Origin of the sequence: Paracoccus benzoatiresistens (assembly GCF_026913015.1) — a bacterium.
GTDB lineage: Bacteria > Pseudomonadota > Alphaproteobacteria > Rhodobacterales > Rhodobacteraceae > Paracoccus > Paracoccus benzoatiresistens.
In genome coordinates, this window is record NZ_JAPTYD010000007.1 from 54,469 (window position 1) to 148,530 (window position 94,062).

Sequence of the window (94,062 nt, forward strand, 5' to 3'; positions counted from 1 at the left end):
GAGCGCGTTCAATCCGCTGGATGGCCGCATTGGTGGGATCTCCCATCCCATTAATGATATGGCAACAATTACGCGTCACTACTAGATTGTACGTTGACGGTTCCGAACGCAATTTGTCTAAAAAGTCATGTCATCACGCGCAGATATCAATGCAGGCTTGCGGAAGCTGGGGAAACTTGCCCCGGCCGGCTATTTTGTCGGGCTGCACATCCGCTTCGCCGCCCCCCTGATGCAGTTCCAGACCTATGCCGAGGAATGGTCCGATTTCTATTCCCAGAACGGCTATGCGCTGCGTGACCCGACGATTGCATGGGGCTTTTCCACGACGGGCGCCTGCCGCTGGTCCAGCCTGCCGATTCCGGATCCGTTCAACATTCTCAAGGATGCAGCGAACCACGGCCTGACCTTCGGGCTGACGGTATCCTGCGGTCCGATCAATTCCCGCACCATCGCCAGCTTCGCGCGCGATGACCGCGAGTTCACGGATGACGAGATCGCCGAGATCTCGACCACGGTACGTCGGCTTCACGATTCAACGGAGCCGCCGGCGAGCCTGACAAAGGCTCAGAAAGAAGCCCTTCGTTGCGTTGCGGAGGGCGATCGTCATGCAGCAGCGGCAGCCAAACTTGGCATCACCGAAAGCGCGTTCAAAGCCAGGCTGATCTCGGTCCGCGAAAGACTGAAGGCACGCACGACGGCCGAGGCGCTGCAAAGGGCCAAGGAATACCGTCTGCTCTAGGCCATCGCCCAGGGGAACCGTGATGTGGGGAAGGGTCACCCTCGCACCCCAGGAGTACGACCATGCAGACGACCACGCTTTCTTTTTCGAACCTCCACAACCATGGCGAGTTGTTCGCCAACCTGTTTCGCGCGCGGAAGCAAAGCTTCATCATCCAGAAGAACTGGGACCTGCCCGAAGCCGACGACATGGAGTTCGACCAGTACGACACGCCCCAGAGCCGCTGGATCGCCGTTCACGACAAAGGCGAGGTGCTGGCAGGCTTCCGCCTGACCCCCACGACCGCCCGCTGCGGCATCTACAGCTACATGATCCGCGATGCGCAGAAGGGCATCCTGGGCGGGTCGATCCCGCAGGACCTTCTGGATGGCGAGGCTCCGGTGGACGATCTGGTGTGGGAATGTTCGCGCGTGTTCGTCAGCCATGACATCCCGCAGAGCTATCGCCGCAAGGTCCATTTCAAGATGGTCGAGGCGATGACGGGCTCGGCCCGCGAGCTGGGCGCCACCAAGCTGATCGCGCTGACCGGGGCCAGCTGGCCGCGCTGGTATGGCCGCTGCGGTCTGGAGGCCGAGGCCATTGGCCGGGTCATGTGGATCGACGATGCCAACTTCCAGTGCGTCGCGATCAATCTGGCACCAAAGATGCACTGAGGCCAGCACATCTTGTGCGGCGAGGCCCAGCGGGCGTAATATGGTGTATCATGCCCGACCTGTTCGACGCCAGCACCTCGTCCGAGCCACCGCCCACCCCGGCGGTACGACCCTTGGCCGATCGTATTCGCCCGGTGCGCATGGGCGATGTGATCGGCCAGGACAAGGTCCTTGGCCCGGACGGACCGCTGGGGTCGATGCTGGCGTCGGGCAGCCTGTCGTCGCTGATCCTCTGGGGGCCGCCGGGCGTCGGCAAGACGACCATCGCGCGGCTTCTGGCGGATGAGACCCGCCTGACCTTCGTTCAGATCAGCGCGATCTTTTCGGGCGTACCGGAACTGCGCAAGGTCTTTGAGTCCGCGAAACTGCGGCGCCAGCAGGGCCGCGGCACGCTGCTGTTCGTGGACGAGATCCACCGCTTCAACAAGGCGCAGCAGGACAGCTTCCTGCCCCACATGGAGGATGGCACGATCCTTCTGGTCGGGGCGACGACCGAGAATCCCTCCTTCGAACTGAACGCCGCGCTGATGTCGCGGGCGCAGGTGATCGTGCTGGAGCGCCTGTCGCTGCGTGATCTGGAACTGCTGGCGCAGCGCGCGGAACGCGAACTGGGCCGCAAGCTGCCCCTGACCGGCGAGGCGCGCGACGCGCTGCTGGAGATGGCCGACGGCGACGGCCGCGCCGCCTTGAACCTGATCGAGCAGGTGGCCGCCTGGAGGACCGACAAGCCGGTCGATGCGTCCGCCATGGCGCAACGGCTGATGCGACGGGCCGCGAAATACGACAAGTCGGGGGACGAGCATTACAACCTGATCTCGGCCCTGCACAAATCGGTGCGCGGCAGCGATCCCGACGCGGCGCTGTACTGGCTGGCCCGAATGCTGGAAGGGGGCGAGGATCCCCGTTACCTTGCCCGCCGCATCACCCGCATGGCGGTCGAGGATATCGGCCTGGCCGATCCGGCCGCGCAGCGCCATTGCCTGGATGCCTGGGCGCTTTATGAACGGCTTGGCAGCCCGGAAGGCGAACTGGCCCTGGCGCAGGCCGTGATCTACCTGGCGCTGGCCCCGAAATCCAACGCGGGCTATGTGGCCTACAAGGCCGCCCGCGCCGAGGCGCGGCGCACGGGCAGCCTGATGCCCCCCGCCCATATCCTGAACGCGCCGACCCAGATGATGAAGGACCAGGGCTATGGCGCGGGCTATGCCTATGACCACGATGCCGAGGACGGCTTCAGCGGCCAGAACTATTTCCCCGAGGGCATGAAGCGGCCCGTGCTTTATACCCCGGTCGAGCGCGGCTTCGAGCGCGAACTGAAGAAGCGGCTCGACTGGTTCGTGTCGCAGCGGTTGAAGCGCGGCGGTTGACTTTGCGCCCAAGGGGCCACAGTTACGCGCCATGATGAACCCATATCTTCAGGTCGCCATCGGCGGCGCCATCGGATCGGTGGCGCGCCTCGGCATGTATCGTGCGATGCCCCCCGGCGGCCTGCCGCTGGCGACATTCGCCGTCAATGTCGCAGGCAGCCTTGTCATGGGCCTGCTGGCGGCACTGCTGGCCGTGCGGGGCGGGGCCTGGGCGCCCTTGCTGCTGACCGGCGTCCTGGGCGGGTTCACCACCTTTTCGGCCTTCTCGCTGGACGCCGTGACACTCTGGGAACGGGGGCAGGGGGGCCTGGCGGTTCTTTATGTCGCAGGCTCGGTGATCCTGTCGCTGGCCGCAGTCTTGATCGGCCTGACCATCGGACGAGGAATCTTCGCATGAGCGGCGTCCAGACCATCCGCGTCGGCGGTGACGAGGGCGAACAGCGCCTCGACCGCTGGCTGAAGAAACGCTTTCCGCAGCTGACGCAGGGCGCCGTCGAGAAGATGTGCCGCACCGGGCAGTTGCGCGTCGATGGCGGCAGGGTCAAGGCGGCCACCCGCCTTGAGGCGGGGCAGGAGGTTCGCGTGCCGCCGCTGCCCGAGGCGACGGCGGAGCGTCCCAAGCCTGAGGGTCCGCGCATCCCGCAGTCGGACCAGCAGATGATCCAGGCGGCGGTGCTGTGGAAGGACGAACATATCATCGCGCTGAACAAGCCTCCGGGGCTGCCCAGCCAGGGCGGCAGCGGGCAGGGCGACCGGCATGTGGACGGGCTGACGGCGGCGCTGATGTTCGGCTTCAAGGATCGCCCCAAGCTGGTGCACCGGCTGGACAAGGACACCTCGGGCGTCCTGCTGCTGGCGCGGACCGATCGCGTCGCGCGCGCGCTGTCCGAGGCGTTCCGGTCCCGCACCACGCGCAAGATCTATTGGGCGGCCGTCGCGGGCGTGCCGAACCCGCGCATGGGCACGGTCCGATTTGGTCTGGTCAAGGCGCCGGGCCATGGCCGGGGCGGCGAGGGCGAGAAGATGATCGCCGTCCATCCCCGCGACATCGACAAGACCGAGGGGGCGAAGCGCGCGACCACCGATTATGCCGTGCTGGACGCGCTTGGCACGCGCGTCAGCTGGTGTGCCTTGGTTCCGATCACCGGGCGGACGCATCAGTTGCGCGCGCATATGGCGGAACTGGGCCATCCGATCGTGGGCGACGGCAAATACGGCGGCTCGGGGCAGGAGAACCTGGGCGATGGCTGGGGCGCTCAGCTAGGGGGCGAGATCAGCCGCAAGCTGCACCTGCACGCCCGCAGCATCAGCTTCGACCACCCGATCACGAAGAAGCGCATCACCCTGACGGCGCCCCTGCCGGAGCACATGGCGCGGACCTGGCGGACACTGGGCTGGCACGAGAACGACGTGCCGGACGATCCCTTCGCGGATATCGAATGAAGCTGGTCGTCTTTGACGTCGACGGCACGCTGGTTGACAGCCAGCACCATATCCACGGCGCCATGACGGCCGCCTTCGAGGGCGCGGGGCTGGATCCCCTGCCAAGGGAAGCCGTGCTGCAGATCGTCGGCCTGTCGCTGCCGGTCGCGGTGGCGCACCTGGCGCGGGGGCATGACGCGGCTACGCAGGCGCGGATCGTGGAAGGTTATCGCACGGCCTTCATGCAGGCGCGGCTGATTGAGCAGGCGCCGCTTTATCCCGGCGCGCGGGACTGTCTGGACCGGCTGGCCGGGCGGGACGACACCCTGCTGGCCGTGGCCACGGGCAAGTCGCGGCGCGGCCTTGCGGCGATGATCCAGGCGCATGGGCTGGAGGGCCGCTTTGTCAGCCTCCAGACGGCGGACGACCACCCGTCGAAACCCCACCCGGCGATGCTGCTGGCCGCCCTTGCCGAGACGGGCGTTCCCGTCACGGATGCGGTGATGATCGGCGATACCAGCTTTGACATGGACATGGCACGGGCGGCGGGAATGACCGGCTTTGGCGTCGGCTGGGGCTATCACGCGCCGGACCTGCTGACAGGTTCCGGGGCCGCGCTTGTCGCGGCGGATTTTGCGGATTTGGGCCAGGCAGTGGCAAGGTGGGCAGCATGAGCGAATGGAAAGCGCGGCGGTTCTGGAAGGCATCCTCGGTCAGGCCCGCCGATGACGGGTTCGAGGTGGCGCTGGACGACCGCCCCCTGAGAACCCCCGGCAAGCTGCCGCTGATCCTGCCCACATCCGGACTGGCGGCGGCGGTCGCGGCGGAGTGGGACGCGCAGGCCGATGTGATCGACCCCTACACCATGCCGCTGACCCGCGCGGCCAATTCGGCGGTGGAAAAGGTCGCTCCTCAGTTTGCCGGTGTGGCAGGCATGCTTGCCGAATACGGGGGCACCGACCTGCTGTCCTATCGCGCCGACCAGCCTGCGGAACTGGCCCGGCGCCAGGCCGAGGCCTGGGACCCCCTGATCGACTGGGCCGCGACCGAGTTGCGCGCGCCCCTGCGCATCACCTATGGCGTCATCCCGGTCCGGCAGGACGAGCAGTCCCTGGCGCGGCTGCATCAGCATCTTGCTGAGCTGGACGTCTTCGGCCTGACCGCGCTGCATGATCTTGTGACGCTGCCCGGATCGCTGATCCTGGGCCTAGCCGTCATCCGCGGCCGGATCGACGCGGAAACGGCGTTCCGCATCTGCCGCATTGACGAGGATTTCCAGGCCGAACGCTGGGGCCAGGACGACGAGGCGGCCGATGCCGCCGAAAGCCGCAGGGTTGCGATGCTGGTTGCAGAGCGGCTGTGGCACCTGTCCCGCCGCGGTTGAAACTGCCCGGCCCTTGGGCGTCGCGCTTGACGCATCGGGAAGGATCAGCACTATGTTGCCTATGGGATGTCCTTCGGGGCTTCCAAATGACAAGTCCGGGCGCCAAGGTCCGGGCGTCGCCGACGGGGAAACCCTGCAACGGCGGCAGCCAACAAAGGGGTAGAAATGAAGACTTCGGTTTTTCTGGGGACAGTTGCCGCTGCCACGCTGATGGCAGGCGCGGGAATGGCCGATACGTTGGCCGACGTGAAGGCGCGCGGTGAACTGAACTGCGGCGTGAACACCGGCCTTGTCGGCTTTGCCGCGCCCGATGCGAATGGCAACTGGACGGGGTTCGACGTCGATATCTGCAAGGCCGTGGCCGCTGCGGTGCTGGGCGATCCGGCCAAGGTGAAATACGTGCCCACGACCGGCCAGACCCGCTTCACCGCCCTGTCCTCGGGCGAGGTGGATCTGCTGGCGCGGAACTCGACCTGGACCTTCTCGCGCGATACCGACCTCAAGCTGGATTTCATCGGCGTCAACTACTACGACGGCCAGGGCTTCATGGTCCGCAAGGACCTGGGCGTGACCTCGGCCAAGGAACTGGACGGCGCGACCGTCTGCATCCAGACCGGCACCACCACGGAACTGAACCTGGCCGATTACTTCAAGGCCAACAACATGACCTACCAGCCGGTCAACATCGACAGCAACGCCGAGGGCGAGCAGCAGTACATGGCCGGCGCCTGCGACGCCTACACGACCGACGCTTCGGGCCTTGCCGCCACCCGCGCGGCCTTCGCGGACCCGGAAAACCACATCATCCTGCCCGAGATCATCTCGAAGGAACCGCTTGGACCGGCCGTGCGCCACGGTGACAACAACTGGGGCGACATCGTCCGCTGGACGCTCTACGCGCTGGTCGCGGCCGAGGAATACGGCATCACCTCGAAGAACATCGAGGAACTGGCCAAGTCCTCGCAGAACCCCGAGGTCCAGCGCCTTCTGGGCGTGACCGACGACCTGGGCGCGATGATCGGGCTGGACAAGGACTGGGCCAAGCGCGCCATCCTGGCCAGCGGCAACTATGGCGAGATCTTCGCGGCCAATATCGGGGAACAGACCCCGATCGGTCTGGCACGCGGGCTGAACGCCCAGTGGACGCAGGGCGGGCTGATGTATGCGATGCCCTTCAGGTAAGGCATAGCCACGACCAAGGGGGCGCATCCGCGCCCCCTTTCGCATGACAAGACCGGTTGCAACAAAAGCTGCCACAACAAGGCAAGACCGGCTGCAGGGGTAGAAGAATGACGGACCTTTCAGTGCCGGCGACCACGCCGTTCCGGCCAAGCATGCTGATCTATGATCGGCGCTATCGGTCGATGACCTTTCAGGTGATCGTGTTCATCCTGGTGATGGCGCTGGCCTGGTGGCTGGTCAACAACACGATCCGCAACCTGGCGGCCTTGGGCAAGGATTTCAACTTCGGCTTCCTGTGGCAGCGCGCGGGCTATGACATCCCGCAGACGCCGATCCCCTATACCTCGAACGACACGCATCTGCGGGCGGCGGCCGTCGGGCTGCTGAACACGCTGATCGTGTCGATCCTCGGCTGCATCGCGGCCACCGTGGTGGGCATCATCGCGGGCGTGGCGCGGCTATCCAAGAACTGGCTGATCGCCCGGCTGATGACCGTCTATGTCGAGGCCTTCCGCAACGTGCCGCTGCTGTTGTGGATCCTGATCGTCTTCGCGATCTTCACCGAGGTCATGCCCCCGCCCAATGCCTTCCGGGGGGAAAATCCCACGGCAAGCATGATCCTGTTCGACAATGTGGCGCTGACGAACCGCTATACCGCGATCCCGACGCTGGGCATGACAAACGACCCGGGCAGCCTGGATCTGGGCGCGCGTATCACGATCAGCTGGGCCACGCTGGCCTTTGCCGTGGTGCTGGTCGCGGGCTGGATCGCCAGGCGGATGATCGGGGCCTGGGCGCAGCAGATCCAGGACCGAACCGGCAGCCGGCCCACCACTTGGTGGATGAGCTTGGGCGTCATGACGGTGCCTTCGCTGCTGCTGATCTGGTATTTCGGCCTGCACCTGATCCCGCCGACCTTGAAGGGCTTCAACTTCACCGGCGGGCTGAACGTGCAGAACGGCCTTGTCGCGCTGTGGCTGGCCCTGACGCTCTATACCGGGGCCTTCATCGCGGAAATCGTGCGGGCCGGGATCCTGGCCGTCAGCCGCGGGCAGTCCGAGGCGGCCTTTGCCCTGGGCCTGCGGCCGGGCCGCACAATGAACCTGGTGATCCTGCCGCAGGCGCTGCGGGTGATCATCCCGCCGCTGATTTCCCAGTACCTGAACCTGACCAAGAACAGCTCTCTGGCGATCGCCGTGGGCTACATGGACATCAAGGGCACGCTGGGCGGCACCACGCTGAACCAGACGGGGCGGGAACTGGAAGCCATTGTGCTGATGATGGGGGTCTATCTGGTGCTCAGCCTGAGCATCTCGGCCGGGATGAACCTGTTCAACGCCCGCGTGAAGCTGAAGGAGCGGTGAGATGAGCGAGACCCACGCCCAGACCGTTCCCTTCGTGCGCGACACCATGCTGCCGCCAGCCGATCCCCCGGTGCGAGAGGCGGGGGCCGTCCGCTGGCTGCGGGAAAACCTGTTTTCCGGGCCGCTGAACACGATCCTGACCCTGCTGGGGGGCCTGATCGTCTGGTTCCTGGTCAGCCATTTCTGGGACTGGTTCGCCCATTCAGTCTGGAACGCGAACAGTCTGGCGGAATGCCGCCAGATCATCGCCGAAACCTGGGGCGAGGGGGCGCGCGGCGCCTGCTGGGCCGTGATCCGCGAACGCTGGAACCAGTATGTCTATGGTTTCTACCCGGTCGAACTTTACTGGCGCCCGACCATGACCTTCGGCCTGCTGTTCGTGGCGCTGGCACCGGTGCTGTTTTCGGAATCGGTCTGGATCCGGCGCGTGGTGCTGGTCATCACGACCGTGCTGACGCTGTGGCTGATGGTCGCCTTGGGCGCGCCCGCCGCCTGGCTGGTCTTTGCCGCCGTCGTGCTGGTCGGCGCGATCCTGATCTCGGAACGTCATCCGGCCTGGCTGCTGGTCTTCTCGATCCTTTATCCGCTGCTGGGGGTGTGGCTCCTGTGGGGCGGGTCGGCCTGGGGGCCGATCATGGTGCTGGTCGGGCCGGTGCTGGGCTGGATCGCCTGGCGGCTGCTTGGCCGCGTTTCCAGCCTGATCGCGACGATTGTGGCGCTGATCGTGCCGCTGGTCTGGTGGATCGTCTTTGCGGGCGATGCCGCGCGCGACGCGGAAAGCCTGGTGTCTCTGGCGATCCCCGCCGTCGACTCGGACCGCTTCGGGGGCTTCCTGCTGTCGATCACCATCGGCGTGGCGGGCATCGCCATGTCGCTGCCTCTGGGCATCGTGCTGGCCCTGGCGCGGCGGTCCGACATGTTCCTGGTCAAGACGCTGGCGGTGATCTTCATCGAGTTCATCCGCGGCGTGCCGCTGATCGCGCTGCTGTTCGTGGCATCCCTGCTGCTGAACTACTTCCTGCCGCCGGGAACGACCTTCGACATCATCCTGCGCGTCATCATCATGGTCACGCTGTTTTCCGCCGCCTACATGGCCGAGGTGATCCGGGGCGGCCTGGCCGCCCTGCCACGGGGCCAGTACGAGGCGGCGGATGCCCTGGGCCTGGACTACTGGAAGGCGCAGCGGCTGATCGTCCTGCCGCAGGCGCTGAAGATCTCGATCCCCGGCATCGTGTCCACCTTCATCGGCATGTTCAAGGACACCACGTTGGTGACCTTCGTGGGCCTCTATGATCCGCTGAAATCCATGTCCGACGCGGTGCGCGCCAGCACAAGCTGGAAGGGCATCTACTGGGAGCCTTACATCTTCGTCGGCTTCATCTTCTTTCTGATCTGCTTCTGCATGTCGCGATATTCGATGTATCTCGAACGCCGGCTGCATCGCGACCACAGGTAAGGACCACCGCTCATGAGCGAAGACATCACCCGCAAGATCGACCGCAGCCACATGCAGGTCAGCGACGAGGTTGCGATCGACATCCGCAACATGAACAAGTGGTACGGCAATTTCCACGTGCTGCGCGACATCGACCTGACCGTTCACCGGGGCGAGCGGATCGTGATCGCCGGCCCCTCGGGGTCGGGCAAGTCCACCCTGATCCGCTGCATCAACCGGCTGGAGGAACACCAGTCCGGCCATATCGTCGTGGACGGGATCGAACTGACCAATGACATCAAGAACATCGACAAGGTGCGGTCGGAAGTCGGCATGGTCTTCCAGCACTTCAACCTGTTCCCGCACCTGACCGTGCTGGAGAACTGCACGCTGGCGCCCATCTGGGTGCGCAAGGTGCCCAGGAAACAGGCCGAGGCGACGGCCATGAAGTTCCTGGAAAAGGTCAAGATCCCCGAACAGGCCGGGAAATATCCGGGACAGTTGTCGGGCGGCCAGCAGCAGCGCGTGGCCATCGCCCGCTCGCTCTGCATGCAGCCCAAGATCATGCTGTTCGACGAACCGACATCGGCGCTTGACCCCGAGATGATCAAGGAGGTTCTAGACACGATGATCGAATTGGCCGAGGAGGGAATGACGATGCTGTGCGTGACGCACGAGATGGGCTTTGCCCAGGCCGTGGCCAACCGCGTGATCTTCATGGACCAGGGCCAGATCGTCGAGCAGAACGAACCGCGCGAGTTCTTCAACAATCCCAAGTCGGAACGCACCAAGCTGTTCCTGAGCCAGATCCTGGGGCACTAGGGGGCGAGGCCGGAGGTTTCACACCCCCCCAAGCCTGCCGCATGTCGGCAGGCGTTCGCCGCTGGAAAAGGTCCACTGGACCTTTTTCCGGGCGCGTCTCACGCTCCGTGGGATATTTCCGCCAGAATGAAGGATCAGCGCCGCCCGTCGAGGCGGACGAAATCCATCACGCTGCCCTGGCCGGGTTCGATCTGCGACCAGTTGTCCACCTGGAAATCGACGACCAGCGTGGCAGCGGTCGGAAAGCGGCGGAAGTCGGGATCCATCGGCAGGCGCGCGGGCAGAAGCGCCGCGAATTCGGAGATGCCCGGATTGTGGCCCAGCATCATCACCGTCGGATATGTGGCGGTTTTCAGGATCGTCAGCATCTTTTCGGGGGTTGCGTGATACAGCCCCGGCTCGATCCTGAGGACGGGGCGCACCTCCAGCGGCGCGCTTGCGATCACGGCCCAGGTTTCCTGCGTGCGGGCAGCCGAGGAACACAGGACTTCTTCGGGCTCGTAGCCGCGCGAGGCCATCCAGTCGCCAAGCGCGCGGGCCGAACGGCGGCCGCGATCGTTCAGCGGGCGGTCGTGATCGGCCAGTGCCGGGTCATCCCAGGCCGACTTGGCATGGCGCGTCAGGATCAGCCGTCGATGTCCAAGCGGTGTCATAAGTTAGCAGGTCCCCGTTTCAAGCCGATGTGGACGCAGCCTGCCATTCCGCCGCGTCTTCGGCAAGGCGATGCGTGGCCTAAAGCGACGCCTCGCCCTGGCGCAGACCGCGCGGCCGGGTGCTGGCCGGGGTGGACCGGATCAGGCTGCCCGCGCCATGTTCGGTGAACAGTTCCAGCAGGGTGGCGTTGGGCACGCGGCCGTCCAGGATCACCACGGCCCGCACCCCGTCCTGCAGGGCCTTCAGCGCGGTTTCGGTCTTGGGGATCATGCCGCCCGCGATGGTGCCGTCGGCGATCATGTCGCGGACCTGGTCGGGATGGAGCTGGGTCAGGACCTCGCCGTTCTTGTCCTTGACGCCGGAAACATCGGTCAGCAGCAAAAGCCGGTCGGCGCGCAGGGCGCCCGCGATGGCGCCCGCGGCCGTGTCGCCATTGACGTTGAAGGTCTCGTTGTCGGCCATGCCGGTGGCGACGGGAGCAATGACCGGGATCATGCCCGCCTTGTAGAGGTCGCGGATGATCTGGACGTTCATCTCGACGGGGCGGCCGACGAAGCCCAGCTCGGGGTCGTCCGCCTCGCAGACCATCAGGTCGTCGTCCTTGCCGCTGATGCCGACGGCGCGGCCACCGGCGTCGTTGATGGCCTGGACGATGCGCTTGTTGACCAGGCCGGACAGCACCATCTCGACGACCTCCACCGTTTCCTTGGTGGTCACGCGCTTGCCGCGCACGAAGGTGCTTTGGATGCCAAGCTTGCCCAGCAATTCGTTGATCATCGGGCCGCCGCCATGGCAGACGACCGGGTTCATGCCGACCTGCTTCATCAGCACGATGTCGCGGGCGAATTCGGCCATCGCCTCGTCATCGCCCATGGCATTGCCGCCGAACTTCACGACAACAACCGCGCCGGAATAGCGTTGCAGATAGGGCAGGGCCTCGGAAAGGGTGCGAGCGGTGGCGGTCCAGTCCCGGTTCATGTTCTGCGTTCTCATCCTTGGCCCCTTGTCGACGGGCGGACCCTAGGGCGCATCGGCGGATCAGTCCAGACGCGTTTAGTCGAGGCTGGCGATGATCGCGCGCAGGGTCGTGATGCCTTGGCCCTTCTCGGACGAGGTCACGACGATCTGCGGGAAGGCCGCCGGATGCTTCTGCAATTCGGTCTCGACCTGTTCCAGGACTGGCTTGATGGCGTTGGGGCCCAGTTTGTCGGCCTTGGTCAGCACGACCTGAAAGGGCACGGCGGACTTGTCCAGCAAGGTCATGATCTCGTGATCGACGGGTTTTACGCCGTGTCGCGAATCGATCAGGCAGAAGGCGCGGCGCAGCGTCGGGCGCCCGGCGAGATAGCTCTTCAGCAGCGCCTGCCACTTGGCGACAACGGCGACCGGTGCCTTGGCAAAGCCATAGCCCGGAAGGTCCACCAGATAGCTGTGCTCGCCCAGGGTGAAGTAGTTTATCTCTTGCGTGCGCCCAGGCGTGTTCGAGGCACGGGCCAAGCCCTTGCGACCCGTCAGCGCGTTGATCAGGCTGGACTTGCCTGCGTTGCTGCGGCCCGCGAAGCAGACCTCGGGGCGGTCGGCGGGGGGCAGGCCGTCCATGGCGACCACGCCCTTGAGGAAATCGACGGGGCCCGCGAACAGCAGGCGCGCGGCTTCTGCGGCGTCCTCATCGGGCTCGAGGGCGACGGGAAAGGCGACCTTCATGCCGTGACCTCGTCACCCAGGGCGATTTCGCCACCCGTGACGACCTCGGCGAAGATGCCGAAATCGGTATGGCCATAAAGGCTTTCCAGCGTGGTAAGCATGTCGATGTCGGAGTCCCCGATTTCGGTATTGGCGCTGGTCGCATCGCAGCGGCCGATCTGGTCGGTCACGCGCAGTTCGACACTGCCGATGCGGATGATCTGGCCGATCAGTTCGCGTTCCGCCCAAGGCTGCCAGCCATCCACCCACAGGTTGCCGCGCCAGCGGTGGATGCCAAGCGGCTGGCCCGTGCGGGCTTCCAGCTCGGCAAGGCTCGCCAGCGACAGGACCGAGATCCAGGGCCATTTCTGGTCCGTCCAGATCGCCGCGCCGCGCACAAGGCGCGTGGGGGCGGGTGCACCGGTCGGCCACAAGGGCCGCAGCCATTCGACCAGCCGGTCGCTGTCGGTCTCGGGGTCGATCACCAGATCGGCCTGCATCGGCTGGCGCAAGGTCAGCAGGCCATCCGTCCAGCCGCCGCTGATCGCCTGCACCTGCGGCGACTGCACGCCGCGGACGAAGCAGGACTTCGGCAGCCAGCGGTCAGGCTCGCCCCCCGTCTGACTGGCCTGGGCGTTGCGCTCGCCAGCTTCCGTCAGCACGGCCCATTCCCGGTCGCCCGGCAGGCGGCGGGCGGCCGCCAGGGTCACGCGGTCCAGCCCCTCTCCGCCGATCGACTTGATCGGGTGGCGGCGGATATGGGCCAGACGTGCCGTCACTTGCTGTCCTTCTTCGGTCGCGCGGGGATCGAGGACTTGATGTTGCCGAACAGGTCCGGCCGGTGGCCGTGCATCGACATGATCGTGTACTGCTGCGCGATCGTGATCAGGTTGTTGGTGATCCAGTAGAGCACCAGGCCCGAGGCGAAGCCGCCCAGCATGAACATGAAGATCCAGGGCATCCAGGCGAAGATCATCTTCTGCGCCGGGTCGGCCGGGGTCGGGTTCAGGCGCTGTTGCAGCCACATGCTGATGCCCAGCACGATCGCAAGCGCGGGAAGCGACAGCGAATGCAGCAGCGTGCCTTGGGCCGGGGGCGCGAAGGGCAGCAGGCCGAACAGGTTCAACAGCGAGGAGGGATCGGGCGCGGCAAGGTCGTGGATCCAGCCGATCCAGGGCGCGTGGCGCAGTTCGATGGTGACAAAGATCACCTTGTAGAGCGCGAAGAAGATCGGGACCTGCAGCAGCACGGGCAGGCAGCCCGCGGCGGGGTTCACCTTCTCGCGCTTGTAAAGCTCCATCATCTCCTTCTGGAACTTCATGCGGTCGTCGCCGGTCCGTTCCTTCAGCGCCTCCAGCTGCGGCTGCAGTTCCTTCATCTTCGCCATCGAGATGTAGGACTTGCGCGCCAGCGGGAAGACCAGGGTCTTGAGGATAAAGGTCAGCGCGATGATCGACCAGCCCATGTTGCCGATCATGCCATGCAGCCAGTGCAGCAGGCGGAAGATCGGCTTGGTCAGGAAGTAGAACCAGCCCCAGTCGATCGAATCGACGAAACGCTGGATGCCGGGGGTTTCCTGATAACCGTTGATCACCTCCCAGACCTTGGCGCCCGCGAACAGGTAGCTGTCGGAATTGACCTGGGTGCCGGGCTGGACGGTCTGCATCGGATAGCGGGCTTCGGTCTGGAAGATGTCCGCGCCTTCGGCATATTTCACGACCGAGGTGAAGGCTTGTCCCGGCGCCGGGGCCAGCGTCGTCATCCAGTACTTGTCGGTGAAGCCGACCCAGCCGTTGCTGGTGACTTCGTTCACCGCGGCCCGGCCCTCGCGGTCCATGGGGTCCAGTTCGGCGATCTTGTCGTATTTCAGTTCCAGCAACTCGCCGTCGTTCATGCCGACGGCGCCTTCGTGCAGAACGAAGAAGTTCTGCGTGTCGGGGCGGCTGTGGCGGGCGATGATGCCATAGGGCGCGGCCGTGAAGGCCGCGTCGCCGTTGTTCTGCAGGCTGTGGCTGACGGTGAACAGATAGTTGTCATCGACCTGGAAGGTGCGCCGGAAGATTTGGCCCGCGCCGTTGTCCCAGGCCAGCGTGACGGGCTGGCCGGGGGCAAGGGTGTCGCCCGATTCCACGGTCCAGACGGTCGAGGGGCCGGGAACCAGCGCCGGATCGACGCCGGGTCCGGGGGTCCAGCCATAGACGGCGTAATAGGGCTTGGCCTCGCCCGTCTGGATGTCCGCCGTGGCGGTGGCAGACGAGGGCGACAGCAGCCGGACGTTGGGCGAATTGTCGTCCAGCGTCTCGCGGTACCTGGTCAGCAGCAGGTCGTCGATGCGGCCACCGGCCAGCGAGATCGAGCCCGAGAGCGCGGGCGTCTGGATCCGCACCCGGCCCGCCTGCGGGGCGGCGCCGGCGGGCACCGCGCCCAGGTCGGCGGGCAGCGTGCTGCTTTCCGGGTTGGCCAGCGGCACATCCTGGGTGCGGGTTTCGACCGCGACCGGCTGTTCGGCCGTGGGGGCCGGGGGCTCGGGCGCGAAGACCGTGTACCAGACCAAGATCACCAGAAACGACAGCACCGTCGCCAGGATCAGATTGCGGTTGTTGTCTTCCATTCCGTCACCAAGCCTTTGCGCGTCAGTCGCGCCGCTTCAACAGAAGGGGCGCCTAAAGGTCAAGCGGATTTGCCCCGGAAGGCCAGCATCCGCACGGGATTGCGATGCGTCACAGGTCCCGCAACTGCGGGATATCGTCGGGCGCCGCCGATCCCGCGCCGGGGAACAGCGATGCGAAGTCGAACAGCTTCGGGTCCAGAAGGTGCGAGGGGCGCACGTTCATCAGCGCGCGGAACATGACCTGCCGGCGGCCGGGGGTCCGCGACTCCCATTCGTCCAGCAGGCGCTTCACCTGGACGCGCTGCAAGCCTTCCTGGCTGCCGCACAGGTCGCAGGGAATGATGGGATAGTTCATCGCCCGCGAAAACCGCTCGCAATCGGCCTCGGCCACATAGGCGAGGGGGCGCAGCACGGTCAGGTCGCCGTCCTCGTTCAGCAGCTTCGGCGGCATGGTCGCCAGCCTGCCGCCGTGGAACAGGTTCATGAAGAAGGTTTCCAGGATGTCGTCGCGGTGATGGCCCAGGACCACGGCGGAACAGCCTTCCTCGCGCGCAATGCGATACAGGTTGCCCCGGCGCAGGCGCGAGCACAGTGAACACATGGTCCCGCCGGGTGCGATCTTGTCCGTGACGATGGAATAGGTGTCCTGGTATTCGATCCGGTGGGTCACGTCGCGTTCAGTCAGGAACCGCGGCAGCACGGTCGCCGGAAAGTTCGGCTGGCCCTGGTCCAGGTTGCAGGCCAGCAGATCGACCGGCAGCAGCCCGCGCCATTTCAGTTCATGCAGGACGGCCAGCAGGGTATAGCTGTCCTTGCCGCCCGAGAGACACACCAGCCAGCGGTCGCCGGGCCGGATCATGCCGTAGTCCTCGATCGCGGCGCGGGTTTCGCGCACCAGCCGCTTGCGCAGCTTGCGGAACTCGGTCGAGGAAGGGGCGCCCGCGAACAGCGGGTGGATCTCGGTCGACTCGTCAGTGTCGTCCAGCATGGGAATGCCTTTCGTGGTCGGGGTCGGAGCCCGGCACCGGATCATAGCCCGCGCCGCCCCAGGGATGACAGCGCCCGATGCGGCGGGCCGCCAGCCAGGTGCCGCGAAGGGCGCCGTGGCGCGACAGCGCATCTAGGGCATAGGCGGAACAGGTCGGCTGGAAGCGGCAGCCATGCCCGACCCAGGGAGAGGCCACCAGCCGATAGGCCCGGACCGGCATTGCCAGCAGATGGGCCAGCGGGCTCATGGATGAATCTTCCGCAGCGCGTTCGTCAGGTCGCGGCAGAGGTCGGCGAAATCGCGGCTGACCGTCGCCTCGGGCCGGCCGACAAGGACATAGTCCCAGCCTTGCCGCGCGCCCTGGGGCAGATGCAGGCGCGCGATCTCTCGCAGGCGCCGCTTGGCCCGGTTGCGCATCACCGCATTGCCGATCTTCTTGGAGCAGGTGAAGCCCACGCGGAAGGGTGCGCCGTCGCCGCGGTCGCGCGCCTGCAGCAGAAAGCCGGGCGTGCCCTGCCGCACGGCCCGCGAGGCCGCCAGGAAATCGGCGCGCTTGGCGATGACCTGTGGCATCGACATGCGAAATGCCGCCGTGCCGTCATCCTCGGGTCGCGCAGGGGCAACGGGATGGGGCAGGGGCGGCATATCGAAAGCCCTTGGATCGGCGGGATTGGCCCGCCGCAAAAGGATCAGGCCGACAGGCGCTTGCGGCCCTTGGCGCGGCGGCGGTTCAGCACCAGACGGCCGCCTTTGGTCGCCATGCGGGCGCGAAAGCCGTGACGGTGCGCACGAACGAGGTTCGAGGGTTGAAAGGTGCGCTTCATGGTCAATCTCCGGGGTCGTATCTGCGGGTGGCGGGCGGCAGTGGCGGAATTGCAAAATCCCACCCTGCACGCGAACGCGCCGGTTGTTTGAAGTCCGCTGGATAGATCACCCGGCCCGTCCCGTCAACCGCCATGGCGGGGCCATTTGCAGAATGTCCTTTTCCACCCGGGCAGGAACCTGCTTATGATCACATTCGTTTGATGTGCAAACGGGGGCCACCGGGCCGAAACACGCGTGTTCGACGCGATGACAATCAAGAATACATGCGACTGAATACGATCACTGGCCGATTCGCCGCGCTGACGATCATCTTCGTGATGTTGGCGGAACTGTTCATCCTGCTTCCTGCCCTGGCCAGCTTTCGGCTCGATTATCTCGAATCGCGCTTGGAGCGGGCGCAGATCGCCAGCCTTGCCTTGCTGGCGACCGACGAATCGCTGGCCAGCGACCTGGAATCGGAACTGCTGCAGAATGCCGGGGTCTTCAACGTGGTCCTGCGCCGGAACGACATCCGCCAGCTTGTCCTGTCCTCGCCCATCCCGGGACCTGTCGCCCAGACCTATGACCTGCGCGAGGACGGCGTGCCGCAGACCATCGGCGATGCCCTTGGCACCCTGCTGAACCGCCGGAACGAGGTGATCCGCGTCATCGGCTCGCCCGTCAACCAAGCGGGCCAGCTGATCGAGATCACCATGGAAACCGCGCCGCTGCGGACCGCGATGATCGACTATGGCATCCGCCTGCTGCTGCTTTCGGCGGCTTTCTCGATCCTGACGGCGGTCTTGCTGAACCTGGCCGTGCAGCGGATGGTGCTGGTGCCGATCCGGCGCGTGATCAGCCACATGGTCTCCTATGCCCAGGCACCCGAGGACCCGCGCCATATCATCACCCCCGATGCCCGGCTGGTGGAGCTGCGCGATGCCGAAACCGCGATGGAATCGATGCAGAAGACGGTCACGTCCTCGCTGAAGCAACGCGAAAGGATGGCGCAGCTGGGGGAGGCGGTGGCCAAGATCAGCCACGACCTGCGCAACATCCTGACCACCGCGCAGATCTTCGCGGACCGGCTGGAAGACAGCGGCGATCCCAAGGTCAGGCGCGCGGCGCCCAAGCTCGTCAACTCGATCAGTCGCGCCGTGAACCTGTGCGAAACCACGCTGGCCTTCGGCAAGGCCGAGGAGCCTGCCCCCACGCTGTCGCGCTTTCCGCTGGCGCAACTGGCGGCCGAGGTGATCGAGGCCGAGTCGCTGGCCAGCGATGCGGCGGCGAAGGTCGAATTCCTGACCGACATCCCGCCCACCCTGACCATCCGCGCCGACCGCGACCAGTTGTATCGCGTGCTGGCGAACCTGACGCGGAACGCGCGCCAGGCCATCGAGGGCACCGGCCAGCCCGGCACGGTCGAGATCGGCGCGGGCGAGACGGACAACGACTGGTGGATCCGCGTGGGCGACACCGGCCCCGGCCTGCCCGAAAAGGCCCGGGAATACCTGTTCAAGCCCTTTTCGGGCAGTGTGCGCAAGGGTGGCACGGGCTTGGGGCTGACGATCGCGGCCGATCTGGTCCGGGGCCATGGCGGGCGACTGGATCTGGTCCGCAGCGATGCCGAGGGAAGCCAGTTCATGATCCATATCCCGCGCGACATCGCGATCCTGCCAGCGCAGCAGGCGGTGGCATCGCGATAAAAACGGAAGCGGCGATGTTTTTTCGCGAAACCCCCCTTGCATCCCCCGGAACAGGCGGATAGATCACCGCCCTACGACGGACCCGTAGCTCAGCTGGATAGAGCACCAGACTACGAATCTGGGGGTCGGGCGTTCGAATCGCTCCGGGTCCGCCACCTTTCCTTCTGCATCACATGCTAGACAGACTGCCCTGCGGGGCGGCCCTGCCATGCGGTCAGAAGATGCCGGTCAGATACAGAACAATGATCACGATGACCGGCACGCCCAGCCACCAGGCGACAAGACCCTTCATGGAAACCTCCTGATATTCCGTGCTTCTGAAGCCAACGTCAGGTATTCGCCTGGGTTCCGCCGCGCCGGGCGGCCTTCATGCGGCGGCCTGCCTGGGCTATAGCGCTTGCCATGATCTATCGCGCCACCGCCGCCATTCTGGAACAGGGACTGCGCCTGCGCGCCATCGGGGGCGGAGAGGCGCTGCGGGACAGGCTTGCGCTGGACGGGATCGCACCGGCCGACATCTGGTTTCACGGCGCCTCGGTTGGAGAGCTGACCTCGGCCCGGCCGATCATCGAGGCGCTGGCGCAGACGCACCGGGTGCTGGTGACGGCCAACAGCCTGACCGGGCGGGACATGGCGGCGGGGTGGGGAACGACGGCGCGGCTGGCGCCTCTGGACCTGCCGGGCGCCCTGGCGCGCTTCCTGGACCAAGTTCGACCGCGCTTGCAGGTCACGGTCGAGGGAGAGTTCTGGCCGCTGCGGTCGCGGATGCTGGCCGGTCGCGGCATCCCGCAGGCGGTGATCGGGGCGCGCATGTCGGCGCGATCCGCGTCGCGCTGGCGGCGGCTGCCCCGCCTGATCGGGCCGGTCCTGCGGCGGCTGACGGTCCTCTCGGCGCAGGATGGCGGCAGCGAGGCGCGGTTGCGCGCGCTGGGCCTGCCCGACAGCGCCGTCCTTCCCGGGCTGGATCTGAAGCTGCTGACGCCCGCCGGGATCCGGCCGCCCCCGCCTTCGACATCCCGGGACCGGACGCTGCTGGCCGCCTCGACCCATGAGGGCGAGGAGGAGGCGGTGCTGGACGCCTGGCTGCGGGCGCGCCGTCAATACCCGGACCTGCGGCTGATCCTGGCGATCCGCCATCCGCGCCGGGGGGAGGAGGTCGCCAACCTGCTGGCCGCCCGCGGGATCGCCTTCGGGCGACGCTCTGCCGGGGGTGACGGGGGCGAGGTGCTGCTTGCCGATACGCTGGGGGAAATGGATCTCTGGTATGCGGCGGCGGGGCTTTGCTTTGTGGGCGGTTCCCTGACCGACCGGGGCGGCCATACGCCCTGGGAGCCTGCCGCCCATGCAAGCGCTATCCTGCACGGCCCCGATATCGGCAACTTCACCGACGCTTATGCAGCCCTTGGCGCGGCGGGTGCGGCGCTGCGGGTGGATGCCGGGACGCTGGGGGACCACCTGACGCGCCTTGCGAGCGATCCAGCGGAGGCCCGGCGGATGGGGCAAGCGGCGCGGCGGGTGCTGGACGACCGGGCGGGGGATCCCGCCGCGCTGGTCGGGCGCCTGCGGGAGCTTGCAGGGACGCGGGCCTGACCCGATATAAGGCAGGAAGGGAAAAGGGTTCGTATCGATGATCCGCTATGCTTTGCGCTGCGACCAGGGCCATGATTTCGACGGCTGGTTCCGTTCGTCCGAGGCATTCGAGACGATGCGGACGGCCGGTCATGTCGCCTGCACGCAATGCGGGTCCGTGACGGTGGAAAAGTCGCTGATGGCCCCGGCGGTCGCGGCGGCCCGGCAGGCCGAACCGGCCGTGAATCCAGTCGAGGCTGCCCTTCAGACCCTGCGCCAGCAGGTCGAGGCGAACAGCGACTATGTCGGCCTGAAATTCGCGGACGAGGCGCGGGCCATGCACGAGGGCCGCGCCCCCACCCGCGCCATCCACGGCGAGGCGAAGATCGAGGAAGCCCGCAAGCTGATCGAGGACGGGGTGCCCGTGGCGCCCTTGCCCTTCGTTCCGCGCCAGAAGGCGAACTGACCCGTCACAACAAACGCCTCCATCCCCTTTCCGCCCTTGCGGTTTCGACACCCCGCCCATAAAAGCCGCGCCGACAGAAACCCTTGGCTGGAGGCCCGCGATGCCGCTTCTGGTGATGAAATTCGGCGGCACGTCGGTTGCGGATCTTGACCGCATCAGGAATGCCGCCCTGAAGGTGCAGCGCGAGGTCGAGCGCGGCTATGACGTGATCGTCATCGTCAGCGCCATGTCCGGCAAGACCAATGAGCTGGTCGGCTGGGTCGAGAAGACCTCGCCCTTGTTCGATGCGCGGGAATACGATGCCGTGGTCAGTTCGGGCGAGAACGTGACGGCCGGCCTGATGGCGCTGACGCTGCAGGAAATGGGCGTGCCCGCGCGCAGCTGGCAGGGCTGGCAGGTGCCGATCAACACGACCGCCGCCCATTCTGCCGCGCGCTTCGTGGACATTCCGCGGGCCAATATCGACCAGAAGTTCGCCGAAGGCTTCAAGGTCGCCGTTGTGGCGGGCTTCCAGGGGCTTGGCCCCGACGGACGGATCACGACATTGGGCCGGGGCGGGTCGGACACGACCGCCGTGGCCTTCGCGGCCGCCTTCAATGCGGAACGCTGCGACATCTATACCGACGTGGACGGCGTCTATACGACCGACCCGCGCATCACCAGCAAGGCGCGCAAGCTGGAAAAGATCGCCTTCGAGGAGATGCTGGAATTGGCATCCCTGGGCGCGAAGGTCCTGCAAACCCGGTCGGTGGAACTTGCCATGCGCTACAAGGTGCGGTTGCGCGTGCTATCCTCGTTCGAGGATACGGACGAGAATTCCGGCACCCTGATCTGCGATGAGGAAGAAATCATGGAATCGAAAGTCGTCAACGGCGTCGCCTCCTCGCGGGAGGAGGCCAAGATCACCCTGGTCACGGTCGAGGACAGGCCCGGCATCTCGGCCTCCATCTTCGCGCCCCTGGCCGATGCCGGCGTCAACGTGGACATGATCGTCCAGAACATTTCCGAAAAGGACTACGAGGATCATCCCGGTTCGGTGACCGACATGACCTTCTCGGTTCCGATCAACCAGGTCGAGCGTGCCAAGCGCGCGATGGAGGAGGCCAAGGCCGCCGGCACCATCGCCTATGACGAGCTGGTCGTCGATACCGAAGTCGCCAAGGTGTCGGTCGTGGGCATCGGCATGCGCAGCCATACGGGCGTCGCCGCCAGGATGTTCAAGGCGCTTGCCGATGAAAACGTCAACATCAAGGTCATCTCAACCAGCGAGATCAAGATTTCGGTGCTGATCGACCGCAAATATATGGAACTGGCCGTGCAGGCGCTGCATGATGCCTTTGGCCTGGAAGCGGCCTGACACGACCCGGCAGCTTGTCCCAAGGGCAACTGCGGGCTTTCGAAGCAAGGCGGGCCGGCGATGCAAGACCGCAAGGACAGCGACTCTCGCAAGTTGCTGCAACGGTTGAAGGGAATTCTGGCTGCCCCCGGCGGCGGCCAGGACCGACTTGACGAGATCACCCATCATATCGCCGATTCGATGGGCACGGATGTCTGCTCGATCTATCTGTTCCGCGACGCCAACACGCTGGAGTTGTGCGCGACCGAGGGCCTGCGCCCCGAATCCGTCCATCGCACGCGGCTGCGCCTGGGCGAGGGGCTGGTTGGCCGCGTGGCCCGCACCGGGCGGCATGTGAACACCGCCGATGCCCCTTCCGAACCCGGCTTCCGCTTCATGCCCGAAACCGGCGAGGAGGTGTTCCCCTCGTTTTTGGGCGTGCCGATCCAGCGGGTCGGCGAACGGCTGGGCGTGCTGGTTGTCCAGTGCCGCGAGGCGCGGCTGTTTTCCGAAGACGAGATCTATGGCCTCGAGGTCGTGGCCATGGTGCTGGCCGAGATGACCGAGCTTGGCGCCTTCCAGGGCAGCCAGGCCGACGGCCTGCCGCCTGCGCACCGCTTTCCGCTGATGATCCGCGGCGGCACCGCCCAGGAGGGCGCGGCCGAGGGGCGGGTCTGGCTGCACGAGGCCCGCGTCGTCGTCACGAACCCGGTGGGCGACGATCCCGACCGTGAACTCGCCCGCCTGCACGAGGGTGTCGAGATGCTGCGCAGCACCGTCGATACGATGGTAGCCGCCGCCGACATGGGAGGCGACGGCGAACATGCCGCGGTTCTGGAAACCTATCGCATGTTCGCCCATTCCCGCAGCTGGCTGAAGCGGATGGAGGAAGACATCCGCCTGGGCCTCTCGGCGGAGGCTGCGGTGGAAAAGGAACAGTCCGCCGCCCGCGCGCGCCTGGAAATGGCCTCCGATCCATACCTGCGCGACCGGCTGCATGACCTGGACGATCTATCGAACCGGCTTTTGCGGATCCTGACGGGGCAGGGGGCCGATACCGGGGCCGAGATGCCCGACAACCCCATCCTTGTGGCGCGCAACATCGGGCCCGCCGAATTGCTGGAATACGGCCGCCGCCTGAAGGGCGTGGTGCTGGAGGAAGGCAGCGTCGGCAGCCATGCCGCCATCGTCGCCCGGGCCTTGGCCATCCCGCTGGTGATCCATGCCGCGCGCATCACGTCCGAGGCGCTGAATGGCGACACGATCCTGATCGATGGCGACCAGGGCATTGTCCACCTGCGTCCCGAGGAAAGCGTCTACAAGGCCTTCCTGGACAAGATCGCCATGCAGGCCGAGGCGCAGAACCGTTATGCCAGCCTGCGCAGCCTGCCCGCGACCGGCACCTGCGGCACGACGGTCCAGCTTTACATGAATGCGGGCCTGATGGCCGACCTGCCGTCGCTGGCCGGATCCGGGGCTGAGGGCGTTGGCCTGTTCCGCACCGAATTGCAGTTCCTGATCCGCACCCATGTCCCGCGCCGCGCAGAGCTGGCCGAGCTGTACCGCCGCGTGATGGACAACGCGCAGGGCAAGCCGGTGATGTTCCGCACGCTGGACATCGGGTCCGACAAGGTCCTGCCCTACATGAAGCCGCAGGACGAACCCAACCCTGCTATGGGCTGGCGCGCGATCCGCGTGGGCCTGGACAAGCGCGGCATCCTGCGGATGCAGTTGCAGGCGCTGATCCGCGCGTCGGTCGGGCGGCCGCTGCATGTGATGTTCCCCTTCATCTCGGACATCAGCGAATACGAGGCCGCCTATCGCATCCTGATGCAGGAACTGTCGCGCGAACAGCGCGCGGGGCATCCGATGCCCTCGGACATCCGGGTGGGCGCCATGCTGGAAACTCCGTCCCTGGCCTTCGCGCCCAAGAAGTTCTTCGAGATGTGCGATTTCATCTCGATCGGCGGCAACGACCTCAAGCAGTTCTTCTTCGCCGCCGACCGGGAAAACGAACGCGTGCGCCGCCGCTACGACACGCTGAATTCGTCCTTCCTGCTGCTGCTGCGCCAGATCGTCGCGCGCTGCGAGGAGGCTCGCGTTCCCTTGTCCTTCTGCGGCGAGGATGCCGGCCGCCCGGTCGAGGCGCTGACCTTCGCTGCCCTGGGGATCCAGCGGCTGTCGATGCGCCCGGCCTCCATCGGGCCGGTCAAGCACCTGATCCGGCGCGTCTCGATCACGGGCCTGCGCCAGGTCATCGACGAGGGCCTGGATTCAGGCCTGCCGAACCTGCGCCAACCGGTGACGGAATGGCTGGCAAGCCAATAGGCGGAAAGCCGCGAAAACGGGCAGCAGGCCGTCACGGAGCCCGCCGATCGGCCTCTTTCCGGGGAAATAGGGCTTTCGGCTTGCGCCTTGCTGCGGCACAGGACCACCCTTATAGTGTAACGGTTTTTGGCAACCATCACCTGATATGAAGCGCCGTCAATTTCTCAACGCAGCCACCGCCCTGGCCGCCGGAGGCTCGTTTGCCGCCGTGCCTGCGCAGGCGCAGACCGCACCGGCCGAAACCGCACCCGGCGATGGCGGGGGCAACAATCCCCCGGCGCCCGCCCCCACCGTCTTCGGCTTCGAGGAGGTTGCCTCGCTGGCCGCCGAACGCGCGACGCGCGTCTACGAGCAGCCGGTGGCCGATCTGGTCGGCAGCTTTGCCAACCTGTCCTACGACCAGTATCGCGCGATCCGCTTTCGCCGCGACCGCGACCCCTTTGCGGGCAATCCCCGCTTCGGCATGGATCTGCTGTCGCCGGGCTCGATCTTCTACGAGCCGGTCAACATCAGTGTGGTCCGCGACGGCGTGCCGCACCGGCTGGAATTCGATCCGTCGATGCTGGAATTCGACCCCTCGCAGTTCCCCAACGGCGCGGATCTGCAGAACAAGGGAGAGATGGGCTGGTCGGGCTTCCGCCTGCGGACGGTCCTGAACCGGCCCGGCGTTCTTGACGAATTCCTGGTCTTCCAGGGCGCGACCTATTTCCGCGCCGTTGCGCGCGGCACGATCTATGGCCTGTCGGCGCGCGGCCTTGCCATCAAGACCGGCAGCCCGGATGGCGAGGAATTCCCGCTGTTCACCGATTTCTGGATTCAGGACCCTTCGGACGGGTCGGACTGGGTCCGCATCTATGCGCTTCTGGACAGCAAGTCGGTCGCGGGCGCCTATCAGTTCGACGTCAATCCCGGCGCGGTGTCGATGATCCGCGTGCGCGTCGCGCTGTTCCCGCGCATCGATCTGCAGAACACCGGGCTTGCGCCCCTGACCTCGATGTTCTGGTTCAGCCCCGCCAGCCGGCGCGAGGTGGACGATTACCGCCCGGCCGTCCATGACAGCGACGGCTTGCAGATGCACACCGGCGCGGGGCAGGCGCTGTGGCGGACGCTCGGCGCGCACAAGACGCTGCAGATCTCGTCCTTCGTGGACAACAATCCGCGCGGCTTCGGCCTGATCCAGCGCAAGCGCGACTTTGCCGATTACGAGGACCCCGAGGCCCTGTATCACCTGCGCCCCTCGGCCTGGATCCAGCCCGAGGAAAACTGGGGCGAGGGCGAGGTGCGCCTGGTCGAGATCCCGGTCGAGAACGAGTTCAACGACAACATCGTCACCTGCTGGGTCCCCAAGGAACCGCTGGCCCGCGACAAGCGCCACGAATTCCGCTATCGGCTGGCCTTTTCGCCGCTGCCCGCCAACGACCTGCCATTGGCCAAGGTCGTGCAGGCCCGGTCAGGGCGGTCGGTCAATTCAAAGACGACCCGCAGCGTCATCGTCGATTTCGACCTGTCCCTGTTTGCCGAAGCGCTGCCCGAATCCAGGGTCACGACCTCGGGCGGCACCATCGCCCATGCCTATCTGAAGCCGCTGCCCGCGCAGGGCGTGCTGCGCCTGGCCTTCGAATTCGATCCGGGCGACGCCACTTTGGCGGAACTGCAGGCCGTGCTGATCAGTCCCGAAGGCGTTGCGCAAAGCGAAACCTGGCTGGCCCGCTGGACCGCATGACGCTCATGGACCAGCCCTCCGCCCCCGCGGCGACACTGCCCGCCACCCCGCCCGAGGCGCCCCTGGCCATGCCGGTCCAGGACTTCCATGCGCCGCCGAAGCAGGCCTTTCCGCGCCTGCGCAACGACTGGCGGGTCTGGATGGCGCGACTGGTGGCCTTTGGCGGAACGGCGGCAATCGCGGTCATCGGCTTTCTGCAGATGCTGCAGTCCTTTGGCGTTGACCCGACGCCGATGCAGTGGGCGCTGCTGGCCCTGTTCGTGCCGACATTCGCCTGGGTCGGGTTTTCCTTCTGCAACGTTCTTGCCGGACTGTTCGCATCAGACCTGACGACGCCGGACGGCCCAAACAACGCGCGTGTCGCCGTGGTCATGCCCATCTATCACGAGGATGCGGCCAAGAGCATCGGCCTGCTGACCGCCCTGGCGCGCGATCTTGAACGCGAGGGGATGGCCCACCGGGCCGAGATCTTCGTGCTGTCCGACAGCCGCGACCCGGTGATCGCGGTGAGCGAGACGCTGGTGATCGACGCGGCGCGCAAGCTGTCGCCCCTGCCGATCTGGTATCGCCGCCGCATCACCAACGAGGACCGCAAGACCGGCAACATCAGTGACTTCATCCGCCGCTGGGGCGGGCGCTATGACCAGATGGTTGTGCTGGATGCCGACAGTATCATGTCGGGCGGCACCATTCGCGAGCTTTCGGCGCGGATGAACGCCGATCCGCGGCTGGCGCTGATCCAGACCATGCCCATCCTGGTCGGGGGCGAGACGATCTTTGCCCGGCTGACGCAATTCGCGGGCCGCGTTTATGGCCCGATGATCGCGCGCGGCGTTTCGGCCTGGTCGGGGGATACCGGCAATTTCTGGGGCCACAACGCCATCATCCGCCTGACAGCCTTCGCGTCGGCCTGCGGCCTGCCGCGCCTGCCGGGCAAGCCTCCCTTCGGCGGCACCATCCTGTCCCACGATTTCGTCGAGGCCGCGGCGCTCTGCCGGGCGGGCTGGAAGGTCCGGCTGGACCACGACCTGCGCGGCAGCTACGAGGGCTGCCCGCCGACACTGCTGGACATGGCCATTCGCGAACGCCGCTGGGCGCAGGGCAACCTCCAGCATTCGCGCCTGTTCGGGATCCGCGGGGCGCGCGCCATCTCGCTTGCGCATTTCACCATCGGTATCCTGGGCTTCCTGATGAGCCCGTTGTGGCTGGCCCTGATCCTGGTGGGCCTGGTCCTGTCGGCCACCGTGCTGCTGTCCACGCCCGAGTATTTCCCGACCGCCTATCAGCTGTTCCCCGACTGGCCGGTCTTTGACGCCCGGCGGATGCTGTGGCTGTTCATCGCCGCGATGGGCCTGCTGCTGCTGCCCAAGCTGATCGCGACCTTTCGCGCCTGGTCGCGGCCCCTGGCCCGCAATTCGGGTGGCCCGGTCCGCATCTTCGCCAGCTCGCTGTTCGAGATCCTGCTCTCGGCCCTGATCGCCCCGGTGCAGATGCTGATCCAGACGCGGCAGATCTATGAAATCCTGCGGGGTCAGGACAGCGGCTGGAACGCGCAGGTCCGCGCCGGGTCGATGCCCGACTGGAACGTCGTGCTCGCGCGGCACTGGGTGCATGTGCTGCTAGGCGTGGGCACGCTGATCGTTCTGGCGCAGTTTTCGCCCGCGCAGCTGATCTGGCTGTCGCCGATCCTGGCCGGGCTGATCCTGTCGCCCGTCACCTCGCGCTATTCGGCAAGCCCGATCTTTGGCCGCTGGGCGCGGATGCGCGGCCTGCTGGTCACCCCCGAGGAACGCGACACCCCGGCGATCCTGTCGGATGCGACAGCCGTCGTCCGGTCTCTGCCTCGGCCCCTGAAGGGCGCAAGCGGCCTGCTGCGGCTTGGCGGCGATGCCGACCTGATCAGCCGCCACGTGGCGCTGCTGCCCGACAATCCAGTTCTGCCCCGGGACAAGCGTCTGCACCGTATCACCGCCGGCGCCAAGATCGCCCATGCCGGCACCCGGAGCGAGGCGCTGGACTATCTGTCCCGCGATGAAACCGACGCGCTGGTCTCGGACCCCGCGCTGCTGCGGCAATGGAGCGTTCTGCCCTCATGAGGCGGCTCATCGCTCTGGATATGCTGCGCGGCTACGCGCTGGTCTGCATCATGCTGGACCACATGCCGGTTTCGGAACTGCGCTGGTTCACGCTGGCCAATTTCGCGATCTTCGATGCGGCGGAACTGTTCGTCCTGTTGTCCGGCTTCCTGGTCGGCATGGTCTGGCTGTCGGTCGAGCGCAAGGAGGGCCGCCGCGCTGCCCAGTGGCGCTTTGCCCGCCGCGCCTTCGAGGTCTGGCGCGCCCTGGTCTTTGGCGGGCTGGTCATGGCGCTGGTCTCGGCCGGGCTTCTGGCGCTGGACATGGATCACACGGCCATCTGGCACCAGTATGCCGTCTGGGTCCTGGAAAACCCCCTGGGCTTCTTCGGCGTCTTGGCCAGCATGTGGCTGCAGCCGAACCTGCTGGATGTGCTGGCGGTCTATGTGATCCTGCTGGCCTCGGTCCCGTTCCTGGTGCCGATGCTGCTGCGCTATCCGGTGGGCTTCGCGGCCGCGTCCTTCGTGCTGTGGTGCTTTGCGCCGGTACTGAACGCCTTCGTGCCGAACCACCGCCTGGGGGGGCTGCTGTTCAACCCCTTCGGCTGGCAGATGCTGTTCTTTTCCGGCATTGCCATGGGTCTTTACCGCCAGACGATCATGCCGGTGCTGATGCAGTACAGAAGGCTGCTGACGGTCCTTTCCACGGGCATGTTCCTGTTCGGCACGGCCATCGTGGTCGCCGCCAAGTTCGGCGAGCCCGCGCTGCCCGTTCGCGACGCCCTGCGCCTGATCTATGGCGGAGAGATCGGCAAATGGGACCTGGACGGCACGCGCTACATGGCGATCATGGGCGCAAGCTGGCTGGTCGCCGTGCCCCTGGCGCGCGTGATGGAGCGGATGGCCGCAAGCCGCCTGGGCGTGGCCCTGCAGCAGATCGGCCGGGGCGGGCTGTTTTCCTTCCTGGCCTGCGTGCTGCTGTCGGTGCTGGGCGACGCGTTCCAGATGAACCCCCTGGGGCAGGGCATCGCGCGCCGCATGGCCGTCGATGTCTGGGCAATCCTGGCGCTGTGGTGGATATCGGCACTGTGGCTGTCGCATGGCGCGCGCTGGCAGATGTCGATCACCCTGCGGCACCAGGCCAAGGGCTGAGTGAAACGGCACAATCCGGGAAACCTGGAGGCGGGTACCGGAATCGAACCGGTCTTCACGGATTTGCAATCCGCTGCGTAACCTCTCCGCCAACCCGCCGCCGAAAGGTTCGCATGGAATAGAGGATTGGCGCGCGGCCTGCAAGACAGGAATGTGCAGCGTTGCTAGGCCCAAGGAATCGTGGCAATAAGCTAGAGAGAAAGTTGCAAAGGTTCCCCGAGATGAGCGATTTCGCCGCGCGGCGCATCATGATGGTGGACACGCAGGTCCGCCCCAACGACGTCACCAAATTCCCCGTCATCGAGGCCATGCTGGCCGTCCCGATGGAGGATTTCGTGCCCGACTCGCGCAGGGCGGTCGCCTATTCGGGTGAAAACCTGGATCTGGGACAGGGCCGCGTCCTGCTGGAGCCGCGGACGCTGGGCAAGATGATCGACATGCTGGACCTGCAGCCGGAGGACATGGTCCTGGATCTGGGCTGCGGCTATGGCTATTCGTCCGCGGTCATCGCGCGGCTGGTCCAGGCCGTCGTCGCCATCGAGGACAAGGCCGACATGGCCGCCGAGGCCGAGCGCCGGCTGGGCGAGGCGGGCGTTTTCAACGTCGCGGTGCTGAATGCCCCCTTGGCGCAGGGCGCGCTGAAGCAGGGCCCCTATGACGCCATCCTCATCGGCGGCGGGGTCGAGACGGTGCCGGCGGCGATCCTCGAGCAGCTGAAGGAGGGCGGGCGCATCGCCGCGCTTTTCCTGGAAGGGGCCCTGGGCGTCGTCAGGATCGGCCATCTTCTCCACGGCCGGGTCAACTGGCGCTATGGCTTCAACGCCCAGGCTCCCCTGCTGGCAGGATTCGAGCGCGAAAGGGGATTTGTGCTGTGATCAAGATGCGTTGTTTTTCAGGGGTCGCTGCCATCGCGCTGATGGCTTTCACCAGTCACGCAGCCATTGCCGAGTCGCTGGCCGACACGATGGTCGCGGCCTATCGCCATTCGGCGCTGATCGAGCAGAACCGCGCGGTGCTGCGCGCCGCAGACGAGGATGTCGCCGCCGCGCTTGCCGAGTTGCGCCCTATCGTTCAATGGACCGCAAGCCATTTCGTCAATCGGTCCGAAGGGCTGCAGGGCGACCATACCACGACCCGCTCGACCGCGCTGGAGATCGGCGCCCAGATGACGCTTTACGACTGGGGCCGGTCGCAGCTTGCAATCGATTCGGCCAAGGAACAGGTGCTGGCGACGCGCCAAGGGCTTGTGGCCGTTGAACAGGACGTCCTGCTGGACGCGACGGCCGCGTTTTTCGACATCAAGCAGGCGACCGAACGCGTGGCCCTGCAACAGAACTCGGTCGAGGTTCTGACCCGCGTGCGCCAGGCCGCGCAGGATCGCTTCGACGTGGGCGAGATCACCGTGACCGACGTGGCGCAGGCCGATGCGCAGCTGGCGGAAACGCAGGCGGGGCTGGCCTCGGCCCAAGGGGATCTGGAAATCGCGCGCGAGGCTTACCTGGCGGCGACCGGACGCTTTCCCAACGCGCTGGACGCCCCCCCGCCGCTGCCTCGGCTGCCGGCCAATGTCGACGAGGCGCGGGCCCTCGGGCAGCGCAGCCATCCGCTGATCGGGCAGGCGCAGCGTCAGGCGGCTGCCGCCGAACTGGGGGTTGCTGCTGCTGCGGCCGAACGCAACCCGGTCTTCACGGGCAATATCGCGGCAGGCATCGAGCGTGCCCCGCAAACGCAGTTCGGCGGGGACTATGAAACCCGCGACAACGCCTCGGTGGGGCTGGAGTTGAACCAGACCATCTATTCCGGCGGGCGCCTGTCTGCCCAGCACCGTCGGGCGATGGCGTTCCGCGACGAGGCGCGGTCCAACCTGCTGAATGTCGCGCGCCAGATCAGCCAGCTGGTCGGCGAATCATGGGCCAACATCGACGTGGCCCGTGCCCAGATCGGCGCCATCGACGAACAGATCACGGCGGCGCAGGAAGCCTATAACGGGGTCCGCGAGGAAGCGCTTCTGGGCGCGCGCACGACGCTGGACGTGCTGGATGCCGAACAGTCACTGCTGGAGGCGCGGGCCGACAGGATCACGGCGGAAGCCAACCTCCAATTAGCACATTATCAACTTCTCGCTGCTATGGGTCGTCTTACGGTAGAACACCTCAACCTGGGGATTCCGACATATGACCCTTCGCAGTACTACAACGCCGTGCGCGACGCGCCTTATACCAGCAAGCAGGGCGAAAGCCTTGATCGCGTGCTTCGCGCGATCGGGCGGAACTGACCTTCCGATCGGCGGGGGCATCCATGGCTGACCCCCGTTTCTCGCAGAATGCGGCCCGCCTGTCGGAGGATATCGGGGACGTGCTGTCCGCCATCCGCCGGATGATTGCCGATGACGATGCGCTCAGCAGCGCGCGGGCCGGTGTCCAGGTGGAGCGCGGCAACCTGATTCAGGACGACGCCGGCGAATTCCTGGCCCGCCGCTATGGGGGCAATGCGGCCTTGGCGCGGCGCATGGTGGAAACGGCCGAATCGGTGCGTCCCGTAGAGCCCTCGGTGGTGGCCGCTGTGCAGCAGCCCGAACCCCCGCAAGCCACGCCGATTGTCCTGCGCGTTCCTTCCGAAACCGCCAGCAATGTGGCCCCCCTTCGGGTGGGGGCCGAACGCCGGATCGCCGAGCCGGAACAGGCCAAGCCGTCAGGCTGGCGGGCCTGGCTTCGCTCGGAGCCGCGCGAGGCGACGCCCCCGCAGCCCCAGCAGAGGCCTGCGCCGGGCAGTGTCGCTTCGGCGATCCAGGACGGCGGCGACGATGCCGACGATTTTGCCGAAGCCTTTGACTGGAAGGCCCGGATGCGTCCCGAACTGGACGAACTGGCCCCGGTTGCGGCGCTCAGGCCGGCCGAGCAACGCCTGTCCGTCTGGGCCATGTCGCCCGAACCTGCGGCCATGGACACGGTCGCCCAGTTGTCTGCCGCGGCGGATGCCTTTGACGCGGAACTGCAAGCCCAAGCGGGCATGGAGGACGCGGAACAGGACATCCGCGCCCTGCTGCGCGAGATGGTGCAGGAAGAACTGAACGGCGAACTGGGCGAGCGTTTTTCGGCCAACCTGCGCGCCGTCATCCGGCGCGAGGTCGCGGCCGCCATCGAAGCTCAGCTGGATCGGTTCTGAGACATCGGGCAGCGCCCGCCCCGGCGCTGCCCGGTTCCCATCCGGGGCGCGTTTTGCAGCCTCGTAGCGCCACGGGTCAGCGATCCCACCATGGCTTTCCGTGAGCCTCCACTTGGCCGCGTTGAGGTACCAGTGACGTCGCTGCTGTGCTTGGCCTGTTCATTCTTCCTTGCTTCGGAGCGCACGGCCGAGGTGACATCTGGACGCCTGCTCGGTTCGACAAATCGGCGAACAGGCACGCACCGGCGGCCCTGCGTTTTCGCACGACGGGCCTTGCCTGACGGGCGCGACGGTGGTCTACCAATTGCATGAAAAAGTCCGACAACCCCGCCGATCCGTTCAAGAAGGCCTTGTCCGAGGCTACGCGCGCCCTGGCCGATGACCGCGAGTTGAACGTGACCTTCAGCGCCGATCCCTCGGGCGTGGCGGGCGACACGATGCGCCTGCCCCAGGTCAGCCGCCGCATGGCCCGCGAGGAGGTCCTGCTGGCCCGCGGCACGGCTGACGCGCTGGCGATGCGGATGCGCCATCATGACGTGGCCACCCATGCCCGCTTTGCCCCTGCCGGCCCCATGGCGCGGGAACTGTACGAGGCGATGGAAACCGCGCGGTGCGAAGCGCTTGGGGCGCGTGACATGCCCGGCGCGCTGTCCAATATCGACGCCCGCATCGGCGCGGATGCCGACAAGAAGGGCTATGGCCAGATCAAGGCCCCCGCCGATGCGCCTCTGGCGGTCGCGGCCGGCTATATCCTGCGCCAGGCCGCCACGGGCCGCGCGCTGCCCGCCGGCGCCCAGCATGTCGCCGACCTGTGGCGGCCCTTTGTGGAACAGCAGGCGGGCGGGTCGCTGTCCCATGTGAACGAGGTGCTGGCCGACCAGGCGGCCTTCGCGCGCCTGTCGCGGCAGGTGATCAGCGACCTGGGCTATGCGGACCAGCTTGGCGACGACCCCGACCAGCCCGAGGAGGACGAGGCCGAGGAGAACGCCGAGCAAGACGAGGAAGCGGGCGACAACCAGTCCCGCGACCAGGACGACAGCGAGGATGCCGAGGCATCGCCGGAACGCTCGCAGGAACAGCAGCAGGACGAACGGCAGGCCCAGGTCAGCATGGACGACCAGTCCGACGAGCAGCTGACCGACGAGGCCGAGATGCCTGAATCGGACACGCCGCCCGACATGCCGCCTCCGGTCAGCGAGGCCAGCGCGGATTACAAGGTCTTCAGCCAGCAATGGGACGAGGAGATTCGCGCCGAGGATCTGGCTGATCCGGCCGAGCTGGAGCGGCTGCGGGCCTATCTGGACAAGCAGCTGGAACCCCTGCGCGGGGCGGTGTCGCGCCTGGCCAACAAGTTGCAGCGACGCTTGCAGGCCCAGCAGAACCGCAGCTGGGAGTTCGACAAGGAGGAAGGCGTGCTGGACGCGGGCCGCCTGGCGCGCGTGGTGGCGAACCCGACCACGCCCTTGTCCTTCAAGGTCGAGAAGGACACCGAGTTCCGCGACACCGTGGTGACGCTGCTGATCGACAATTCGGGGTCGATGCGCGGCCGCCCGATCTCGATCGCGGCGATCTGCGCGGATGTACTGGCCCGGACGCTGGAGCGCTGCAGCGTCAAGGTCGAGATCCTTGGCTTTACCACGCGCGCCTGGAAGGGCGGCCAGTCGCGCGAGGCCTGGTTGCAGGCGGGCCGTCCCGCGCAGCCGGGGCGCCTGAACGACCTGCGCCACATCATCTACAAGGGGGCCGATGCGCCCTGGCGGCGGGTGCGGCCGAACCTTGGGCTGATGATGAAGGAAGGCTTGCTCAAGGAAAACATCGATGGCGAGGCGCTGGAATGGGCGCACAAGCGGCTGGTCAGGCGGTCCGAGGCGCGCAAGATCCTGATGGTGATTTCCGATGGCGCGCCTGTCGATGATTCGACCCTGTCGGTCAATCCGGCGAACTATCTGGAAAAGCACCTGCGCGACGTGATCGCCATGGTGGAAAAGAAGCGCATGGTTGAACTGCTGGCGATCGGCATCGGCCATGACGTGACGCGGTACTACGAACGCGCGGTGACGATCACGGATGCCGATCAGCTTGCTGGCGCGATTACCGAGCAGTTGGCGGCGCTGTTCGACGCCGACCCGCGGAAGCGCGCGCGCGCCATGGGCATGGCGGCCCGCCGCGCCTGATGCGTCCCGCGGTGGCAGGGGGTCCTCGGACCCCCTGCGGACGCCCAGGGGCGTCCTACCCCCGAGGATATTTTTCTGAAGAAGAAAGCAACAAGGGCAGGGTGGCGCGCAGTCTTGCCATGCCGCCGGGATGCCAGCCCATCGCGTGCAGTCGGGCGCAGTCCTGGACGCGCAGGGGTGCCGGGTTGGCGCGAAGGGGCAGGGGGTGCGGGCTGCCTGTCAGGGCCTGGACCGCTGCCAGCAGGTCGTGGCGATCCAAAACCAGATCGCTGCAGTTCACCTGCGGGGGCGGGTCTGGCTGGGACAGCAGCAGCAGGATCGCGGCGGCCAGGTCGTCGCCATGAACCTCGGTCGCGATGCGGGGCGGGATGGGGCGGCCCGCCAGGTAATCGCCGAACAGGTCGTGCCATTTGTCGGGCAAGCCATAGACCCCTGTTGCGCGGATCGCGGTGCCTTTGACAGGCAGGCCTGCAAGATAGGCCTCGGCGTCGGCCTTGACCCGGCTGTAAAGGTTGGCGGGCCGGGCAGGCAGGTCGTCCGGCAAGACGGTTCCGGGCGGATAGCCGTCATGGACCGCGCGAGAGGACAGGAAGACGATCCCGCCCACCCCGTCGCGCAACGCGGCATCGAAGAGCCGCCGGGTGCCGTCGCCGTTCAGGCGCAGGAAGCCGTCCGGATCGTCGCCCTCTCCCCCGCGATAGCGGCCGGGGGCATGGGCAAAGGCGCAGTGGATCAGCGCGTCATGGCCGGACAGGTCGGGGGCATCGCCCAGGCGAAAGCCCGTGCCGCGATCGAGGCGGGTCACCTGGTGGCCCGCGGCTTGCGCGGCCCGCAGCACGAAGCTGCCGACGATGCCCGATGCGCCTGTCAGGGCGATGCGCATCAGGCGGCCGGGCAAGCCTGGGCTGCGAGGTCGGGGACCGGCTGGCCTTCCGCGATGGCGCGCCACAGATCGATCAGCGGGCGCAGCAGATGGGCCTTGTCATGATCCTGCCAGGGCTTTTCATACTGGAAATGCAGGATGCGGATGTCCTCCCAGCTCCACAGTTCCGGCATGTTGATCCAGACGTACTGCAGCATGTTGTGATGGATCGACAGCCCGTGCCAGTCGGGGAAATAGTCCTGCAGGAAGGTCTGGTCGGTCCGCCGCCAGAAGACGCCCGGCCGGTCCAGGTGCGTCATCATCGCCTTGAAGGTGCGGATGTCGGGACGCGCGGTGAACACGCCCGAGTTCATGCGGTGGAAGCCGTCCAGCCCATCATAGACATTGGGCGCGGCGCAGAATTCCGGCAGTTCGAACAGCTTTTCGACCGAGCGCAGCACGACCGCATCGGCGTCGATGAAGACGCAGCGGTCGTAATCCAGCTGCCACAGCCGCAGCTTGACGAAATTGTCCAGGGGCGTGTGGAAGTCGGGCTTGCCGCCGCGGGTGAAGGCCGCGCGGGCGTGCAGCGCGTCGCGGGCATGGGTGCGGTCGAAGGTTTCGCTGGTGGGCAGCAGGTCGGCCGCGATCAGCCGGGCGCCATGGACGCGCAGCCGCGCCAGATGGGCGGGGCCAAGCCCGCGATGCATGACCACCAGGTCGGCGCGCGTTCCCGTCAGCTTCAGCGAACGCAGCAGGGCCTCGGTCCCCGGCAGGTAGTCGGGATTGGTGACCAGCGTGACATAGGCATGGTCGGATTTGGCTGAGGTTTCAGCCTGCAGGCCATCGGGCAAGGCGCGACCTGTGCCACGGGGTGCGGTTCGGTACAGCGGCGAGATCCGGGTGGTGTCCATCGGGTATCCTGGGCAGTCCAAAGAAGTCTGGCGGCGATCTTGGCGACGTTATGGCATTTTCGTGAACCGTAGATGACAGAACGCAACGAACTTTGCCATGGTTCATCCCCAGGCTAACCTGCCCGTAACAAGCAAGGGAACGATCATGAGCCTGCCCACCGACCTTTCCGACCGCCTGCGTGGCATCCTGGGAACACGCCTGTCCGAGACTGAAGCGGACCGCAACCACCATGCGCAGTCGGAAAGCTTTCACCGCTCGGCCCCGCCCGACGCGGTCGCCTGGCCCGACAGCGCCGAGGAGGTGGCCGCGATCCTGTCGGCCTGCAACGAGGCCCGCGTGCCGGTGATCCCTTGGGGAACCGGCACCTCGCTGGAGGGGCACGCGCTGCCGGTTCGCGGCGGCCTTTCCCTTGACCTGTCGCGGATGGACAAGGTGGTCGAGATCCGGGCCGAGGACATGCAGGCCTCTGTCCAGCCGGGCGTCACGCGAGAGGCGCTGAACACGGAGCTGCGCGCGACGGGGCTGTTCTTTCCGGTCGATCCGGGGGCCAATGCCTCGCTTGGCGGGATGGCCTCGACGCGGGCCAGCGGGACGACCGCCGTCAGGTATGGCACGATGCGCGACAATGTGCTGGCCTTGCAGGTGGTTCTGGCCGACGGGCGGATCATCCGCACGGGCACCCGGGCGGCGAAATCCAGCGCCGGCTACGACCTGACCGGGCTGTTCGTCGGAGCCGAGGGCACGCTGGGCGTCATCACCGAACTGACCCTGCGCCTGCATGGCCAGCCCGAAGAGGTGGCGGCCGCCGTCTGTGCCTTTGATAGCCTGGACAGCGCCGTCGAATGCGTCAGCGCCACGATCCAGTCGGGCATTCCCATGGCGCGGATCGAATTCGTCGATGCGGCATCCGCGCGGGCCTTCAACCTCCATTCCGGCAGCGCCATGCCCGAACAGCCGCACCTGATGATCGAGTTCCACGGCAGCCTCGGCGCCGTGCGGGAGGATGCCGCCCGCTTCGGCGAGATCGCGGCCGAGTTCGGCGCCCAGGGTTTCGACTGGGCCACCACCGCCGAGGATCGCGCCCGGCTATGGCGGATGCGGCATGGCGCCTATCACGCCTGCCTGGCGCTGCGGCCCGGTGCCGCGGGGCTGATCACCGATGTCTGCGTGCCGATGTCGCATCTGCCTGCCGCCGTTCACGCCGCGGCCGAGGACATTGCGGCGGAAGGGCTGATCGGTCCCATCCTGGGCCATGTGGGCGACGGCAACTTCCATTCGCTGCTGCTGGTCGATCCGGCCAGCACGGACGAGATCGCGGCGGCCAAGCGCGTCGCCACCCGCATGGCCGAGCGCGCGCTGGCCGTGGGCGGAACGATCACCGGCGAGCATGGCATCGGCATCGGCAAGCGCGGCCTGATGGCGGCCCAGCACGGCGAGGGATGGCAACTGATGGGCCAGATCAAGGCGGCGCTGGATCCCAATGACATCCTGAACCCGGGAAAGCTGGTGCCGGACAGGAACTAGGCCAATCTTCGGCAGTTGGCTTGCTAAGCTTACCGGAGAAACCCCATGTCCCATAACGACAATAACCCGCAGCGTTCGGCGCGGCGCCATGTGCCCGCGCTGACCGCTCTTGCCATTGTCCTGATCGCGGCTTTCGTGGCCTTCCTTGTGTTCCGCCCCGGAGCGGAGGAGCAGAACGAAGGGATCGCGACGACGCCTCCGCCCGCCGACGCGCCCATCACCAATGCGGAAGGCACCGACGGCACCGCGCCCCCACTGGTCTCGCCCGAGGGCACCCCGCAGATGGAGGAGGGAGAGGTCCGCGGCACCGAGGCTGCCCCCGCGACCGAGAGCGCTCCTCCCGCCACCCAGGACGCCCCGCCCGCCGGTCAGGAGGCGAACTGACTGACGCACTCGTGACCGTCACGAACCGGTGACTTTGTCTCACGGCTTTGCGATAAGCCTGTCAGAACAAGATCCGGTTCAGGACGCCACGAGGGCAGGATGAGACTTTTTCCTAAGCTATTGCTTGGTTTGATGTTGGTATTGGCCGTTGCCTGCGCGCGCACCCCTGAACGGGGCGGCTATCGTCAGGCGCCGGGCCCGGGGGCGAACCCGCAACTGGGCGATTCGGCGCCGCATGACTGGGGGGGGCGCGGCCCCTATGGCCATGCGGTCCACGGCATCGACGTGTCGCGCTGGCAGGGAGATATCGACTGGAACCGCGTGCGCAGCGCCGGCATCAGCTTTGCCTTCATCAAGGCGACCGAAGGGGGCGATCACTACGACCCCAGCTTCCACCGCTATTGGCGCGAGGCCGCGGCGGCCCGCATTCCGCGCGGGGCCTATCACTATTTCTATTTCTGCCGCACGGGCGCTGAACAGGCGCGCTGGTTCATCCAGCAGGTGCCGCGGGAAATCGGGTCGCTGCCGCCGGTGATCGACCTGGAATGGACCCATTCCAAGACCTGCCCGCGCCGTCCCCCATCCTATGAGATCAAGCGCGAAGCCGCGATCTTCATGGAGATCGTCGGGCGTCATTACGGTCAGCGGCCGATCATCTATACGACCGTCGATTTCTACCGTGACAACCGCCTGGGCGACATGCGGGCGGAATTCTGGCTGCGCTCCGTCGCCAATCACCCCAGCGTTCCCTATCCCGGGCAGCGTTGGGCCTTCTGGCAATATACCGGGACCGGCATCGTTCCGGGCATTCGGGGCAATACCGACCTGAACGCCTTCGCCGGAAGCCGCGCGGACTGGGTGCGATGGTTGCAAGCCCGACTGACACGGTAAGACCCCGGTTCTGGCTGGGGGTCGAGTTCGCGGCGCTTTATATCGGGGCGCCGCTGGCGATTGCGCTGTTCATGCCGGGCCGCCACCTGTTTGCGGCTCTGGCGGTCTTTTCCGTCGCGGGCCTGCTGCTGTTGTGGCGCACCGGCGGTTTTACTGGCGGACACTGGTCCGGGGGTGGACAAGGATGCCCTGGCTGGAGGTCCTGGGCCTGTCTTTCGCGACCCTGCTGGCCGGGACGGCGATCCTGTATGTCACCTATCCCGAACGGCTGTTCGCCATGCTGCGGTCGGGGATGCTGCCGCTGATCTGGGTGTTCTATCCGATCCTGTCCGCCCTGCCGCAGGAGCTGATCTTCCGGCCGCTGTTCTTTCACCGCTATGCGTCGCTGCTGCCTTCGGGGCAGGGCGCCATCGCCATCAACGCCGCGATCTTTTCCTTCGCGCACCTGATGTACTGGTCCTCGGTCGTGGCGGTCATGACCTTCGTGGGCGGCTGGATCTTTGCCCGCGCCTATCTGCGCCACGGATTTCCCGCCGCCTGGATGCTGCACGCGGTTGCCGGGAACATCCTGTTTACCGTCGGCATGGGCGCCTATTTCTATACCGGCAACGTGGTGCGCCCGTTCTGACCGGTTGACTTCCCGCCCCCGCCGCGCTTGATGCGGGGCGGATTATTCGGGGAACGACCATGCACGCCTATCGCAGCCATACCTGCGGCGATCTGACTGCCGCACATGCCGGGGAAACCATCCGCCTGTCAGGCTGGGTCCACCGGGTCCGCGACCATGGCGGCGTTCTGTTCGTGGACTTGCGCGACCACTACGGCATGACGCAGGTGCTGGCCGACAGCGATAGCCCGGCCTTTGCCGCCATGGACAAGCTGCGCGCGGAAACCGTGATCCGCATCGATGGCCGCGTGAAGCTGCGCGATGCGTCCCTGGTCAACGCCAAGCTGCCCACCGGAGAGATCGAGGTCTATGCGACCGACCTGGAGGTGCTTGGCGCGTCAGACGAGCTGCCCCTGCCGGTCTTCGGCGATCAGGAATATCCCGAGGAAACGCGTCTCGCCTATCGCTTCCTGGATCTGCGCCGCGAGTCGCTGCACAACAACATCATGCTGCGGTCGCAGGTGATCCGGTCGATCCGCAACCGCATGTGGGACCAGGGTTTCACCGAATTCCAGACGCCGATCATCACGGCGTCCTCCCCCGAAGGCGCGCGGGACTTCCTGGTGCCCTCACGGCTGCATCCGGGCAAGTTCTATGCGCTGCCGCAAGCCCCCCAGCAGTTCAAGCAGCTGATCATGGTCGCGGGCTTCGACAAGTATTTCCAGATCGCCCCCTGCTTCCGCGACGAGGATCCCCGCGCCGACCGCAGCCCGACGGACTTCTACCAGCTGGACCTGGAGATGTCGTTTGTCGATCAGGAGGATGTCTTCGCGGCGATCCAGCCGGTCATCCAGGGCCTGTTCGAGGAATTCGGCAACGGCCGCCCGGTCGATGCCGACTGGCCGCGCATCCCCTATGCCGAGGCGCTGCTGAAATATGGCAGCGACAAGCCCGACCTGCGCAACCCCATCGAGATGCAGGTGGTTTCCGACCACTTCCGCGGCTCGGGCTTCGGCATCTTCGCCAAGCTCCTGGAGCAGGAAGGCACCGAAGTCCGCGCCATTCCCGCGCCGACCGGCGGCAGCCGCAAGTTTGCCGACCGCATGAACGCCTTCGCGCAGCGCGAGGGCCTGCCGGGCATGGGCTACATCTTCTGGCGCAAGGCCGAGGATGGCTCGACCGAGGCCGCGGGCCCGATCGCCAAGGCGCTTGGCCACGAGCCCACCGAGGCGATCCGCACCCAGCTTGGCCTGGGCGAGGGCGACGCCGTCTTCTTCCTTGGCGGCCGCCCCGAGCAGTTCGAGGCCGTCGCGGGCCGCGCCCGCAACGAGATCGGGCGCGAGCTTGGCCTGACCCAGGAAAACCAGTTCAAGTTCGCCTGGATCGTCGATTTCCCGATGTACGAGAAAAACGACGAAGGCCGGATCGACTTCAGCCACAACCCGTTCTCGATGCCGCAGGGCGGGCTGGACGCGCTGAACGGCGATCCCCTGGCGGTCAAGGGCTACCAGTACGACCTCGCCTGCAACGGTTACGAGCTGATCAGCGGCGCGATCCGCAACCACAAGCCCGACATCATGTTCAAGGCCTTTGAACTGGCCGGCTATGGCCATGACGAGGTCGAAAAGCGCTTCGGCGGCATGGTCAAGGCCTTCCGCTATGGCGCGCCGCCCCACGGGGGCTGCGCGGCCGGCATCGACCGGATCGTGATGCTGCTGGCGGACGAGGTGAACATCCGCCAGGTCATCATGTTCCCGATGAACCAGCGGGCCGAGGACCTGATGATGGGCGCCCCTTCGGAGCCCGCCAACGAACAGTTGCGCGAGTTGCGCCTGCGCGTCCTGCCGAAAGAGTGATCTGACATTCCCGCCCCCCGTGCCTAGCTTTGTGCAGGAAATTCACACGGCAAGGGGGCGCGAATGCTGGCATATCCCGAACTTGCGGCGATCAGGCTGGGCTATGGCCTGTCGCCCCTGTCACCGCCGCTCGCCGGCCCGGCCGCGCTTGTGGAATCTGTCCATGACGCCGCGCCAGACGCGGACGCCTTTTCGATGGCTCGCGACCATCTGCCCCTTCGGTCGCGCTTTTCGGAACTGAGCGCCAGGAACCCGCAGGCCAACGAGGCCCAGATCAAGGCCATGCGCGACAAGGCCCACAGCCTGGGCGTCCGGGCGGCGCAGATCCGCGTGGGGCGTGCGGTGGGCGATGCCGGGGGCTTTGGCGAACGCCTGGTCCAGTTCTGGGCCGACCATTTCACCGTGACCAGCGACGGCCCGTTCAACATGGTGGCCAGCGCGGCCTTCGTGGACGAGGCGATCCGCCCGCATCTGATGGGCCGGTTCGCGGACCTGATGTTCGCGGCCGAAACGCATCCCCGGATGATCATGTATCTGGACCAGATCACCTCGGCCGGACCGAACTCTCCTGCCGGGCGGCGCAGGCCCGGCAAGGTGGGCGTGAACGAGAACCTTGCCCGCGAGATGATCGAGCTGCACAGCCTGGGCGCAGGCTCCGGCTATGCGCAGCGCGACGTGCGGCAACTGGCGCTGCTGCTGACGGGGCTGACCTTCCGGCCCAACCACGACGCGGTCGGCATCTTCGCACCGAACCGGGCCGAGCCGGGGCCGTTCACGGTGCTGGGCAAGACCTATCAGCGGGGCAGGGACCTGGGCGCGACCCGCGCCGTGATCGGGGATCTGGCCGCCCACGAGGCGACTGCCCGCCATATCGCGCGCAAGCTGGCGGTGCATTTCGTGTCCGACACGCCCCCCGATGCGCTGGTCCAGCGGCTGGCTCGGGCCTTTCAGGGCAGCGGCGGCGACCTGCCGACACTGTATCTGGTGCTGGCCGAGGCCCCGGAACTGCGCGACTGCTTCCGCCAGAAGGTGCGCCAGCCTTTCGACTATGTCGTGGCGGCGCTGCGGGGCTGCGGCTTTGGCCACCAGGACGTCATGGCCCTGGAGCAGCCCGATTTCCAGAGGCTGCTGATGAACGGCATGTTCGTCATGGGCCAGCAATGGGGCCTGCCGCGCGGGCCCGACGGCTGGCCCGAGGATGCGGGGGCCTGGACCACGGCCCAGGGTCTGGCAGGCCGAATCGACTGGGCCATGCGGATGCTGCCGAAGCTGCGGCCGGATCTGCCCGACCCGCGCGCCTTCCTGCAGGCCGCCCTTGGCGACAGCGCCTCCGAGGCGCTTCGCTGGGCGGTGCCCAAGGCCGAAAGTCCGACCGAGGGAATGGCCGTGATCCTTGCCTCGCCCGATTTCAACCGGAGATGACACGATGCTGTCCCGTCGCCTGTTCCTGAAATCCAGCGCCCTGATCGGTTGTTCGGCCGCCGCGCATCCAATGCTGTCCTCGATCGCCTTTGCGACGGCGCCGGGTGAAAACCGCCTGGTCGTCATCATCCTGCGGGGCGCGATGGACGGCTTGGACGTGTTCCAACCCTATGGCGACCCGGCCCTGCGAAAGCTGCGCAAGACGCTGTCGGCGGGACCCGATGTGGGCGCGCATGACCTGGACGGCTTTTTCGCGCTCCATCCCTCTCTGGCGGGCCTGATGCCCCTCTGGCGCGCGGGCGAGTTGGCCTTTGCCCCTGCCGTGTCCACCCCCTATCGCGACAAGCGCAGCCATTTCGACGGCCAGGACATGCTGGAAGCGGGGACAGGCACCGATCTTGAGGCGAAGCGGCAGCGCGACGGCTGGTTGAACCGCTTGTTGCAGGGCATGCCGGGCGTGCAGTCGGAAACCGCCTATTCGGTGGGCCTTGACGACATGCGCATCCTGGACGGGGCGGCGCCCGCCAAAAGCTGGGCGCCGCAGACGCGCTTTCGTCTTTCCGCGCAGGGTCAGCGGCTGCTGACCCACGTCTGGCATGACGATCCGCTGTTCCGCCCCGCGGGCGAGCAGGCGATCGAGATCATCAACGAGGGCCTGGACAAGATCGAGACCGAGGCCGGCCCAACCCGCGAGGCGCAGGCCCTGGCGCGGTTTGCCGCCGGTCGCCTGAACGGCGAGACGCGGATCGCCACCTTCTCGATCTCGGGCTGGGACAGCCATGCGCGCCAGCCCCAGATCATCGACCGCGCGCTGCAGCGCCTGAGCGCCGCCATCCTGACCCTGCGCGGCGACCTGGGTGCGAACTGGTCGCGGACAACGGTGCTGGCGATGACCGAATTCGGCCGCACCGTGCGAGAGAACGGGACCGGCGGGACGGATCACGGCACGGGGGGCGCGATGCTGGTCGCGGGCGGCAATATCCGGGGCGGGCGCGCCATTGGCGGCTGGCCGGGCTTGGGCGAGGGAGAGCTTTACGCCGGGCGCGACCTGATGCCCCTGCGCGACATCCGCGCCCATGCCGCCTGGGCGCTGCGCGACCTGTTCGACATTCCGCCCGATGTCCTGGAGCGCAGCGTGTTCCCTGGCCTCGACATGGGAGAGAATCCGCGCATTCTGGCGTGATGCTCGAAGAACAGGTGCGGAATGACGACTGCCAGCCCCATCGGGACCGACGCGCCCTTGTCGGATTTCGTGCCGCCGCCAAGCCCGGCGGCGCAGCCGATCCGCAGCGACATCCTGCAGCCCGTGTCGGCTGATCGGCACGCCGCCGACCTGTTCGACACGCAGGCGGGCCATGACGGGCTGTGGACCTGGCTGCCCTATGGCCCTTTCCAGTCCCGCAGCGAACACCACGCATGGGTCGCGCAGGCTGAGGCTTCGTCGGATCCGGTCTTCCTCGCAATCCTGGACCCGCAAACAAGGCAAGCGGCCGGCCATGCATCCTTCCTGCGGATCGACACGGCCAATGGCGTGATCGAGATCGGGCATATCATGCTGACGCCGTCCCTGCAGCGGAGCCGGACCGCGAGTGCCGCGCTGATGGCGATGATTTCCTGGGCCTTTGAGCACGGCTATCGGCGGGTCGAGTGGAAATGCAATGCCCTGAATGGTCCCTCCCGCCGGGCGGCGCTTCGGTTGGGGTTCACCTATGAGGGGACCTTCCGCAACCACATGATCGTCAAGGGGCAGAACCGCGATACGGCTTGGTTCTCGATCATCGACAATGATTGGCGGGCGCTGGCGCCCGCCTATGCCGCTTGGCTGGACGATGCGAATTTCGATGCCGGCGGCCGGCAGCGCAGCAGCCTGTCCGACCTGACCTGCAAGGCCCTGCCGGGGCGCGGCGGCGGCTAGAGGCTTGCCACCTTGGCCAGGCGCTCCTGCACCAGCCCGCTGATCCGCGCCAGATCGCTTGCCAGGGCATGGCCCGCATCGCGGTCGCGTTGAAGGGCAGTGGCCGCGGCCTCCAGCACCGGATCATGGGCCGAGCGGGCAATGCCTGCCAGGAAATGCGCGATGTAATCGACCGCCGTCGTATCCTGGGCGCTGGCCAGGATCTCGGCCACATGGGCCAGGTCGTCGCGCAGCCCCGAAGGATCGGGCTGGATCACCTCATCGGGCAGGATGCGCAGGCCGCGGCCCCGCGCCTCGACCGGCAGGGCCGAGAGGATCGTCTGCTGGAACAAGGCCAGGCTTTCGATCGGCTTGGCCAGGAAGCCATCGGCCCCCGCAGACAGCGCCACATCCGCCAGCCCGGGATCGCCCGAGATGCCCAGCAGCACCGGCACGCGCGGTTCCGTCGTGGCGATCTGGCGGATCAGCCCGGCGCCGTCGCCATCAGGCAGCCCCAGGTCCACGATGACCACCGCCGGGCGATAGGTCTGCAGGTGCCGCGCGGCGGAGCGCAGGCAATCGGCGCGCCGAATCCGCGCGCCCGACCGCAGGCACAACAGCCGCACGGCCTCGCTCGCGAAGCGCGAATCTTCCACCACCAGGACCGTCAGCCCGGCCAGCGGGCGGTTCGGCGACGAGGCCCGCCACATGGGCAAAGCTTCGACCACGTCGGACGCAATGTCGTTCTGCATGTCAGTTGTCCCTACCGATGTCGCCATTCCAGTTAGCGGCCGATTCGCTAAGAAGCGGTTAACGCCGCCGGGTTTTCCTTTCGCCGGGCGTGCGAAGGCCCTAGAAGCGCGGAAAACGGAGGAAATGATGATCGGACGACTCAACCACGTCGCCATCGCGGTTCCCGACCTTGCCGCGGCCTCGGCCCAATATGCCAATACGCTTGGCGCCAGGGTGGGTGCGCCCCAGGACGAGCCCGACCACGGGGTCACGGTGGTCTTCATCGAGCTGCCGAACACCAAGATCGAACTGCTTTATCCCTTGGGCGATGACAGCCCCATCAAGGGGTTCCTGGACAAGAACCCGTCAGGCGGGATCCATCACATGTGCTTCGAGGTCGAGGATATCCTGGCCGCCCGCGACCGGCTGAAGGCCGAGGGCGCGCGCGTCCTGGGCAACGGCGAGCCCAGGATTGGCGCGCATGGCAAGCCGGTGCTGTTTCTCCATCCCAAGGATTTCAACGGCTGCCTGATCGAACTGGAGCAGGTCTGATGAATCTGACCGGAGGAATCGTCCTTTACGCCGTCCTGTGGTTCCTGACCCTGTTCGTCGTGGTGATGATCGGCCAGCGCAGCCAGCAGGACGCGGGCGAGATCGTGCCGGGCACCCCCGCGGGCGCCCCCGCCGACCTGCAGTTGAAGCGCAAGCTGATCTGGGCCACGGCCATCGCCGCGGTAATCTGGGCGGTCATCGCCTTTGTCATCCTGGGCGGCTTCGTCACCCGCGAGGATATCGCGAACCTTGACCGGCTGATCCGCTGATCAGGTGGAACAGATGCGTGAAGGCCGCTGCCGACAACAGCGGCACGGCGATGTTCACGAAGGGGATGACCAGGGCGATCGCGACCAGAACGCCGGCCAGCGTCACGCGGGCGCCGTTCGCCTTGCGCAGGGCGGTGGCCTGCGGTTCGTCCAGGTGACGGCGCGCGGCCATCTGGAAGAACTCCCGCCCCAGCAGCCAGCCGTTCGCCCCGAACAACAGCACCGGCGCCAAGGGGCCCAGGAAGGGCGTCAGCACCAGTGACAGCACGGCCACGGCCAGGACGGCCAGCACGACGGCAAGCGATTCCAGCAGCCCGTCCAGGAAATCCAGCGATGTGCCGCGCCGGGCGGGATAATGGATCTCCTCGACCGCGTCGGCGACATGTTCGGCGAACAGCCCGGCAAAGCCGGCAGCCACGGGCGCCATCAGGAAGAAGCCCATCAGCGGGAACAGCGCCAGCGATCCCCAGGACAGCGCCGATCCCACGTCCAGCGTGCCAATCCAGGGCAACGAGAGGTCGCCCGGAACGAAGCTGCGGACCGCCCAGAACAGCGCCGATTGCAGCAGGACGAACAGCAGGATTGTCAGTCCGACGCCCATCAGCGCCAGCCGCAGGATGCGCGGGCGCAGCAGGTCCAGCCAGCCCAGGCTGAGGGCGCGAAGAACGATCATTCCAGCCAGCTTGTCTTGGACGCGACATCGGGGCGCGGGCGTTCGGGCGGCGTCTCGCCCCGGCTGCCCAGGTGGACAAGCCCGACGATGCGCTCGTTTTCCGACAGGCCCAGGTGGGTGCGCCCGAAGGTCTCGTCCAGCACCGCGGGCCCCGTCAGCCAGGCCGCGCCCCAACCCGAGGCCAGCGCCGCATTCACCAGCCCCAGGCAGACCGCGCCCGCCGAAAGGAACTGTTCCCAGCCAGGCACCTTGTCGCTGGCAACCGGCGCCGATACGACCGCCACGATCACGGGCGAGGCGAAGGCCGAGGCCGCCTTGTCCGCCGCCGCCTGATCCTGGCCCGCGGCCAGCACCTGGTCGCGCAGGATCGGCGCCAGCCGGTCAAGCGCCGCCCGTTCCAGCACCACGAATCGCCAGGGCTCCAGCTTGCCGTGATCGGGGCTGCGCGCGGCGATGGTCAGCAGGCGCAGGATCTCGGCCCGGTCGGGGGCGGGTTCGCGCAGCATCTTCGGGGGATGCGACCGGCGGGTCGACAGGAAGTCCAGCGCGGCGTCGTTGCGATAGGTCATGGCAGTCTCCTTCCGCGCCCGTTCTTTCCCAAACCGGCGTCCCGCGCAAGCAAGCGCCTAGCCGCGCTCGATCCGGTAGTTGCCTTCGGGCAGGTTCAGCGCCAGCCGCAATTCGGTCAGTTGGTGCATTGAGAGGGTGATGCGCATCACCTCGTCATCCGGCCCGACCTGCTCGATCACCACGCGGTCGTCGAAGGACAGGATCACGACATCCTCGTTCAGGGGGCCGGTTTCGGGCTCGACCTCGTCGATCAGGGTGATGACGGTGGCGTCGAAATCGTGCTCGATGGTGAACATCGCTAAACTCCCTTGTTTCCAGCCGACATTCGCGTGATGTGGGCCCTTGGGCAAGCGGGCAGGGTTTGCGCCGCTTTTGTTGACAGGATAAGATCGGCGTCAGCAAAGGAAACGACCGCATCACGTCCAAGATGCGGCACCGGGACAAGAGGCGGGATAATGAAGCAGGTCGCGGCGATACTGGGTGCGGGGCTTCTGGGCATGGCGGCCTGCGCGCCCATGCCGATGGAGCAGGCGCCCTTACCCTCGCCGACCGGCCCCTATGCCGCGCCGGAACCCGCGCCCGTCCTGACCAATGACGGCAGCCCGCAATCGACCGCCCGCATGTTCGTGACCGTCATGCGCCGGATGGAGCCAGCGGTCGAACGCGAATGCCTGCAGCGCCGAACGCAGCCCATCAACTGCGACTTCCAGTTCGTCGTGGACGACCGACCGGGGCAGGAACCGAACGCCTTCCAGACCATCGACGCGACGGGCCGCCCGATCATCGGCTTCACCCTGTCGCTGATTGCGCTGGCCCGCAACGGTGACGAGATCGCCTTTGTCGTGGGCCACGAGGCCAGCCACCATGTCCTGAACCACCTCGACCGCAAGGCGGGCGCGGCGACGGCTGGGGCAGTGATCCTGGGCAGCATCGCGTCGGTTTACGGCAATGACCAGGACGCGATCGAGACTGCGCAACGCATCGGCGCCCAGGTCGGGTCGCGCTATTATTCGCGGGACTGGGAACTCCAGGCCGATTACCTGGGCGCGATCATGACGATGAATGCGGGCTTCGATCCGATCAACGGCTCGCGATTCTTCGAGCGCATCCCCGATCCGGGCGATCACGTCCTGGGCACCCATCCGTCACGCGCGGCGCGTCTGGATCAGGTTCGTCGCGCGGTCGATGACGTGGTCAGCGGGCGCGTCCGCTAGGCGCAAGAAGGTTATACCTGGGACAAAAATATCACGATTTTGCTCGTGATCGAGCCTCGAAAACCGGGGCTTCTGCTTGCGTAATCCATATTGGTTAAAAAATATTTCTTTCGAACAGCAAGTTGCGCAATTTTTTGGTGACTGCTGGAACCAAATGTCGCAGTCTGTCCTAGACCGTGGAAAAAACACTAGCCTATTGGCGCAAATCTGTTTTTGTAGCTATTACCTTGTACATAAATTGCATTGTGGCTTTGACGTGGTGCGCGATGCCGGGGGGCGTCCGTTTGGAGTTGCGGAATGATCGGCGTGGTTGTGTGGAGTAGCGTGGAAAAGGAAAAGGCGGTGATCTGGTGCGAGGATCAGGCAGCCTTGGCCTATCTGCAGGGTCGCGAGAATCTTGCCGGATCGGCCTATTGGCCTCAACCGGGTGATCTTGTGGAACTGGAAAGCGATGTTGTCGGCACGCTGCGCAACGCCCGTCGCGTCACCCTGCTGTCGGAACAGGAATACGCCCATCTTCCCGACCTGCTGCGTGCCAGCGTGCCACCGGCCGAGCCGCATCTTCGCATCGTCGCCTCGACCCCTCACCCCGAGGTGAAGGACCAGCTTGCGGGTGCTCCTGAACTGAGGACGGCCGCCGCAAGCTGACGCAGGTCAGATCCCGCGCGACAGGGCTGCGACGCCGGTGCGGGCCAGATCGCTGAGCCCCAGGGGGCGCATCAGGTCGGCAAAGGCGTCCAGCTTGGTCGGTGTGCCGACCAGTTCGAAGACAAAGCTTTCCAGCGTCGAATCGACCACATTGGCGCGGAAGATCTCGGCAATGCGCAGCGCTTCGACGCGCTTCTCGCCTTGGCCGCGCACCTTGAACAGGCCCAGTTCGCGTTCCACCGCCGGACCCTCGACCGTCAGGTCGTGAACCTCGTGGACCGGGACGATCCGGCCCAACTGCGTCTTGACCTGCGCGATGACGGAGGGCGTTCCGCGCGTGACCAGGGTGATGCGCGACCGATGGCCGGTGTGATCGACCTCGGCCACGGTCAGGCTGTCGATGTTGTAGCCGCGCCCCGAAAACAGCCCGATCACGCGGGCAAGCACGCCCGGCTCGTTCTCGACCAGCACGGCCAGGGTATGGCTTTCCTCGTTCTGGGCGTTCGGGTCGCGCAGGTCATAGGCCGAATGGCTGGATGCGCCCTTCTGGATGTTCAAAGCATTCATCGTTCTGCCTTCATCTGGCATGAATATCCCGGGGGTGAGCCGCGCCCCGGTAAAGGCCAATGGACCTTTTCCGGCGGCGAGGGCCTGCCGCCCCGTCGGCAGGCTCCGGCAGGCAGGTCAGACCAGCACCGCGCCTTCCGATTCGATCACGCCGAAGGTCGCGGCCTCGCCCAGCAGCATCTCGTTATGCGGCTTGCCCGAGGGAATCATCGGGAAGCAGTTCTCGTGCTTCTCGACCAGAACATCCAGGATGAAGGGGCCGTCGTAATCCAGCATCTGCTGGATCGCGCCGTCCAGATCCTTCGGATCCCTGACCAGCGCGCCCTTGCAGCCGAATGCCTCGGCCAGCTTGACGAAGTCGGGCAGGCTGTCCGACCAGCTCTGGCTGTAGCGTTCGCCATGCAGAAGCTGCTGCCACTGGCGGACCATGCCAAGCCGTTCGTTGTTCAGGATGAACTGCTTGACCGGCAGGCGGAACTGCACGGCCGTGCCCATTTCCTGCATGTTCATCAGCCAGCTGGCGTCGCCCGCGATGTTGATCACCAGAGCCTCGGGGTGGGCCATCTGCACGCCGATGCTGGCCGGCAGGCCATAGCCCATCGTTCCCAACCCGCCCGAGGTCATCCAGCGATTGGGCTGGTCGAAATGCAGGTACTGCGCGGCCCACATCTGATGCTGGCCGACCTCGGTCGCGATGTAGCGGTCGCGGCCCCTAGTCAGCGCTTCCAGCCGTTCCAGCGCATATTGCGGCTTGATGATCGTGTCGCTGTTTCGATAGCCGAGGCAGTTCTTGGCCTTCCAGCCTTCGATCTGCTGCCACCATTCCGACAGCCCAGCACTGTTGACCTTGCGGCCCCGCGACTTCCAGACCTTCAGCAGATCCTCCAGCACATGGCCGACATCGCCGACGATCGGGATATCGACATGGATGACCTTGTTGATGCTGGACGGGTCGATGTCGATATGGGCCTTGATCGAGTTCGGGCTGAAATCCGCGGTGCGCCCGGTGATACGGTCGTCGAAGCGCGCGCCGATGTTGATCATCAGGTCGCAGCCATGCATCGCCAGGTTGGCCTCGTAAAGCCCGTGCATCCCCAGCATTCCCAGCCAGTTCCTGCCGGACGCCGGATAGGCCCCGAGGCCCATCAGGGTCGAGGTGACGGGAAAGCCCGTCGCATCGGCCAGTTCACGCAGCAACTGGCTGGCGGCCGGCCCCGAGTTGATGACCCCGCCGCCGGTGTAAAGGATCGGGCGCTCGGCCGCCTCCATCAGCTCGACCAGGCGGGTAATGGCGTTGATGTCACCCTTGCGCACCGGCTGATAGCGGCCGGGATCGACCTGCTTGGGACCGACATAGGTGCCGGTCGCGAATTGCACGTCCTTCGGGATATCGACCAGGACCGGCCCGGGACGCCCCGAGGTCGCGACCTGGAAGGCCTTGTGGATCGTCTCGGCCAGCTTGTCGGTATCCTTGACCAGCCAGTTGTGCTTGGTGCAGGGCCGCGTGATGCCGACCGTGTCGGCTTCCTGGAAGCCGTCGGTGCCGATCATGAAGGTCGGGACCTGACCCGACAGCACGACCAGCGGGATCGAATCCAGCAGCGCGTCGGTCAGCCCGGTGACCGCGTTGGTCGCGCCCGGTCCCGACGTGACCAGCACGACCCCCGGCTTGCCGGTCGAGCGCGCATAGCCTTCCGCCATATGGACCGCGCCCTGTTCGTGACGCACCAGGACATGGGTGATGTCGTTCTGCTGGAACAGCTCGTCATAGATGGGTAGGACCGCCCCGCCCGGATAGCCGAATACCGTGTCGACGCCCTGATCGCGCAGCGCTTCGATCACCATTCTCGCACCCGTCATCATTCGGGACATCTTCTTCCTCCGTCAGCCAAGCCTGCATGGGCGCCCCGCCCGTCAGCGTCGGCGCAAACTATGGAGGCGGCGGGGCCGGGTCAATGGGCTGGCTCGGATAAAATGACGCCAATCACGCAAAATTTGTAATTTTCTTTCGCAGCTTTCAGCGATCAAACTGCGGCAGGGCGATCCTTGCCACCTGTTCGACAATCGGATCGACCGACAGGGGATGCGCCTCGTTCGAGTGGTCCAGCGGGTCGCCGATATTCTGCCAGACGCCGCCCTTGTAGATCTCCAGCGCCGAAAAGCGCGCCTTGTAGTCCATCTTGCGGCTGCCAGGCACCCAGTAGCCCAGGTAGATATAGGGCAGCTTCGCGGTCCGCGCGATCTCGATGTGATCGAGGATCAGGTAGGTCCCCAGGCTCGCCGGCTGCAGGAGCGGGTGGTAGAAGCTGTAGACAAGGCTGAGGCCGTCATCCAGCACGTCGGTCAGGCAGACGGCGGCCAGGAACTCGTCCCCGGGCGCCAGCCGTTCGGGGCGGTCCGCGCTGCAGCGGTATTCGATGACGCGGGTCTTGACCGGGGTTTCCTCGATCATCGCGGCGAATTCGAAGATGTCCATGTCGGCCATCCCGCCATCGGCATGGCGGCTGTCCAGATAGCGCCGGAACAACTCGAACTGTTCCTCGGTCGCCCAGGCACTGGTGGCAAGTCGCCGCAGGCCCATGTTGCGGCGCATCAGCCGGCGTTGCGTGCGAGAGGGCCGGAAATCCGCGACCCTTATCCGAGCCGACATGCATGCCACGCAGCTTTCGCAACTGGGCCGGTACAGAACGTTCTGCGACCGCCGGAAGCCTTGGCGGGACAAGGCGTTGTTCAGCTCGGCCGCGTTGTCGCCATGCAGCGCCGTGAACAGCTTGCGTTCCGCGCGCCCGTGCAAATAGGGGCAGGGCTGCGGGGCAGTGACATAAAACTGCGGCGCATGGGGAAGGGTATGGCGCATCAACGGCGGCCCTTGTGGCGAGGTGTCGTTCCAGAACTGATCATGCGCTGAAAAGGATCCGTCTGCCAAAATGTGGAGTTGCGCGAAAGCCTAACAATGATTGGCCGGCAGGCCAAGCGGGGAAAGAATTAAAGCTTGAACCGACACAGGAGAGGGGGGCGTTGACCGGGCCAGACCTTTGTCTAACCATGCCGGGCATGGATTTCGCCGCCCGCATCACCCGCCACCCCCTTGCCGCCGATCCCGACCGGGCGCGGCATGTCCTGTCATTGTTTCCCACGCTGGATCCCGCGCTTTCCACCCTGATCGGCGGGGCGGCGGGTTGCAGCCCCTATCTGGCGGGGCTGCTGCAGCGCGAGGCGGCCTGGCTTCCCGGCGCGCTTGAGGCCGACAATGTGGTCGCCCGCGAAACGGCGGGCTTCGACGACCTGGGCCCCGAGGACCTGGCCGTTGCCCTGCGGCAGGCCAAGCGGCGCGTCGCCCTCCATGCGGCGCTGGCCGATCTGGGCGGCGTCTGGTCCCTGGAACAGGTCACCGGCGCGCTGTCCGACTTGGCCGACCGTGCCGTCGATCTGGCCCTGCGGGTCCATGTCGCGCAGGAGCGCCGTCGCGGCAAGCTGCCCGACACGGGCGCCGATGCGGGGGGGATTTTCGCGCTGGCCATGGGCAAGGGCGGGGCACGCGAACTGAACTACAGCTCCGATATCGACCTGATCGTGCTGTTCGACGAAACCGCCTATGACGACCGCGACCAGCAGGACGCCCGCGCCGCCCTGATCCGGGCCACCCGCAAGATGGCCGCGATGCTGTCCGAGGTGACGGCCCACGGCTATGTGTTCCGCACCGACCTGCGGCTGCGCCCCGATGCTTCGGTCACGCCGGTCTGCATCTCGACCGCGGCGGCGCTTGCCTATTACGAGGCCGAAGGGCGGACCTGGGAACGCGCGGCCTTCATCAAGGCGCGGGCGGCGGCGGGCGACATCGCGGCGGGCGAACGCTTCCTGCGCGACTTGCGCCCCTTCGTCTGGCGCAAGCACCTCGATTTCGCCGCCATCCAGGACGCCCACGACATGCGCCTGCGCATCCGCGACCACAAGGGGCTGGGCGGGCGGCTGGAGATCCCCGGCCACAACATGAAGCTGGGCCGCGGCGGCATCCGGGAGATCGAGTTCTTCACTCAGACCCGCCAGCTGATCGCGGGCGGGCGCGACCCCGGCCTGCGGCAGCGCGACACGGTGGGCGGGCTGGCCGCGCTGGCCGGCAAGGGCTGGGTTCCCCATGATGTCGCGCGGCAGTTGATCGACCATTACCGCGAACATCGCGATATCGAGCATCGCATCCAGATGGTCAACGACGCCCAGACCCACAGCCTGCCCAAGGACGCCTCGGGGGTATCCCTGATCGCCGCGATGATGGGCGAGGCCGATGCGACGGCATGGTCCGCCCGCCTGCAAGCGCGGCTGGAGCATGTGCACGAGTTGACCGAATCCTTCTTCGCGCCGGGCGAGGCGGTCGAGCGTCCGACGATCTCGGCCGAATCGCAGGCGATCATCGACCGCTGGCAGTCCTATCCCGCCCTGCGATCCGCCCGCGCCCTGCAGATCTTCAAGCGTGTCGAGCCCGAACTGCTGTCGCGCATGGCCCGCACCGGCCATCCGCCCGAGGCGCTGAACCGATTCGACGCCTTCCTGTCCGGCCTGCCCGCCGGCGTGCAGATCTTCTCGCTGTTCGAGGCCAATCCGCAGCTGATCGACCTGCTGGTCGATATCTGCGGCAGCGCACCGGGGCTGGCAGCCTATCTGACGCGCCATCCGGCGGTGCTGGATGGGGTGCTGGGGGGCAGCTTCTTCTCGCCCTGGCCGGGCCCGCAGGGGTTGCGCGCGGATGCGGACCGGCTGTTGCAATCGGCGCTGGCAGGGCCGCGGGGCGGATACGAGGCAGCCCTGGATGCCGCCCGCCGCTGGGCGCATGAATGGCATTTCCGCGTGGGCGTCCACCACCTGCGCGGGTTGATCGACGCGGACGAGGCTGCGGGCCAGTATGCCGACATCGCCGATGCCTGCATTGCCGCGCTGTTTCCCGTCACCGCCGCCGATTTCGCGCGCAGGCATGGCCCGCCGCCGGGGCGGGGGGCGGTGGTGCTGGGCATGGGTTCGCTGGGCGCGCGCACGCTGAATGCCGGATCGGATCTGGACTTGATCGTGATCTATGACGCGGCAGGGACCGACGCCTCGGACGGGCCGCGTCCGCTGGGGGCGCGGCCTTACTATTCGCGGCTGACGCAGGCGATGATCACCGCCGCATCCGCCCCGACGGCCGAGGGGCGGCTTTACGAGGTCGATATGCGGCTGCGCCCCTCGGGGCGGCAGGGGCCGGTCGCGACCGCCATCGAAAGCTTCCAAAGCTATCAGATGACCGAAGCCTGGACCTGGGAGCATCTGGCCCTGAGCCGGGCCCGCGTCGTGGCGCAAGCGGGAAAGGGGGCCGAGGGTCTGGCGAGTGATGTCGAGGCCTTGCGCCTGGCCGTGCTGCGGGCGCGCGGCACCGACCCGCGGGTGATGCCCGATCTGGCCGACATGCGCGAACGCATCTTCAGGGCCAAGCCCATGGATGGCGCGTGGGAGGCGAAGGTAGGTCCCGGCCGGCTGCAGGACATCGACCTTCTGGCGCAATCCCTGGCGCTGCGGGCGGGCGATCCGGCGCGGGGGACGCTGGCGCAGTTGCGCGCGGGGCGGCGGGCGGGGCTGATCGCCGCGGGTGATGCCGACCGGCTGGCCTCGATCTGGCGGTTCCTGTGGCGGCTTCATGCCTCGGGGCGGCTTCTGACGGCCAAGCCCTTGGCCATGGAGGAAATCGGCCTGGGCGGGCAGGAGTTCCTGCTGCGCGAAAGCGGCGCCGCATCGATCCCAGAGCTGGCCGACCGGCTGCGCGCCCTCAGCGCCGAGGCCGCCGCGCTGATCGACGCGGCCCTGCCGGTGGAGGCAGGCTAGGCGCTTTTGCGGGCGGGCACCGAAGCAGGGGCATGGGCTTCGCCGATCGCGATGTCCCGGGCAACCGGTGCCGCATCCGGTCGCCGTTCGCCGATGGAACCCAGCAGCGGCACGAACACCGCGCCCTCGGGCACCGCGACCGCAACCGCGGCATCGGCGGCGTCATAGATGCCATGCGCGGTCTTGTCCCAGTAGAACGGCTTGACCACGACTTCGTAGATCGCCTTCCAGCCCGCCAGGCAGCCCAGCGGGAAATACAGGTGCAGGCTGGGCACCCAGTACATCAGGTGCCGGTGCTTGTCGGCGCGCACGGCCCACATGCCCACCCCGATGGAAAGCAGTTCCGAGGCGACGAAGGTGCCGAACAGCGCCGGGATCGCGTAGCCGCCCCAGACCCCCGCCAAGGGTTCGCGCAGGGGATGCGGCAGGCCCAGGCTCAGCAGCCAGAAGCTCCACAGGATGGGGGCCAGCAGGTATTGCGACAGGCTGCCCAGGAACTGGATCTGGAAGCCGATGAAGCGCCATGCGCCCAGTTCCCGCCACAGGGCCCGGGGATCGCGCATGTGGACGCCCCAGGTCATCGCATAGCCCTTCAGCCAGCGCGACCGCTGCTTGACCCAGGGCAAGGCGCGGCAGTTCGCTTCCTCGTCAGTGGTGGTGTCGATGATTTCGGTCCGCCAACCGCGGCGGGCAAGTCGCACGCCCAGGTCGGCATCCTCGGTCACGTTCCAGGCGTCCCAGGCACCGACCTGTTCCAGCGCGTCGCGGCGGAAGAACAGGGTGGTGCCGCCCAAGGGCACGACCAGCCCAAGCCGGGCGACGCCGGGCAGGATCACCCGGAACCAGGCGGCGTATTCGACCGTGAAGCAGCGGGCCAGCCAGTTGGTGCGCGGGTTGTAGAAATCCAGCGCGCCCTGCAGGCAGGCCACCTCGGCAGGCGCGAAATGGAAGCGGCGGGCGACCTTGTGAAGCTGGTCCGGATCGGGCCGGTCCTCGGCATCCCAGACCCCGATGATTGCGCCGCGGCAGAAGTTCAGCGCATAGTTCAGGGCGCGGGGCTTGGTCTGGACCGGGCCGTTCGGAACCTCGACCACGCGGATCCAGCCCGGCAGGCGAGCGCCTTGAATGGCGTTGCGCGTCACCTGGTCGCTGGCCTCGATCACCAGCAGGATGTCGGTCAGTTCGCGCGGGTAGTCCAGCCGCGACAACCGGCCCACCAGCTTGCCTGCGACATCGCTTTCCCTAAACAGCGGCACCATGACCGAGATCACCGGCAGCGGCCCTGTCATTTCGGCCCTTGCGGTCCTGCCGCTGGCCAGGTCCTCGGCCATGGCGCGTCCCTCCGCCTCGATCTTGCGGCTGGCCAGGAAAGCCAGCAGCTTCAGCCCGCTTTGCGCCAGCAGCGAAGCCGTCGCCCACAGGGTCAGGGCCGACAGGACCAGCACGGGCGCCAGCCACAGCCCAAGCGCAAGGGCCGCCATGGCACCCAAGGCAATGCGGCCGGTGCGTGCCTCGTTTCGCGACCGGCAGCTTTCCGCGGCGGGGACGCGCATCTCGGCCTGGCGGATCATGGCGATGCGCCGGACGGCAAGAACGGCGGCCTGGACCTGATCCTCGCTGCACAAAAGCATCCGGACCTGGCCGAAGCCGGCGGGAAAAGAGGGGATCAGGGCGGCAAAGGCCTCGGGGCGGGCGGTGGCGATCCAGGTGACGCCGCCGATGCGCCGCCAGGGCAGGATGGCATTGGCAAGGCAGAATTCCACGCCCAGGGCATCGATCAGGCGCGGATCGCCGGGCGTCCTGGCGGGATCAAGGGCGGTCGTGCGCCACTGGCGGCAAAGGGCTCGTAGCAGCGCTTCGGGCGTGACCCAGCCATGCGTCAGGAGGATCTGGCCCAGGCGGCTGTCCTGCCGCCCGCGCATGACGCTGGCCTTCAGCAGGTTGCCGGGATCGACCGCGCCGTCTTCCAGAAGCAACTGACCCAGTGGCGCCTGGTTGCGGGGCGCCATGGTCGGCGCGGCTGCGTCAGCGGGCGGAACAAGGGCAGATTGCGGACTGGCCATGGGCGATTCCCTTCTGGATCGCCCATGGGTGGCATGGAAGCCGTTAAGAAGGCGTTAAGCCCCGGTGCGGCGGCTGCGCATCGCGTCGGCGAAACGCTGGAACAGGTACAGGCTGTCCTGCGGGCCCGGCGCGGCCTCGGGGTGGTACTGGACCGAGAAGACCGGCCTGTCTTGAACCCGGATGCCGCAGTTGCTGCCGTCGAACAGGCTGACATGCGTCTCGACCACGCCTTGGGGCAGGGTCTGGCTGTCCACCGCGAAGCCGTGGTTCATCGAGGTGATCTCGACCTTGCCGGTTTCCGTGTCGCGCACCGGATGGTTCGCGCCGTGATGGCCGTGGCCCATCTTCACGGTCTTGGCGCCAAGCGCCAGCGCCAGCATCTGGTGGCCAAGGCAGATGCCGAAGATCGGCATGTCGCGGTCCAGCAGGTCCCTGATCATCGGCACGGCATAGGCGCCGGTCGCCGCCGGATCGCCGGGGCCGTTCGACAGGAACACGCCCTCGGGCTCATGCGCCAGGACCTCCTCGGCCGTGGCGGTGGCGGGCAGGACGGTCACGTCGGCCCCGAAGGCCACCAGCGAGCGCAGGATGTTGCGTTTCGCGCCATAATCCAGGGCCACGACCTTGAAGGGCTTCTGCTCGGGCGAGGCGCCGAAGCCCTTGCCCCATTCCCAGGCCCCCTGGTCCCAGCGATAGCTTTGCCGGCAGGTCACGTCCCTGGCGAGATCCAGGCCGACGAGGCCCGACCAGTTGCGGGCCTTGGCGACCATGGCGGCGATGTCGAAGTTGCCGTCCGGGTCGTGGGCCAGCACCACATGGGGGGCGCCCTGCTGGCGGATCGCGCGGGTCAGGCGGCGCGTGTCAACGCCGCCGATGCCGATACGGCCGCGCCGGGCCATCCAGTCGGGCAGGTCGCCGGCAGCCCGCCAGTTGGACGGAACGGTCGGGTCCCAGCGGACGACGATGCCGCTGGCGACGGGGTCGGGGGCCTCGTCATCCTCGGGGGTGATGCCGGTGTTGCCGATGTGGGGGAAGGTGAAGGTGACGATCTGGCTGGCATAGGAGGGATCGGTCATGATCTCCTGATAGCCGGTCATCGCGGTGTTGAAGACCAGTTCGGCCACGACCTCTCCGGCCGCGCCGAAGCCCTGGCCATAGAAGACGGTCCCGTCGGCAAGCGCAAGGCAGGCGGTCGGTTTGTTGGCCATCGCAGCACCCTTTGTCTGAAATCTGCCGGTGAATAGGGGGGAGGGGAGGCAAGGTCAAGGACATCGCCCATCTTGATTTGCAGGGGGCGCTGGCCTAAACGCCAAGCTTTCGCGATCGGAGTAACGACCATGGACCTGCGCGCCACGCTGCAAGCCGCCACAAAGGAAGCCATGAAGGCCAAGGACAGTGCGCGGCTGTCCACGCTGCGCCTGATCTCTGCCGCCATCAAGGATCGGGAGATCGCGGCCCGGGTGGGCGATGGCGACGGCACGCTGGGCGACGCGGACCTGATCGCCATCCTGTCGAAGATGGTCAAGCAGCGCCAGGAATCGGCCAAGGCCTATGAGGAGGGCGGCCGGTTGGAACTGGCCCAGAAGGAAGAGGATGAGATCGCCGTCATCCAGGAATACCTGCCCCGACAACTGAACCAAGCGGAAACCGCCGCCGCCATCGACGCGGCGATCGCGGATCTGGGGGCGACCGGCATCCGCGACATGGGGCGCGTCATGGCGGAACTGCGCGACCGCCATGCGGGGCAGATGGACTTCGGCGCCGTGGGGCCGATGGTCAAGGCCCGACTGCTGAAGTGAAGCGGAGGGCGGCGGTCGGGCAGGCAGCAGGGCGCATACCTGCCCGCCAGCCCGAAAGCGCGGCAGAAAGCCCGCGGGTCCGCCAGGCGCGGCGACATGCAGGTCAGGGACCTGAAGGGCGCCGCGAAGACATGCATGACAGCATGGAGAACGATCAGCCGAAAGACCTTGCGCGGGCCAGGCGCGGGGGCAAGCCCGCATCTGTGAGGAACGACTGATCAGCGCAGGCTGACCAGCCGCCGTTGAATGTCGTCATGCAGGCTGCGTCGCTCCTCGGGGGTGAGGAAGGCGCCAAGCTCGATCTCTCGCTGGCCGTCGGTCAGGGTCAGGTAGGATTCGACCGGCCCGCGGCGCAAGGTGGCGCGCAGCCAATAGCTGTTCGTCTTCCATTCGCGGATCTGGCCGTTCGGGTCGCGGCGCGAGACATGGGCCGTCTTGCGGTCAAGGGTCAGCTCCTCGACCATGTCGCCCTGGCGGTAGCTGCGCTGGATCGCAAACCACACCCCGCCGATCACCAGCAGGACAAAGGGCAGCAGGCCCCACAGGACGGCGGTACCCAGCATCGCTACCACCGGCAGCGCCATGAAGCCCGCCGTCAGCCCGATGAACCAGACGAAACCACGGCGGGGCAGGGACCTGTAGGGCCAGAGCCTCAGCCGATACGAAACGGCCCCGGTGTGATCCGGGGCCGTGTCAATCCATTCATAGGGCATCAGTGGGCGTGGCTGTGGTCCCAGTCCTCGCGCTTGGGAAGCTGCTCGAAGGTATGCTCCGGCGGGGGCGAGGTCAGGGTCCATTCCAGCGTGTCCGCGTGGACGTTCCAGTAGTTGTTCTCGGTCACGCGCTTGCCTGCGAACAGGGTGTAGAACACGACGCCGATGAAGAACAGGAACGAGATGAAGGACAGATAGGCGCCAAGCGAACTGATGTAGTTCCAGTAGGCGTATTCGACCGGATAGTCGATGTAGCGGCGCGGCATGCCCTGGCGGCCCAGGAAGTGCTGCGGGAAGAAGGTCAGGTTGGCACCGATGAACATCATCCAGAAGTGCAGCTTGCCCGCCCATTCGGGATACTGGCGGCCCGACATCTTGCCGATCCAGTAATAAACGCCCGCGAAGATCCCGAAGACCGCGCCCAGCGACATCACGTAGTGGAAGTGGGCCACGACATAATAGGTGTCGTGATACACACGGTCCAGCGGCGCCTGCGACAGCACCACGCCGGTCACGCCGCCGACGGTGAACAGGAACAGGAAGCCGAAGGCCCAGAGCATCGGGGTCTTGAACTCGACCGAGCCGCCCCACATCGTGGCGATCCACGAGAACACCTTGATGCCCGTGGGCACGGCGATGGTCATGGTGGCCAGCATGAAATAGCTCTGCTGGGTCAGCGACATGCCGGCGGTGTACATGTGGTGCGCCCAGACGACGAAGCCCAGCACGCCGATCGCGGCCATCGCCAGAACCATCGGCAGGTAGCCAAAGATCGGCTTCTTGGCAAAGGTCGAGATGACGTGGCTGATGATGCCGAAGCCCGGCAGGATGATGATGTAGACCTCGGGGTGGCCGAAGAACCACAGGATGTGCTGGTACAGCACCGGGTCGCCGCCGCCGGCCGGGTTGAAGAAGTTGGTGCCGAAGTTGCGGTCCATCAGCAGCATGGTGATGGCGCCGGCCAGCACCGGCAGGGCCAGCAGGATCAGCCAGGCGGTGATGAAGACCGACCAGGCGAACAGTGGCACCTTGAACAGCGTCATGCCCGGAGCGCGCATGTTCAGGAAGGTGGTGATGATGTTGATCGCCCCCAGGATCGAGGACGCGCCCGACACGTGGACGGCGAAGATCGCCAGGTCCATGGAATAGCCGGCCTCGGTCGTGGACAGCGGCGGGTAAAGAACCCAGCCCACGCCCGAACCCAGTTGGTCCGATCCGCCCGGCGCCAGCAGCGAGGCCACGCCAAGCGCCACGCCCGCCACATACATCCAGTAGGACAGGTTGTTCAGGCGCGGAAAGCTCATGTCCGGGGCGCCGATATGCAGCGGCATGAAATAGTTGCCGAAGCCCCCGAAGAGCGCCGGAATCACCACGAAGAACATCATCAGGACGCCGTGATAGGTGATCATCACGTTCCACAGATGCCCGTTCGGGGTGCATTCGGCAGCCGCGTCGGCGATGAAGCGCGCGCCTTCCATGCACATGTACTGCACGCCGGGATGCTGCAGTTCCATCCGCATGTAGACGGTGAAGCTGACCGAAATCAGCCCCACGATCCCCGCGGTGAACAGGTAAAGGATACCGATGTCCTTGTGATTGGTGGACATGAACCAGCGGGTGAAGAACCCGCGTTGGTCGTGATGGTCGTCGTGGCCATGAACGGCTGCGTCTGCCATACCCGAACTCCCTCAGATATAGTGATCCGGTCCGGCAGACCGGCATTTACTTCGGGTCGTTCTAGACCAGCCACGCCGACCCGGCAATGCCCTAAGGATGCCGGGCAGACAGCTTTTGGTGGCAGGCGATGCTGCGGTTCAACGATATACCAGCACGGGAATCCTGGAATGGGTCAGGATCTTGGTGGCCTGGCTGCCCATGACCACCGCCGCCATCCCGCGCCGTCCGTGGGAGGCCATCGCGATCAGGTCGCAGTCCCTTGCCTGGGCGGTGTCGATGATGGCCTCGTAGGGGCTGTCATGCCACTTGTGGTGGGTCTGGACGGAAACGCCCGCAGCCGTTGCCTTGTCCCGCGCCTCCTGCAGGATGCGTTCCGCATGGGCGGTGGCGTCCGCGTCGTAGCTGGCGCGCGTGCTTTCGACCTGCATCGAATCCGTGCTGAGGATGCGGAACGGCTCGGTCACCGTCATGATCGTCACGGCTGCGCCCGTCTCGGCCGCAAGGGCGATGCCCTTGTCCACCGCCTGGGTTGCCAGGTCCGACCCGTCGGTCGGGATCAGAATATGCTTGAACATTGCCCCTCCATTGCCGCGGAGCCGCCGCTGCGGTCCCCTTGCGAGCGGAAAGTACCATGGCTGCAAGCATGGAAGAAATGATCCAAATCAAACAGGCCGATCCGCGAAGGACCGGCCCGCTGAAGGACGCGTCGGGATGTTACTGGGTCGCCGGCGAGGCGCTGGCCAGATAGGCCGCGATATCCGCCTGGTTCTTGTTCAGCTTGAAGGTCATCTTCGTGCGCGCCGAGCTGTCGCCGGTCTTTTCCTGCACGAACTTGTTCGGATCGGTGATGTAGGCGGCCAGATCCTCGACCGTCCAGACCTCGCCGGTATCCTTCAGCGCGATCAGCGCCTCGGAATACTTGTAGCCTTCCTGGCTGCCTGCGGGCCGTCCGACGACGCCGTACAGGTTGGGTCCCGTGGCGCCGCCCTTCACGATGTCCTCGCCCTCGGGCGACTGGATCATGTGGCAAGCCTTGCACTTGCGGAATTCCTTTTCGCCGACGGTGGCGTCGCCGGCATCCTGTGCCAGGGCGGGCATGGCTAGGGTTGCACCCATCAGGGCACCGATGATCGCAATTTTCATTCTATCCTCGCTGTTCCAAAACAATTGGAAGTCCCAACCAACCTTCTTAAGCGGGAAAGGTTCGTTTGCCAGCCGTCAGAAGGTCGCACTCGGCAAAAACTTCCTGTCCGAAGATCGGCTCGAAGTTCTGCCGCAGCGCCAGATCCAGATCGGTCATGGTTACCGGCAGGCCCAGATCGACCAGGCTGGTCACGCCATGCCCGCTGATTCCGCAGGGCACGATGCCGTTGTAATGCGACAGGTCGGGTTCGACATTGATCGCGATGCCGTGGAAGCTGACCCAGCGGCGCAGCTTGACGCCGATGGCCGCGATCTTGTCGTCACGGGGGCTGCCGTCGGGCAGGGGCGCCTTGTCGGGGCGAGGAACCCAGACACCGACGCGCCCGTCGCGGATGGCCCCCGAGACGCCGAATTCGGCCAGCGACGCGATCACCCAGGCTTCGAGCCTTGCGACAAAGGCCCGCACGTCCCTGCCGCGGCGGTTCAGATCCAGCATCACATAGACGATTCGCTGCCCTGGCCCGTGATAGGTATATTGACCCCCCCGCCCGGTGACGTGGACGGGAAAGCGCGCCTGCAGCAGGTCGCCATCCCTGGCGCTCGTCCCGGCGGTATAAAGCGGGGGATGCTCGACCAGCCAGACGGCCTCGTCCGCCTGGCCCGCATGGATCGCGGCCACCCGCGCCTCCATGAAGGCCACGGCCGCGTCGTAATCCGTCAGCCCGTCCGTCGTGATCCAGTCCACCATGCGCGGGATCTGGACTGCCGCGCCGGTGCCGTCAAGCCGCGGCGCATTCCTCAGAATACCCCTTTTCAATCCGCCGCGCCTCGGCTATCACCCGCCGCACTGCCCGGATGCGGTCGTGGCGGAATTGGTAGACGCGCAGCGTTGAGGTCGCTGTTCCTTAACCGGAGTGGAAGTTCGAGTCTTCTCGACCGCACCATCCTTACCCGACATTGCAGGTTTCTGCCCGCGTGCCGTTGCAGCCGGACGGTCGCGGTCAGCGTCTCCGACCGTCGCGGCCCCATGGCAATGGAGGCAGGGTAGCGCCAGAGGTTGAAGCGCATGCCTCCGGTTCGCCGTGTCGGGCAATTCTGCGGATCGCACTCGACCGAAAGCCCTTTCCCTGACATCGTCATCAAGGCAAAACCCGCCTGAACGGATTATTGCAAATGAGGGTGTTATGAAGGTTGCTGTTGTTGGTCTTGGTTATGTCGGACTTTCGAACGCGGTGTTGCTGGCACAGCACTCCACGGTCGTGGCGCTGGATATCGACGAAGGGCGTGTTGCTGCCGTCAATGCCCGCCAAAGCCCGATCGAGGATGCCGATATCGCCCGCTTCTTTGCCGAGCGGGAGCTTGACCTGACGGCGACCACGGATCCGCAGCAGGCCCTGCCGGGGGCGGATTTCGTGATCGTGGCCACGCCCACGAACTATGACCCGCGCACCAACGGCTTTGACACCAGCACGGTCGAGGCGGTGATCGCCCTTGCCCGCAAGCACGCGCCGACGACGCCGATCATCGTCAAGTCCACCATACCGGTCGGATTCACCAGGCGGATGCGGGCCGAGACCGGCTTTGACGGCATCATCTTCTCGCCCGAGTTCCTGCGCGAGGGCCTGGCGCTGCACGACAACCTGTATCCCAGCCGGATCGTCGTCGGCGACAAGGGCGAGGCCGCGCACCGCTTTGCCGACCTGCTGGTCCAGGGGGCACAGGCCAATGACGTGCCGGTCCTGTTCACCGATTCGACCGAGGCCGAGGCGATCAAGCTGTTCGCCAACACCTTCCTGGCCATGCGCGTGGCCTATTTCAACGAGCTGGACAGCTATGCCCTGTCCCATGATCTGGATCCCCATGCGATCATCCGGGGCGTCGCGCTGGATCCGCGGGTGGGCGATTACTACAACAACCCGTCCTTCGGCTATGGCGGCTATTGCCTGCCCAAGGATACCAAGCAGTTGCTGGCGAACTATTCCCAGGTGCCGCAGAACCTGATCGCGGCGATCGTCGAATCGAACCGCACGCGCAAGGATTTCATCGCCGACCAGATCACCGCCCGGAACCCGCGCACCGTGGGCATCTATCGCCTGGTGATGAAGGAAGGGTCGGACAATTTCCGCGACAGCGCAATCCAGGGGATCATGAAGCGGATCAAGGCCAAGGGCATCTCCTGCATCGTCTATGAACCGGCGCTGCAGGCGGACGACTTCTTCCATTCGCCGGTCGAGCGCGACCTGGATGCCTTCAAGGCGCAGTCCGACCTGATCATCGCCAACCGCCGCCACGACGACCTGGCTGATGTCGGCGACAAGCTGTTCACCCGCGACCTGTTGCAGCGCGACATCTAGGTTCGCATGACGCCGGGGGCCCGCATATCCGCCGCGATCGAGGTTCTGGACCAGATCCTCGCGGGCCAGCCTGCCGAACAGGCCCTGCTGCGCTGGTCGCGCTCCAGCCGGTATGCAGGCTCGGGCGACCGCGCGGCGGTGCGCGACCTGGTCTTTGACGCCCTGCGCTGCCGGAACAGCCATGCGGCGCTTGGGGGCGCGCTGACCGGGCGCGGGCTGATGATCGGCGGCCTGTGCGCCGCCGGGCAGGATCCGGCCCTGCTTTTCACGGGCCAGGGCCATGCGCCCGCACCCCTGGTCGCAGGCGAGGGGGCCGGTTCCGCCGAGGGCGTTTCCAACCTCCCCGACTGGATCCGCCCACTGTGGGACCAATCCCTGGGTGACAGCGCCCAGGCCGTCGCGGCTGCGATGCAGCACCGGGCACCGGTCTGGCTGCGGGTCAACGGCATCAAGGCTGACGCCGCCGAGGCCATCCGCGTTTTGGCCGGGGACCGCGTCGATGCCATGCCCGATCCGCGCCTTGCGACGGCGCTGCTGGTGACGGGAAACGAACGCCGCCTGTCGCAAAGTCGGGCCTATCGCGACGGTCTGGTCGAGTTGCAGGATCTGTCGCCGCAACTGGCCTGCGCGACCCTTCCGGTGGCCCCGGGGATGCGTGTGCTGGACTATTGCGCGGGCGGGGGCGGCAAGACCCTTGCCGTGGCGGGGCGGTCCGACCGCTTGACGCTTGTCGCCCATGACGCCGATCCCGCGCGGATGCGGGACCTGCCGCAACGGGCCGCGCGGGCAGGGGTCAAGGTCCGCCTGGCCCCTGATCCCGCAGGCGTCTTCGACCTGGTGATCGCCGATGTGCCCTGTTCGGGGTCGGGCACCTGGCGGCGCACGCCCGATTCGAAATGGCGCCTGACCGAAAAGGCCCTGCTTGATCTGGTAGCGCTGCAGGCCTGGATCCTGCGCAAGGCAACGGCCCATGTGCGGCCGGGCGGGCATCTGGCCTACATGACCTGCTCGGTCCTTGATCCCGAAAACGATGCGCAGGCGGCGGCGTTCCTGGCCGAAAACCCGGACTTCAGGCAGGTTTCACGCCATCTCTGGACTCCGCTGGACGCCAGCGACGGCTTTTTCCTGGCGCTTCTGGCGCGCCGATGAGGCGACGCCCGGTCATTAACGCTATCTTAAGCGCTTTGGCGGTATCGAGCATCCTGAGGGGCAGGAAAGGGGCTCGGCGCATGGCTTTTGAGGATACGCAATCGGCATTGTCGCGAAACGCAGCAGTGGCCTTGCCCTTGCTGATGTTTCCGGTGGTGGTCGCGGCCATTGTCGCCCTGGTCGCGCCGCAAAGCAGCTATGGCGCCCTGGCCCTGGTGATCGGCACCATCGCGGTCGCCTGGTATATCCTGGGGGGCGTGATCTCGCTTGGCTATGTGCTGGACCGGCTGGCGGCGCGGCGGGCGCTTGCCGCGATCCGGCACGAGGTCGCGGCCGCGCCGGATCCGGTCTGGATCTGCGATTCGGACGGGCTGGTGATGATGCAGAACGAGGCCTCGCGGTCAGGCTTCGGCGACATTGCCGGGCAGAACATCCTGCGGCTGGTGTCCGGACTGCGCGCCGATGCCGCCCCCGACATGGAGGGTCTGGTGCGCCGAGCGGGCTATGTGGGCTGCGCGGATCTGGCGCTGGCCTCGGGCGATACGCTGACGCTCAGCAGGGCCGAGGATGCGCCCCTGCAGATCTGGTCCTATCACCGCCGCGGCAGCCAGCACCCCGCGCCAATGGTCGAGGACGAGGCCGAGGCACCCGACGACTTCGAGGCGATCCCCGTCGCCCTGCTGCGCATCGCGCCGAACGGCCATGTCCGCCGCGCCAATGCCGCCGCCCGGCGGCTGCTGGGCGACAGCCTGCCCGAGGGGCCGGAGGCCATCCATATCGGCAGCATTCTGGACGGTCCCGGCCGTCCGACCGGCGAATGGGTGGCCGAAACCCATGCCGCGCGCCGCACCGATGGCCGGTCCGAGGTGCTGCGCCTGCGCACCCCGGCCGACACTGCCAGGGAGCAGCACGTCCAGGTCACGCTGGCCATCGACCCGGTGGAGCAGCCTGGCCTGATCGCGGTGCTGAACGACGCCAGCGCGCTGAAGACCCTTGAGGCGCAGTTCGTGCAAAGCCAGAAGATGCAGGCCATCGGCCAGTTGGCGGGGGGCGTGGCGCATGACTTCAACAACCTGTTGACCGCCATCCGCGGGCATTGCGACCTTCTGATGCTGCGCCATGACAAGGGCGATCCCGATTATGCCGACCTGGACCAGATCGGCCAGAACGCCAACCGCGCCGCCGCCCTGGTGGGCCAGCTTCTGGCCTTTTCGCGCCGCCAGCAGTTGCGGCTCGAGACGCTGGACCCGCGCGATGTGCTGGCGGACCTGACCCATCTTCTGAACCGCCTGGTGGGCGAAAAGGTCACCCTGACCATCGCCCATGATTCCGCCCTGCGCGCCATCCGTGCCGACAAACGACAACTGGAGCAAGTCATCATGAACCTTGTCGTGAATGCCCGTGACGCCATGCCAACCGGCGGCAATATCGAAATCCGCACCGACGTGACGGCCATCGGAGGGGAGGGCGAGGGCGCGCGCGGCAAGGTGTCGCTGCCCAAGGGGGATTACCTGCGCATCCGCGTCACCGACGAAGGCTGCGGCATCGACCCGGCGCTTCTGGACAAGATCTTCGAGCCCTTCTTCACCACCAAGCGCGTGGGCGAAGGGACCGGCCTCGGCCTGTCCACCGCATATGGGATCGTCAAGCAGACCGGAGGCTATATCTTCTGCGACAGCGAGGTCGGCCGCGGCACCTGCTTTTCGCTCTATTTCCCCGCGCAAGCCGGCGGGCAGCCCGCGCCTCGCCCGGTCGCCGCCCCGGCCGCCATGCCGGAGCCCGAGCGCCGCGCCACCGTGCTGCTGGTCGAGGACGAGGCCCCGGTCCGCGCCTTTGCCGCCCGCGCCCTGCGCCTCAAGGGCTATGATGTCCACGAGGCATCCAGTGCCGAGGAAGCGCTCGCATTGCTGGACGGGACGCTGGCCGTGGACATCTTCGTGACCGATGTGGTGATGCCCGGCATGGACGGGCCAAGCTGGGTCCGCGCGGCGCTTCGGGACCGGCCCGGCACAAGGGTGATCTTCATGTCCGGCTATACCGAGGACATCTTCGGCGAAGGCCATGCCCCCGTCCCGAACGCGACCTTCCTAGCCAAACCCTTCACGCTGAACGAACTGGCGCAATGCGTCGCACGACAGTTGCAGGGTCCGCCGCGCCGCCTGGACGCGTGAACGGCTTGTGTAGGGTCGCTTCCAGGAATGGTTAAGGAAATGTGATTTCCGACACCGATAGTGCTTGAAAAAAATGCCCCGAACGCGCATCTATCCACAGGAACAAGAAGTGAACATCAACCTCCCGTGGTCGGCAGATTGCTGTGTCGGCCAGGCTGTGAAATAACGGTAAGGACCATATGGCACAGGCGAGCATCTTCGACATGAACGACAAGCGCAGCGCGGACAAGCAGAAGGCGCTCGACAGCGCCCTTGCCCAGATCGAACGCCAGTTCGGCAAGGGCTCGATCATGAAGCTGGGCAAGGACAGCCCGGTAGCCGAGATCGAGGCGACCTCGACTGGATCGCTGGGGCTGGACATCGCCCTTGGCATCGGCGGTCTGCCCAAGGGCCGCATCATCGAGATTTTCGGGCCGGAAAGCTCGGGCAAGACCACGCTGACGCTGCATGTCGTGGCTGAGGAACAGAAGAAGGGCGGCGTCTGCGCCTTTGTGGACGCGGAACACGCGCTTGACCCGCAATACGCCAAGAAGCTGGGCGTGAACCTGGACGAACTGCTGATCAGCCAGCCCGACACGGGCGAGCAGGCGCTCGAGATCGTGGACACCTTGGTCCGCTCGGGGGCGGTCAGCCTGGTGGTCGTCGACTCGGTCGCGGCGCTGACGCCCAAGTCCGAGATCGAGGGCGACATGGGCGACATGCAGATGGGCAGCCAGGCCCGCCTGATGAGCCAGGCGATGCGCAAGCTGACCGCCTCCATCGGGCGTTCGAACTGCATGGTGATCTTCATCAACCAGATCCGCATGAAGATCGGCGTGATGTTCGGCAACCCGGAAACCACGACGGGCGGCAACGCGCTGAAGTTCTATGCCTCGGTGCGCCTGGATATCCGCCGCACCGGCTCGGTCAAGGATCGGGACGAGGTGATCGGCAACACGACCCGCGTCAAGGTCGTCAAGAACAAGGTCGCGCCGCCCTTCAGGCAGGTGGAATTCGACATCATGTATGGCGAAGGCATCAGCAAGGTGGGCGAGCTGATCGACCTGGGCGTCAAGGCCGGCGTCGTCGAGAAGTCTGGCGCCTGGTATTCCTATGGCGACGAGCGCATCGGCCAGGGCCGCGAGAATGCCAAGCAGTTCCTGCGCGACAACCCCGAAAAGGCCATGGCGATCGAGGACAAGATCCGAGCCAGCCACGGCCTGGAATTCGCGGTCGCGGCCAATGAGGACGACAGCCTGACCGAGGAATGATCGGCAGGCACCGGCAAACACGACGCGCGGGCAGGCTTGCCCGCGCGTTTTTCTTTGTGGAAGGGCAGCCGGAGGCCCCACCTTTGCGGCGATTGCTGGACAGGGCAGGCCGCGGGTTATAGATCATTCGCAAACCCGGCGCGCGTATCCCCGGCCGCGCCACCAGAACGCGAAGGCCCAACATGCCCACATTGAACGACATCCGCTCGACGTTCCTGAGCTTCTTTGAACGGAACGGCCACCGCGTCGTCGAGTCCTCGCCCCTGGTGCCGCGCAACGACCCGACGCTGATGTTCACCAACTCGGGCATGGTGCAGTTCAAGAACCTGTTCACAGGGGTCGAGACGCGCGACTACAAGCGCGCGACCACGGCGCAGAAATGCGTGCGCGCAGGCGGCAAGCACAACGACCTGGACAATGTGGGCTATACCGCGCGCCACCATACCTTCTTCGAGATGCTGGGCAATTTCAGCTTTGGCGACTACTTCAAGGAAGGCGCCATTCCCTTTGCCTGGGAACTGCTGACCAAGGATTTCGGCATCCCCAAGGACAGGCTGCTGGTCACGGTCTATCACACCGACGACGAGGCCGCGAATATCTGGAAGAAGGTCGCGGGTCTGACGGACGACCGGATCATCCGCATCCCGACCAGCGACAACTTCTGGCAGATGGGCCCGACCGGCCCCTGCGGTCCCTGCACCGAGATCTTCTATGACCATGGCGACCAGATCTGGGGCGGTCCTCCGGGCAGCGCGGACGAAGACGGCGACCGCTTCATTGAGATCTGGAACCTCGTCTTCATGCAGAACGAGCAGTTCGAGGACGGCTCGATGCGCGCGCTGGACATGCAGTCCATCGACACCGGCATGGGGCTGGAGCGGATCGGCGCGCTGCTGCAGGGCAAGCACGACAACTATGACACCGACCTGATGCGCTCGCTGATCGAGGCATCGGCGCATGCGACCAGCAACGACCCCGACGGGCCGGGCAAGGTCCATCACCGGGTGATCGCCGACCACCTGCGGTCCACCAGCTTCCTGATCGCGGACGGGGTGATGCCCAGCAATGAAGGGCGCGGCTATGTGCTGCGCCGGATCATGCGCCGGGCGATGCGGCACGCGCATATGCTGGGCGCGCAGGATCCGGTCATGCACAAGCTGGTGCCGGCACTGGTGCGCCAGATGGGCGCGGCCTATCCCGAACTGACCCGCGCGCAGGCCTTGATCGAGGAAACCCTGCGCAGCGAGGAAACCCGTTTCCGCCAGACGCTGGATCGCGGCCTGCGGCTGCTGGACGACGAACTGGCCCGGCTGCCCGAGGGCGCGAACCTGCCGGGCGAGGCGGCGTTCAAGCTGTATGACACCTACGGCTTCCCGCTGGACCTGACGCAGGACGCGCTGCGCGAGCAGGGCCGGGCCGTTGATACCGCCGGCTTCGACGCCGCCATGGCCGAGCAAAAGGCCAAGGCGCGTGCGGCCTGGGCAGGCTCGGGCGAATCGAAGGACGCCACCATCTGGTACGAGCTGGCCGAACGGCACGGCGCGACCGAGTTCCTGGGGTATGACACCGAGGAGGCCGAGGGCCAGGTCCTCGCGCTTGTCGCCGACGGGGCAGAGGTGGCCGAGGCCCGGCAAGGCCAGACCGTGAACCTGGTCGTCAACCAGTCGCCCTTCTATGCGGAATCCGGCGGTCAGGTGGGCGATACCGGGTTGATCGAGACCGAAACGGGCGCGGCCCGCGTGACCGATACCCGCAAGGTCGCGGGCGTCTTCCTGCACGTGGCCGAGGTGACGACGGGCACCATCAGCCGCGGGCAGGGCGCCACCCTGTTGGTCGATCACGACCGCCGCGGCGCCATCCGGGCCAACCATTCGGCCACCCACCTGCTGCATGAGGCGCTGCGCCGCGCGCTTGGCGAGCATGTCGCGCAGCGCGGCAGCCTGAACGCGCCGGATCGTCTGCGTTTCGATTTCAGCCACAACAGCGCGGTCTCGTCCGAGGAACTGGCCCGGGTCGAGGCCGAGGTGAACGAGTTCATCCGCCAGAACAGCCCCGTCGAAACCCGGATCATGACGCCCGACGATGCGCGCGGGCTTGGCGCCCAGGCTCTGTTCGGCGAGAAATACGGCGAGGAGGTGCGGGTCGTGTCCATGGGCCGGCTGGCCGACAGCGGCAAGGGTGCCGATGGCCAGACCTATTCGCTGGAGCTTTGCGGCGGCACGCATGTCGCGCGGACCGGCGATATCGGGGCCTTTGCGCTTCTGGGCGACAGTGCCTCCAGCGCGGGCGTCCGGCGGATCGAGGCGTTGACCGGGCAGGCCGCGCTGGCGCATCTGCGCAATTCTGACAGTCAGTTGTCGGAGATTGCGGGCATCCTGAAGGCGCAGGCGGGCGACGTGGTCAACCGTGTCAAGGCCCTGGCGGATGAACGCAAGGCCTTGGCCAACGAGGTCGCGCAGCTCAAGCGCCAGCTTGCCATGGGCGGGGGCGGCAGTCAGGCGGCCAAGGACATCGGCGGCGTCAAGTTCATCGGCCGCAGGGTTGAGGGCGTGGGCGGCAAGGAGCTTGGCGCGCTGGTCGATGAAATGAAGTCGCAGCTTGGCAGCGGCGCGGTGCTGGTCCTGGCGGAAGCCGAGGGCAAGGCGACCGTCGCGGCGGGCGTCACCCCCGATCTGGTGGGCCGAATCAGCGCCGTGACGCTGGTGCAGACCGCGACCGCCGCGCTTGGCGGCAAGGGCGGCGGCGGGCGGCCGGACCGGGCGCAAGGCGGCGCCCCGAGCCTTGAAGCCGCCGACAGCGCCATCGCCGAAGTCGAGAAACTGATCGAGGAAACAGCATGACTGCGCTCTGGATTGCCCATGTGACCGTCACGGACCCCGAGGCTTACGCGAAATACGCGCAGGCCGCCGGCCCGGCGATTGCCGCCCATGGCGGGGTCTTCCTGGCGCGCGGCGGCCGCTACCAGCAGCTTGAGGGCAACGACCGCGCTCGCAACGTGGTCGCGCGCTTTCCCAGCTTTGACGCCGCCGTTGCCTGCTACAACAGCAGCGAATACCAGGCGGCGCTGGCCCACGCAAAGGGCGCGTCCGAACGCGACCTTGTGATCGTTGAGGAAACGCCTCCGCCTGCAGAATAGGCTTTGCCCTTCATCCTTTCGTGGTATTTCTATCGTATAAAAGAGAAACGCGAAGGGGCAGGGACATGTGCCGTTGGGCCGCCTATGTGGGCCAACCGATCTTTCTTGAGGACATCGTCAGCCGCCCGGATCACTCGCTGATCCGGCAAAGCCAGGGCGCGCGGCGATGCCTCACTCCGGTCAATGCGGACGGCTTCGGCATCGCATGGTATGGCGAACGCCCCGAGCCAGGGCTTTACCGCGACGCGATGCCCGCCTGGTCCGATCCGAACCTGCACAGCCTGGTCGGGCAGGTGCGGTCGGGATTGTTCATGGCCCATGTCCGCGCCTCGACCGGGACGGCAACCAGCCGCAACAACTGCCATCCCTTCGTGTCCGGCCGGTGGAGCTTCATGCATAACGGCCAGTTCGGCGGCTATGACACCTTTCGCCGGGATGCGGACGTGATGATCCCCGATGCCTTCTATCCCGACCGCAAGGGCGCGACCGACAGCGAGGCGCTGTTCCTGATCGCCCTGGGCGAGGGGCTGGATCACGACCCCAAGGGTGCAATGGAACGGGCCATGGCGCGGCTGACCGATCTGGCGATGCGACGCGGCAGCGCGCCTTTCGTGCGGGCGGCCTGTGCCTTTTCGGACGGGCGGCGGCTTTATGCGATCCGCCACGCCAGCGACGACCAGGCGCCCAGCCTGTATCACCGCTGGTCGCGGACCCGGAATGGCCGCGCGGTGGTGTCGGAACCCCTGGAAACCGAGGAAAGCGACTGGACCGAGGTGCCGCCCGGCAGTTTCTGCATCTTCGATCAGGCCAGTGTCACGGTGCAGCCCTTTGTCCCGCAATTGCAGGCAAGGGCCGCCTGATCAGGCTTGGGTCGGCGCGCTGCGCGGGGCCGGGGGTGTTGCCTCGGCTTCGGCCGGGGCCGCCGGCGTCGCCGCGACGGGGCGATCGCTTGGCTGCGGGGCGGCCGCCTGCGGAAGGTCGGGCATGGGTTCGGGCGCGCGCGCGGGCGAGGCTGCGGCGGGATATTCCGGCTGCGGCTGCCGCGCCACGGTCGCGGCTGCCGGGGCTGCGACCGCGCGGCGGAAGACCAGCAGGTTGTGGTAAACGGTGCTGCGCCCGGTCAGGCCGCTGCGTTCCTCGCTGGGAAGCACGTCGGCGCGGACATATTCCCATCCCTCGCGCGCCATGCGGTTCAGTTCGGATGTCAGCGCGACGGCATAGCGGTCGCCGGGCGTCTTGGCATCCTTGGCCTTTTCGCCGCGGCTTGGCGCGGGAAGGACACTGTATTCGAAATGGCTCAAGGGACGCTCCTTTCGATGCAGGCGGCCGGCGCCTTGCGGTGACGTGATGGCAGCTCCGGGCGGTCCGGCTACATGCCCAGCTTCCGGGCGACCAGTTCGTTGACCGCCGCCGGATTGGCCTTGCCGCCGGTGGCCTTCAAGACCTGGCCCACGAACCAGCCGGCAAGCTTGGGGTTGGCGCGGGCCTTTTCGACCTGGGCGGGATTGGCCGCGATGATGTCGTCCACCGCCTTTTCAATGGCGCCCATGTCCGTGACCTGCTTCATGCCGCGCGATTCCACGATCTGCGCGGGATCGCCGCCCTCGGTCCAGAGGATCTCGAACAGGTCCTTGGCGATCTTGCCGGAAATGTCGCCCTTGGCGATCAGGTCGATCACGCCGCCAAGCTGGGCGGCGGATACGGGCGAGGTCTCGACCGTCAGCCCTTCCTTGTTCAGCCGGCCGAACAGCTCGTTGATGACCCAGTTCGCCGCCTGCTTGCCGTCCCGGCCACGGGCCACGGCCTCGAAGAAGTCGGCATTCTCGACCTCGGCCGTCAGCACGCCCGCGTCGTATTCCGACAAGCCCAGTTCCTGGACGAAGCGGGCCTTCTTCTCGTCCGGCAGTTCCGGCATGACGCGGGCGATATCGTCCACCCAGGCCTGCTCGATCTCCAGCGGCAGCAGGTCGGGGTCGGGGAAATAGCGATAGTCATGCGCTTCCTCCTTCGACCGCATGGACCGGGTCTCGCCCCGGTCGGGATCGTAGAGGCGGGTTTCCTGCACCACCGCGCCGCCGTCCTCGATGATGGCGATCTGGCGGCGGGCCTCGTATTCGATGGCGGCTTGGATGAACCGCAGCGAGTTCATGTTCTTGATCTCGCAGCGGGTGCCCAGGTGGCTGAAGTCCTGCGTTTCCTGGTACCGCTCATAGGCGCCGGGCGCGCAGACCGACACGTTCACGTCGGCGCGCAGGTTGCCGTTCTGCATGTTGCCGTCGCAGGTGCCCAGATAGCGCATGATCTGGCGGAGCTTCGCGACATAGGCCGCCGCTTCCTCCGGTCCCCGGATGTCGGGGCGGCTGACGATCTCCATCAGGGCCACGCCGGTGCGGTTCAGGTCCACGAAGGACATGTTCGGGTCCATGTCGTGGATCGACTTGCCCGCGTCCTGTTCCAGGTGGATGCGTTCGATGCGCACGCGCCGGGCGACGCCGGGAGCCATGTCCACGATCACCTCGCCCTCGCCCACGATGGGGTGGTAAAGCTGGCTGATCTGGTAGCCCTGCGGCAGGTCCGGGTAGAAATAGTTCTTGCGGTCGAAGGCCGACCACAGGTTGATCGCCGCCTTCAGCCCCAAGCCCGTGCGCACCGCCTGCGCGACGCAGAATTCGTTGATGACCGGCAGCATTCCCGGCATCGCCGCATCGACAAAGGCCACGTGGCTGTTCGGCTCGGCCCCGAAGCCGGTGGAGGCGCCGGAAAACAGCTTGGCCTTCGAAGCGACCTGCGCGTGGACCTCCAGCCCGATGACCAGTTCCCAGTCCTGTTTCGCGCCCGCGATGGTCTTGGGCTGCGGGGCGGTAAAGGAAAGATGGTCGAGCATCGGGAACCTCGGATGGGTCGGACGAGTATAAGGACTGCAGGCCTTTTAGGTCAGCGCGCAGGTGATGTCACGGGGGCGGCGGGCGCAAATCGCGCCGATGTTCCCGGCGCGGACGAATCACCGGCTTGCAGAAAAATGGCTGCAAGTCGTTAATGCGGGCCGCTGAACTGGCCCGTTCGGCGGATTTCCGACCATCGGGATTCCGGCGCTTGGCGTGATGCCGCCTATGATTCCCGCGCGTTCTTGCCAGATTTTTCAGCCGGGTTATGGGGTTGTTTGACGAAACAATCCCACGAGGATCGGATGCGCTCTGCGCTTGTGCCCCTTGCCGCCCTGGCTTTCCTGGCTGCGTGCCAGTCCACCACGACTCCGCAATCCGAAAGCAAGGCGGCAGCCGAGGCGCAGCAGATGCAGCTTGCCGTTCAGCCCCCGATGCGGTGGGGCAAGGCCGCGGGGTCGGATCAGTGGACCAGGGCGACGCTGTCCGCGCTGGACCGGGAAGGGGTCACGATCCTGTCGCGCGTGCCGAACGACATCGACACCTTCTGCCCGAACTATGCCGAGCTGAATGCAACCGGGCGCAAGGCCTTCTGGGCGGGGCTGCTGTCGGCGGTGGCCAAGCACGAGAGCACCTACAACCCGCAGGCGAGCGGCGGCGGCGGCAAATGGCTGGGGCTGATGCAGATCGCGCCGGCGACCTGGCGCAACTATGGCTGCAACGGCAACATCAAGAATGGCGGCGACAACATGTCCTGCGCGGTCAAGATCATGTCGCGGCAGGTCGCGCGCGACAATGCGGTCGCCCATGACGGCAACGGCTGGCGCGGCATCGCGCGGGACTGGGCGCCGCTGCGCAATGCCTCGAAGCGCGCCGACATCGCCGCCTGGACCAGCAGCCAGAGCTATTGCCAGCCCAAGGCGTAAGGGGCGCTGCCCCTCGGTCCTTCGAACCTCACCCCGGGATATTTGCATGAAGAAGGAAGGGCGGGGATTTCCCGCCCCTTGTCGTGTCTAGCGCAGCGCGGCCAGGATGCGGGCCCAGGACCGCGCGCCCTTCGCGAAGCTTTGCACGTCGTATTTCTCGTTCGGGGAATGGATGCGGTCGTCGTCGCGGGCAAATCCGATCAGCATCGAATCCATGCCCAGGATCGTCTTGAAGTCGCCCGCGATCGGGATCGAGCCGCCGCTGCCGATAAAGGCGGCCTCTTGCCCCCATTCCTCGCCAAGCGCGGCCCGGGCCGCCGCAAACGCCGGGTTCGAGGTGTCCATGACGCTGGCCGGGCTGCCGCCGTGTTCGTGGAACTCGACCGTGCAGTCGGGCGGCAGGAAGCTGCGGACGTGGTCGCGGAAGGCTGCGCGGACCTTGGCCGGATCCTGGCGGCCGGTCAGGCGGAAGCTGACCTTGGCGCGGGCCTCGGCCGGAAGCACGGTCTTGAAGCCGTCGCCGGTATAGCCCCCGGTGATGCCGTTGATTTCCGCCGTGGGGCGGTTCCAGGCCATCTCGACCGGCATCCGGCCCTTTTCGCCGATCGGATGGGACAGGCCCACGCGGCCCAGCATCCCGCGCGCGTCGAAGCCGAGCGATTCCCAATCGCCGCGCAATTCGGAGGAGAGATCGGCAACCCCATCATAGAAGCCGGGCAGGGTAACGCGGCCATCCGCGTCCTTCAGGGCAGCCAGCGCCTGCGCCAGGATCATGATCGGATTGGCCGCCAGCCCGCCGAACAAGCCGGAATGCAGGTCGCGGTCGGCGCCGCGGATCACGACCTCCTCTCCGACCAGCCCGCGCAACTGCGTCACGATGGCGGGCCGGGTGCCGCCGAACAGTTCGGTGTCGCAGATCATCGCCAGCGAGGCGCGCAGTTCCTCGGCATTGTCGCGCAGGAAGGGCCGCAAGGATGGAGAGCCGGACTCCTCCTCGCCCTCGAACAGCAGGATCAGGTCGCTTGGCAATTCGCCATGGACCTCGCGCCAGGCGCGGAAGGCCTCGACAAAGGTCATCAGCTGGCCCTTGTCGTCGGATGCGCCGCGGGCGCGGATCACCTTGCCGCTGGCGGTTTCCTCGATCTGCGGATCGAAGGGCGGGCGATCCCAAAGCGACAGCGGATCGACCGGCTGCACGTCGTAGTGGCCATAGAACAGCAAGGGCCGCGCGCCGCCCGGCTGCGAGCGTGCGACCACCATCGGATGGCCCGGCGTGTCGCGGATCTGCGCGTCAAAGCCGATTTCCGCCAGTTCATCCCGCAGCCATGTCGCGGCCGCGCGCACATCGCCCGCATGGGCCGGATCGGTCGAGATCGAGGGGATGCGCAAGAAGGCCACAAGCCTGTCCAAAGCCGCATCCAGCCCTTGATCCAGCCGGGCCAGAACCTCATCTAATCTTTCATCTCGCAGCATATTCATCCCCCGTTTTCCGAGTCATTCGATAGGTCTTGCGCATGGTCCTTTGGTCCCCGTGCGACAATTTTGACCTGTCATTTTCAGCATTTGATATGTATCAACGCGGGACCGCGCGCGATCTGACAATGATTGCACCCAGCCAGCTATGCAAGGGAACGCCCGTAATGAACTATGATGCCGCCTTGGACCAGGCTATCGGTCGGCTGCATGAGGAAGGCCGCTATCGCACCTTCATCGATATCGAGCGGGTCAAGGGTCAGTTCCCCCAGGCCGTCTGGACGCGTCCCGATGGCGAAAAGCAGGACATCACCGTCTGGTGCGGCAACGATTACCTGGGCATGGGCCAGCATCCGGTGGTGCTGGCGGCCATGCACGAGGCGCTGGATGCGGTCGGCGCCGGTTCGGGCGGCACGCGCAACATTTCCGGCACCACCGTTTATCACAAGCAACTGGAGGCCGAGCTGGCGGACCTTCACGGCAAGGAAGCCGCGCTGGTGTTCTCCAGCGCCTATATCGCCAATGACGCGACGCTTTCCACGCTGCCCAAGCTGTTCCCCGGCCTGATCATCTATTCGGACGAGTTGAACCACGCCTCGATGATCGAGGGGATCAAGCGCAACGGCGGCGCCAAGCGCATCTTCCGCCACAACGACCTGGCTCACCTGCGCCAGTTGCTGGAGGCCGACGATCCCGCCGCGCCCAAGCTGATCGCCTTCGAGTCGATCTATTCGATGGACGGCGACTTCGGCCCGATCAAGGCGATCTGCGACCTTGCCGACGAATTCAACGCCCTGACCTACCTGGACGAGGTGCACGCCGTAGGCATGTACGGCCCCCGCGGCGGCGGCGTTGCCGAACGCGATGGTCTGCTGGACCGCATCGACATCTTCAACGGCACGCTGGGCAAGGCATTCGGCGTCTTCGGCGGCTATATCGCCGGCACGGCCAGGATGTGCGACGCGATCCGGTCCTATGCGCCGGGCTTCATCTTCACCACCTCCTTGCCGCCTGCGGTGGCGGCGGGCGCAGCGGCCTCGATCCGCTTCCTGAAGGGCGAGGGTGGCCAGCACCTGCGCGATGCGCAGCAACTGCACGCCCGGATCCTGAAGATGCGGCTGAAGTCGCTGGGCATGCCGATCATCGACCACGGCAGCCATATCGTGCCGGTCCATGTCGGTCATCCGGTCCATTGCAAGATGCTGTCGGACATGCTGCTGCGCGACTATGGCATCTATGTCCAGCCGATCAACTTCCCCACCGTCCCGCGCGGGACGGAGCGGCTGCGCTTTACCCCGTCGCCGGTCCATGCCCCGCGCCAGATCGACCATCTGGTCAAGGCGATGGACAGGTTGTGGTCACATTGTGCGCTCAACCGTCAGGAAATGAGTGCATAATTAAATCGCTTGGTGAACTGCTCTCGCCGGCGTGATAAGCTCGGGATAAAGAAAAGCAGGGAACCGTTCGATTCGGGACGGTGTTCCTGCATCGGGCTATGAGGCAGACCAAAAAATGAGCAGGCTGCGGGCTGAGAACCCGGCAGAAGAGGATTCGCGGGTGGAGGGAATGAACCATTTCCTCGACGACGATACGCGCCTTGGCGACATCATGCGGGGCGAAAGGGCAACATTGGGCAAGTCGCTGCTGGATGTGCAGCGGGAATTGCGCATCCGTGCCTCTTATGTTGCCGCAATCGAAAATTGCGACATCACGGCCTTCGACACGCCCAGTTTCGTGTCGGGCTTTGTTCGGTCCTATGCGCGCTATCTGGGCATGGATGCGGACTGGACCTTCCGCCGCTTCTGCCTGGAGTCCGGCTTCCAGCCGACCCACGGCATTGCGCAGGCGGCCGCCGGGCCAAAGCCCGCAAGGCGTCCCTCGGATCCGGCCGAGGCGCTGGGCAATCCCAAGGCGCTGTTCATCCCGCAGCAGCAAAGCTTCTGGTCCGATATCGAGCCGCGCGCCATTGGCGCGGTGCTGGTTCTGATCGCGCTTGTCTGCGGCCTTGCCTATGGCGGCTGGTCGGTCCTGCAGGAGGTGCAGCGCGTCACCCTGACGCCGGGCGAGAATGCACCGGGCGTCGTGACCGCGCTGGATCCCGTGGAAGGCGCCGACATGGCCGAGCCGCCGCTGGACATGACGGACACGACCGAACTGGCCGAGAACCTGCCCCAGCCCGAGGGCCTGGACCGTCTTTACCGCCCGCAGATCCTCGAGGCTCCGGTGCTGACCGCGCGCGATGGTCCGATCGCCGCCATCGACCCCGGCCTGACCCAGGCCCCGGCGGCCGGGGAAACGGCGGTCGCGCAGGCTCCGGCGGAAAGCGCGACTGCCATTCAGCAGGCGCTGGCCGAAGCTGCGCAGGTCCCCTTCGGCCCGCCGATGCCGGAACAGGCCGCCGCCGCGATCACCGTGGCGCCCGATGCCCCGGCGCTGGAGATCCTGGCGGCACGCCCTGCCTGGGTCCGCGTCACCTCGGCCGATGGCACGGTGCTTCTGGAAAAGATCATGGATGCGGGCGAACGCTTCACGCTGCCCAGCCTGGAAGAACCGCCGGTGCTGCGCACGGGCAATTCGGGCGCGGTCTATTTCGCGGTCAAGGGCCAGACCTATGGTCCCGCCGCGCCGGGCCCGCAGGTCGTGAAGAACATCAAGCTGTCGCCCGAGGATGTGACCGTCAGCTTTGCCCTGGCCGATCTGAACGCGGATCCCGAACTGGCGCAGATGGTTGCGATGGCCCAGGCCGCGCCCCCGGCGGATGCGCCGGCCACCTCGACGGAATAACCGGTCTGCATCCTGCAACCGCTGGGGGACTTCACGTCCCCAAGGCCCCCCGTGGGATATTCGGGCCGAACGACGGCTATTCCCCCCAGGTCCGCTCCAGCAGGTTGATCCAGTTGTCGCAGGCGATCTTGCGGAGCAGCGCCTGGCCATAGCCGTGGTCCTGCATGGCGCCGATCAGCGCGGGCAGGGCTGCGGCGTCCGGAAGATCGCGCGGCATCAAGGCGCCGTCGAAATCGGAGCCGAGCGCCACGCCGTCCTCGCCCAGGATCGCCAGCAGGTGGTCCAGGTGCCGCAGCATCGTGTCGAATCCCTCGAACGGTAGGCGGCGGCCGTCTTCTCGTAGGAAGCTGGAGGCGAAGTTCAGCCCGACCAGCCCGCCGCTGTCGGCGATCACCTGCAACTGCCGGTCGGTCAGGTTGCGGCTGCTTTCGCTGATCGCATGGACGCAGCTGTGGCTGGCGACCAGCGGCGCGTCGGAGAGGGCGGCGACATCGTTGAACCCGGCCTCGTTCAGATGCGACAGATCCAGCATGATCCGCAGATCATTGCATTCGCGGACCAGCGCCTTGCCCGCCTGCGTCAGCCCTTGCCCGATGTCGGGGCCGGCCGGAAAGGCGAAGGGCACGCCCTCGGCATAGGGCGTGGGCCGCGACCAGACCGGGCCAAGCGAGCGCAGCCCCGCCGCGTGCCACAGATGCAGCGCGTCCATGTCGCGGACCGCCTCGGCACCCTCCATGTGCATGATCGCGGCGATGCGGCCAGCGTCGATCGCCTCACGGATTGCGCGCGCCGAGGTGACGATGTCCAGCGTTCCCGTCCGCTCCAGCGCCTTCAGCGCGCTGGCCTGGGCAAAGGCATGGGGCAGGGCCTCGGCAAAGGGGATCTCGGGCGGCAGGGGCATTGCGTAAGGCGGGTTTTCCATCATCGCCACGGCGGCGGCGCCGTTCGGATCAAGCGGCGCCGGAATCCAGATCGCGAAAAAGCCGCCGACCAGCCCGCCCGCGCGGGCGCGCGGCAGGTCCAGGTGCCCGGTGCCGTCGCCGTTCAGCCAGACGTCGGGGCCCTGCGCCACGACGCGTTGCAGGAAATCGTTGTGGCCGTCGAATACCGGGATCATCGGTCGCTCCTCGTGACTTGCCTGGGCGACCATGCACATCTGCACGCGGGCGGCAATGGCCACACTTTGCGCAGGACTCGATTCGGCCTTAGGCTGCCCTTGGCAAGCCACAGGAGACGCCATCCATGCCCGACATCCGCCGCGATTTCGACGGCCAGACCGTCATCACCACCTTCGAGGTGACGCCCGGCAGCGCCCATGACGTGCTGGATCTGCTGACCGATGCATGGGACAAGGTGATCCGCCGCCAGCCGGGTTTCCTGTCGGGGGCGATCCACCTGAACGACGCCCAGACCCGCATCGCCACCTATTCGCAATGGCGCGACCGTCGCGACTATCAGGCGATGCTGCGCAGCGACGAGATGCGCCGCCGCAACCGGGAAATCCACGGCATGTGCAAGAGCTTCGAGCCGGTGATGTACGAGGTCCAGGCCGTTTTCGACGAGTGATGCTGCACGCGCAGAAACTCCGTGCAATCATGCAGGCCCCCGGCTAACCTTCCGGGGCGTCAACCGGCAGGAGGGGCGATGGCGGGCAGGATCATCACGATCGCGCAGCAGAAGGGCGGCTCGGGCAAGACGACGCTGGCCGTCAACCTGGCCGTCAGCCTGCATGAGCGCGGCCATTCCGTCGCCCTGGTCGATACCGACCCGCAGGGCAGCATGGGCCGCTGGTTCATCGAGCGGATGCAGGCCGAGGGCGAGGACGAGGCGATGGATTTCTCGACCTCGTCGGCCTGGGGGGCGAGCTACGAATCCGAGAAGCTGAAGAAGCGCTTCGATTTCGTGATCATCGACACGCCGCCCAAGATCGACAGCGACCTGCGCCCGGCCCTGCGGGTGGCCGACCTGGTGCTGGTGCCGGTCGCGACCAGCCATGTGGACCTGTGGGCGACCGAGGGCGTGCTGGATCTGGCGCGGCGCGAGAAGGCGCGCGTGCTGGTGGTGATGAACCGCGTGCGCCCGCATACCCGGCTGTCCGCCGAGGTCGCACAGAAGGCCGCCGAACTGGGCGCCGATGTCGCCGATACCCGGCTGGCGAACCGGGTGCTTTACGCGGAAACGCTGGGCCAGGGTGTCGGCGCCCTGGAACGCGCCCGCAGCGGCCCTGCGCGGGACGAGATCGTCAGGCTGACGGATGAGGTTCTGTCGGCAATGGCCTAGACCGGCAGGATCGCCGGGCCGTCCGGCGTATCGACCCGGCGCACGGTGATGCCGAAGGCGCGGCGCAGCAGGTCGTCGCGCAGCACCGCGTCGGCGGTCCCGTCAGCCAGCACATGCCCGTCCGCCAGCAGGACCAGCCGCGTGCAGAAGCGCGCCGCAAGCCCCAGGTCGTGGATCGAGGCGAGGACCGTCCGCCCTTCCGCCGCAAGGTCGCGGAACAGGCGCAGGCAGGCCAGTTGCTGCGCGGGGTCCAGCCCGGCGATGGGCTCGTCCGCGATCAGCAGCGGCGTGTCCTGGGCCAGGGCGCGGGCGATCAGGGCGCGGTTCTGCTCGCCCCCGGACAGGCGCAGGGCGGTGCGCTTGCGGAACGCCTCCAGCCCCATGCGCGCGATGGCGGCATCGACGGCCGCGCGGTCCGCGCCGCTGCGACCGCCGCCCGGCCAGGGGATGCGGCCCAGGGCCACCAGATCCTCGACGCTGACGGGCCAGGCGATCTCTCGCGCCTGCGGCAGATAGGCGGCGTGGCGGGCGCGCCGCTCTGCGGGCAGGGCGGCAAGGGAGGATGTGCCGGTGAAGGGGATCAGACCAAGCGCGGCCTCCATCAACGACGATTTTCCGGCGCCGTTCGGACCGATCAGGCCGACGAACTCGCCCGGCCCGAGGGACAGGCTGACGCCGTGCAGGACGGGGCGGTTGCGGCGCGTGACCGAAAGGTGGGACAAGCGCAGGACCATCAGACGCGTCCTCCGCTGCGGGTCTTCCAGATCAGGTGCAGAAACAGCGGCGCGCCGACGATGGCGGTCAGCACGCCCAGCTTCAGGTCGCGGTCAGGCACGATCAGCCGCACCGCGATATCGGCGGCCAGCAGCAGCGCCGCCCCGCCCAGGGCCGAGGCGGGCAACAGGGCCGAGGGCCGCGATCCGACGAAAGGCCGCAGGACATGCGGGACCACCAGGCCGACGAAGCCGATGGCCCCGGCCACGGCGGTCGCGGGGCCGACGATCAGCGCCGTGCCCGCGACCAGCCGCCAGCGCAGGGCCGCGGTGGACAGGCCAAGCGCCTGCGCGGCAGCCTCGCCCAGGGTCAGGGCATCGAGGGCGCGGCGGGTGGACAGGACCAGTGCCGCGCCAAGCGCCATCGGCGGCAGGGCCAGCCCCAGGTGCAGCATGGACCGGTCTGCCAGCGATCCCATCAGCCAGAACACGATCTCGTTTGCGGCATAGGGATTGGGCGAGAGGTTCAGCACCAGCGAGGTGCCCGCGCCAGCCAGCGCCGAAATCGCCACGCCCGCCAGGATCAGCGTCACCGACCCCCCACGCGGACCCGCCAGCGCCACCAGAAGCGCGACCCCGACCGCCGCGCCCGCCAGGGCGGCCAGCGGCAGGGCCAGAGCCGCCATCAGCGACAGCCCCGTCTGGATGGCGATGACCGCGCCAAGGGCAGCCATTCCCGATATGCCGATCAGCCCCGGCTCGGCCAGCGGGTTGCGCAGATAGCCTTGCAGCGCGGCCCCGGTCAGGCCCAGGCCCGCGCCCACCGCCGCCCCCAGGATCGCACGCGGCAGGCGTATTTCGCGCATCACGATGGGCAGCGGACCCTCGCCGCCAAGGATCAGCGCGCGCAGAGAGTCCATGGCCGGCAACCCCGCCGGTCCCGTCAGCAGCGAGGCCAGGACCAGCGCCGCGACCAGCAGCGACAGGGCGGCGAACAGCCCCCTCATTCCAGGGACCGGATGGCGCGGGTCACGAAGGGGGTGCCGCAGATCCAGTCGCGGTCGGTGACATGCCTTCCGTCCGGCGTGAGGGCGGCCAGCGCGGGATGGTCCAGGATCGCCTCGCCCTGCGACTGTCCGGGCCATTTCGCGCCGGTGATCAGGCGGTCGGGCCGGGCCATGACCAGCAGCTCCATCGGCAGGGCCGTGGTGGTGGCGATGCCATAGTCCGCCGCGATGTTGTCAAAGCCTGCCGCCTCCAGGATGGCCCCGGCCAGCGTTTCGGGGCCCGAAGTGAAGCCGTTGGCGTAATACAGCGCCGCACGGCCCCGGCGGGACGGGCTGCGCGCCGCGTCCAGATCCGCGTCGAAGCGGGCCAGCAGGTCGCGCGCGGCGGCTTCGCGGCCCAGAAGCGCGCCCATGCGGGTGATTTCGGTGCGGATGGCCGCAAAGCTTTCGGCAGGGGGCGGGGTCTCGACCCGGATGCCAAGGCGGCGCAGCATCGCCACCGTCGCGGCGGGGGTATAGGTGCCCGCGATCACCAGGTCGGGGCGCATCAGGTAGATCTCCTCGGCCCGCCCGTGGTTTGGCGTATGGGCCGCCGCCTGTTCCGCCATCGGCGACATGCGCGGATCCTGTGCAAGGCTGCTGACCGAGATCAGCTGCCCCGGTGCGGCCAGCATCATCGCCAGTTGGTCGCTGCACAGGTTCATCGACACGACCCGCTGCGGCGCCGCGGCGGCGGGCAGGGCGGCAGCCAGCCAGACCGCCGCCGCCAGGATGACCCTAGAACGAGGCACGCAGCCCCGCATAGACCGCACGGCCCGAGGTGCCATAGCCCTCGACCCACTGGTAATCCTCGTCAAGGACGTTCTCCAGCCGCAGATAGGCCTCGGCATTGTCGCGCAGGGGATGGCTGACCAGCAGGTCGACGGTGGTGAAGTCCTCCAGGTCGTCCGGGCGCCCGGCGACGTGCTGCAGGTCGATGCCCGCCGTGGTGCCGGTGGCAAAGGTCGTCTGGACGCCCAGGTTCAGCACGCGCTCGGGCACCATGGCCCATTCCGGAACATCGGTCTGGTTGTCGATGAAGGTATAGGCTGCCGTCAGCGCATGGCCCGCGCCGAAGGCATAGCGGCCGTCGAATTCGACCCCGCGGCGGCGGGCGGTGCCGTCCACCTGCGCATAGCAGCCGAAGGGCTGGCCGCAGGCGGTCGCCGCATAGTCGAAGCCGATCAGGCTCTCGGTCTTCAGCCAGAAGGCTGTGGCGCGCAGGTAGCTGTCGCCCCACTGCTTTTCCACGCCGATTTCATAGGTCCGGCTTTCCTCGCGCTCCAGCGAGGCATCGCCGTAATCGCCGAACAGTTCATACAGCGAAGGCGCGCGGAATCCGTTGCCAAGTGCCGCGCGGAGCAGCAGGTCGTCATCGGCGCGATAGACGGCGGCCACGCGCCCCGAGGTAAAGCCGCCAAAGCGCGAATGATCGTCGCGGCGCAGGGACGTGGTGATGTCGATCCGGTCGCCCAAGGCCGCGGTGGTTTCCACGAAGACGCCGTTGATGCGGGCATCGCCGTTGCCGTCGGAGTCCTCCTTCTCGGTATCGGCGCCGAAGACAGCCCGGACATCCTGTCCGATGTCGGTCGCCCCTTGCCAGGACAGCTTGGTGCGGGTGCCGGTGAAGGGGCTAACGAAACCGTCGGACCAACTGGTGCGGTCGATGCGATAGCGGGTGAGCGCGATGTCATGGTCCACCGCGCCGGTCGTGAACTGGGCAAAGCCGCGAAGGCCATAGCTTTCCCGTTCGGAATAATCGTCGCCCGGCGTTCCGGCGACATCGCCCAGCCAGTCGTCGAAATCGCCGGTGCTGTCTTCCCAGAAGCCGTTGAAGCCGATCACCGCCCCATTCTGCAGCGTGTGGGCGGAGTAGAAGGACAGGCGCGTCGCCTCGTAGCCGTCCTCCTCGAAGTTGCCGTCGTCCTCGTCCAGGGCGGAAAAGCCATCCGTGCGGACATGGCTGGCCTGGAAGGCCAGGTCGGTGCCGTCGCGGCGCAGGGTCGCGCCATAGCTGGCAGTCAGCGTGTCATAGCTGCCGGCCTCGATCCCGAAATGGTGGTGCAGCCCGTCCTCGGTCGGGCGCAGGGATTGCAGGGACAGGACGCCCGCCACCGCGCGCGATCCATACAGCGCCGATTGCGCCCCGCGCAGCAGTTCGACCCGCTCCACGCCTGCGCCGATCTGGCCGCCGATGTCGTAATAGGGCCTGGTCGCGGCCGGATCCGACACTTCGATCCCGTCGATGACAACCGGCACGTATTGCGCGGGGGCGCCTCGCAGTTGCAGCGCGCCCAGCGTCCCGAGCGGCCCCTGCTGGCTGAGGGTCACGCCCGGCAGGCGCGTCAGGCTGCGCGACAGCGGCTGGCCCGCCAGCCCTTCCAGCGACTCGCCGGTCAGGACGGACACCGAACTGCCCGACCGGCTGAGTTCGGTCGGCTCGCGGTTGGCGGTCAGGGTGATGTCGTCCAGCACGAAGGGGTCTTGCGCGGCAACCTGGGCCAGCGCGGGCAGGGCGGTGGTCAGGGCGAGCGCGGCGGTCAGGGTCAGGAATGCGGGTCTTGTTGTCACGAATGACATCCTTCCAGATACCCGGCGAAAGCCGGGCGTGATGCAGGTCGTCCGAAAGGATTGAACCCGCCGGACAGCGAAACCACCACGACGGAAGTTTCCGTTTCCGGCGCGCCCCTCGCGCGCCGTCAGGGTGATCGCGTTCGGCAGGTCTCCTGACTTGCGGGTCACGGCTTGGCCGGGCCTTCCCATCCCGCACGGGGACAGTGGCGTTTGTCCGGCCTTGCTCTCCGCTGACAGTTGCGGGGGCAGTCGCGGATTCGCACCGCGTTCCCTTTTAACCGGGGTTCAACCCGGAACCGAGGCAGCGCTGCCTTAGCCGATGGCAGGCCTTGCAGGCAAGGGGTCAGCGGCGCTCAGCCCAGCGAGGCCACCCATTCCGGCACCGTCCGGCTGGCGGGCCCGGTGATGCGACGGTGGAAGTCGCGCGCATTGGCGCTGCTGTCCAGGTTCAGTTCCACGCAGTCCGCGCCATGCCGCCGGGCATGTTGGGCAAAGCCCGCCGCTGGATAGACATTCCCCGAGGTGCCGATGGCCGCGAACAGGTCGGCGCTTTCCAGGGCCTCCCAGATGCGGTCCATGTGGTAAGGAATTTCTCCGAACCAGACGATGTCCGGGCGGGTCGCGGGGCGGGCGCAGGCGGGGCAGGGGTCTTCGGGCGACATGACCATCGGCGCGGACCAGCGATGGCTGCAGGCCGCGCAAAGCGCCCCGGCCAGGGCGCCGTGCATGTGGATGACTTCCGGGCTGCCTGCGCGTTCGTGCAGGTCATCGACATTCTGCGTGACCAGCACCAGGTCGTGCCGCTGCGCCAGTTCCGCCAGGGCGAGATGGGCGGCATTGGGCTGCGCCGCCGCGGCGTCTTCGCGGCGCATGTTGTAGAAGCGGTGGACCAGCGCGGGATCGGCGGCAAAGCCTTCGGGCGTCGCCACGTCTTCAATCCGGTGGCTTTCCCACAACCCATCGACGGCGCGGAATGTCGCAAGCCCGCTTTCGGCGGAAATGCCCGCGCCGGTCAGGACGGTGATGCGCAAGGCCGCTTACCGGCAGTAGGCCTCGGCCCGGGATGCAAAGCGCTTGTAGCGCGCCCAGAAGGCGTTGTCGCGGTCGCTTTTCGACATCCGGACCTCTTGCGCCTGGTGGGGGTCGCGGAAGAAGGTGGCGGCGCGGCGCTGGTCGGATCGCGACAGGGTCTGGTTCGCGACCTGCTGGATGCAGCCGCAAAGCGGCGCGTTGCCACGGGCGCGGTCGGACCGCACGCAGGCACTGTCGATGGGGCCTGCCACGGCCAGGGGCGCGGTCATCATGATGGCTGCGGCCGCAATGACGATGCGGTTGAGCATGAACTGTCTCCTCGGTTGCCATGTGGGTGGCGGGTGCCGGTTGTCCCGGTCTGCATGCCCGTCCTGCCGCGATCCTAGCAGGAACGGCGCGGCCGCTCAATCTGCCGCTGTGCCTCAGGCTTCGCGTGCCGGCTCAGGGTCTTGCGCCGTCAGGCGGCTGCGATGTCGTAGCCGGCTGCACGAATCGCATCAACCGCGCGGGCCTGGTCCAGGCCTTCGACGGTGACGGTCTTCTGCGCCAGATCGACCGTGGCGCGCCCGCCCGCATCGGCGATGGCGGCCTCGATGGCGGCCTTGCAATGGCCGCAGCTCATGTCGGGAACGGTGAAGGTCATGGCTCTCCTCGCAGGGGTTTGACAACTCCCGCGCAGCATGATCCTGCATGGCGGCGGGGGCAAGGCGAGAGGATGCGATGATCGAGGCCATCGGGCTGGATGCCGACGATACCCTGTGGGAAAACGAAACCTTCTTCCGCGTGACCGAAGGCGAATTCGTGTCCCTGCTGGGGGACCATGCCGAGGGCGCCGACATCGCCAGCCGCCTTCTGGACGTCGAACGCGCGAACCTGGCCCGATACGGCTTCGGCATCAAGGGCTTCATGCTGTCGATGGTGCAGACCGCGATCGAGCTGACCGACGGCCGCATCGACGGCCGCGCCATCGGCCGCATCCTGGAACTGGGGCAGGAGATGCTGTCCCATCCGGTCGACCTGCTGGACGGCGTGCCGCAGACGCTGGAGGCGCTGGAAGGCCGACGGCTGATCCTGATCACTAAGGGCGACCTGATCGACCAGGAACGCAAGATCGCCGCCTCGGGCCTCGCCGAGCGGTTCGAGACCGTCGAGATCCTGGCCGACAAGTCGCCCGAAACCTATGCCCGCGTGCTGCTGCGCGCCGAGGTGACGCCCGAGCGCTTTATGATGGTCGGCAACTCGATGAAAAGCGATGTGCTGCCGGTCGTGGAACTGGGCGGGCATGGCGTCTTCATCCCCCATGCCCTGACCTGGGCGCTTGAACATGCCGATGCGCCCGACCATCCCCGCGCGCATCGTCTGGCCAGCATGGCCGACCTGCCCGCCCTGGTCGCGCGGCTGGAGGCGGGCCATGCATAATCTTCGCGCCGCCATGCTGATGGTGCTGGCCATGGCCGCCTTCGCGGCCGAGGACGCGCTGCTGAAGGGGCTTTCGGAACGCATTCCGACCGGGCAGCTGCTGGCGGTGGTGGGCTTTACCGGAATGGTGGTCTTCGCCCTTTGGGTCGCCCGTGGCCGCGAAGGCCTGCGCCCGGCCCAGTTGCTGCGCCCGCAGGTCATGCTGCGCAATCTGTGCGAGGCGGTCTGCGCCATCACCTTTGTCACCGCGCTTGCGACCGGCGACCTTTCGGTCGCCTCGGCCATCCTGCAGGCGCAGCCCTTGCTGATGACCATGGGCGCCGCGCTGTTTCTGGGTGAAAAGGTGGGCTGGCGCCGCTGGTTCTCCATCGCCACGGGCTTCTGCGGTGTGCTGCTGATCGTGAAGCCCGGCACGGCGTCCTTCGAGGTCAGCTCGATCTTCGCGGTCATTGCCGTCCTGGCGCTGGCGGTGCGCGACCTGGTGACCCGCCGCCTGCCGCCCGAGATCGGGTCGGGCCTGCTGTCCGCCGGGGCCTTCGGGTCGATGGGGATTGCGGGGCTGGTGCTGATGATGATCGGCGGGCAGGGGGCGGTCGCGCCCTCGGGCACTCAGGCGGCGCTGATGGTCGCAACGCTGGGATTCGGCATCCTGGGCTATATCACCATGGTCATCGCCACCCGCATTGCCGAAATCGCGGTCATCGCGCCCTTCCGCTATTCCCGCCTGCTTTTCGCGATGCTGCTGGCCGTGATCGTCTTCGGCGAAAGGCCCGATGTCCTGACCCTGACGGGGGCCGCGCTGATCGCGGGCGCGGGCATCTATTCCATGTGGCGGGAAGCGGGGCTGCGTCGGGCGCGCCTGGCCGCCGCGTGACCCGCAAATCCCCCTTCCCGTAAGCCTTGCGCCCTTGTATAGCCCGGCCATGACCGAGCTTTCCCTGATCCGCAATTTTTCCATCGTGGCCCATATCGACCACGGCAAATCCACCCTGGCCGACCGGCTGATCCAGCTGACGGGCACTGTCGCCGAACGCGACATGAAGGCCCAGCTTCTGGACAGCATGGATATCGAGCGGGAACGCGGCATCACCATCAAGGCCAACACCGTCCGCATCAGCTATCCGGCCAAGGACGGGCGGACCTATGTGCTGAACCTGATCGACACGCCGGGCCATGTGGACTTCGCCTACGAGGTCAGCCGGTCCATGCGCGCGGTCGAAGGCTCGCTGCTGGTCGTGGATGCCTCCCAGGGGGTCGAGGCGCAGACGCTGGCCAACGTCTATCAGGCCATCGACGCGGGGCACGAGATCGTGCCGGTCCTGAACAAGATCGACCTGCCCGCCGCCGAACCCGAACGCGTCAAGGAAAACATCGAGGAGGTGATCGGCATCGACGCCTCGGACGCCATTCCGATTTCCGCGAAAACCGGCCTCGGCATCCCCGACGTGCTGGAGGCGATCGTGACGCGCCTGCCCGCCCCCACGGGCGACCGCAATGCCGCCCTGAAGGCGATGCTGGTGGATTCGTGGTATGATGCCTATCTGGGCGTCGTGGTGATGATCCGCGTCATGGACGGCGTGATCCGCAAGGGCGACCGCGTGAAGATGATGCAGACCGGCGCGGTCTATGGCATCGACAAGCTGGCCGTCCTGACCCCGCAGATGGTCGATATCGCGGAACTGGGACCGGGCGAGATCGGCGTCTTCACCGCATCCATCAAGCAGGTCCGCGACACCCGCGTGGGCGACACCATCACGCATGAAAGGAAGGGCGCCGACGTGGCCCTGCCGGGCTTCAAGCCCGCCCAGCCGGTGGTCTTCTGCGGGTTGTTCCCCGTGGACGCCAACGACTTCGAGGCGCTGCGCGACGCCATCGAGAAGCTGGCCCTGAACGATGCCAGCTTCAGCTATGAAATGGAAACCTCGGCCGCGCTGGGCTTCGGCTTCCGCTGCGGCTTCCTGGGGCTTTTGCACCTGGAGGTGATCCGCGACCGGCTGGAACGCGAATACGACCTGGACTTGATCACCACCGCGCCCTCGGTGGTCTTCAAGCTGCACATGCGCGACGGAGAGGTCCGCGACCTGCACAACCCCGCCGACATGCCCGACCTGACCCATGTGGACCATATCGAGGAGCCGCGCATCAAGGCCACGATCATGGTCCCGGACGAATACCTGGGCGACGTGCTGAAGCTCTGCCAGGACCGCCGCGGCATCCAGCTGGACCTGACCTATGCGGGCAGCCGCGCCATGGTCGTCTATGACCTGCCCCTGGCCGAGGTCGTCTTCGACTTCTACGACCGCCTGAAATCCGTGACCAAGGGCTATGCCAGCTTCGACTATCAGATCAGCGAATATCGCGAGGATTTCCTGGTCAAGATGTCGATCCTGGTGAATGACGAGCCCGTGGACGCGCTTTCCATCATGGTCCACCGCGACCGCGCCGAGGCGCGCGGCCGGGTGATGGTCGAAAAGCTGAAGGAACTGATCCCCCGGCACATGTTCAAGATCCCGATCCAGGCGGCCATCGGCGCCCGCGTGATCGCGCGCGAAACGCTGTCGGCCATGCGCAAGGACGTGACCGCCAAGTGCTATGGCGGCGACGCGACGCGCAAGAAGAAGCTGCTGGAGAAGCAGAAGGCCGGGAAGAAGAAGATGCGCCAGTTCGGAAAGGTGGAGATCCCGCAGACGGCGTTTATTCAGGCGTTGAAGATGGATGGGTGATTATGCCTCTTAAGAAGATAGAAACATTTGGAGAAGTGGCAGCAGAAGATGATAGCTATCTTCTAGATTATTTTCATTCAACCGATGCAATTTCTGAGATAGAGGATGATAATAAATTCCTTGTTGTCGGAAGGAAGGGTGCGGGAAAGACGGCGGTTGTTCGTTATTTTACCGAGGGACCGAAAAAGGATCATTCTAAGGCACTAAACTTGAGAAACTATCCGTGGGCGGTCCATGCAGAAGTGCTAGATCGCGGAATGGAAGGTGTGGATGCATATGTTGCATCATGGCGCTATTTGATTGCAGTCGAGCTTGCAAGCTTTACTCTGCGCCTCTCTGAAAATGTGTATTTAGACGCCCAACGTCCTCTGCGAGAGTACTTGATGAGTAATTACGGGAGTATTAATCCCGCACTTCCTGAAATTCTTCAACCAAAGAAGCTTAAGGTTCTAGTGTTCACCGCCTAACAGAAGATTCCTTCCTGTGGTCGAATGTGACATGTTCGGCGGATGAGACGAGACGACAT

The 94,062-nt window shown here is 66.6% G+C and carries 89 protein-coding genes, 3 tRNA genes and 1 riboswitch; of the genes, 55 read left to right on the forward strand and 37 right to left on the reverse strand.

Annotated elements, in window-relative coordinates; genetic code table 11:
- Positions 1-127: 127 nt before the first annotated feature.
- From OU682_RS07585 to OU682_RS07635, 11 genes are all read left to right on the forward strand, one after another.
- A complete protein-coding gene (locus tag OU682_RS07585) occupies positions 128-739 on the forward strand; it encodes a helix-turn-helix transcriptional regulator (protein ID WP_268941465.1) in 612 nt (203 codons plus the stop codon).
- 62 nt (positions 740-801) lie between these two features.
- Positions 802-1,392, forward strand: a complete 591-nt coding sequence (locus tag OU682_RS07590) for an acyl-homoserine-lactone synthase (protein WP_268941466.1) — start codon at positions 802-804, stop codon at positions 1,390-1,392.
- Positions 1,393-1,442: 50 nt separating this feature from the next.
- On the forward strand, positions 1,443-2,759 hold the full coding sequence (locus tag OU682_RS07595; RefSeq protein ID WP_268941467.1) for a replication-associated recombination protein A: 1,317 nt from the start codon (positions 1,443-1,445) through the stop codon (positions 2,757-2,759).
- A 31-nt stretch (positions 2,760-2,790) separates the two neighbouring features.
- Positions 2,791-3,156 carry a fluoride efflux transporter CrcB gene (gene crcB, locus OU682_RS07600; RefSeq protein ID WP_268941468.1) on the forward strand — a complete coding sequence of 122 codons (366 nt, stop codon included), beginning with the start codon at positions 2,791-2,793 and terminating at the stop codon, positions 3,154-3,156.
- The gene (locus OU682_RS07605) at positions 3,153-4,202 is read left to right on the forward strand and encodes an RluA family pseudouridine synthase (RefSeq protein WP_268941469.1); all 1,050 of its coding nucleotides are present in this window, start codon (positions 3,153-3,155) and stop codon (positions 4,200-4,202) included. Before crcB ends, OU682_RS07605 begins: the two co-directional genes overlap by 4 nt.
- Entirely contained in the window at positions 4,199-4,855 is a 657-nt protein-coding gene (locus OU682_RS07610; protein ID WP_268941470.1) for an HAD-IA family hydrolase, read from the forward strand. Before OU682_RS07605 ends, OU682_RS07610 begins: the two co-directional genes overlap by 4 nt.
- The gene (locus OU682_RS07615) at positions 4,852-5,565 is read left to right on the forward strand and encodes an ATP12 family chaperone protein (RefSeq protein WP_268941471.1); all 714 of its coding nucleotides are present in this window, start codon (positions 4,852-4,854) and stop codon (positions 5,563-5,565) included. The genes OU682_RS07610 and OU682_RS07615 overlap by 4 nt, the downstream gene beginning before the upstream one ends.
- 165 nt (positions 5,566-5,730) lie before the next feature.
- On the forward strand, positions 5,731-6,747 hold the full coding sequence (locus tag OU682_RS07620) for an amino acid ABC transporter substrate-binding protein (protein WP_268941472.1): 1,017 nt from the start codon (positions 5,731-5,733) through the stop codon (positions 6,745-6,747).
- Positions 6,748-6,854: 107 nt separating this feature from the next.
- Positions 6,855-8,111, forward strand: a complete 1,257-nt coding sequence (locus OU682_RS07625) for an amino acid ABC transporter permease (RefSeq protein WP_268941473.1) — start codon at positions 6,855-6,857, stop codon at positions 8,109-8,111.
- Position 8,112: 1 nt separating this feature from the next.
- Positions 8,113-9,567, forward strand: a complete 1,455-nt coding sequence (locus OU682_RS07630) for an amino acid ABC transporter permease (protein WP_268941474.1) — start codon at positions 8,113-8,115, stop codon at positions 9,565-9,567.
- Positions 9,568-9,579: 12 nt separating this feature from the next.
- Positions 9,580-10,368, forward strand: coding sequence for an amino acid ABC transporter ATP-binding protein (locus OU682_RS07635; RefSeq protein WP_329609793.1), 789 nt, complete (start codon positions 9,580-9,582; stop codon positions 10,366-10,368).
- A 134-nt stretch (positions 10,369-10,502) separates the two neighbouring features.
- On the opposite strand, the gene OU682_RS07640 is transcribed toward OU682_RS07635, so the two are convergent.
- From OU682_RS07640 to rpmH, 9 genes are all read right to left on the reverse strand, one after another.
- Entirely contained in the window at positions 10,503-11,021 is a 519-nt protein-coding gene (locus tag OU682_RS07640; protein ID WP_268941475.1) for a SixA phosphatase family protein, read from the reverse strand.
- Between the two features lie 79 nt (positions 11,022-11,100).
- Positions 11,101-12,000, reverse strand: coding sequence for an acetylglutamate kinase (gene argB, locus OU682_RS07645; protein WP_268941547.1), 900 nt, complete (start codon positions 11,998-12,000; stop codon positions 11,101-11,103).
- Positions 12,001-12,075: 75 nt separating this feature from the next.
- Entirely contained in the window at positions 12,076-12,726 is a 651-nt protein-coding gene (gene yihA / locus OU682_RS07650; protein WP_268941476.1) for a ribosome biogenesis GTP-binding protein YihA/YsxC, read from the reverse strand.
- Complete coding sequence (locus OU682_RS07655; protein ID WP_268941477.1) at positions 12,723-13,484, reverse strand: MOSC domain-containing protein; 762 nt, start codon at positions 13,482-13,484, stop codon at positions 12,723-12,725. The genes yihA and OU682_RS07655 overlap by 4 nt, the downstream gene beginning before the upstream one ends.
- Positions 13,481-15,316: a membrane protein insertase YidC gene (gene yidC, locus OU682_RS07660; RefSeq protein ID WP_268941478.1), complete on the reverse strand. Its 1,836-nt coding sequence runs from the start codon at positions 15,314-15,316 to the stop codon at positions 13,481-13,483. Before yidC ends, OU682_RS07655 begins: the two co-directional genes overlap by 4 nt.
- Positions 15,317-15,425: 109 nt before the next feature.
- A complete protein-coding gene (ttcA, locus tag OU682_RS07665) occupies positions 15,426-16,304 on the reverse strand; it encodes a tRNA 2-thiocytidine(32) synthetase TtcA (protein WP_268941479.1) in 879 nt (292 codons plus the stop codon).
- Positions 16,288-16,551, reverse strand: a complete 264-nt coding sequence (gene yidD / locus OU682_RS07670; protein WP_268941480.1) for a membrane protein insertion efficiency factor YidD — start codon at positions 16,549-16,551, stop codon at positions 16,288-16,290. The genes ttcA and yidD overlap by 17 nt, the downstream gene beginning before the upstream one ends.
- Positions 16,548-16,949, reverse strand: coding sequence for a ribonuclease P protein component (gene rnpA / locus OU682_RS07675; RefSeq protein ID WP_371832217.1), 402 nt, complete (start codon positions 16,947-16,949; stop codon positions 16,548-16,550). Before rnpA ends, yidD begins: the two co-directional genes overlap by 4 nt.
- 44 nt (positions 16,950-16,993) lie before the next feature.
- Positions 16,994-17,128, reverse strand: a complete 135-nt coding sequence (gene rpmH, locus OU682_RS07680) for a 50S ribosomal protein L34 (RefSeq protein WP_268941481.1) — start codon at positions 17,126-17,128, stop codon at positions 16,994-16,996.
- Positions 17,129-17,392: 264 nt separating this feature from the next.
- Here rpmH and OU682_RS07685 point away from each other — a divergent pair, with 264 nt between their 5' ends.
- From OU682_RS07685 to opgC, 9 genes are all read left to right on the forward strand, one after another.
- On the forward strand, positions 17,393-18,814 hold the full coding sequence (locus OU682_RS07685) for a sensor histidine kinase (protein ID WP_268941482.1): 1,422 nt from the start codon (positions 17,393-17,395) through the stop codon (positions 18,812-18,814).
- Positions 18,815-18,892: 78 nt separating this feature from the next.
- Positions 18,893-18,969: transfer RNA gene (locus OU682_RS07690), tRNA-Arg, on the forward strand.
- A 214-nt stretch (positions 18,970-19,183) separates the two neighbouring features.
- Positions 19,184-20,404: a 3-deoxy-D-manno-octulosonic acid transferase gene (locus OU682_RS07695; protein WP_268941483.1), complete on the forward strand. Its 1,221-nt coding sequence runs from the start codon at positions 19,184-19,186 to the stop codon at positions 20,402-20,404.
- A 37-nt stretch (positions 20,405-20,441) separates the two neighbouring features.
- Positions 20,442-20,849: a DUF1178 family protein gene (locus tag OU682_RS07700; RefSeq protein WP_268941484.1), complete on the forward strand. Its 408-nt coding sequence runs from the start codon at positions 20,442-20,444 to the stop codon at positions 20,847-20,849.
- A 100-nt stretch (positions 20,850-20,949) separates the two neighbouring features.
- Positions 20,950-22,206, forward strand: coding sequence for an aspartate kinase (locus OU682_RS07705; protein ID WP_268941485.1), 1,257 nt, complete (start codon positions 20,950-20,952; stop codon positions 22,204-22,206).
- Between the two features lie 60 nt (positions 22,207-22,266).
- On the forward strand, positions 22,267-24,513 hold the full coding sequence (gene ptsP, locus OU682_RS07710; protein ID WP_268941486.1) for a phosphoenolpyruvate--protein phosphotransferase: 2,247 nt from the start codon (positions 22,267-22,269) through the stop codon (positions 24,511-24,513).
- A 145-nt stretch (positions 24,514-24,658) separates the two neighbouring features.
- A complete protein-coding gene (locus OU682_RS07715; protein ID WP_268941487.1) occupies positions 24,659-26,236 on the forward strand; it encodes an OpgD/OpgG family glucan biosynthesis protein in 1,578 nt (525 codons plus the stop codon).
- Positions 26,237-26,241: 5 nt separating this feature from the next.
- On the forward strand, positions 26,242-28,332 hold the full coding sequence (gene mdoH, locus OU682_RS07720) for a glucans biosynthesis glucosyltransferase MdoH (protein ID WP_268941488.1): 2,091 nt from the start codon (positions 26,242-26,244) through the stop codon (positions 28,330-28,332).
- Positions 28,329-29,462, forward strand: coding sequence for an OpgC domain-containing protein (gene opgC, locus OU682_RS07725; protein ID WP_268941489.1), 1,134 nt, complete (start codon positions 28,329-28,331; stop codon positions 29,460-29,462). The genes mdoH and opgC overlap by 4 nt, the downstream gene beginning before the upstream one ends.
- A gap of 25 nt (positions 29,463-29,487) precedes the next feature.
- Here the strand turns inward: opgC and OU682_RS07730 are convergent.
- Positions 29,488-29,561, reverse strand: a tRNA-Cys gene (locus tag OU682_RS07730).
- 122 nt (positions 29,562-29,683) lie between these two features.
- On the opposite strand from OU682_RS07730, the gene OU682_RS07735 reads away from it, so the two are divergent.
- The 4 genes from OU682_RS07735 to cobT all read left to right on the forward strand — a co-directional run bounded on the left by OU682_RS07735 (position 29,684) and on the right by cobT (position 34,801).
- Complete coding sequence (locus OU682_RS07735) at positions 29,684-30,337, forward strand: protein-L-isoaspartate O-methyltransferase family protein (protein WP_268941490.1); 654 nt, start codon at positions 29,684-29,686, stop codon at positions 30,335-30,337.
- Between the two features lie 5 nt (positions 30,338-30,342).
- On the forward strand, positions 30,343-31,737 hold the full coding sequence (locus OU682_RS07740; RefSeq protein ID WP_268941549.1) for a TolC family outer membrane protein: 1,395 nt from the start codon (positions 30,343-30,345) through the stop codon (positions 31,735-31,737).
- A gap of 23 nt (positions 31,738-31,760) precedes the next feature.
- Complete coding sequence (locus OU682_RS07745; protein WP_268941491.1) at positions 31,761-32,627, forward strand: hypothetical protein; 867 nt, start codon at positions 31,761-31,763, stop codon at positions 32,625-32,627.
- Between the two features lie 308 nt (positions 32,628-32,935).
- Positions 32,936-34,801, forward strand: a complete 1,866-nt coding sequence (cobT, locus tag OU682_RS07750) for a cobaltochelatase subunit CobT (protein WP_268941492.1) — start codon at positions 32,936-32,938, stop codon at positions 34,799-34,801.
- 55 nt (positions 34,802-34,856) lie between these two features.
- Here the strand turns inward: cobT and OU682_RS07755 are convergent, their stop codons facing one another.
- The gene (locus OU682_RS07755) at positions 34,857-35,684 is read right to left on the reverse strand and encodes an NAD-dependent epimerase/dehydratase family protein (RefSeq protein ID WP_268941493.1); all 828 of its coding nucleotides are present in this window, start codon (positions 35,682-35,684) and stop codon (positions 34,857-34,859) included.
- Entirely contained in the window at positions 35,684-36,577 is an 894-nt protein-coding gene (locus OU682_RS07760) for a glycosyltransferase (RefSeq protein ID WP_268941494.1), read from the reverse strand. The genes OU682_RS07755 and OU682_RS07760 overlap by 1 nt, the downstream gene beginning before the upstream one ends.
- 145 nt (positions 36,578-36,722) lie before the next feature.
- Here OU682_RS07760 and OU682_RS07765 point away from each other — a divergent pair, with 145 nt between their 5' ends.
- The 8 genes from OU682_RS07765 to OU682_RS07800 all read left to right on the forward strand — a co-directional run bounded on the left by OU682_RS07765 (position 36,723) and on the right by OU682_RS07800 (position 45,177).
- Positions 36,723-38,102 carry an FAD-binding oxidoreductase gene (locus OU682_RS07765; RefSeq protein ID WP_268941495.1) on the forward strand — a complete coding sequence of 460 codons (1,380 nt, stop codon included), beginning with the start codon at positions 36,723-36,725 and terminating at the stop codon, positions 38,100-38,102.
- Between the two features lie 45 nt (positions 38,103-38,147).
- Entirely contained in the window at positions 38,148-38,486 is a 339-nt protein-coding gene (locus OU682_RS07770) for a hypothetical protein (RefSeq protein ID WP_268941496.1), read from the forward strand.
- A gap of 132 nt (positions 38,487-38,618) precedes the next feature.
- The gene (locus OU682_RS07775; RefSeq protein WP_268941497.1) at positions 38,619-39,377 is read left to right on the forward strand and encodes a glycoside hydrolase family 25 protein; all 759 of its coding nucleotides are present in this window, start codon (positions 38,619-38,621) and stop codon (positions 39,375-39,377) included.
- Positions 39,378-39,561: 184 nt separating this feature from the next.
- Positions 39,562-40,005, forward strand: a complete 444-nt coding sequence (locus tag OU682_RS07780) for a CPBP family glutamic-type intramembrane protease (protein ID WP_268941498.1) — start codon at positions 39,562-39,564, stop codon at positions 40,003-40,005.
- Between the two features lie 59 nt (positions 40,006-40,064).
- Positions 40,065-41,840: an aspartate--tRNA ligase gene (gene aspS / locus OU682_RS07785; protein WP_268941499.1), complete on the forward strand. Its 1,776-nt coding sequence runs from the start codon at positions 40,065-40,067 to the stop codon at positions 41,838-41,840.
- Positions 41,841-41,903: 63 nt separating this feature from the next.
- A complete protein-coding gene (locus OU682_RS07790; protein WP_268941500.1) occupies positions 41,904-43,262 on the forward strand; it encodes a DUF1800 domain-containing protein in 1,359 nt (452 codons plus the stop codon).
- Between the two features lie 4 nt (positions 43,263-43,266).
- Positions 43,267-44,445: a DUF1501 domain-containing protein gene (locus OU682_RS07795; protein ID WP_268941501.1), complete on the forward strand. Its 1,179-nt coding sequence runs from the start codon at positions 43,267-43,269 to the stop codon at positions 44,443-44,445.
- Positions 44,446-44,466: 21 nt separating this feature from the next.
- Positions 44,467-45,177, forward strand: a complete 711-nt coding sequence (locus OU682_RS07800; RefSeq protein WP_268941502.1) for a GNAT family N-acetyltransferase — start codon at positions 44,467-44,469, stop codon at positions 45,175-45,177.
- Here OU682_RS07800 and OU682_RS07805 read toward each other — a convergent pair.
- On the reverse strand, positions 45,174-45,908 hold the full coding sequence (locus OU682_RS07805) for a response regulator (protein ID WP_371832218.1): 735 nt from the start codon (positions 45,906-45,908) through the stop codon (positions 45,174-45,176). The two genes, OU682_RS07800 and OU682_RS07805, sit on opposite strands and share 4 nt — an antisense overlap.
- Positions 45,909-46,035: 127 nt before the next feature.
- On the opposite strand from OU682_RS07805, the gene mce reads away from it, so the two are divergent.
- Together mce and OU682_RS07815 are read left to right on the forward strand one after the other, a co-directional pair.
- Complete coding sequence (gene mce, locus OU682_RS07810; protein WP_268941503.1) at positions 46,036-46,440, forward strand: methylmalonyl-CoA epimerase; 405 nt, start codon at positions 46,036-46,038, stop codon at positions 46,438-46,440.
- On the forward strand, positions 46,440-46,709 hold the full coding sequence (locus OU682_RS07815) for a DUF1467 family protein (RefSeq protein ID WP_268941504.1): 270 nt from the start codon (positions 46,440-46,442) through the stop codon (positions 46,707-46,709). Before mce ends, OU682_RS07815 begins: the two co-directional genes overlap by 1 nt.
- Here the strand turns inward: OU682_RS07815 and OU682_RS07820 are convergent.
- Genes OU682_RS07820 through OU682_RS07830 form a run of 3 tightly spaced genes read right to left on the reverse strand, consistent with a single transcriptional unit; the run spans position 46,666 to position 48,248 of the window.
- Positions 46,666-47,382, reverse strand: coding sequence for an EI24 domain-containing protein (locus tag OU682_RS07820; RefSeq protein WP_268941505.1), 717 nt, complete (start codon positions 47,380-47,382; stop codon positions 46,666-46,668). The genes OU682_RS07815 and OU682_RS07820 overlap by 44 nt on opposite strands.
- Positions 47,379-47,951, reverse strand: coding sequence for a nitroreductase family protein (locus OU682_RS07825; protein ID WP_268941506.1), 573 nt, complete (start codon positions 47,949-47,951; stop codon positions 47,379-47,381). The genes OU682_RS07820 and OU682_RS07825 overlap by 4 nt, the downstream gene beginning before the upstream one ends.
- 57 nt (positions 47,952-48,008) lie before the next feature.
- Complete coding sequence (locus tag OU682_RS07830; RefSeq protein WP_268941507.1) at positions 48,009-48,248, reverse strand: DUF8831 family protein; 240 nt, start codon at positions 48,246-48,248, stop codon at positions 48,009-48,011.
- A 159-nt stretch (positions 48,249-48,407) separates the two neighbouring features.
- Here OU682_RS07830 and OU682_RS07835 point away from each other — a divergent pair, with 159 nt between their 5' ends.
- Together OU682_RS07835 and OU682_RS07840 are read left to right on the forward strand one after the other, a co-directional pair.
- The gene (locus tag OU682_RS07835; protein WP_268941508.1) at positions 48,408-49,166 is read left to right on the forward strand and encodes a M48 family metalloprotease; all 759 of its coding nucleotides are present in this window, start codon (positions 48,408-48,410) and stop codon (positions 49,164-49,166) included.
- A gap of 297 nt (positions 49,167-49,463) precedes the next feature.
- Positions 49,464-49,814: a hypothetical protein gene (locus OU682_RS07840; RefSeq protein WP_268941509.1), complete on the forward strand. Its 351-nt coding sequence runs from the start codon at positions 49,464-49,466 to the stop codon at positions 49,812-49,814.
- A gap of 6 nt (positions 49,815-49,820) precedes the next feature.
- Here the strand turns inward: OU682_RS07840 and ilvN are convergent, their stop codons facing one another.
- From ilvN to OU682_RS07855, 3 genes are all read right to left on the reverse strand, one after another.
- A complete protein-coding gene (gene ilvN / locus OU682_RS07845) occupies positions 49,821-50,381 on the reverse strand; it encodes an acetolactate synthase small subunit (RefSeq protein ID WP_268941510.1) in 561 nt (186 codons plus the stop codon).
- 117 nt (positions 50,382-50,498) lie between these two features.
- A complete protein-coding gene (locus OU682_RS07850; RefSeq protein ID WP_268941511.1) occupies positions 50,499-52,253 on the reverse strand; it encodes an acetolactate synthase 3 large subunit in 1,755 nt (584 codons plus the stop codon).
- Positions 52,254-52,398: 145 nt separating this feature from the next.
- Positions 52,399-53,238, reverse strand: a complete 840-nt coding sequence (locus tag OU682_RS07855; RefSeq protein WP_268941512.1) for an arginyltransferase — start codon at positions 53,236-53,238, stop codon at positions 52,399-52,401.
- Between the two features lie 197 nt (positions 53,239-53,435).
- Between OU682_RS07855 and OU682_RS07860 the strand changes: the two genes are divergently transcribed.
- Complete coding sequence (locus OU682_RS07860) at positions 53,436-56,228, forward strand: [protein-PII] uridylyltransferase family protein (protein WP_268941551.1); 2,793 nt, start codon at positions 53,436-53,438, stop codon at positions 56,226-56,228.
- Here OU682_RS07860 and OU682_RS07865 read toward each other — a convergent pair.
- Together OU682_RS07865 and carA are read right to left on the reverse strand one after the other, a co-directional pair.
- A complete protein-coding gene (locus OU682_RS07865; protein WP_268941513.1) occupies positions 56,225-58,291 on the reverse strand; it encodes a glycosyltransferase in 2,067 nt (688 codons plus the stop codon). The genes OU682_RS07860 and OU682_RS07865 overlap by 4 nt on opposite strands.
- 54 nt (positions 58,292-58,345) lie before the next feature.
- The gene (gene carA / locus OU682_RS07870) at positions 58,346-59,500 is read right to left on the reverse strand and encodes a glutamine-hydrolyzing carbamoyl-phosphate synthase small subunit (protein WP_268941514.1); all 1,155 of its coding nucleotides are present in this window, start codon (positions 59,498-59,500) and stop codon (positions 58,346-58,348) included.
- Between the two features lie 129 nt (positions 59,501-59,629).
- On the opposite strand from carA, the gene OU682_RS07875 reads away from it, so the two are divergent.
- Complete coding sequence (locus OU682_RS07875) at positions 59,630-60,091, forward strand: GatB/YqeY domain-containing protein (protein ID WP_268941515.1); 462 nt, start codon at positions 59,630-59,632, stop codon at positions 60,089-60,091.
- Between the two features lie 218 nt (positions 60,092-60,309).
- Here the strand turns inward: OU682_RS07875 and OU682_RS07880 are convergent, their stop codons facing one another.
- The 5 genes from OU682_RS07880 to lipB all read right to left on the reverse strand — a co-directional run bounded on the left by OU682_RS07880 (position 60,310) and on the right by lipB (position 64,372).
- Complete coding sequence (locus tag OU682_RS07880; protein ID WP_268941516.1) at positions 60,310-60,804, reverse strand: DUF2244 domain-containing protein; 495 nt, start codon at positions 60,802-60,804, stop codon at positions 60,310-60,312.
- Positions 60,804-62,480, reverse strand: coding sequence for a cytochrome c oxidase subunit I (locus OU682_RS07885; RefSeq protein ID WP_268941517.1), 1,677 nt, complete (start codon positions 62,478-62,480; stop codon positions 60,804-60,806). Before OU682_RS07885 ends, OU682_RS07880 begins: the two co-directional genes overlap by 1 nt.
- Positions 62,481-62,618: 138 nt before the next feature.
- Positions 62,619-63,056: a universal stress protein gene (locus tag OU682_RS07890; protein WP_268941518.1), complete on the reverse strand. Its 438-nt coding sequence runs from the start codon at positions 63,054-63,056 to the stop codon at positions 62,619-62,621.
- Positions 63,057-63,195: 139 nt separating this feature from the next.
- Positions 63,196-63,624 (reverse strand): c-type cytochrome, encoded by a 429-nt coding sequence (locus OU682_RS07895; protein WP_268941519.1) that lies wholly within the window; start codon positions 63,622-63,624, stop codon positions 63,196-63,198.
- Between the two features lie 46 nt (positions 63,625-63,670).
- Complete coding sequence (gene lipB / locus OU682_RS07900; protein WP_268941552.1) at positions 63,671-64,372, reverse strand: lipoyl(octanoyl) transferase LipB; 702 nt, start codon at positions 64,370-64,372, stop codon at positions 63,671-63,673.
- A 109-nt stretch (positions 64,373-64,481) separates the two neighbouring features.
- Here lipB and OU682_RS07905 point away from each other — a divergent pair.
- The 8 genes from OU682_RS07905 to OU682_RS07940 all read left to right on the forward strand — a co-directional run bounded on the left by OU682_RS07905 (position 64,482) and on the right by OU682_RS07940 (position 74,544).
- Positions 64,482-64,568, forward strand: a tRNA-Leu gene (locus tag OU682_RS07905).
- Between the two features lie 240 nt (positions 64,569-64,808).
- Entirely contained in the window at positions 64,809-65,978 is a 1,170-nt protein-coding gene (locus OU682_RS07910) for a nucleotide sugar dehydrogenase (protein WP_268941520.1), read from the forward strand.
- 6 nt (positions 65,979-65,984) lie between these two features.
- Positions 65,985-67,127, forward strand: a complete 1,143-nt coding sequence (locus OU682_RS07915; RefSeq protein ID WP_268941521.1) for an RsmB/NOP family class I SAM-dependent RNA methyltransferase — start codon at positions 65,985-65,987, stop codon at positions 67,125-67,127.
- 80 nt (positions 67,128-67,207) lie between these two features.
- On the forward strand, positions 67,208-69,298 hold the full coding sequence (locus tag OU682_RS07920; protein ID WP_268941522.1) for a hybrid sensor histidine kinase/response regulator: 2,091 nt from the start codon (positions 67,208-67,210) through the stop codon (positions 69,296-69,298).
- A 179-nt stretch (positions 69,299-69,477) separates the two neighbouring features.
- Entirely contained in the window at positions 69,478-70,548 is a 1,071-nt protein-coding gene (recA, locus tag OU682_RS07925) for a recombinase RecA (protein WP_268941523.1), read from the forward strand.
- A 182-nt stretch (positions 70,549-70,730) separates the two neighbouring features.
- Positions 70,731-73,388: an alanine--tRNA ligase gene (alaS, locus tag OU682_RS07930; protein WP_268941524.1), complete on the forward strand. Its 2,658-nt coding sequence runs from the start codon at positions 70,731-70,733 to the stop codon at positions 73,386-73,388.
- Positions 73,385-73,684, forward strand: coding sequence for a DUF1330 domain-containing protein (locus OU682_RS07935; protein WP_268941525.1), 300 nt, complete (start codon positions 73,385-73,387; stop codon positions 73,682-73,684). The genes alaS and OU682_RS07935 overlap by 4 nt, the downstream gene beginning before the upstream one ends.
- Positions 73,685-73,749: 65 nt before the next feature.
- Positions 73,750-74,544 carry a class II glutamine amidotransferase gene (locus OU682_RS07940; RefSeq protein ID WP_268941526.1) on the forward strand — a complete coding sequence of 265 codons (795 nt, stop codon included), beginning with the start codon at positions 73,750-73,752 and terminating at the stop codon, positions 74,542-74,544.
- On the opposite strand, the gene OU682_RS07945 is transcribed toward OU682_RS07940, so the two are convergent.
- Complete coding sequence (locus OU682_RS07945; protein WP_268941527.1) at positions 74,545-74,985, reverse strand: DUF4177 domain-containing protein; 441 nt, start codon at positions 74,983-74,985, stop codon at positions 74,545-74,547.
- Between the two features lie 68 nt (positions 74,986-75,053).
- A complete protein-coding gene (gene gatB, locus OU682_RS07950) occupies positions 75,054-76,568 on the reverse strand; it encodes an Asp-tRNA(Asn)/Glu-tRNA(Gln) amidotransferase subunit GatB (protein ID WP_268941528.1) in 1,515 nt (504 codons plus the stop codon).
- Between the two features lie 303 nt (positions 76,569-76,871).
- On the opposite strand from gatB, the gene OU682_RS07955 reads away from it, so the two are divergent.
- Entirely contained in the window at positions 76,872-77,492 is a 621-nt protein-coding gene (locus tag OU682_RS07955) for a transglycosylase SLT domain-containing protein (protein ID WP_268941529.1), read from the forward strand.
- Between the two features lie 87 nt (positions 77,493-77,579).
- Here OU682_RS07955 and OU682_RS07960 read toward each other — a convergent pair whose 3' ends face one another.
- A complete protein-coding gene (locus tag OU682_RS07960) occupies positions 77,580-78,965 on the reverse strand; it encodes a M20/M25/M40 family metallo-hydrolase (protein ID WP_268941530.1) in 1,386 nt (461 codons plus the stop codon).
- Between the two features lie 167 nt (positions 78,966-79,132).
- On the opposite strand from OU682_RS07960, the gene hemA reads away from it, so the two are divergent.
- Both hemA and OU682_RS07970 read left to right on the forward strand, forming a co-directional pair.
- A complete protein-coding gene (gene hemA / locus OU682_RS07965; protein ID WP_268941531.1) occupies positions 79,133-80,362 on the forward strand; it encodes a 5-aminolevulinate synthase in 1,230 nt (409 codons plus the stop codon).
- Positions 80,363-80,531: 169 nt separating this feature from the next.
- Entirely contained in the window at positions 80,532-81,749 is a 1,218-nt protein-coding gene (locus OU682_RS07970) for a helix-turn-helix domain-containing protein (protein WP_268941532.1), read from the forward strand.
- Positions 81,750-81,825: 76 nt separating this feature from the next.
- Here OU682_RS07970 and OU682_RS07975 read toward each other — a convergent pair whose 3' ends face one another.
- Positions 81,826-82,866 (reverse strand): dipeptidase, encoded by a 1,041-nt coding sequence (locus OU682_RS07975; RefSeq protein ID WP_268941533.1) that lies wholly within the window; start codon positions 82,864-82,866, stop codon positions 81,826-81,828.
- Between the two features lie 125 nt (positions 82,867-82,991).
- On the opposite strand from OU682_RS07975, the gene OU682_RS07980 reads away from it, so the two are divergent.
- Both OU682_RS07980 and parA read left to right on the forward strand, forming a co-directional pair.
- Entirely contained in the window at positions 82,992-83,315 is a 324-nt protein-coding gene (locus OU682_RS07980) for an antibiotic biosynthesis monooxygenase family protein (RefSeq protein ID WP_268941534.1), read from the forward strand.
- Positions 83,316-83,393: 78 nt separating this feature from the next.
- A complete protein-coding gene (gene parA / locus OU682_RS07985; RefSeq protein ID WP_268941535.1) occupies positions 83,394-84,029 on the forward strand; it encodes a ParA family partition ATPase in 636 nt (211 codons plus the stop codon).
- Here the strand turns inward: parA and OU682_RS07990 are convergent.
- The 7 genes from OU682_RS07990 to OU682_RS08020 form a co-directional block, all read right to left on the reverse strand.
- Positions 84,026-84,766, reverse strand: a complete 741-nt coding sequence (locus OU682_RS07990) for an ABC transporter ATP-binding protein (RefSeq protein ID WP_268941553.1) — start codon at positions 84,764-84,766, stop codon at positions 84,026-84,028. The two genes, parA and OU682_RS07990, sit on opposite strands and share 4 nt — an antisense overlap.
- Positions 84,763-85,749, reverse strand: a complete 987-nt coding sequence (locus OU682_RS07995) for a FecCD family ABC transporter permease (protein ID WP_268941536.1) — start codon at positions 85,747-85,749, stop codon at positions 84,763-84,765. The genes OU682_RS07990 and OU682_RS07995 overlap by 4 nt, the downstream gene beginning before the upstream one ends.
- On the reverse strand, positions 85,746-86,540 hold the full coding sequence (locus tag OU682_RS08000; RefSeq protein WP_329609794.1) for an ABC transporter substrate-binding protein: 795 nt from the start codon (positions 86,538-86,540) through the stop codon (positions 85,746-85,748). Before OU682_RS08000 ends, OU682_RS07995 begins: the two co-directional genes overlap by 4 nt.
- Positions 86,527-88,359 carry a TonB-dependent receptor plug domain-containing protein gene (locus OU682_RS08005; RefSeq protein ID WP_268941537.1) on the reverse strand — a complete coding sequence of 611 codons (1,833 nt, stop codon included), beginning with the start codon at positions 88,357-88,359 and terminating at the stop codon, positions 86,527-86,529. Before OU682_RS08005 ends, OU682_RS08000 begins: the two co-directional genes overlap by 14 nt.
- A gap of 128 nt (positions 88,360-88,487) precedes the next feature.
- Positions 88,488-88,678: riboswitch (cobalamin riboswitch) on the reverse strand.
- Positions 88,679-88,715: 37 nt separating this feature from the next.
- Positions 88,716-89,393, reverse strand: a complete 678-nt coding sequence (locus OU682_RS08010) for a Sir2 family NAD-dependent protein deacetylase (protein ID WP_268941538.1) — start codon at positions 89,391-89,393, stop codon at positions 88,716-88,718.
- A gap of 6 nt (positions 89,394-89,399) precedes the next feature.
- The gene (locus tag OU682_RS08015) at positions 89,400-89,702 is read right to left on the reverse strand and encodes a hypothetical protein (protein ID WP_268941539.1); all 303 of its coding nucleotides are present in this window, start codon (positions 89,700-89,702) and stop codon (positions 89,400-89,402) included.
- A 149-nt stretch (positions 89,703-89,851) separates the two neighbouring features.
- On the reverse strand, positions 89,852-90,037 hold the full coding sequence (locus OU682_RS08020) for a heavy-metal-associated domain-containing protein (protein ID WP_268941540.1): 186 nt from the start codon (positions 90,035-90,037) through the stop codon (positions 89,852-89,854).
- 77 nt (positions 90,038-90,114) lie between these two features.
- Here OU682_RS08020 and OU682_RS08025 point away from each other — a divergent pair, with 77 nt between their 5' ends.
- From OU682_RS08025 to OU682_RS08040, 4 genes are read left to right on the forward strand one after another with little or no spacing between them, the layout of a single operon-like run.
- Positions 90,115-90,813: an HAD family hydrolase gene (locus tag OU682_RS08025; protein WP_268941541.1), complete on the forward strand. Its 699-nt coding sequence runs from the start codon at positions 90,115-90,117 to the stop codon at positions 90,811-90,813.
- Positions 90,806-91,687, forward strand: a complete 882-nt coding sequence (locus tag OU682_RS08030; RefSeq protein ID WP_268941542.1) for a DMT family transporter — start codon at positions 90,806-90,808, stop codon at positions 91,685-91,687. The genes OU682_RS08025 and OU682_RS08030 overlap by 8 nt, the downstream gene beginning before the upstream one ends.
- A 49-nt stretch (positions 91,688-91,736) precedes the next feature.
- Positions 91,737-93,536 (forward strand): translation elongation factor 4, encoded by a 1,800-nt coding sequence (gene lepA / locus OU682_RS08035; RefSeq protein WP_268941543.1) that lies wholly within the window; start codon positions 91,737-91,739, stop codon positions 93,534-93,536.
- A 2-nt stretch (positions 93,537-93,538) separates the two neighbouring features.
- Positions 93,539-94,003, forward strand: coding sequence for a P-loop ATPase, Sll1717 family (locus OU682_RS08040; RefSeq protein WP_268941544.1), 465 nt, complete (start codon positions 93,539-93,541; stop codon positions 94,001-94,003).
- Positions 94,004-94,062: the final 59 nt, after the last annotated feature.

Coding starts and splice junctions, on each gene's coding strand:
- OU682_RS07585 (WP_268941465.1), top strand. CDS start 128: ATGTCATCACGCGCAGATATCAATGCAGGCTTGCGGAAGCTGGGGAAA.
- OU682_RS07590 (WP_268941466.1), top strand. CDS start 802: ATGCAGACGACCACGCTTTCTTTTTCGAACCTCCACAACCATGGCGAG.
- OU682_RS07595 (WP_268941467.1), top strand. CDS start 1,443: ATGCCCGACCTGTTCGACGCCAGCACCTCGTCCGAGCCACCGCCCACC.
- crcB (WP_268941468.1), top strand. CDS start 2,791: ATGATGAACCCATATCTTCAGGTCGCCATCGGCGGCGCCATCGGATCG.
- OU682_RS07605 (WP_268941469.1), top strand. CDS start 3,153: ATGAGCGGCGTCCAGACCATCCGCGTCGGCGGTGACGAGGGCGAACAG.
- OU682_RS07610 (WP_268941470.1), top strand. CDS start 4,199: ATGAAGCTGGTCGTCTTTGACGTCGACGGCACGCTGGTTGACAGCCAG.
- OU682_RS07615 (WP_268941471.1), top strand. CDS start 4,852: ATGAGCGAATGGAAAGCGCGGCGGTTCTGGAAGGCATCCTCGGTCAGG.
- OU682_RS07620 (WP_268941472.1), top strand. CDS start 5,731: ATGAAGACTTCGGTTTTTCTGGGGACAGTTGCCGCTGCCACGCTGATG.
- OU682_RS07625 (WP_268941473.1), top strand. CDS start 6,855: ATGACGGACCTTTCAGTGCCGGCGACCACGCCGTTCCGGCCAAGCATG.
- OU682_RS07630 (WP_268941474.1), top strand. CDS start 8,113: ATGAGCGAGACCCACGCCCAGACCGTTCCCTTCGTGCGCGACACCATG.
- OU682_RS07635 (WP_329609793.1), top strand. CDS start 9,580: ATGAGCGAAGACATCACCCGCAAGATCGACCGCAGCCACATGCAGGTC.
- OU682_RS07640 (WP_268941475.1), bottom strand. CDS start 11,021: ATGACACCGCTTGGACATCGACGGCTGATCCTGACGCGCCATGCCAAG.
- argB (WP_268941547.1), bottom strand. CDS start 12,000: ATGAACCGGGACTGGACCGCCACCGCTCGCACCCTTTCCGAGGCCCTG.
- yihA (WP_268941476.1), bottom strand. CDS start 12,726: ATGAAGGTCGCCTTTCCCGTCGCCCTCGAGCCCGATGAGGACGCCGCA.
- yidC (WP_268941478.1), bottom strand. CDS start 15,316: ATGGAAGACAACAACCGCAATCTGATCCTGGCGACGGTGCTGTCGTTT.
- ttcA (WP_268941479.1), bottom strand. CDS start 16,304: ATGCTGGACGACACTGACGAGTCGACCGAGATCCACCCGCTGTTCGCG.
- yidD (WP_268941480.1), bottom strand. CDS start 16,551: ATGAGCCCGCTGGCCCATCTGCTGGCAATGCCGGTCCGGGCCTATCGG.
- rnpA (WP_371832217.1), bottom strand. CDS start 16,949: ATGCCGCCCCTGCCCCATCCCGTTGCCCCTGCGCGACCCGAGGATGAC.
- rpmH (WP_268941481.1), bottom strand. CDS start 17,128: ATGAAGCGCACCTTTCAACCCTCGAACCTCGTTCGTGCGCACCGTCAC.
- OU682_RS07685 (WP_268941482.1), top strand. CDS start 17,393: ATGCGACTGAATACGATCACTGGCCGATTCGCCGCGCTGACGATCATC.
- OU682_RS07695 (WP_268941483.1), top strand. CDS start 19,184: ATGCGGCGGCCTGCCTGGGCTATAGCGCTTGCCATGATCTATCGCGCC.
- OU682_RS07700 (WP_268941484.1), top strand. CDS start 20,442: ATGATCCGCTATGCTTTGCGCTGCGACCAGGGCCATGATTTCGACGGC.
- OU682_RS07705 (WP_268941485.1), top strand. CDS start 20,950: ATGCCGCTTCTGGTGATGAAATTCGGCGGCACGTCGGTTGCGGATCTT.
- ptsP (WP_268941486.1), top strand. CDS start 22,267: ATGCAAGACCGCAAGGACAGCGACTCTCGCAAGTTGCTGCAACGGTTG.
- OU682_RS07715 (WP_268941487.1), top strand. CDS start 24,659: ATGAAGCGCCGTCAATTTCTCAACGCAGCCACCGCCCTGGCCGCCGGA.
- mdoH (WP_268941488.1), top strand. CDS start 26,242: ATGGACCAGCCCTCCGCCCCCGCGGCGACACTGCCCGCCACCCCGCCC.
- opgC (WP_268941489.1), top strand. CDS start 28,329: ATGAGGCGGCTCATCGCTCTGGATATGCTGCGCGGCTACGCGCTGGTC.
- OU682_RS07735 (WP_268941490.1), top strand. CDS start 29,684: ATGAGCGATTTCGCCGCGCGGCGCATCATGATGGTGGACACGCAGGTC.
- OU682_RS07740 (WP_268941549.1), top strand. CDS start 30,343: ATGCGTTGTTTTTCAGGGGTCGCTGCCATCGCGCTGATGGCTTTCACC.
- OU682_RS07745 (WP_268941491.1), top strand. CDS start 31,761: ATGGCTGACCCCCGTTTCTCGCAGAATGCGGCCCGCCTGTCGGAGGAT.
- cobT (WP_268941492.1), top strand. CDS start 32,936: ATGAAAAAGTCCGACAACCCCGCCGATCCGTTCAAGAAGGCCTTGTCC.
- OU682_RS07755 (WP_268941493.1), bottom strand. CDS start 35,684: ATGCGCATCGCCCTGACAGGCGCATCGGGCATCGTCGGCAGCTTCGTG.
- OU682_RS07760 (WP_268941494.1), bottom strand. CDS start 36,577: ATGGACACCACCCGGATCTCGCCGCTGTACCGAACCGCACCCCGTGGC.
- OU682_RS07765 (WP_268941495.1), top strand. CDS start 36,723: ATGAGCCTGCCCACCGACCTTTCCGACCGCCTGCGTGGCATCCTGGGA.
- OU682_RS07770 (WP_268941496.1), top strand. CDS start 38,148: ATGTCCCATAACGACAATAACCCGCAGCGTTCGGCGCGGCGCCATGTG.
- OU682_RS07775 (WP_268941497.1), top strand. CDS start 38,619: ATGTTGGTATTGGCCGTTGCCTGCGCGCGCACCCCTGAACGGGGCGGC.
- OU682_RS07780 (WP_268941498.1), top strand. CDS start 39,562: ATGCCCTGGCTGGAGGTCCTGGGCCTGTCTTTCGCGACCCTGCTGGCC.
- aspS (WP_268941499.1), top strand. CDS start 40,065: ATGCACGCCTATCGCAGCCATACCTGCGGCGATCTGACTGCCGCACAT.
- OU682_RS07790 (WP_268941500.1), top strand. CDS start 41,904: ATGCTGGCATATCCCGAACTTGCGGCGATCAGGCTGGGCTATGGCCTG.
- OU682_RS07795 (WP_268941501.1), top strand. CDS start 43,267: ATGCTGTCCCGTCGCCTGTTCCTGAAATCCAGCGCCCTGATCGGTTGT.
- OU682_RS07800 (WP_268941502.1), top strand. CDS start 44,467: ATGACGACTGCCAGCCCCATCGGGACCGACGCGCCCTTGTCGGATTTC.
- OU682_RS07805 (WP_371832218.1), bottom strand. CDS start 45,908: ATGCAGAACGACATTGCGTCCGACGTGGTCGAAGCTTTGCCCATGTGG.
- mce (WP_268941503.1), top strand. CDS start 46,036: ATGATCGGACGACTCAACCACGTCGCCATCGCGGTTCCCGACCTTGCC.
- OU682_RS07815 (WP_268941504.1), top strand. CDS start 46,440: ATGAATCTGACCGGAGGAATCGTCCTTTACGCCGTCCTGTGGTTCCTG.
- OU682_RS07820 (WP_268941505.1), bottom strand. CDS start 47,382: ATGATCGTTCTTCGCGCCCTCAGCCTGGGCTGGCTGGACCTGCTGCGC.
- OU682_RS07825 (WP_268941506.1), bottom strand. CDS start 47,951: ATGACCTATCGCAACGACGCCGCGCTGGACTTCCTGTCGACCCGCCGG.
- OU682_RS07830 (WP_268941507.1), bottom strand. CDS start 48,248: ATGTTCACCATCGAGCACGATTTCGACGCCACCGTCATCACCCTGATC.
- OU682_RS07835 (WP_268941508.1), top strand. CDS start 48,408: ATGAAGCAGGTCGCGGCGATACTGGGTGCGGGGCTTCTGGGCATGGCG.
- OU682_RS07840 (WP_268941509.1), top strand. CDS start 49,464: ATGATCGGCGTGGTTGTGTGGAGTAGCGTGGAAAAGGAAAAGGCGGTG.
- ilvN (WP_268941510.1), bottom strand. CDS start 50,381: ATGAATGCTTTGAACATCCAGAAGGGCGCATCCAGCCATTCGGCCTAT.
- OU682_RS07850 (WP_268941511.1), bottom strand. CDS start 52,253: ATGTCCCGAATGATGACGGGTGCGAGAATGGTGATCGAAGCGCTGCGC.
- OU682_RS07855 (WP_268941512.1), bottom strand. CDS start 53,238: ATGCGCCATACCCTTCCCCATGCGCCGCAGTTTTATGTCACTGCCCCG.
- OU682_RS07860 (WP_268941551.1), top strand. CDS start 53,436: ATGGATTTCGCCGCCCGCATCACCCGCCACCCCCTTGCCGCCGATCCC.
- OU682_RS07865 (WP_268941513.1), bottom strand. CDS start 58,291: ATGGCCAGTCCGCAATCTGCCCTTGTTCCGCCCGCTGACGCAGCCGCG.
- carA (WP_268941514.1), bottom strand. CDS start 59,500: ATGGCCAACAAACCGACCGCCTGCCTTGCGCTTGCCGACGGGACCGTC.
- OU682_RS07875 (WP_268941515.1), top strand. CDS start 59,630: ATGGACCTGCGCGCCACGCTGCAAGCCGCCACAAAGGAAGCCATGAAG.
- OU682_RS07880 (WP_268941516.1), bottom strand. CDS start 60,804: ATGCCCTATGAATGGATTGACACGGCCCCGGATCACACCGGGGCCGTT.
- OU682_RS07885 (WP_268941517.1), bottom strand. CDS start 62,480: ATGGCAGACGCAGCCGTTCATGGCCACGACGACCATCACGACCAACGC.
- OU682_RS07890 (WP_268941518.1), bottom strand. CDS start 63,056: ATGTTCAAGCATATTCTGATCCCGACCGACGGGTCGGACCTGGCAACC.
- OU682_RS07895 (WP_268941519.1), bottom strand. CDS start 63,624: ATGAAAATTGCGATCATCGGTGCCCTGATGGGTGCAACCCTAGCCATG.
- lipB (WP_268941552.1), bottom strand. CDS start 64,372: ATGGTGGACTGGATCACGACGGACGGGCTGACGGATTACGACGCGGCC.
- OU682_RS07910 (WP_268941520.1), top strand. CDS start 64,809: ATGAAGGTTGCTGTTGTTGGTCTTGGTTATGTCGGACTTTCGAACGCG.
- OU682_RS07915 (WP_268941521.1), top strand. CDS start 65,985: ATGACGCCGGGGGCCCGCATATCCGCCGCGATCGAGGTTCTGGACCAG.
- OU682_RS07920 (WP_268941522.1), top strand. CDS start 67,208: ATGGCTTTTGAGGATACGCAATCGGCATTGTCGCGAAACGCAGCAGTG.
- recA (WP_268941523.1), top strand. CDS start 69,478: ATGGCACAGGCGAGCATCTTCGACATGAACGACAAGCGCAGCGCGGAC.
- alaS (WP_268941524.1), top strand. CDS start 70,731: ATGCCCACATTGAACGACATCCGCTCGACGTTCCTGAGCTTCTTTGAA.
- OU682_RS07935 (WP_268941525.1), top strand. CDS start 73,385: ATGACTGCGCTCTGGATTGCCCATGTGACCGTCACGGACCCCGAGGCT.
- OU682_RS07940 (WP_268941526.1), top strand. CDS start 73,750: ATGTGCCGTTGGGCCGCCTATGTGGGCCAACCGATCTTTCTTGAGGAC.
- gatB (WP_268941528.1), bottom strand. CDS start 76,568: ATGCTCGACCATCTTTCCTTTACCGCCCCGCAGCCCAAGACCATCGCG.
- OU682_RS07955 (WP_268941529.1), top strand. CDS start 76,872: ATGCGCTCTGCGCTTGTGCCCCTTGCCGCCCTGGCTTTCCTGGCTGCG.
- OU682_RS07960 (WP_268941530.1), bottom strand. CDS start 78,965: ATGCTGCGAGATGAAAGATTAGATGAGGTTCTGGCCCGGCTGGATCAA.
- hemA (WP_268941531.1), top strand. CDS start 79,133: ATGAACTATGATGCCGCCTTGGACCAGGCTATCGGTCGGCTGCATGAG.
- OU682_RS07970 (WP_268941532.1), top strand. CDS start 80,532: ATGAACCATTTCCTCGACGACGATACGCGCCTTGGCGACATCATGCGG.
- OU682_RS07975 (WP_268941533.1), bottom strand. CDS start 82,866: ATGATCCCGGTATTCGACGGCCACAACGATTTCCTGCAACGCGTCGTG.
- OU682_RS07980 (WP_268941534.1), top strand. CDS start 82,992: ATGCCCGACATCCGCCGCGATTTCGACGGCCAGACCGTCATCACCACC.
- parA (WP_268941535.1), top strand. CDS start 83,394: ATGGCGGGCAGGATCATCACGATCGCGCAGCAGAAGGGCGGCTCGGGC.
- OU682_RS07995 (WP_268941536.1), bottom strand. CDS start 85,749: ATGAGGGGGCTGTTCGCCGCCCTGTCGCTGCTGGTCGCGGCGCTGGTC.
- OU682_RS08015 (WP_268941539.1), bottom strand. CDS start 89,702: ATGCTCAACCGCATCGTCATTGCGGCCGCAGCCATCATGATGACCGCG.
- OU682_RS08020 (WP_268941540.1), bottom strand. CDS start 90,037: ATGACCTTCACCGTTCCCGACATGAGCTGCGGCCATTGCAAGGCCGCC.
- OU682_RS08025 (WP_268941541.1), top strand. CDS start 90,115: ATGATCGAGGCCATCGGGCTGGATGCCGACGATACCCTGTGGGAAAAC.
- OU682_RS08030 (WP_268941542.1), top strand. CDS start 90,806: ATGCATAATCTTCGCGCCGCCATGCTGATGGTGCTGGCCATGGCCGCC.
- lepA (WP_268941543.1), top strand. CDS start 91,737: ATGACCGAGCTTTCCCTGATCCGCAATTTTTCCATCGTGGCCCATATC.
- OU682_RS08040 (WP_268941544.1), top strand. CDS start 93,539: ATGCCTCTTAAGAAGATAGAAACATTTGGAGAAGTGGCAGCAGAAGAT.